Origin of the sequence: Buchnera aphidicola (genome assembly GCF_900128725.1) — a bacterium.
Taxonomy (GTDB): Bacteria; Pseudomonadota; Gammaproteobacteria; order Enterobacterales; family Enterobacteriaceae; genus Buchnera_F; species Buchnera_F aphidicola_K.
Genome location: NZ_LT667500.1, coordinates 115,343 through 230,685 on the forward strand (window position 1 = coordinate 115,343; position 115,343 = coordinate 230,685).

85 protein-coding genes, 3 tRNA genes, 1 rRNA gene, 1 other RNA gene and 1 pseudogene (2 of these 91 running past the window's edge) are annotated in these 115,343 nt (G+C 28.4%); 54 read left to right on the plus strand and 37 right to left on the minus strand.

The features are described 5' to 3' along the window. Positions 1 to 252, minus strand: the start of a protein-coding gene (gene dnaJ, locus CINFORN2912_RS00500) for a molecular chaperone DnaJ (protein WP_075433712.1). It extends 888 nt beyond the left edge of the window; only the first 252 of its 1,140 coding nucleotides appear in the window; its start codon is at positions 250 to 252; its stop codon lies off the left edge, out of view. Positions 253 to 392: 140 nt separating this feature from the next. Next, entirely contained in the window at positions 393 to 2,309 is a 1,917-nt protein-coding gene (gene dnaK, locus CINFORN2912_RS00505) for a molecular chaperone DnaK (RefSeq protein WP_075433713.1), read from the minus strand. A gap of 396 nt (positions 2,310 to 2,705) precedes the next feature. Between dnaK and CINFORN2912_RS00510 the strand changes: the two genes are divergently transcribed. The 13 genes from CINFORN2912_RS00510 to CINFORN2912_RS00570 all read left to right on the plus strand — a co-directional run bounded on the left by CINFORN2912_RS00510 (position 2,706) and on the right by CINFORN2912_RS00570 (position 17,754). Beyond that, complete coding sequence (locus CINFORN2912_RS00510; RefSeq protein WP_154101260.1) at positions 2,706 to 3,077, plus strand: NADH-quinone oxidoreductase subunit A; 372 nt, start codon at positions 2,706 to 2,708, stop codon at positions 3,075 to 3,077. Between the two features lie 118 nt (positions 3,078 to 3,195). Next, complete coding sequence (locus CINFORN2912_RS00515) at positions 3,196 to 3,873, plus strand: NuoB/complex I 20 kDa subunit family protein (protein WP_075433715.1); 678 nt, start codon at positions 3,196 to 3,198, stop codon at positions 3,871 to 3,873. 110 nt (positions 3,874 to 3,983) lie between these two features. Beyond that, positions 3,984 to 5,780: an NADH-quinone oxidoreductase subunit C/D gene (gene nuoC / locus CINFORN2912_RS00520; RefSeq protein ID WP_075433716.1), complete on the plus strand. Its 1,797-nt coding sequence runs from the start codon at positions 3,984 to 3,986 to the stop codon at positions 5,778 to 5,780. A 28-nt stretch (positions 5,781 to 5,808) separates the two neighbouring features. Continuing rightward, a complete protein-coding gene (gene nuoE, locus CINFORN2912_RS00525) occupies positions 5,809 to 6,282 on the plus strand; it encodes an NADH-quinone oxidoreductase subunit NuoE (protein ID WP_075433717.1) in 474 nt (157 codons plus the stop codon). Then, positions 6,279 to 7,604 (plus strand): NADH-quinone oxidoreductase subunit NuoF, encoded by a 1,326-nt coding sequence (gene nuoF / locus CINFORN2912_RS00530; RefSeq protein WP_075433718.1) that lies wholly within the window; start codon positions 6,279 to 6,281, stop codon positions 7,602 to 7,604. Before nuoE ends, nuoF begins: the two co-directional genes overlap by 4 nt. A gap of 108 nt (positions 7,605 to 7,712) precedes the next feature. Beyond that, entirely contained in the window at positions 7,713 to 10,451 is a 2,739-nt protein-coding gene (gene nuoG / locus CINFORN2912_RS00535) for an NADH-quinone oxidoreductase subunit NuoG (RefSeq protein WP_075433719.1), read from the plus strand. A 28-nt stretch (positions 10,452 to 10,479) separates the two neighbouring features. Next, a complete protein-coding gene (gene nuoH, locus CINFORN2912_RS00540) occupies positions 10,480 to 11,418 on the plus strand; it encodes an NADH-quinone oxidoreductase subunit NuoH (RefSeq protein ID WP_075433720.1) in 939 nt (312 codons plus the stop codon). Between the two features lie 16 nt (positions 11,419 to 11,434). After that, positions 11,435 to 11,980, plus strand: coding sequence for an NADH-quinone oxidoreductase subunit NuoI (nuoI, locus tag CINFORN2912_RS00545; RefSeq protein WP_075433721.1), 546 nt, complete (start codon positions 11,435 to 11,437; stop codon positions 11,978 to 11,980). A 12-nt stretch (positions 11,981 to 11,992) separates the two neighbouring features. Next, positions 11,993 to 12,478, plus strand: a complete 486-nt coding sequence (locus CINFORN2912_RS00550; protein WP_075433722.1) for an NADH-quinone oxidoreductase subunit J — start codon at positions 11,993 to 11,995, stop codon at positions 12,476 to 12,478. Between the two features lie 26 nt (positions 12,479 to 12,504). Next, positions 12,505 to 12,822, plus strand: coding sequence for an NADH-quinone oxidoreductase subunit NuoK (gene nuoK / locus CINFORN2912_RS00555; RefSeq protein WP_244268590.1), 318 nt, complete (start codon positions 12,505 to 12,507; stop codon positions 12,820 to 12,822). Next, positions 12,819 to 14,735 carry an NADH-quinone oxidoreductase subunit L gene (locus CINFORN2912_RS00560; protein WP_075433724.1) on the plus strand — a complete coding sequence of 639 codons (1,917 nt, stop codon included), beginning with the start codon at positions 12,819 to 12,821 and terminating at the stop codon, positions 14,733 to 14,735. Before nuoK ends, CINFORN2912_RS00560 begins: the two co-directional genes overlap by 4 nt. A gap of 33 nt (positions 14,736 to 14,768) precedes the next feature. Continuing rightward, a complete protein-coding gene (locus CINFORN2912_RS00565; RefSeq protein WP_075433725.1) occupies positions 14,769 to 16,253 on the plus strand; it encodes a complex I subunit 4 family protein in 1,485 nt (494 codons plus the stop codon). Positions 16,254 to 16,290: 37 nt separating this feature from the next. Further along, positions 16,291 to 17,754 carry an NADH-quinone oxidoreductase subunit N gene (locus CINFORN2912_RS00570; protein ID WP_075433726.1) on the plus strand — a complete coding sequence of 488 codons (1,464 nt, stop codon included), beginning with the start codon at positions 16,291 to 16,293 and terminating at the stop codon, positions 17,752 to 17,754. Positions 17,755 to 18,115: 361 nt separating this feature from the next. On the opposite strand, the gene CINFORN2912_RS00575 is transcribed toward CINFORN2912_RS00570, so the two are convergent. Then, entirely contained in the window at positions 18,116 to 19,060 is a 945-nt protein-coding gene (locus tag CINFORN2912_RS00575; protein ID WP_075433727.1) for a ribose-phosphate pyrophosphokinase, read from the minus strand. A 244-nt stretch (positions 19,061 to 19,304) separates the two neighbouring features. Here CINFORN2912_RS00575 and prfA point away from each other — a divergent pair, with 244 nt between their 5' ends. The 5 genes from prfA (at position 19,305) to pta (ending at position 24,515) form a co-directional block, all read left to right on the plus strand. Continuing rightward, entirely contained in the window at positions 19,305 to 20,375 is a 1,071-nt protein-coding gene (gene prfA, locus CINFORN2912_RS00580; RefSeq protein WP_075433728.1) for a peptide chain release factor 1, read from the plus strand. Positions 20,376 to 20,398: 23 nt separating this feature from the next. After that, positions 20,399 to 21,241 carry a peptide chain release factor N(5)-glutamine methyltransferase gene (gene prmC / locus CINFORN2912_RS00585; protein ID WP_075433729.1) on the plus strand — a complete coding sequence of 281 codons (843 nt, stop codon included), beginning with the start codon at positions 20,399 to 20,401 and terminating at the stop codon, positions 21,239 to 21,241. 61 nt (positions 21,242 to 21,302) lie between these two features. Further along, positions 21,303 to 22,112, plus strand: coding sequence for a tetratricopeptide repeat protein (locus CINFORN2912_RS00590; protein ID WP_075433730.1), 810 nt, complete (start codon positions 21,303 to 21,305; stop codon positions 22,110 to 22,112). Positions 22,113 to 22,223: 111 nt separating this feature from the next. Then, positions 22,224 to 23,429 (plus strand): acetate/propionate family kinase, encoded by a 1,206-nt coding sequence (locus CINFORN2912_RS00595; protein WP_075433731.1) that lies wholly within the window; start codon positions 22,224 to 22,226, stop codon positions 23,427 to 23,429. Between the two features lie 99 nt (positions 23,430 to 23,528). Beyond that, entirely contained in the window at positions 23,529 to 24,515 is a 987-nt protein-coding gene (pta, locus tag CINFORN2912_RS00600; protein ID WP_075433732.1) for a phosphate acetyltransferase, read from the plus strand. Positions 24,516 to 24,604: 89 nt separating this feature from the next. Here pta and gyrA read toward each other — a convergent pair whose 3' ends face one another. Further along, complete coding sequence (gene gyrA, locus CINFORN2912_RS00605; RefSeq protein WP_075433733.1) at positions 24,605 to 27,103, minus strand: DNA gyrase subunit A; 2,499 nt, start codon at positions 27,101 to 27,103, stop codon at positions 24,605 to 24,607. Positions 27,104 to 27,448: 345 nt separating this feature from the next. Next, entirely contained in the window at positions 27,449 to 28,042 is a 594-nt protein-coding gene (locus CINFORN2912_RS00610) for a peroxiredoxin (protein WP_075433734.1), read from the minus strand. Between the two features lie 197 nt (positions 28,043 to 28,239). On the opposite strand from CINFORN2912_RS00610, the gene ung reads away from it, so the two are divergent. Beyond that, positions 28,240 to 28,929, plus strand: a complete 690-nt coding sequence (ung, locus tag CINFORN2912_RS00615; RefSeq protein ID WP_075433735.1) for a uracil-DNA glycosylase — start codon at positions 28,240 to 28,242, stop codon at positions 28,927 to 28,929. Between the two features lie 66 nt (positions 28,930 to 28,995). On the opposite strand, the gene CINFORN2912_RS00620 is transcribed toward ung, so the two are convergent. Both CINFORN2912_RS00620 and ssrA read right to left on the minus strand, forming a co-directional pair. Further along, entirely contained in the window at positions 28,996 to 29,532 is a 537-nt protein-coding gene (locus CINFORN2912_RS00620) for a nucleotide exchange factor GrpE (protein ID WP_075433736.1), read from the minus strand. Between the two features lie 527 nt (positions 29,533 to 30,059). Then, positions 30,060 to 30,434: a transfer-messenger RNA gene (ssrA, locus tag CINFORN2912_RS00625) on the minus strand. A 176-nt stretch (positions 30,435 to 30,610) separates the two neighbouring features. Between ssrA and grxD the strand changes: the two genes are divergently transcribed. After that, positions 30,611 to 30,961, plus strand: a complete 351-nt coding sequence (gene grxD, locus CINFORN2912_RS00630; RefSeq protein WP_432416201.1) for a Grx4 family monothiol glutaredoxin — start codon at positions 30,611 to 30,613, stop codon at positions 30,959 to 30,961. Between the two features lie 13 nt (positions 30,962 to 30,974). On the opposite strand, the gene rnt is transcribed toward grxD, so the two are convergent. Then, on the minus strand, positions 30,975 to 31,649 hold the full coding sequence (rnt, locus tag CINFORN2912_RS00635; RefSeq protein ID WP_075433738.1) for a ribonuclease T: 675 nt from the start codon (positions 31,647 to 31,649) through the stop codon (positions 30,975 to 30,977). Between the two features lie 615 nt (positions 31,650 to 32,264). On the opposite strand from rnt, the gene pth reads away from it, so the two are divergent. Next, entirely contained in the window at positions 32,265 to 32,834 is a 570-nt protein-coding gene (gene pth, locus CINFORN2912_RS00640) for an aminoacyl-tRNA hydrolase (protein ID WP_075433739.1), read from the plus strand. Between the two features lie 65 nt (positions 32,835 to 32,899). Further along, positions 32,900 to 33,991, plus strand: coding sequence for a redox-regulated ATPase YchF (gene ychF / locus CINFORN2912_RS00645; RefSeq protein WP_075433740.1), 1,092 nt, complete (start codon positions 32,900 to 32,902; stop codon positions 33,989 to 33,991). 93 nt (positions 33,992 to 34,084) lie between these two features. Here the strand turns inward: ychF and thrC are convergent, their stop codons facing one another. The 4 genes from thrC to pcnB form a co-directional block, all read right to left on the minus strand. Next, the gene (thrC, locus tag CINFORN2912_RS00650) at positions 34,085 to 35,377 is read right to left on the minus strand and encodes a threonine synthase (protein WP_075433741.1); all 1,293 of its coding nucleotides are present in this window, start codon (positions 35,375 to 35,377) and stop codon (positions 34,085 to 34,087) included. Between the two features lie 2 nt (positions 35,378 to 35,379). After that, entirely contained in the window at positions 35,380 to 36,312 is a 933-nt protein-coding gene (gene thrB / locus CINFORN2912_RS00655) for a homoserine kinase (protein ID WP_075433742.1), read from the minus strand. Positions 36,313 to 36,331: 19 nt separating this feature from the next. Continuing rightward, on the minus strand, positions 36,332 to 38,785 hold the full coding sequence (gene thrA, locus CINFORN2912_RS00660; protein ID WP_075433743.1) for a bifunctional aspartate kinase/homoserine dehydrogenase I: 2,454 nt from the start codon (positions 38,783 to 38,785) through the stop codon (positions 36,332 to 36,334). Positions 38,786 to 39,194: 409 nt separating this feature from the next. After that, complete coding sequence (gene pcnB, locus CINFORN2912_RS00665) at positions 39,195 to 40,418, minus strand: polynucleotide adenylyltransferase PcnB (protein WP_075433744.1); 1,224 nt, start codon at positions 40,416 to 40,418, stop codon at positions 39,195 to 39,197. A gap of 952 nt (positions 40,419 to 41,370) precedes the next feature. On the opposite strand from pcnB, the gene truA reads away from it, so the two are divergent. The 5 genes from truA to lpdA all read left to right on the plus strand — a co-directional run bounded on the left by truA (position 41,371) and on the right by lpdA (position 51,036). Then, positions 41,371 to 42,171: a tRNA pseudouridine(38-40) synthase TruA gene (gene truA, locus CINFORN2912_RS00670; protein WP_075433745.1), complete on the plus strand. Its 801-nt coding sequence runs from the start codon at positions 41,371 to 41,373 to the stop codon at positions 42,169 to 42,171. Between the two features lie 562 nt (positions 42,172 to 42,733). Then, positions 42,734 to 45,325 (plus strand): preprotein translocase subunit SecA, encoded by a 2,592-nt coding sequence (gene secA / locus CINFORN2912_RS00675; protein WP_075433746.1) that lies wholly within the window; start codon positions 42,734 to 42,736, stop codon positions 45,323 to 45,325. Between the two features lie 284 nt (positions 45,326 to 45,609). Continuing rightward, complete coding sequence (gene aceE, locus CINFORN2912_RS00680; RefSeq protein ID WP_075433747.1) at positions 45,610 to 48,270, plus strand: pyruvate dehydrogenase (acetyl-transferring), homodimeric type; 2,661 nt, start codon at positions 45,610 to 45,612, stop codon at positions 48,268 to 48,270. Between the two features lie 11 nt (positions 48,271 to 48,281). Next, on the plus strand, positions 48,282 to 49,535 hold the full coding sequence (locus CINFORN2912_RS00685; protein ID WP_075433748.1) for a 2-oxo acid dehydrogenase subunit E2: 1,254 nt from the start codon (positions 48,282 to 48,284) through the stop codon (positions 49,533 to 49,535). 82 nt (positions 49,536 to 49,617) lie between these two features. Next, a complete protein-coding gene (lpdA, locus tag CINFORN2912_RS00690; protein ID WP_075433749.1) occupies positions 49,618 to 51,036 on the plus strand; it encodes a dihydrolipoyl dehydrogenase in 1,419 nt (472 codons plus the stop codon). Positions 51,037 to 51,523: 487 nt separating this feature from the next. On the opposite strand, the gene erpA is transcribed toward lpdA, so the two are convergent. The 8 genes from erpA to map form a co-directional block, all read right to left on the minus strand. Next, positions 51,524 to 51,859 carry an iron-sulfur cluster insertion protein ErpA gene (erpA, locus tag CINFORN2912_RS00695; protein WP_075433750.1) on the minus strand — a complete coding sequence of 112 codons (336 nt, stop codon included), beginning with the start codon at positions 51,857 to 51,859 and terminating at the stop codon, positions 51,524 to 51,526. A 208-nt stretch (positions 51,860 to 52,067) separates the two neighbouring features. Next, on the minus strand, positions 52,068 to 53,222 hold the full coding sequence (gene ftsZ, locus CINFORN2912_RS00700) for a cell division protein FtsZ (protein ID WP_075433751.1): 1,155 nt from the start codon (positions 53,220 to 53,222) through the stop codon (positions 52,068 to 52,070). A gap of 55 nt (positions 53,223 to 53,277) precedes the next feature. Beyond that, a complete protein-coding gene (gene ftsA, locus CINFORN2912_RS00705; RefSeq protein ID WP_075433752.1) occupies positions 53,278 to 54,531 on the minus strand; it encodes a cell division protein FtsA in 1,254 nt (417 codons plus the stop codon). Between the two features lie 1,716 nt (positions 54,532 to 56,247). Then, positions 56,248 to 57,165, minus strand: coding sequence for a 16S rRNA (cytosine(1402)-N(4))-methyltransferase RsmH (rsmH, locus tag CINFORN2912_RS00710; protein WP_075433753.1), 918 nt, complete (start codon positions 57,163 to 57,165; stop codon positions 56,248 to 56,250). Positions 57,166 to 57,333: 168 nt separating this feature from the next. Next, entirely contained in the window at positions 57,334 to 57,813 is a 480-nt protein-coding gene (ilvN, locus tag CINFORN2912_RS00715) for an acetolactate synthase small subunit (RefSeq protein WP_075433754.1), read from the minus strand. A 14-nt stretch (positions 57,814 to 57,827) separates the two neighbouring features. Further along, the gene (gene ilvB / locus CINFORN2912_RS00720; RefSeq protein ID WP_075433755.1) at positions 57,828 to 59,549 is read right to left on the minus strand and encodes a biosynthetic-type acetolactate synthase large subunit; all 1,722 of its coding nucleotides are present in this window, start codon (positions 59,547 to 59,549) and stop codon (positions 57,828 to 57,830) included. A gap of 170 nt (positions 59,550 to 59,719) precedes the next feature. Beyond that, the gene (gene dapD / locus CINFORN2912_RS00725; protein WP_075433756.1) at positions 59,720 to 60,553 is read right to left on the minus strand and encodes a 2,3,4,5-tetrahydropyridine-2,6-dicarboxylate N-succinyltransferase; all 834 of its coding nucleotides are present in this window, start codon (positions 60,551 to 60,553) and stop codon (positions 59,720 to 59,722) included. Positions 60,554 to 60,713: 160 nt separating this feature from the next. Further along, a complete protein-coding gene (gene map / locus CINFORN2912_RS00730) occupies positions 60,714 to 61,505 on the minus strand; it encodes a type I methionyl aminopeptidase (RefSeq protein WP_075433757.1) in 792 nt (263 codons plus the stop codon). Positions 61,506 to 61,798: 293 nt separating this feature from the next. Between map and rpsB the strand changes: the two genes are divergently transcribed. From rpsB to dnaE, 7 genes are all read left to right on the plus strand, one after another. Then, positions 61,799 to 62,524, plus strand: a complete 726-nt coding sequence (gene rpsB / locus CINFORN2912_RS00735) for a 30S ribosomal protein S2 (RefSeq protein WP_075433758.1) — start codon at positions 61,799 to 61,801, stop codon at positions 62,522 to 62,524. Between the two features lie 45 nt (positions 62,525 to 62,569). Next, entirely contained in the window at positions 62,570 to 63,385 is an 816-nt protein-coding gene (gene tsf, locus CINFORN2912_RS00740; protein WP_172800924.1) for a translation elongation factor Ts, read from the plus strand. A gap of 120 nt (positions 63,386 to 63,505) precedes the next feature. Then, positions 63,506 to 64,225 (plus strand): UMP kinase, encoded by a 720-nt coding sequence (pyrH, locus tag CINFORN2912_RS00745; RefSeq protein WP_075433759.1) that lies wholly within the window; start codon positions 63,506 to 63,508, stop codon positions 64,223 to 64,225. Positions 64,226 to 64,272: 47 nt separating this feature from the next. Continuing rightward, positions 64,273 to 64,830, plus strand: a complete 558-nt coding sequence (gene frr / locus CINFORN2912_RS00750; RefSeq protein ID WP_075433760.1) for a ribosome recycling factor — start codon at positions 64,273 to 64,275, stop codon at positions 64,828 to 64,830. 176 nt (positions 64,831 to 65,006) lie between these two features. Continuing rightward, the gene (locus CINFORN2912_RS00755) at positions 65,007 to 67,442 is read left to right on the plus strand and encodes a BamA/TamA family outer membrane protein (protein WP_075433761.1); all 2,436 of its coding nucleotides are present in this window, start codon (positions 65,007 to 65,009) and stop codon (positions 67,440 to 67,442) included. A gap of 71 nt (positions 67,443 to 67,513) precedes the next feature. After that, positions 67,514 to 67,954: a 3-hydroxyacyl-ACP dehydratase FabZ gene (gene fabZ / locus CINFORN2912_RS00760; RefSeq protein ID WP_075433762.1), complete on the plus strand. Its 441-nt coding sequence runs from the start codon at positions 67,514 to 67,516 to the stop codon at positions 67,952 to 67,954. A 23-nt stretch (positions 67,955 to 67,977) separates the two neighbouring features. Then, complete coding sequence (gene dnaE, locus CINFORN2912_RS00765) at positions 67,978 to 71,508, plus strand: DNA polymerase III subunit alpha (RefSeq protein ID WP_075433763.1); 3,531 nt, start codon at positions 67,978 to 67,980, stop codon at positions 71,506 to 71,508. A 4-nt stretch (positions 71,509 to 71,512) separates the two neighbouring features. On the opposite strand, the gene proS is transcribed toward dnaE, so the two are convergent. Next, positions 71,513 to 73,138, minus strand: coding sequence for a proline--tRNA ligase (gene proS / locus CINFORN2912_RS00770; RefSeq protein ID WP_075433764.1), 1,626 nt, complete (start codon positions 73,136 to 73,138; stop codon positions 71,513 to 71,515). A 321-nt stretch (positions 73,139 to 73,459) separates the two neighbouring features. Here proS and CINFORN2912_RS00775 point away from each other — a divergent pair, with 321 nt between their 5' ends. After that, on the plus strand, positions 73,460 to 74,476 hold the full coding sequence (locus CINFORN2912_RS00775) for an EscU/YscU/HrcU family type III secretion system export apparatus switch protein (protein WP_082253674.1): 1,017 nt from the start codon (positions 73,460 to 73,462) through the stop codon (positions 74,474 to 74,476). A gap of 21 nt (positions 74,477 to 74,497) precedes the next feature. Next, complete coding sequence (locus CINFORN2912_RS00780) at positions 74,498 to 76,591, plus strand: flagellar biosynthesis protein FlhA (protein ID WP_082253675.1); 2,094 nt, start codon at positions 74,498 to 74,500, stop codon at positions 76,589 to 76,591. A gap of 29 nt (positions 76,592 to 76,620) precedes the next feature. Here CINFORN2912_RS00780 and argS read toward each other — a convergent pair whose 3' ends face one another. After that, positions 76,621 to 78,336, minus strand: coding sequence for an arginine--tRNA ligase (gene argS / locus CINFORN2912_RS00785; RefSeq protein WP_075433766.1), 1,716 nt, complete (start codon positions 78,334 to 78,336; stop codon positions 76,621 to 76,623). A 441-nt stretch (positions 78,337 to 78,777) separates the two neighbouring features. Between argS and CINFORN2912_RS00790 the strand changes: the two genes are divergently transcribed. The 8 genes from CINFORN2912_RS00790 to tadA all read left to right on the plus strand — a co-directional run bounded on the left by CINFORN2912_RS00790 (position 78,778) and on the right by tadA (position 83,513). Then, positions 78,778 to 80,339 (plus strand): 16S ribosomal RNA (locus CINFORN2912_RS00790). A 58-nt stretch (positions 80,340 to 80,397) separates the two neighbouring features. Then, a tRNA-Ile gene (locus tag CINFORN2912_RS00795) sits at positions 80,398 to 80,474 on the plus strand. 10 nt (positions 80,475 to 80,484) lie between these two features. Next, positions 80,485 to 80,557: transfer RNA gene (locus tag CINFORN2912_RS00800), tRNA-Ala, on the plus strand. 270 nt (positions 80,558 to 80,827) lie between these two features. Next, the gene (gene dnaQ / locus CINFORN2912_RS00805) at positions 80,828 to 81,529 is read left to right on the plus strand and encodes a DNA polymerase III subunit epsilon (protein ID WP_075433767.1); all 702 of its coding nucleotides are present in this window, start codon (positions 80,828 to 80,830) and stop codon (positions 81,527 to 81,529) included. Positions 81,530 to 81,629: 100 nt separating this feature from the next. Then, positions 81,630 to 81,703, plus strand: a tRNA-Asp gene (locus CINFORN2912_RS00810). Between the two features lie 173 nt (positions 81,704 to 81,876). Then, complete coding sequence (locus CINFORN2912_RS00815) at positions 81,877 to 82,428, plus strand: nucleotide exchange factor GrpE (protein WP_075433768.1); 552 nt, start codon at positions 81,877 to 81,879, stop codon at positions 82,426 to 82,428. Positions 82,429 to 82,552: 124 nt separating this feature from the next. After that, on the plus strand, positions 82,553 to 82,996 hold the full coding sequence (gene smpB / locus CINFORN2912_RS00820; protein WP_280144519.1) for an SsrA-binding protein SmpB: 444 nt from the start codon (positions 82,553 to 82,555) through the stop codon (positions 82,994 to 82,996). A 43-nt stretch (positions 82,997 to 83,039) separates the two neighbouring features. Beyond that, a complete protein-coding gene (gene tadA / locus CINFORN2912_RS00825) occupies positions 83,040 to 83,513 on the plus strand; it encodes a tRNA adenosine(34) deaminase TadA (protein WP_075433771.1) in 474 nt (157 codons plus the stop codon). A gap of 13 nt (positions 83,514 to 83,526) precedes the next feature. Here tadA and acpS read toward each other — a convergent pair whose 3' ends face one another. The 5 genes from acpS to lepA form a co-directional block, all read right to left on the minus strand. Then, the gene (gene acpS, locus CINFORN2912_RS00830; RefSeq protein ID WP_075433772.1) at positions 83,527 to 83,907 is read right to left on the minus strand and encodes a holo-ACP synthase; all 381 of its coding nucleotides are present in this window, start codon (positions 83,905 to 83,907) and stop codon (positions 83,527 to 83,529) included. 23 nt (positions 83,908 to 83,930) lie between these two features. Then, complete coding sequence (gene era / locus CINFORN2912_RS00835; protein WP_075433774.1) at positions 83,931 to 84,788, minus strand: GTPase Era; 858 nt, start codon at positions 84,786 to 84,788, stop codon at positions 83,931 to 83,933. A 7-nt stretch (positions 84,789 to 84,795) separates the two neighbouring features. Then, positions 84,796 to 85,476, minus strand: a complete 681-nt coding sequence (rnc, locus tag CINFORN2912_RS00840; RefSeq protein WP_075433775.1) for a ribonuclease III — start codon at positions 85,474 to 85,476, stop codon at positions 84,796 to 84,798. Positions 85,477 to 85,557: 81 nt separating this feature from the next. Next, entirely contained in the window at positions 85,558 to 86,448 is an 891-nt protein-coding gene (gene lepB / locus CINFORN2912_RS00845) for a signal peptidase I (protein WP_075433777.1), read from the minus strand. A gap of 24 nt (positions 86,449 to 86,472) precedes the next feature. Further along, positions 86,473 to 88,263 carry a translation elongation factor 4 gene (gene lepA / locus CINFORN2912_RS00850; RefSeq protein ID WP_075433778.1) on the minus strand — a complete coding sequence of 597 codons (1,791 nt, stop codon included), beginning with the start codon at positions 88,261 to 88,263 and terminating at the stop codon, positions 86,473 to 86,475. 316 nt (positions 88,264 to 88,579) lie between these two features. Here lepA and mnmA point away from each other — a divergent pair, with 316 nt between their 5' ends. The 5 genes and pseudogenes from mnmA (at position 88,580) to lipA (ending at position 95,439) form a co-directional block, all read left to right on the plus strand. Beyond that, positions 88,580 to 89,683: a tRNA 2-thiouridine(34) synthase MnmA gene (gene mnmA / locus CINFORN2912_RS00855; RefSeq protein WP_075433780.1), complete on the plus strand. Its 1,104-nt coding sequence runs from the start codon at positions 88,580 to 88,582 to the stop codon at positions 89,681 to 89,683. 234 nt (positions 89,684 to 89,917) lie between these two features. Next, on the plus strand, positions 89,918 to 90,682 hold the full coding sequence (locus tag CINFORN2912_RS00860) for an enoyl-ACP reductase FabI (RefSeq protein WP_075433782.1): 765 nt from the start codon (positions 89,918 to 89,920) through the stop codon (positions 90,680 to 90,682). A gap of 320 nt (positions 90,683 to 91,002) precedes the next feature. Continuing rightward, positions 91,003 to 92,952, plus strand: a complete 1,950-nt coding sequence (locus CINFORN2912_RS00865) for an exoribonuclease II (RefSeq protein ID WP_075433784.1) — start codon at positions 91,003 to 91,005, stop codon at positions 92,950 to 92,952. Positions 92,953 to 93,860: 908 nt separating this feature from the next. After that, positions 93,861 to 94,426 (plus strand): annotated as a pseudogene (gene lipB, locus CINFORN2912_RS02150) (lipoyl(octanoyl) transferase LipB). A 95-nt stretch (positions 94,427 to 94,521) separates the two neighbouring features. Then, the gene (lipA, locus tag CINFORN2912_RS00880) at positions 94,522 to 95,439 is read left to right on the plus strand and encodes a lipoyl synthase (RefSeq protein ID WP_075433788.1); all 918 of its coding nucleotides are present in this window, start codon (positions 94,522 to 94,524) and stop codon (positions 95,437 to 95,439) included. Positions 95,440 to 95,593: 154 nt separating this feature from the next. Here lipA and sppA read toward each other — a convergent pair whose 3' ends face one another. The 7 genes from sppA to trpD all read right to left on the minus strand — a co-directional run bounded on the left by sppA (position 95,594) and on the right by trpD (position 103,727). Next, entirely contained in the window at positions 95,594 to 97,465 is a 1,872-nt protein-coding gene (gene sppA / locus CINFORN2912_RS00885) for a signal peptide peptidase SppA (RefSeq protein ID WP_075433790.1), read from the minus strand. A 311-nt stretch (positions 97,466 to 97,776) separates the two neighbouring features. Beyond that, entirely contained in the window at positions 97,777 to 98,178 is a 402-nt protein-coding gene (locus CINFORN2912_RS00890) for a hotdog domain-containing protein (protein WP_082253677.1), read from the minus strand. Between the two features lie 246 nt (positions 98,179 to 98,424). Then, the gene (locus CINFORN2912_RS00895) at positions 98,425 to 99,174 is read right to left on the minus strand and encodes a YciC family protein (protein WP_075433792.1); all 750 of its coding nucleotides are present in this window, start codon (positions 99,172 to 99,174) and stop codon (positions 98,425 to 98,427) included. Positions 99,175 to 99,287: 113 nt separating this feature from the next. Then, positions 99,288 to 100,109 (minus strand): tryptophan synthase subunit alpha, encoded by an 822-nt coding sequence (gene trpA / locus CINFORN2912_RS00900; RefSeq protein ID WP_075433794.1) that lies wholly within the window; start codon positions 100,107 to 100,109, stop codon positions 99,288 to 99,290. After that, positions 100,093 to 101,301, minus strand: coding sequence for a tryptophan synthase subunit beta (gene trpB, locus CINFORN2912_RS00905; RefSeq protein ID WP_075433795.1), 1,209 nt, complete (start codon positions 101,299 to 101,301; stop codon positions 100,093 to 100,095). The genes trpA and trpB overlap by 17 nt, the downstream gene beginning before the upstream one ends. A 15-nt stretch (positions 101,302 to 101,316) precedes the next feature. Continuing rightward, positions 101,317 to 102,708 (minus strand): bifunctional indole-3-glycerol-phosphate synthase TrpC/phosphoribosylanthranilate isomerase TrpF, encoded by a 1,392-nt coding sequence (gene trpCF, locus CINFORN2912_RS00910; protein WP_075433797.1) that lies wholly within the window; start codon positions 102,706 to 102,708, stop codon positions 101,317 to 101,319. Between the two features lie 17 nt (positions 102,709 to 102,725). After that, complete coding sequence (gene trpD / locus CINFORN2912_RS00915; protein ID WP_075433798.1) at positions 102,726 to 103,727, minus strand: anthranilate phosphoribosyltransferase; 1,002 nt, start codon at positions 103,725 to 103,727, stop codon at positions 102,726 to 102,728. Positions 103,728 to 105,000: 1,273 nt separating this feature from the next. Here trpD and CINFORN2912_RS00920 point away from each other — a divergent pair. Then, positions 105,001 to 105,732: a pseudouridine synthase gene (locus CINFORN2912_RS00920; RefSeq protein ID WP_075433800.1), complete on the plus strand. Its 732-nt coding sequence runs from the start codon at positions 105,001 to 105,003 to the stop codon at positions 105,730 to 105,732. A gap of 213 nt (positions 105,733 to 105,945) precedes the next feature. Here the strand turns inward: CINFORN2912_RS00920 and CINFORN2912_RS00925 are convergent, their stop codons facing one another. Beyond that, entirely contained in the window at positions 105,946 to 106,770 is an 825-nt protein-coding gene (locus CINFORN2912_RS00925) for an inositol monophosphatase family protein (protein WP_075434234.1), read from the minus strand. Positions 106,771 to 106,959: 189 nt separating this feature from the next. Between CINFORN2912_RS00925 and rlmN the strand changes: the two genes are divergently transcribed. From rlmN to glyA, 3 genes are all read left to right on the plus strand, one after another. After that, a complete protein-coding gene (gene rlmN, locus CINFORN2912_RS00930) occupies positions 106,960 to 108,045 on the plus strand; it encodes a 23S rRNA (adenine(2503)-C(2))-methyltransferase RlmN (protein WP_075433802.1) in 1,086 nt (361 codons plus the stop codon). 136 nt (positions 108,046 to 108,181) lie between these two features. Continuing rightward, complete coding sequence (gene hisS, locus CINFORN2912_RS00935) at positions 108,182 to 109,462, plus strand: histidine--tRNA ligase (protein WP_075433804.1); 1,281 nt, start codon at positions 108,182 to 108,184, stop codon at positions 109,460 to 109,462. A 115-nt stretch (positions 109,463 to 109,577) separates the two neighbouring features. Beyond that, a complete protein-coding gene (gene glyA, locus CINFORN2912_RS00940; RefSeq protein ID WP_075433805.1) occupies positions 109,578 to 110,834 on the plus strand; it encodes a serine hydroxymethyltransferase in 1,257 nt (418 codons plus the stop codon). 364 nt (positions 110,835 to 111,198) lie between these two features. Here glyA and CINFORN2912_RS00945 read toward each other — a convergent pair whose 3' ends face one another. Continuing rightward, positions 111,199 to 112,194, minus strand: a complete 996-nt coding sequence (locus CINFORN2912_RS00945) for a beta-propeller fold lactonase family protein (protein WP_075433807.1) — start codon at positions 112,192 to 112,194, stop codon at positions 111,199 to 111,201. A 109-nt stretch (positions 112,195 to 112,303) separates the two neighbouring features. Further along, positions 112,304 to 114,409, minus strand: coding sequence for a transcription-repair coupling factor (gene mfd / locus CINFORN2912_RS00950; protein ID WP_075433810.1), 2,106 nt, complete (start codon positions 114,407 to 114,409; stop codon positions 112,304 to 112,306). Between the two features lie 606 nt (positions 114,410 to 115,015). Between mfd and gap the strand changes: the two genes are divergently transcribed. Beyond that, positions 115,016 to 115,343 carry the start of a type I glyceraldehyde-3-phosphate dehydrogenase gene (gap, locus tag CINFORN2912_RS00955; protein ID WP_075433813.1) on the plus strand. It continues 668 nt past the right edge of the window, so 328 of the gene's 996 nt are visible here — the first part of the coding sequence; its start codon is at positions 115,016 to 115,018; the stop codon falls past the right edge of the window.

A 115,343-nucleotide genomic window follows, 5' to 3' on the forward strand; every position in this document is an offset into this window, starting at 1 on the left:
ATGAAAATTATTTGAATTATTATTTTGCTCAAAAGCAGCGTGTCCATATTGATCATATGCGGTTCTTTTTTTCGGATCACTTAAAATTTCATAGGCTTGTTTTATTTGCTTAAACTTTTCTTCTGCTGCTTTATTGCCTTGATTTCTATCAGGATGATACATAATTGCAAGTTTTTTATATGCTCTTTTGATATCGAGTTCATTTGCTGTATTAGAAATGTTTAAAGTTTTATAATAATCTTTTTGTGTCATGGTTTATTGTTATTCTCAGAATAAGGTGTGTTAATGGGTGTAGATAAAATTTTTCTACACCCTTTACATAAGGTTAGATTTAGAATAATAATTCTATTTTGAGTGCAATAAAATGTCATTAGCAGAATCTGTATCTTATTTTATTTGTTGTCTTTATCTTTTACCTCTTCAAATTCTGCATCTACTATGTTGTCATTATCTTTTTTTAGATCATCTTTTGTTTTTGAGTGTGTTTCAGTTGTATTTTTCTGGGAAGTTTCTGTTAGTTTTAGAGTATGCTGTAATACGTTTTGTATATTTTTATCGATTTCTTCTTTATTTTCGCCTTTTAGCGAAAAATCTAGCTCTTGTAGAGATTTTTCGATTTCTGATTTTGTATTTTGATCAATTTTGTCTTTATTTTCATGCAGTTGTTTTTTAGCATTATGAGAAATCTGATCTCCTTGGTTTCTAGATTTAACCAGTTCTTCAAATTGTAAATCTTTTTCTGAATTCTCTTGAGCTTCTGCAATCATTTTTTTAATTTCTTCTTCCTTTAACCCCGAAGAAGACTGTATAGTTATTTTTTGTTCTTTTCCTGTTGTTTTGTCTTTAGCTGATACATGTAAAATACCGTCTGCATCAATATCAAAAGTAACTTCTATTTGAGGCACTCCTCTTGGAGCTGCTTGAATGCCATCTAGATTAAATTGTCCTAGTGATTTATTGTCTAATGCTTTTTTTCTTTCTCCCTGCAATATATGTATCGTTACGGCCGATTGATTATCTTCAGCTGTTGAAAAAGTTTGGCTATGCTTAGTTGGAATCGTTGTATTTTTATTTATTAGAGGGGTCATAACGCCTCCCATAGTTTCAATACCTAGGGACAACGGAGTGACATCTAATAGTAAAACATCCTTTACGGTACCAGAGAGTACTCCTCCTTGCACAGCTGCTCCAATAGCTACAGCTTCGTCTGGATTTACATCTTTCCTTGGTTGTTTGCCGAAAAAGTCTGCTACTTGTTTTTGTACTAACGGCATTCTGGTTTGTCCGCCAACTAAGATGACATCATTGATATCTGATGGTTTTAATTTTGCATCTTGTAGTGCTATTTTTAAAGGTTTGATAGATCGGACAATTAAGTCCTCTACTAATGATTCTAATTTTGCTCGAGTGACTTTAATGTTTAAATGCTTAGGGCCTGTAGAATTAGCTGTAATATAAGGTAGGTTAACATCTGTTTGTTGGGCAGAAGATAATTCAATTTTAGATTTTTCAGCAGCTTCTTTTAATCTCTGCATTGCTAGTGGGTCATTTCTCAAATCGATTCCTTGTTCTTTTTTAAACTCTGAAACTAAAAAGTGTATTAATCGATTATCAAAATCCTCTCCGCCTAAGTGAGTATCTCCATTAGTAGATAACACTTCAAAAGTTTTTTCTTTATCTACATCATCGATTTCAATAATAGAAATATCAAATGTACCTCCTCCTAAGTCATATACAGCTACAGTTCTATTTCCTTTTCCTTTATCCAATCCATATGCTAGGGCAGCTGCTGTTGGTTCGTTAATGATACGCTTGACCTGCAGTCCAGCGATTTTACCAGCATCTTTAGTTGCCTGTCTTTGAGCGTCGTTAAAATATGCCGGCACTGTAATAACGGCTTCAGTAACTGTTTCGCCCAAATAATCTTCAGCAGTTTTTTTCATTTTTTTAAGAATTTCTGCAGAAATTTGTGGTGGAGCAATATCTTCTTGTTTAACCTTTAACCACGCATCTCCGTTTTTAGACGAAACAATTTTATATGGCATGATTTTGATATCACGTTGAACTTCTTCGTCTAGAAATTTCCTTCCCATTAATCGTTTTATAGCAAACAATGTATTTTGAGGATTGGTTATTGATTGACGTTTTGCCGGTTGTCCTACAAGAATCTCGTTTTCTTTTGTATATGCTATAACAGATGGAGTGGTGCGCTCTCCTTCTGCGTTTTCTAATACTTTGGCTTTATTATTATCCATAACAGCAACACAAGAGTTTGTAGTTCCTAAATCTATTCCAATAATTTTTCCCATAAATGTATTTTCCTAGTAATTATATTGATAGATTCTACTTTACGTTTTCAGTTCCTATTATTAACATAGTTAAAAATATTTTTAAATACAAGCTAAAATTTTTATAAATAGATAATATTAATAAAATGGGGTCAGTTTATACAGCATCAAGGGGAAAACAAAAAATATAATTATCGCCTGATGAAAAATAGAGTATCTCCAATCACTTTTTGACTTGTATTTTATAAAAGTCAGTCCGGTGAATTTAAAATTATCACTTTTTTAATTATAAAATGTTATAATATAAATATATTTATATTTAGTAAACCATATTATACCGTATTATAGTAATTTAGATGCTTTTAATTTAATTAAAGATTTTTAAAAAATATTAATTTTTCGAGTTTTAACATTTTTATGAAGACTGAACAGCAATCCTTGAGTTTTTTATATTTTATATTTTTTAGTTTTATGATTTGCTTAATAATTTTATTTTTAGGATATATTTTAGGAGGCAAATCATCTTTTAGAAACCCTCCTGATCCATTTGAATCAGGCATTGTTTCGCTTGGGAGCGCTCGGTTAAATCTTCCAATTAAATTTTCTTTAATTGCTATTTTGTTTGTTATTTTTGATATAGAGGTTTTGTATTTATATATTTGGGCTCTTTGTGTTCGTGAAGTAGGTTGGATTGGTTTTTTGGAAGTTAGTTCTTTTATTTTAATTTTATTAATGACTTTGTTTTATTTAATTAAAGAAAAAGTATTTGAGTGGGTTCTTTCTGAATAACTAAATCTTGTAATTTGTTTATTTGGTTTTCTGGGTCGGATATTTTAAAATTATTGTTTTTGAAAACTGCATTTTATTTATTAGGTAAAACATTTTTAACTGTAGCAGGATGTAAAATATGCAATATACGTTGATTAAAGCAAACATACATAATTCTAAAAATGATAAATATCCATTACATCGAGCGAAATCTGTTCCTGATCCTTTAGACCAACAAATCAGCAACAATGTTTTTTTTGGTACTATTTCTAAATGGATGCACAATCTTGTTAATTGGGGAAGAAAAAATTCTTTATGGCCTTATAATTTTGGTTTGTCATGTTGTTACGTTGAGATGGTAAGCTCATTTACTTCTGTACATGATGTTTCGCGTTTTGGTTCCGAAGTCTTGCGCACTTCTCCGCGACAAGCTGATTTTATGGTTATTGCAGGAACTCCATTTATAAAAATGGCTCCTGTTATTCAGCGACTATATGACCAAATGTTAGAGCCTAAATGGGTTATTTCTATGGGAGCATGCGCCAATTCTGGAGGAATGTATGACGTTTATTCTGTGGTGCAAGGAGTAGATAAATTTCTCCCTGTAGATGTGTATATACCAGGTTGCCCACCTCGTCCAGAAGCATATATGCATGCATTAGCTCTATTACAAAAATCTATCGCTAATGAACGTCGACCGTTATCATGGGTTGTGGGGGAACAAGGTACCTACAAAATTAATTCCGTATCTGAAAAAAAAAAAAACTACAAAAAAAGAATTTCTGTAGTTAATATTGATTGTCAAGATAGTTTCTAATTTCTTTAGATCCTAAAGAGTGTTGTACAAAATAATCTTGTGTAATTTGATGTATTTATTTTAATTGTTATATTGCTTATGACTTAGAGACTAAATTATGCCTAATATAGATTCAGAAAAAAGTTTTTTTTTTAAACAGTACAAATAAAAATTTTTATAAAAAAAACCCAATTATTTTATCTTTATTTAACTTATTTGGAAAAAAGAAATTTTTTATACAAAACACATATTTAACGTGTCCCATTATATGGGTTTCTGCTTCGATTTTAAAACAAGTTGTTATATTTTTGAAAAAAAATAATGAATGTTGTTATGAAATGTTATTTGATTTGCATGGTGTGGATGAAAGTTTAAGAAAAAATATTATTGGTATGCCGCGTACTGATTTTACAGTATTTTATCATTTTTTTTCTGTTATTCATAACAGTGATTTGATTTTAAAAGTAGCTTTATTAAAAAAACATCTACAATTACCTACGATTACCTCAATTTTTTTAAATGCTAATTGGTATGAGCGCGAAACTTGGGACATGTTTGGTATAAAATTCATAGGTCACCCTTGTTTAAATAGAATTCTTATGCCCAAAAATTGGGTCGGGCATCCTTTGCGTAAAGATTATGCTTCGCGAGCTACAGAATTTGATAAATTTTTTTTTACAAAACAAAAAGAAGATATAGCTATGGAGTCTTTGCGCTTTTGTCCTGAAGATTGGGGCTTAAAGCGCAAAAATTCTAATGGTTCGGAGTATATGTTTTTAAATTTCGGACCGAATCACCCTTCTTCTCATGGAGCTTTTCGCATTATATTACAATTACGAGGAGAAAGAATAATAAATTGTATTCCTGATATTGGTTATCACCATCGTGGTGCAGAAAAAATTGCTGAACGTCAATCTTGGCATAATTATATTCCTTATACTGATCGTATAGAGTATTTAGGCGGGTGTATAAATGAAATGCCTTACATTCTAGCCGTAGAGACATTAGCTGGTATTACTGTATCTAATAGAGTGCAGTTTATAAGAGTTTTGTTGTCAGAGTTATTCCGGATTAATAGTCATTTATTATTTATCTCAACGTTTATTCAAGATGTAGGGAGTATGAGTACTGTTTTTCTAGCGTTTACTGACCGGCAAAAGATTTATGATTTAATTGAGTGCATTACCGGCGCTAGAATGCATCCGGCGTGGTTCCGAATTGGTGGAGTAGCAAAAGACTTGCCCCAAGGTTGGAATAAATTTTTAAAAGAATTTTTAGAATGGATGCCTAAAAGGTTAGATTTTTATATAAATACAGCCTTAAAAAATAGAATTCTGATGTCTAGATCTCAGGGTGTAGCTGCTTATTGCAAGAATGAAGCGTTGACGTGGGGAATTACTGGAGCTGGTTTGAGGGCTACAGGAGTAGATTTTGATGTCAGAAAAAAACGACCGTATTCAGGTTATCAAAATTTTGATTTTGAAGTTCCTATTGGTAATAAGATCAGCGATGCCTATACTCGAGTATTATTAAAAGTTGAAGAAATTAGACAAAGTTTAAAAATTTTGAACCAATGCCTACTTAATATGCCGGAAGGTGCTTTTAAATCTCCACACCCACTAACGACTCCGCCTCAAAAAAATAACACCTTATTTCATATCGAAAGCATGATCACGCATTTTTTACAGATGTCTTGGGGTCCTGTCATTTCACCCAATGAGAGTTTGCAAATGGTTGAAGCTACAAAAGGTATAAATAGTTATTATTTAATCAGTGATGGTAATTCTGTAAGTTATCGGACTCGTATTCGTACACCCAGTTTTGCTCATTTACAACAAATTCCTTCGGTTATACGTGGACATGTAATATCTGATTTAATCGTTTATCTCGGCAGTATTGATTTCGTGATGTCGGATGTAGATCGTTAAGGGTTTTTATATTTAATTAGGAAAAAAAATAGTGCCTTATTTAAAGCAATCAGAGATTTCTGAAATTTTATTAAAGAAAAAATGTTATATAGATGCAAGAGCAGCTTGTATAGAAGCATTAAAAATTGTACAAAAAAATAGAAGATGGGTGAGTCCCGAAGCTATTTCAGATATTGCTAAAATATTATCCATATCAGAATGTGATGTAGAGGGAGTTGCAACTTTTTATTGTCATATTTTTCGTCAACCAATTGGCCGATATCTTATTCGATACTGTGACAGTGTCGTATGTTTTATTAATGGATACTGTGATGTTGAGAAACAATTAGTATGTAGTTTAGGAATAAAATCGGGCGAAACTACTAAAGACCATCGCTTTACGTTACTACCAACCTGTTGTTTAGGCGCTTGTGATAAAGGTCCGGCTCTTTTAATTAATGAACAATTATATACTAATCTTAATTCTAAAAAAATTGTGAATGTTTTGGAAAAATATAAATGAAAGATATATTAAAAACTGCAGAAACGCACCCTCTAACATGGCGCTTAGACAAATATTCGCAAATGCTGAGTATAACAGAATACTGCAAAACAGGCGGCTATCAGGCTTTACGAAAATCTTTAAAACGATTATGTCCGGTAGAAATTATCACCTTGATACAAGAATCGGGTTTAAGGGGAAGAGGCGGGGCTGGCTTTCCTACTGGGATTAAATGGAAGCTAATGTCACAGAATGTTGAAAAAAAAGATAAATATTTAATTTGTAATGCAGATGAAATGGAACCAGGGACATATAAAGATAAATTTTTAATAGAGCATTTTCCGCATCAATTAATTGAAGGTATGATATTAAGTGCGTTTGCTTTACAATCTAATTGTGGATATATTTTTTTACGAGGTGACTATTATTTGTCAGAAAGAATTTTAATTCAGTCTATTAATGAAGCTTATCAATTAGGTTTTTTGGGCAAAAATATACTTCACAGCGGTTTTAATTTTGATTTATTTTTGCATACGGGGGCGGGTCGTTATATTTGCGGAGAAGAAACTGCGCTAATTAATTCTTTAGAGGGGCGGAGAGCTAATCCAAGATACAAACCTCCTTTTCCAGCCACTCACGGTTTATGGGGAAAACCTACCTGCGTCAATAACGTCGAAACGTTATCTAATATTCCCGCAATTATATTAAATGGTCCAAAATGGTATTTAAGTTTGTCTAAAAGCGTAGATTCAGGTACTAAGTTATTAGGATTTTCTGGTCGAGTAAATAGACCAGGTTTGTGGGAATTACCTATTGGAATTACAGCAAGAGAGGTTTTAGAAGATTATGCTGGAGGTATGCAAAAAAATTTAACTCTAAAAGCTTGGCAGCCAGGAGGAGCTGGGACTCATATATTATCCAGTCGCTGTATTGACGTAAATATGGACTTTACTAGTCTACAGAATCTAGGCAGTCGATTAGGAACGGGAATAGCTATGGCTATAGATAATACAGTTGATATGCTTGCGTTATTAATCAATATTGAAAGCTTTTTCTCTCGTGAATCATGCGGTTTCTGTACTCCGTGTAGAGAGGGTTTGCCGTGGATCGTTAAAATATTAAAAGATTTAAAAAAAAAGAAAGGGTTTAGTGATGATGTAAAAGTTCTAGAAGAGCTTTGTTATAATTTAGGTCCTGGAAAAACTTTTTGCGCTCACGCTCCAGGAGCAATTTCTCCGCTACAGAGTGCATTAACTTTATTTCGTGATGAATTTGAAGTTGGTATTAGAGGGCGGGAAGAAAAAGATAGTAACAATATAGAGGTTATTCCTCTGTATGAATAGAGGTTGATAAAAAAGAGAATCCTGATAATTTCGTTATATAATTTACAAGCGAAAACAATTTTTTTTTATATAGTCTCATAACTAATTTTTGAAGGCGAGTAACTTACAATGGTTAAAATTTACGTGGACGATAAAGAATATCACATAAAATCATCGGGTAATTTATTACAAGCGTGTTTATCTATTGGAGTAGACGTACCGTTTTTTTGTTGGCATCCTGCTTTAGGGAGTGTTGGATCATGTAGGCAATGTGCTATTACAGTATATCGAGATCAAAAGGATCAATCAGGATCTATTATTATGGCTTGTATGTCTGAAATTCAGGAAGGTATGCGGATATCTACCTTAAATAGTAGCACAAAAAAATTTCAAAAAAGTATTTCTGAATTAATGATGTTGAATCATCCGCATGATTGTCCAATTTGCCCCGAAGGAGGTTGTTGTCATTTACAGGACATGACTGTATTAAATCAACATAATATACGTCGCTACAGATTTAAAAAACGTATTTTTAAAAATCAATATTTAGGCCCGTTTGTTTCGCACACAATGAACCGGTGCATTACGTGTTATCGTTGTGTTCGGTATTATGTTGACTATGCTGGAGGCTCAGATTTCGGCGTATACGGCTCCAATAATAAAATTTATTTTGGACGATTATCTGACGGTATATTGGAAAGCGAATATTCTGGTAATTTAATTGATGTATGTCCTACAGGCGTCTTTACCGATAAAACAAATATTCAAAATTTTCACCGTAAATGGGACTTACAATATGCTCCTAGTATATGCCCTAACTGCAGCATCGGATGCAACACTAGTTTAGGCTCGCGACTAGGAAAGTTATGTCGTATAGATAATAGGTATCATTCGTCTATTAATAAGTATTTCTTGTGCGATTTAGGGAGATTTGGTTGTAATCATGTTAATTTTAATGATATTACGAAACCTTTTCGTCAAAAAAATAATAGAAAAAAATTTCTAGATTATGATCATGTTATATCGTTAATAATTAATATTATAGAGAAATCTTCAAATAAAATATTAGGCATAGGCTCTTCAAGAGCTAGCGTAGAAAGCAATGCTGCCTTATGTCATTTAGTAGGACCAGAGAATTTTTCTAACGGCATGTTGTCTGAAGCCGATGAGTGTATGAAAATTATCACACAGATAGCTCAAAACAGCGATATACATAACCCTTCTCTTGTGGAAATAGAAACATATGATGTGATTTTAATTATTGGCGAAGATATCACTCAAACAGCTCCTTTAGCAGCTTTGTCTGTGCGTCAAGCAATTAGAAAAGTCAATTCTCATGCCGTAAAAGGTAGCAAGATACCTATATGGCATGTTAACGCCGTGAAAAACGTTATTCAAAATCAAAAAAATCCTTTATTTATAGTTCAAACTGATTCTACAAAATTAGATGATATTTGCAATATAAGCTACTGCGGCTCAATAAAACAGCAATTGCAGTTTAGTAAATTAATATTAGACGGAATTAATAATTACGGAAATAGTAACGATCAAGATGATGATAGTATATTTTTAAAAATCGATAGTATTGTTAAGCAATTATGTCATGCAAAAAAACCGTTAATTATTTCTGGAGCATCCTTAAATAATGTAGATATTATTAAAGTATCGTATAATATTGCCCGGGCATTACAAAAAAAAGATTTACCAATTGGTCTTGCTTTATTTCCTCCATCAACAAATAGCATGGGTCTTTCTTTAATCCCAGCTATTTCTTGTGACGCTATGTTCAATGTTATTAATTCCAATAAAGTAGATGTTTTAATTATTCTAGAAAATGATTTATATAGATTTTATGAATCGAAGGTACTTGATAGTATTTTTAAAAAAATTAAAACTATAATTGTCTTAGATCACTACAATCACAAAACCATAGAGCGTTCTGATATTTTTTTATCGTGTACTAGTTTTTCGGAAAGCTCCGGTCATTTTGTAAATTATGAGGCTCGTTTACAAAGATTTTTTAAAACACACGATCCTAATTTTTATAATAAAAAAATGCTTAAACTAGAAAGCTGGCGTTGGATATATGCTATTTATAAAAAAATACGATTATTTTCTTTAATTCAAGCTTTTGGTATTGATCAAATGACGAAGCTATGTTCTTTATGGCATCCTATTTTTAAACATATTTCGAGAGTATCTCCTTCGTCTTCTTTTCAGGTTTTAGGCCAAAAAATTGCTAGATCTCCCGTACGTTGTAGTGGTCGAACTGCTCTTTTTTCCGATAAAGATGTACATGAACCGACTACTCCTAAAGACCCTGATAGTATGTTTTCTTTTTCTATGGAGGGTAATCAACAAACTGAAAATAATTTTTCCTATTCTCCTTTTTTATGGTCTCCTAAATGGAATTCCAACCAGTCATTTTATAAATCACCAAAAAGATTTTTGGATTTAAATTCCAATGATTATGAAGGCATTTTATTACTTCGGAACTATAATAAAAAAATCTTTAAAAGCTTTTCTTTAACGAATTCCCCAGAACATTCTCAAAATAGCTTATCTTCCTTTAAAATCATTCCTTATTATAAAATATTAGGCAGCGAAGAGGTTAGTCACAGTTATTTTTCGAATATTATGAAAATAAATAATTCTTACGCTAAAGTAAATTATTTAGATGCTGCTAAAATATTTATTAATGAAGGAGATATATTACAATTTCAAGTTAATGGTATTACTTTTAAATTCCCCGTTCAGTTATCTAATAAAATTTGCTTGCTTCATATAGGGATACTTTTCGGTTGTAAGGGTTTTCCAATATCTTTGTTTAATCATGTTGCTTATAATTTAATTAAATATAAGGAATAAAATATCTTATCAATAAGGCGCTGATGTTATGAGCAATCCAGTTTTTATTTCTCTGTGTTCAGTGATGTTAATTGTTCTAAGCGCAAGTTTTTTGAGCTTAATAGAACGTAAAACATTAGGGTGGTTGCAAAATCGCTATGGTCCTAATCGAGTAGGTTGGCAAGGTTTTATGCAGATCTGTGCCGATGGTATTAAATTGCTTTTTAAAGAGGACTGGGTTCCTCCTTTTAGTGATAAAGTGTTGTTTATTATTGCGCCGGTTATTTCTTTTGTATCTTTTTTATGTATATGTTCCGTAATTCCTCTCACCCCTAAATATATGATTATTAATTTAGATATCGGAATCTTATTTTTTTTAATGATGTCTTCTTTGTCTGTATATGGAATATTATTAGCAGGTTGGTCAAGTAATAATAAGTATTCTTTGTTAGGAGCCATTCGTGCAGTAGCTCAAATGTTGAGTTATGAAGTATTTTTAGGCTTGTCCGCTATGGGCCCGGTTATTCGTTGTGGGTCTTTTAACTTAATTGATATTGTTAATTCCCAAAAAAATATTTGGAATATTGTTCCTCAGTTTTTGGGTTTTATTATGTTTTTTATTGCGTGCATGGCTGTTTGTCATAGACATCCTTTTGATCAACCTGAATCCGAGCAAGAGCTAGCGGATGGATATCATATTGAGTATTCCGGAATGAAGTTTGGAATGTTTTTTATAAGTGAGTATATTGCTATTATGTCAGTTTCATCTTTAATGGTATGTTTATTTTTTGGGGGTTGGTTAGGTCCATGGTTTGCTCCTATTGTTTGGTTTATACTAAAAGCTTTATTTTTTATTTTTTTATTTATCTTATTGAGAGCTTCTTTGCCGCGTCCTAGATATGATCATGTTATGATTTTTGCGTGGAAATTTTGCCTCCCGATTTCATTATTAAATATTTTTATTACATCTTTAAAAGTTTTATTATAATTTGGGTGCCTGAAGCATGAATATAAAAAATATTCTTTTTGGTTTTTTTAGCTGTATACGCAGTATTTATATGATTTTTTTTAATATTTTTTCACCAAGAGAAACTCGCTTATATCCCGATGAGCCATTAAATTTATCATTGAGATATCGTGGCCGTATTATTTTAACTCGAAGTCCTGATGGTTTAGAGCGTTGTGTTGCGTGTAATCTTTGTGCTGCAGTCTGTCCCGTTGATTGTATTTCATTAAAAAAATCAGAAAATAAAGAAGGGCGCTGGTATGCAAAATTTTTTAGAATAAATTTTTCTCGTTGTATTTTCTGTGGTTTATGCGAAGAAGCTTGTCCAACTGCAGCCATTCAATTGATTCCAGACATAGAATTAAGTGAATTTAAAAGAAAAAATTTAATTTATGAAAAAAGTGATTTATTAATCTCAGGTCCAGGAAAATTTCCAAAATATAATTTCTATTCTATTTCTGGAGTAAAAAATGATAAAAAATCAAATGACGTAGTTTTAAAAAAGATATCAAACTGCGTTGATATTACATCTTTGTTGCCGTAAGGAAAAATTTTTATGGTTTTTATATTTTATTTATTTAATTTTTTTTCTGTTTTTTTTGCAATATTAATAGCACAAAGCAATAATCCTATTTATGCATTGATGTATTTAATCTTGCTAGCTTGTTCCATTGCCAGTATTTTTTTTTCGATAGGGTCTTTTTTTATTGGAGCTGCAGAAATAGTTTTGTACGCCGGAGCAATTTTAGTGTTATTTTTGTTTGTGGTTATGTTAATGAAAATGCAGGCGTATCATACGAATATAGAGTTAAGACAATTAAAAAAACTTTTTAATTTATTTATTTTAGTATGTGTTTTATTGTTGTTGGGCATATTAATTTTTCAATTTATTATTGAAAAAAATAAAGTATTAATATTTAAAACTGTTGCGCTCAAAAAAGTTGGTTTATGTCTATTTGGTAAATATATTTTTTTAGTAGAAATTGCTTCTCTTCTATTGCTATCCGCTTCGCTACTAGCTTATTTTTTTTTAAAAAAATAAAATTTATTTTTATTTTTCTATACGGGATGATATACAAAATTATGGTTTTTTTAAATCACGGAATTATAGTCTCTATTATTTTATTTTTTATAGGAATTTTTTCCTTGTTAATACATAATAATTTAATATATATACTCATTAGTTTAGAGTTGTTAACCAATTCTATTATGTTAATGATAATTTTGATTGGGCATTATTGGGGACAGTCAAACGGTCAGGTTTTTTATATCTTTATTATTACATCGGCGGCTACCGAGGTAAGCATATTATTAGCAATGTTTGTAAAAATTTATCGACGTTATCATACGTTAGATATATATAAATTAAGCGAGACCCATAAATGAATTTAATTTATTATGCTGGTATTTTTCCATTAATTAGTTTTTTTTTATTAGTTTTTTTTCAGAATCAACTTTCTAATAAGCGCGTTTCTGCAGTGAGCATTTTATTTCTTTTTTTATCTTTTTGTATTTTTGTATATTCTGTATATGATTATTACCACTCACTCAGTACATCAAACGTTTTTTTTATTCCTGTGTTTCGGTGGTTGACATTAGGTGATTATTGTATGCAGTTTAGTTGCATAATAGATTTTTTTTCCTTATGTATGCTAGGAGTAGTGCTTTTCATTAGTATATGTGTATATTTATTTTCATTTTGGTATATGAAAGATTCTCTTGAATACATAAAATATTTTATGTATATGAATTTATTTGTATCCTTTATGGTTTTTTTCGTATTAGCAAGTAATTTAATGAGCATGTTTTTTGCCTGGGAGGCAGTTGGGGTATGCTCATATTTATTAATTGGCTTTTATATGAATAAAAAGAATAATGGATATGCAGCTATTAAGTCATTTTTAATGACTCGTATAGGAGATGTATTTTTTTTAATTGCCATTTTTTTAATTATATTAAAATTTCATACATTAGAGTTTTTTGAATTAAAGTATTTTTCTAAAGAAATGATTTTTTTAAATAATCATACCAACTATTTGTTTTGGATGACGTTATTTTTAACGGTTGCAGCAATAGGAAAATCTGCTCAAGTGCCAGTACATACATGGTTAATAGGAGCTATGTCTGGCCCTACTCCTGCCTCGGCTTTAATTCATGCCGCTACTATGGTGGTTATGGGTATTTATTTAATTATTCGAACATATCCTTTATTTATTTGTAGCGATCGTGTTATGACATTTCTGTCTATTATTGGTTGTTTTACTATTTTAATATCAAGTCTGTCTGCTATTTTTGAAAAAAATATTAAACGCATTTTAGCTTTTTCGACGATGAGCCAAATAGGTTATATGTTTGTAGCATTAGGATCTAATAATGTAAAAGGTGCATTTTTGCATTTGGTTTCTCATGCTTTTTTTAAATCTTTATTATTTTTATCCGCAGGGTCTATTATAAAGCATGTTAACAATGAACAAGATATTTTTAAAATGGGCGGTTTATATAAAAAAATACCCTTTGTGTATATTACTTTTTTAATAGGAAGTGTTTCTTTAGTTTCTTTGCCCTTTATTACATCAAGCTTTTATAGCAAGGGAGATATTTTATTTCATTTGATGCATAGAAGAGAGCTATGGTTGATCGTATGTTGTTTTTTAGGAGTATTTTTTACATCCATATATTCATTGAGAATGATTTTTTTAATTTTTCACCGACAAAATTCATCTGATTTAATTTATATTAAAAAAAATGTTTTTTATTATGCGCCTTTATTGGCTCTTAGCGTAGGTTGCACGCCTGTGACTTGGAATATAACGTCTAATATTTTCTCCAATTTTTTTGGTAAATTGACTTTCTCTAATTCAGAATATGCGTATATGGAATGTATTACTTTTACTATATCAATCATAGGTTTTATTGCCACTTATGTGTTCTATAAATACGAAAAGTTTTTTTTGAAAAAAAATTTTTTACAAGTAATATTTTATCCTTGGTATATTTTGAGTACGAATTATTGGTTTTTTGATTTTATTTACTCTTATTTATTTGTGCGGGGATACATCAATATATCGAAGTATTTAGACAGTAAAAAGTTTTTTCATGTAGAGAATTTTTTTTACAGATATATTGTTTTTTTCAAGATGGAAATATTTAAGATAGAACCTTTTAGCGTTTTGTACCATGTAAGATGGTATCTTTTGTGCTTAATAGTATCTTGTTTAATTATTTTTATTAATCAAAATCATTATATTGAATCAATATACCCGTCAAACATAATGCTTATAAAAATTTCACATATATAACTTTAATATATTGGAAAAGGAAAAATATATTTCATGATGCTTTTAATTTTTATTTTTGTACCTCTTTTAGGGTCTTTTTTATCAATACTAACAGGTTTATTTAATAGCAAGTATCCGCGATATGTTGCTTTGTTTTCTATGTTTATTTGTTTATTAGGATCATTATTTTGTATCTATTATCATTATAAGAATCATGATTTAAATTCTGAAATATTTCCATTTATGGCCGTATATTATAAAGCGTGGCTTCCTTATTATGGAATTTCTTTTTACTTGGGTCTAGATAAATTATCATGGTGTATGATTTTTTTAACTTCTGTTTTAGGCTTGTTAGCAGTTTTTTGTGAATGGGACAATGTATACGATAAATCAGAAATATTTTATTTTTTATTATTATGCATGATGTCAGGGATTTTTGGTATTTTTTTATCTTTAGATATGCTATTGTTTTTTTTATTTTGGGAAATGATATTATTGCCTATGTATTTTTTGATTATTTTTTGGGGGAAGAGTTGTTTTGATTGTAGTAATAATATTTTTGTTGCTCATAAATTTTTTGTCTATTCCCAGTTATCTGGTTTAGTTTTATTGTTTTCTATTTTAAATTTATCACGTATTTATTATAATTTTTCAGGAATTTGGACTTTTAATTATTTTTTTTTAAAAAATGTTTCTTGTTCATTTTATACAGAAGTATTTTTAATGTTGGGTTTCTTGGTATCTTTTATAATAAAAATGCCCTTAGTTCCGTTTCATAGTTGGCTTCCAGATACTCAAGCATGTCTTTCTACATCAGGATCTATTGATTTAATTGGCGTTGTATTAAAACCGGCAATATATGGGTTATTGAGATTCTGCTTAATATTATTTCCTCGTGCTTTTAATTCGTTTTCTTTTTTTTTCGTAACTTTAGGATTATTTTCTGCTTTTTATAGCTATATAGTAGCTTTTTCTCAGACAAATTTAAAAAGATTAATGTCTTATTCTTCTATTGCTAGCATGGGGATAATTTTTTCTGCTTTAAGCAGTAAAAACATATTTGCTTATCAAGGCAGTTTTTTGTATTTATTTTCTTATATTATTTCTACGACGGCTTTATTAATATTGATAGGAAAAATTTTTCATTATACAGGAACGCAAAATATTTTAAAAATGAAGGGATTATGGTCTTGCATGCGATTTATTCCATCATTTTTTTTATTTTTTTCTTTTGCAAACTTAAATATTCCCTTCACTGGTAACTTTAGTGGTGAATTGATGATGTTTTTTGGCATTTTTTCATCATTTCCAGTTCTTGGTAGTTTTTTTGTTGCGACCTTGTTGCTTTCTTCTATTTATTCTGTGATCGTTATACAGCGTATGTTTTATGGAATCTCTGATTATAAAGGAATAATCGGGGAATTAAATATTTTTGATTTAATAACATTATCTTTTTTTGTTTTTTGCATCCTCTTTTTAGGATTATATCCAAAAATTTTTTTAGATTTTTGGCATGAAATACCAAAAAAGTTATTTTAACAAAGTATATCTGCTTTAATTATTAGGTAATAAAATTATGATTAGTTTATTAAATAATATTCTGCCAATATTGCCAATTTTAATATTAATTATTTCTATAATAATAATTTTTTTTATTTCTTTTTTTGATAACAAGACTAGTTTAGGTGCTATAGTTGTTATTTCTGCTATACTCTTAAGTATATTTTCTGTCTTGTGTTCTAAGCATTTATTGCTACACTATTTTTCTGAGTTTATTAGATTAGATCAGCATGCTTATCGCTGGATATTAATGTTATTAATATCTAGTTTATGTACTTGTTTATTTTCTTGTTCATGGCTAACTTATGATGACACTGCTGCTATAGAGTTTTATTTTTTTATTTTATTGGCTACCATTGGGGGAATCTTAGTAGCAATATCTTTTCATTTTTTTACTTTATTCCTTGGATTGGAATTATTATTTTTGCCTGTATTAGGTATTTTATCTTTTTTTTCAAAATTAGAAAAAAATTTATTTTCGGTAATGATTTATACGATATTATCTATTTTTTCATCAGCTTTATTATTACTAGGATTTTCTTTTGTGTATTTTGCGACAGGTAGGCTTTGTTTTTCTTTTTTATCATATTTTTTTTTATATTATCCTTCTATTATGATGGGAAATATTCTGTTGTTAGGAATTTGTATAATTTTTTTATCACTTTTTTTTAAATTATCATTATTTCCTTTGCATACTTGGTCTCCGGATATATATCAGAACTCTAGTTCTTGTTCGTTAATTTTTTTTTCTACAGTCACTAAGCTTTCCATTTTTTCTTTTTTAATACATATATTTAATTATTTTCCTTATATAAATAAAATATACCCTTTGTTTTTAATATTAAATATTGTTTCTTTATTTTCTGTTATATTTGGCAATATAGCGGCTATTATGCAAGATAATATACAGAGATTAATAGGATATACTTCTATTTCTAATTTAGGTTTTTTACTCATAATATTACTCAATAGCTCGTGTAAAGACTATGCGTTGGTTAGTCAACATATATATATATATTTAATTAGTTATACGTTAGGGTTAATTGGTTTTTTTGGCATTAAAAGTATTGTTGATTTCAATACATTAGCTAATTTGAATAGCAATATTGCAGGAAATTCGTTCACCGGATTATTTCGTCGAGATTGTATTTTGGGAGCTGCACTGACTATAATTTTACTATCTTTATCTGGTTTTCCGGTTACATTTGGATTTTGGGGAAAATTTTTTATTTTTAAGTATTTAATGCAAAAAAAATATTTTTTATTGACAGCGCTGATAATGGTTAGCAGCATGATAGGTATGCAGAGTTATTTGAGAATAATGTTTAGCTTGTACAACAAGCCAATTGACGAAAATACCAAATTAACAATTAATAATAATTATTTTATTTATAGATTGCAGAAATTATTAATTATATGTATTAGCTTAATATTAATAATATTAGGGTTTTTTCCGAATTTTATTCATGTGCTTATTTAATAAAATCCCTGCTAAGCAGATTTTTGAATAAATATTTTTGTTATTTTATTCGCGGTCAATAAAGATATTTACGTTTTCTAGAATTATAATATGTAACAGATTTTATTTTTTATGCCTTCATATAAAATAAACATAGTTCTTGTTATTTAAAACAGTAAAAATAAAGAAGAAGTATATAATATAATGTTGGAATATTTTCCAACATTTATTATTTTTCAAACATATTAGTTATTATAAATATAATATTTTTAAAAGTATGTGAAAGTTTTGGTGAACCTTTCAGTAATTCTTTTTTTTAATTGTATTTTTATTTAATGTAAATAATGGTTTTATTCGTTATTTAAATATTATTGTGAGGGGATTAAAAAAACATTTCTGAAATTGATTCTTCTTGATTAATTCGTCGAATAGCTTCTGAGAGTATTTTCGATACTGATAGGACTCGTATATTTTTTAAAAATTTTATTTTTGCAGACAAAGGAATGGTGTCACAGATAATGATTTCATCTATGTGTGATTTTTGGAGATTGTGGTGAGCGAGGCCAGAAAAAATAGGATGAGTGGCATATGCATAAATTTTGCGTGCTCCATTTTTTTTTAATGCTTTAGCTGCTTTGCACAATGTAATTCCTGTATCGATGATATCGTCAACTAGAATGCAATCTCTATTTTTTACTATCCCAATAATGTTCATAACTTGAGAAACATTAATACTAGGCCTTCTTTTATCAATAATTGCCATGTCTGAATCATATAATAGTTTCGCAATCGCTCTTGTACGAATAATGCCGCCCATATCAGGTGATACAAAGATTGGATTGAAAAATTTAATGGTCAATAAATCATTTAACAAAATAGTAGTACTAAATATATTATCTACCGGGATATCAAAAAATCCTTGAATTTGTTCAGAATGCAAGTCAATTGTTAAAATTCGATCTACTCCTACGTTAGATAAAGAATCAGCAATAACTTTTGCGGTAATCGGTACTCTGGAAGACCTAATTCTCCTATCTTGTCTAGCATAACCAAAATATGGAATTACTGCCGTAATACGTCCAGCTGATGCTCTTCTGAGCGCGTCAATCATAATAATTAATTCCATAAAATTATCGTTGGTAGGTGAGCATGTAGATTGTATTAAAAAAACATCCGATCCTCTGATGTTTTCGTTGATTTGTACGCTAATCTCTCCGTCGCTAAATTTGCTCACGGTTGCGTTTCCTAACTGGACTTGCAAATAATTAGCAATTTTTTTTGACAATTTTGCAACAGCATTTCCAGAAAATAATTTTATGTTTTCCATGGCGGTCCTTTTATATTATTATGCATATAAGTGCAATTATAAATATTTTTTATTATTTAAAAAGCGTGTATATATTTGAATTAATTTTTAAATTTAACCATAATTAAAAATAGTATTTTTCTTAAAAATAGGTTTTTAATGCCATTAATTTTTATTAATTGTAATATCCAACTAATTATAGATTAGTTTAGCTATTTATCTATCTTTCTATATTTCTTTTTTGCGAATAGAAAAGGTTTATATTATGAAAAAGTCAATAATCATGAAATTAAAAACATTAATAAAAAGGTATAAAGAGTTAGAGTTGATTTTATCCAATAATTATTCAGAATTTAATAAAGAAGAATTTTTAAAGTTATCTAAAGAAAAATCTGAATTGTTTGATCTAAATGAAACTTTTGCTTCTTGGTTATTAATACGAACAGAAATAAAAAATATTCAGTTATTATTGCGAGACCCAGAAATTAGTAAATTAGCTGAAGAGGAAATGGATGTAGCGTTACGCAAAAAAAAAGATATTGAGAAAAAAATTAAAAAATTATTGTTACCTGTTGATCCTTATGATAAAAACAGTTGTTTTATTGAAATTCGGGCTGCTACCGGAGGCAATGAAGCGGCTATTTTTTCCGGAGATTTATGTAAAATGTATATGCGGTATGCTGACATTAATTCTTGGAAGGTTAAAGTAATTAATATGCACGGTAGTGAGCAAGGAGGTTATAAAGAAATTATATTAAAAGTGATAGGTATTGGGGCGTGCGGGCGCCTAAAATTTGAATCTGGAGGGCATAGAGTGCAGCGCGTTCCTTTAACAGAGTCACAGGGACGGATACACACATCTTCATGCACTGTAGCAATTATGCCTGAAATTCTTCATACAGAAAAAATTATTTTAAATCCAGTAGATCTAAAAATAGATACCTTCCGTTCTTCTGGGGCCGGAGGTCAGCATGTGAATACAACCGACTCTGCTGTACGAATTACTCATATTCCGACGGGTCATGTAGTAGAATGTCAGGATGAGCGGTCTCAACATAAGAACAAAGAAAAAGCACTATCGGTATTATCGGCTAAAATTTCTTCAGAAGAGCGAGCAAAAAAAGAATTAGAAAATTCCTTGATGCGTAGAAATCTGTTAGGGACAGGATCAAGATCTGATCGAAATAGAACGTATAATTTTCCACAAAATAGAATTACTGATCATCGTATTAACTTAACTATTTATCGTTTAAATGAAGTTCTATCTGGTAAGCTAGATTTATTAATAGAACCGCTTTTACAAGAACATCAGGCAGATTTATTGCTGACAATTTAATTAAATAAGATTGATGGTGTATCATGAATGTTTCAGAGTGGTTATCATATGCTAAAAACAAATTATTTAGAAGTAAAACGCCTCAAATAGATGGAGAAATATTACTATGTCATGGATTAAAATTATCAAGAAAAGAATTTTTTTATAGTCAAAACAAAAAAATTAAAAGTAATGATTTTTTAATTTTAAATAGTTTTTTGTGTCGGAGGATGTTAGGTGAACCCATTGCATATATTATAGGAAAAAAGTCATTTTGGTCCTTTTCTTTATTTGTTTCCTCTGATGTATTGATTCCTAGGCCGGATACAGAGATTTTAGTAGAACAGGTTTTACTAAAAGCTTCTTCTTCTAGAAAAATTATTCTAGATTTAGGCACTGGTAGTGGAGCTATAGCTTTAGCCTTGGCCTCAGAGTGTTCTCAGTGTAATATTATAGGCGTAGATAATAATTTAAAAGCAGTAGCGATAGCTAGATATAACGCTAATTTATTAAATATTAAAAATGTTAATTTTATATATAGCGACTGGTTTTCAAACGTGCCTTTAAAAAAATTTCATATTATCGTTTGTAATCCCCCTTATTTATCGGAACAAGATTTTTCTAATTTTTTACCGGAGCTGTTTTATGAACCATATAATGCTTTAGTCTCAGGTCACTACGGTACAGAATGCATACAGCATGTTATAAAAAATGCATTTTTATATCTTCGATCGGATGGAGGGTGGGTATATGTAGAGCATTGTTATAAACAAACTCAGCGCGTTCGACTGATCTTCAAGAACAATTTTTTTGTAAATATTTTTTCTATACAAGATTATTCTCACCGATATAGAGTAACTTATGGTTATTTGAATAGAGGAAAATAATATTGTAAAATAAATTTTATTTTTTTATATATTTTTGCTTTTAAAATATTTAGGATGATATATGATAGATTTAAATAATATTGACTTTTCTAAGATATCAATATGTGAAGCGGTTATTAAAATTACCGCTCAAATTCGTGATGACGTCTCTGAAAAAGAAATGATGGACATATGTCAAAATAAGTCACGCGAGGCTCTTTTAGAGATTCCAGAAAAATTAGAAGAAGTTCAGAAGTTAAAACGATTATTAGCACTATTTTATAAAAAATGGAGATTCAGTGATTCTTGTCAAGCTTATAAATTATCTGAAATGCTATGGTTAAATAAAGTTTTTTTATCTAATTACGGAAACTCTTATTCTTTAGGTATTTTATTTTTATATATAGCTCATCTATTGAAAGTATCGGTAGTTCCTATAATTTTTCCGACCCAATTAATTTTAACATTTATAGATTCGGAAAAAAAAAAATTTTATATTAATCCTATTAACGGAGACATAGTAAATGAACATATTTTAGAAACATGGTTAAAGGGAAATATTAGCCCAGCTGCTGTATTACATATAAATTATTTACAAGAATCTCAACCGTTAGCTATTATAAAAAAAATTTTAGAGATGCTGAAGATAGCTTTAATTGAAGAGAAAGATATAGAATTAGCTTTGAGTGTAAGCAATATTTTGCTAACATTAAAACCTAAGGATCCGTACGAGATTAGAGACAGAGGGTTAATTTTTTCTCAATTAAGTTGTTATCATGTAGCGATGTCAGATTTGTTATATTTTATTGAACAATGTCCCGATGATCCTGTAAGTGATATTATAAAAATTCAAATGCATGCAATTGAACAGAAAAAAATTGTTTTTCATTAATTGAACTCGGGTTATTAGGGTTTTTCTTTTTATATTTTTAGATATTCTGCATTGTGGTGATTTTATAATTGTTGTTTGGCATAAAAATTAAATATAAAGAGATATGTTATTATGAAGGAAGTAATTTTAGTATTAAATTGTGGAAGCTCATCAGTTAAATTTTCTATTATTAATCCTATTAAAAAAATTTCCCTGATTCAAGGGATAGTTGAGACTATTCAGGGCGTGGTAGTATTATCAATCCAAGATTTTGTACTTCATAAAAAAACCATACAACGATTTGGTAAAATAGAAGTTTACGAACAATTAATTGTTCTAATTTTCGATCTTTTATCTAAGAGATATAAAAGTTATTTAGACAGCCTTATTGGTATTGGGCATAGAGTAGTTCATGGTGGACAGAATATAAAAACATCAATGATTATTAATGATCAAGTTTTGCTAAGTATTCAGAAAGCATCTATTTTTGCCCCGCTTCACAATCCTTATCACTTGTTATGTATAAAAGTTTCTTTACAAAAAATATTAAAATTAAAAAACTGTAATGTGGCTGTATTCGATACTTCTTTTCACCAAACTATGCCAAAAATATCTTTCTTATATGCTATTCCTTATTATTTTTATAGTAATCACGCTATTCGAAGATACGGAGCTCACGGAATTAATCATCTGTACATAACACACCAATGCGCACTAATGTTAAAAAAATCTATTGATCGATTAAATATCATTAGTTGCCACTTAGGTGGCGGTTCTTCTATTACAGCTATTGTAGAAGGTAAATCAATAGATACTTCTATGGGTTTAACGCCGTTAGAGGGCTTGGCAATGGGCACGAGATGTGGTGATATTGATCCGTATATAATTTTTTATATGGTTACTGAGTTAAGCATACCTCTTGAAGAAGTAAAAAAAATATTAACCGAAAAGTCCGGAGTATTAGGAATTAGCGCTTTAACGAGTGATTTTAGGGAGTTAGAAAGAAATTATTTTACTAACAAGAGAGCTAAATTATCTATTGATATTTTTTGTAATCGTGTATCTAAATATATTGGAGGATATTTTACCTCAATGCCGAAAAAACTAGATGCTGTTGTGTTTACTGGCGGGATTGGAGAAAATTCTAGCTTTGTTCGACAAAAAGTAGTAGAGAAATTATCTCTATTGGGCTGTTTCATAGATAATGAAAAAAATTCGATTCATGGTCTAAAGAATAGAAGGATACACTCTTCAAAAAGTATACCTATATTAGTTATACCTGCTAATGAAAATCAAATGATTGCACAAGAAACTTATGCATTATTAAAAAATTTATGATACTAAAATTTTCTACTTGAAAAAATATTTTCTGTTTCTTGAATTTATTTCAGAATTTATTTTTTTTAATTATCCACTATTATTTCAGTAAAACTTTTTATGAAAAATTACTCAGAAGAATTTAAGTTATTTTTACAAAAAAAAGCTTGTAGCCATATTAAAACAATTATTTTTCCAGAAGGGAGCAATTTAAAAATTATAAAAGCAGCTTCAATATGTAGTACATTAAAAATCTCTAAATGTATTTTGCTGGGAGAGAAAAAATATATTCAAGAGCTATCGCGTCGAAATCATATTGATTTAGATAACAACATTTTAATTATTGATCCTAGTAGGATTCGTTCAAAATATGTGCGCCAATTAATCGGTCTAAGAAAGAAAAAGGAAGTACTGAGTGATCATCAAGCTCTTCAGCTATTATACGACAATGTGATATTATCTCTTCTAATGTTGAGTAGCGGGGATGCAGATGGGGTAGTTGCCGGTATCAATCGTACAACAGCCGACGTCATACGACCTGCCTTTCAGCTTTTGCAGCATAATTGTAGAGATCCATTCGTATCTTCAGTATTTTTGATGTTATTTTCTAATCAAATATTGGTTTATGGTGATTGCGCAATCAACAGATATCCAGATTCTGCGATATTAGCTAAAATTGCTATACAGTCTGCAAATACCGCTACTGCTATAGGTATATTACCGAAAGTAGCTATGCTTTCATATTCTACAGGATCTTCAGGATCCGGAAAATCAGTAGATAGGGTTCGAGAAGCGGTGAAAATAGCAAAAAACTCTTGCCCTCAGTTATTAATTGACGGACCTATGCAATACGATGCAGCTATTTCACCAGAAATTGCTCAAATTAAATTACCCAATTCGGATGTAGCTGGTAATGCTACGGTACTTATTTTTCCAGATTTAAATTCTGGAAATATCACGTACAAAGCAGTACAGCAGGCATCACAAATTATATCTATTGGGCCAATTTTGCAAGGTTTAAAAAAACCAGTAAATGATTTATCTCGTGGAGCGTCCATTGACGATATTGTTTATACTACGGCCATGACTGTAATTCAATCCTTTTAGTAAAAAATTTTAAAAAATTATATTAACTGTTTTTTAAAATATAATTCATAAAATTACTATTATAATTATTTTCTATTAGAATAGTAATTCTATGATCCTAAGAGGGAAGGCGATAGGTTCTGTAAACCTACTACTTTTTCTTTTTTTGTCGTTCTGATTAAAATTACTCCTTGGGTATTTCTTTTTAAGACTGCAATTTCGGATACTCTGAGGCGAACAAGGGTGCCCGCATCTGTGATGATCATTACTTGGTGACTATGGTGTACTTGTATAGCTCCTACGACAATTCCGTTTTTTGGAGTTAAACGAATTGAAAGAACTCCTTTAGTAGCGCGTGACTTGATGGGAAATTGATTAATTTTAGTTCTTTTACCGTATCCGTTTTCTGTAACGATAAGAATATCATCCAGTTTATTTGGCGCGATAAGAGAAACTAATCGATCATTTTTAATAATTTTTATTCCCCGAATTCCCGACGCTGTTCGACCCATTTTTCTGATCTTTTGTTCGGAAAATTGAACTACTTTTCCTTGCGAGGTAAATATTAATATATTATCGTTACCATTAGTAAGAGCAACACTTATTAATTCATCATTTTTTCTTAAATGAATAGCAATAATTCCAGAATTTCTTGGTTTTTGAAATTGATTTAATGGTATTTTTTTTACATACCCTAAAGTAGTAGCCATAAATATATTAATAGAAGCTTTATATTCCGTGATAGGCAAAATAGCAGTAATTCGTTCTTTTTGGGTTAAGGGAAGTAAATTAATTATCGGTTTTCCTCGTGCATTTCTGCTAGCTTCTGGTAATTGATATACTTTCATCCAATATAATAAACCCCTGCTTGAAAAGCATAGAATTGTATCCAGTGAATTTGCAACTAATAAATTTTCTATTCGGTCTTCTTCTTTGGTTTTAGCGGCAGATTTTCCTTTCCCTCCTCTTTTCTGGGCATTATAATCAGAAATAGGTTGATATTTTACATACCCCGAGTGAGATAAAGTGACTACTACGGTTTCTTTAATGATCATATCTTCTATATGAAGATCGGATGTTTTTTTAATAATCGCTGTTCTTCTGGTATCTGAAAAATTTTCTTTTATTTTTAGTAGTTCTTTTTCAATAATTTTTTTGATTTTATGTGAGTGAGATAATATCTTTTTTAGCGTAATTTGTTTTTTGATCAAGCGGTGCAGTTCTTGATTAATTTTAGATTTTTCTAATGTAGTAAGTTTATTGAGCTTAATATCTAAAATAGCTAATGCTTGTTTTTTACTAAAATGGAAGTCTATGATTTGAGTATTAAGGTTGTTTTGATCGTTTAAAGATATATTTGTTGTCCATTTTATTTTTTCTAAATTTTTTCTTGCGATCAAATTATTATTTGATATCTTTATAATTCTAATAATTTTATCGATGTTTTTTAATGCAATAGAAAAACCTTCTAAGATATGTATTTTTTTTGTAAACTTTTTGAGTTTAAATAAACATTTTCTAATAATTATTTCTTTTCTATGCTGCAAAAATTCTTTAATAATATCTGTTAGGCTCAATTGTTTTGGTTGACCGGATGACAAGGCAACCATGTTAATTCCAAAAGATGTTTGAAGAGATGTGAGTGAATATAGTTTATTTAAAACAATATTAGTAATAAAATCCTTTTTGATATCAATAACTATTCTCATGCCATCTTTATCTGATTCATCGCGTATACCGGTTATGCCGTTTATTTTTTTTTCTTTAACCAAGATAGCAATTTTTTCAATTAATCTTGCTTTATTAACTTGATAGGGTAGTTCATGAACAATTAGAGATTCTTTTTTAGTTTTTTTATTTTTTTCAATAAAGTGTTTAGATCGAATTAATATTTTCCCCTTACCCGTTTTATACGCTTCTTTAATGCCTCGTGTTCCATAGATAATTCCAGATGTCGGAAAATCAGGTCCAGGAATATACGTCATAAGTTTTTTTAATGAAATACAAGGTTCTTTAAGATAGGCAATACAACCGTTAATAATTTCTTTTAAATTATGTGGTGGAATATTGGTTGCCATTCCTACAGCAATACCGGAAGATCCGTTGATTAGCAAATTTGGAAATTGAGTTGGTAAAATTTCTGGTATTTTTTCTGTTCCGTCATAATTTAAAACAAAGTTGGTTGTTTTTTTTTCTAAATCATTTAACATTTGATGGGTTATTTTAGACATACGTATCTCTGTATATCTCATTGCGGCAGCGGAATCGCCGTCAATAGATCCAAAATTACCTTGACCATCAATTAAAGGGTATCTCAATGAAAAAGATTGAGCCATGCGAACTATTGCGTCATATACTGCTGAATCGCCGTGAGGGTGATATTTTCCTATTACATCTCCTACAATACGAGCAGATTTTTTATAAGGTTTATTCCATTCATTATGTAATATGCTCATAGCAAATAATATTCTTCTATGAACCGGTTTTAATCCATCTCTTACATCCGGCAAAGCTCGGCCAATGATTACCGACATTGCATAATCAAGATACGATCTCTTTAATTCTTTTTCAATATCGACTTGTTTGATTTCTCTTGCAAGATCTTTCATTAATTTAATATCTCAATAATATAATGTTTATTATAGTCAAAATAGCTATATGATATTTTTTTTCAAAAAATCATTTTCCGTTTATATGAAGAAAAAAAAAATAATCAAAAAAAGTATAATTCTTTATTGAGCCTAATTGTTGCTGGTTTTATATAAAATATTGGCTTCTTAAATGTGTTTTTTTGCGAGTTAAGCGTATGTTTATAATAATTTTTATTTATATTGTGGTAGTTATCTTGAGCTATAGTAAGGATACACATTAAAACCGGTCATAATATATACTCGGTTTTAAAGATTATTTGATTAACAATAATATATAATTTATTTTATTTTTAATGATTTATTTTAAAAATTTTCCGATAAATATTTTTTTACTCCTTCAGCTGTTGCTCGCATAGCTTTTTTCCCTGGCTCCCAATTAGCTGGACATACATCGCCAAATTTTTCATAAAATTGCAATGCGTCAATGATACGAAGAATCTCTTGGATATTGCGCCCAATTGGTAGATCATTTATGGATTGATGCCTTATAATACCTAAGTGATCTATAATAAAGGAAGCTCTTAGAGCTACAGATAGCTCACTATGTTCGACTCCATAAGATTTTTGAATACTTTTTGTGATATCTGAAATCATAGGAAAATTTATTTTTCCAATACCGCCATCTTTTGGGGGAGTATTTCTCCATGCTTGATGAACATACACTGAATCAATAGAAACACCGAGAATACATGCTTTTCTTTTTTTAAATTCATGATATAAATTATTAAATGCAATTATTTCTGAGGGACAAACAAAAGTAAAGTCCATAGGCCAAAAAAATAATACTGCTGTTTTTCCGTTAGAATATTGCGTGAAATCAAAGTTATTAACTATTTTTCCGTCTTTTAAAACAGCTGATGCTAGAAAATTTGGAGCTTTTTTAGATACTAAAACCATTTTTTATTCTCCTGCATATACTAAGAAATATATTTAAATATAAATAATAAAAATAACGTATATTATACTATACCATATTTTTATAGAAACATAATATATTATATTTATTATTTTCTATATATAATTTATTATTTGCATAATAATTCTGTTATTATCTTTTTTTTGATTCAGGTATAATGATTTAATTTGGAGTGATTATGACAAATTTACGCTCTCCTACATCATGGAGAAATTTTTTTGTAAAAAAAAAAAAACAAAAAAATCTTATGCAGTTGTTAAAGAAAGTAAAATTTATTCGAAAAAATATTAATGTATATCCGGAACAAAAAATGATTTTCAATGCTTTTCTGTTAACCCCTTTGTTAGGCGTTAAAGTAGTCATTTTAGGTCAAGATCCATATTGCCGTTTTGGTCAAGCTCACGGGTTGTCTTTTTCTGTTCTTCGCGGGATACGGCTTCCTCCATCTTTAAAGAATATTTTTCAAGAATTAAAAAATAACTTTTCAATTTTTAATACACAAAAAATGCACGGCTGTTTAGAATCGTGGGCAGAACAAGGAGTTTTTTTATTAAATTCTATTCTAACTGTTTCAGAGGGTCTTCCGGGGTCGCATCGAGGAATAGGGTGGGAGATTTTTACCGATGAAGTAATTCAATTAATTAGCGATGTTTGTTCAGGTGTAGTTTTTTTATTATGGGGATCTTTTTCGAGAAGTAAACAGTATCTTATTGATCAAAAAAAACATTTTATATTACAAGCGTCGCATCCATCTCCGCGATCATGTTATCGAAGTTTTTTTGGATGCAGACATTTTCTAAAAACAAATATTTTGTTAAAGCGTCAAAACAAAAGTCCTATTAATTGGTTTAAAAATATGAAATATTAAATATTGGTTTTTATAAAAATAAATATTTTTTATAGTTAAAAAAAAAACAAAAAAAAAAGAGGTTCTTTATAAGCCTACAATAGCTTTTTTAATTATTTTTTTTTTAAAAATATACCCATTTTGAATGATAGTTTTAATTATTTTTTTATTTTGCGCAATATCGCTCTCTTGATTTGATTTTAAATTATGTATTTGAGAATCAAAGGGAACGTTAATTTGATTTATTTTTTTTATACTCCAGGATTTTAAGCTTTTTTCAAATATGTTTTGCGTTAGCTTTATTCCTTCTAGGACAGAATTCTGAGATACATGTGTGTGATGAGAGTTGCGCACCAAATAGTCAATTTTATCAATAACAGGAAATATAGATTTCAGAAATTCTTTAAATAGCTGTTTTTTAATGTTTTTTATTTCTTTTTTGTTTTTTTTTATTAAATTGTCTATTTCAGCATAATATCTTAGGCGTATATTTTTTTTTTCTTTTTTACAAGAAACAATTTTTTCTTCTATTTTTTTAACAATAGAAGAATTTTTTTTTTCTTTTTTTTCAATATTATCTTTTTTATTGTCATTAGTTTGATTGTGTTTTTTATTTTCTTTCATAACAACGTCCAACAAAGTGAGTATAATTGAGAATGCATTAAGCATAACAATTATTTAAAAAGAAATAGATAAATTAATATATTTTTATAAAATTTAAGAAGTTTAGTAAAAGTTGCGAATGAAATATAAGAAAAGTCATTTACAAGATCAACTATTTATGTAAAAAAATATTTTAAATGAAATGCGAGTCTTTATTTTAATATATATCCTTTATATCAAGAATTGTATATTTAATTAATTCTTGAGGACCAGATTTTCTCCTTACAATTGTGATTGTTATTAAATTATAATATTTAATTTCTTTCAATGTTTCAACACATAGTTATTTAATGTTTTTCTATTTTTTTATTTTTATCTAAATACTTAATTTTATATACATAATTTTTTCAGTTACATTAGCCTCATGTAGGCTATCATTTTTAAATCTATTGTATTCGACAGGAAAATATATTTTAATAACTCAGATTATACTTTTTTTTTAATGTTCTTTATTGGTAAAAAATGAAATAGAATTGTTTTTATTGTTATTTTGGAGCTGGCGGGATTCGAACCCGCGTCCAAAATTATTGTCAATAGTGCTCTACATGTTTAGTTTATTTGATTTTTTAATAGTTAATACTCAAATCAACAAAGTATTATTTTTATCTTGATTAATATAGCTTTGCTGCATCAAGAAAAACTGACAAAGCTATCTCTTTTCGTGATTAACCTTTCATAAAGATTTCTTTTCTATCCAAAGAGAAAAAATAGATTAGAAGAAAGGGCTTTATCTAGTTTTTTAAGCTGCTAAAGCGTAAGTTTGTTCGTTTGCATTTAATTAAATTGGTTTTTTAACGAGGCAAACCAATCCTCGACATGCAACAATATATTTAATATATTTTGTCAAATCCATAATCAGCCCCTATTCTCTTATTATATAGATTTTATGGTTTAATTCAATAGAAACGTTATTTTAAATATATTGTTTTATATTTTTATATTGTATATTATTAATATAAAATTTATTTTTTTTATTTCCCTAATACATAATTTAATTTTTATTAAACAATAGACCTTTTTAGAGAAATTAACCAATTCAATGAGTAATTTTAAGATGACAGACATCATTAGTAGAATAGAAAAGCAATTAAATGATAATACTGTTATCATTTATATGAAAGGCTCCCCGGAACATCCTAGCTGCGGTTTTTCGTCTCAGGCTGTCCAAGCGTTGTCGCTATGCACTTCAGATTTTGCATATGTTGATGTATTAAAAGATCCTGATATTCGATTAGCATTACCTAAATATGCTCAGTGGCCTACTTTTCCTCAGTTATGGGTTAAAAAGCGTTTAATCGGAGGATGTGATATTATTTTAGAAATGTTTCGTAATGGAGACTTGTTGTCTTTAATTAAAAGCTGTGCTTCTAAAAATAGAGAAAAGAATTAGTTTTTTTATTTTTTTATATAGACTTTATCTCATCGCGTTTTTTTCGGTGAGATAAATGAGTTGGCCAACCCCCTAGCCTTTTCCATCGATTTACTAGCTCGCAGAAAAGATGTGCTGTTTGTTTAGTATCGTATAAAGCAGAATGGGCCTGTGAAGTATCAAACGGTATTCCCGCTATCTTGCATGCTTTTGCAAGTACTGTTTGGCCGAATACTAGCCCACTGAGTGCAGCAGTATCAAATGTAGTGAATGAGTGAAACGGATTATTAATTATTCCAGTTCTTCTTGTAGCTGCCATTAAAAAGTTATGATCAAAGTTTGCGTTGTGCGCCACTAATATGCCCTTTTTACACTGATTAATGTTTATTTTCTTTTTCACGAATTTAAAAATTTTTTTTAATGCTTTTTTTTCGCTAACAGCGCCTCTAAGCGGATTAAACGGATCAATTTTGTTAAACGCGACAGATTCTGCTTGTATGATTGATCCCCGGAATGGTATGACGTGAAAGTGTAAGGTATCATCAATTTGTAGCCAACCTAATGTATTCATTTTTAAAGTGACAATAGCGATTTCTAATAATGCATCAGTTTTTGCATGAAACCCAGCGCTTTCTATATCTATTACGACTGGATAAAATCCTCTAAATCTCTTGTTAATAGTATTTTGTGCATCTTTTTTTATGGACATGTGAATCTCAATTGCGATCAATAATATAAATATTAAGAGTATTTTTGTTTAATTATATAAAATTATAATCATCTTAATCTAATAACTCAATATATTTAAAAAAAAATAATTATTTAATATGATAAGATAAAGATGATAAATTTAATGAACATGAAGTATTGTTTATATTATTGCCTTAAAGAAATGACTGATATGCATGTAGTAACTTATATTGCAGTGAGTTTTTGATGACTAGATTAAATAAATATTTTATATATATTAAATATTCTACTATATATTTTAATTTTATTAATCGCTTAATAGTAACGGAGTGAGAATTTATTGTAGAAAAACTTTTGTATAATAGCAGTTAAGATTTAATGAAAATATTGTGTTTTTAACGTATCCTAGGTAACGATGTATAAGCTTTTTATTAAAAACTGTTTAGAATTTTTTATAAGTTCTCGGGTGATTTTAGCAATATTTCTTAATTACAGGATATATGTTTTCTTTGATAAAAATTATTCTTTTTTCATGCATATACGGGATAAGCATACATGCTTATTTCTTTTATGGCCTAAGAGAAGAATACATATTTTCGATCAAATAGCATAATATATTTTAAAAGGTTGATTTTTGAAAAAAATAAAAATGATCGTCGGTTTAGGAAACTCCATTCATCGGTACCTTGGCACAAGACACAACGTTGGTTTTTGGTTTATTGATGCGCTATTAGATTTTTATAAAGGCGTTTTGAGATATAAAAAAAAATTTTTAGGTTTCGTAACTTCCGTTGTGATAGAAGATAATACAGTTTACGTGCTAAAGCCTAACTTATTTATGAATACTAATGGTCATGCGGTAGCAAATTTATCATCTTTTTACAATATTCAGTTATCAGAAATTTTAGTAGTGAGAGATGAATTAGATTTATTGCCTGGAGAATTACAAATAAAATTTGGAATCAGACACAACGGGCATAATGGTGTTAAAAGTATAATTAAGTATTTTAACAAGAAAAGCGCTTTTATGCAGCTATGCATAGGAATTGGTCGCCCTCAATCTATAGGTAGTATAGCTAAATTTGTCTTAGAAGCGCCTAGTTCAGAAGAAAAAAAAATGATCAAAAAATCAATTGTAAGATTTATTGCTTTAAACAAAGGAGAGTTATATAAACAAATTACTAAAAAAAAATTCTTTAAATGAATAGATGTATGTATTTATAATTCATGCGCTGGTTTATATTTTTAATTCGATAGGTATAAAATATTGTGGTATATAAATTTGGAATTATTGGATTGCCTAATGTAGGAAAGTCAGCATTATTTAATCGATTAACGAAACTGAATGTTCCATCTAAAAATTTTCCTTTCTGTACCATTGCTCCAAATTTAGGCATGGTTTCTGTTATTGATAACCGATTAAAGAAGCTAGCACTTGGTTTTGAATCAGAAAAAATTGTATATAGTGTTGTTCAGTTAGTCGATATAGCGGGTTTGGTAAAAGGAGCTTCTACCGGAGAGGGTTTAGGAAATAGATTTTTAGAAAAAATTAGAGAATGCCATGCAGTCATACATGTTACGCGTTGTTTTAAAAACGACGATATTATTCATGTATATGATGCTGTTGATCCTGCGCGCGATATTGATATTGTGAATTCAGAATTATTGTTATCTGATCTTGATTTATGTGAAAAAACGGTTCAAAGACTTTTAGTGCATAAAAGTCAGGTTCATGTACGTGATGATAATACAATGAATTTGATGCATCGTTGTATACAAAAACTACAATTAGGTGTAGCACTAAGGGATATTAAGTTTACACATACAGAATTGATGTATTTGAAACAATATCGTTTTTTAACATTAAAGCCTATGATTTACGCATTAAACATGGCCAACAACTTTGATCTAAATATTGATTTAAAGGCATTTTTTAAAAATATCAACATTAATAAATTAACGATTTTTCCAGTTATTGCAGATGCGAAAGATCAAAATAAAAGAAATAATATAGATGATTTACCATGTCATTTAATGTCAAAACAGATTAATGATCTTAATAATTATGATAAGATTGTTCAAGTCATATGTCATATGTTAAAGCTAAAAACTTTTTTTACTGCTGGGCCAAAAGAAACTAGGTCGTGGTTGTTTCGTTCAGGTAGCACGGCATTACAGGTAGCTAGCTTAATTCATTCTGATTTTTCTAAAGGTTTTATTAGAGCTCAGGTTATTTCATATGATGATTTTATTAGCTTGAGAAGTATGTATAAAATAAAAAAATTTGGCAAACTGCGTAGTGAAGGGAAAAAATATCTAGTAAACGACGGCGATATTATAAATTTTTTGTTTAATGTATAAGAATAGTTTTCTTCGAAGACAGTATTTCAGGTTAAATGAGTAAATCATTGTTTAGAAAGGAAAAATGTATTCCTTTCTAAACAATGATGCTTTTTAAATTTTTGTTAACAAAAAGTTTTTTAATTTTAAAAAATCGGGTTTCATTTGGTGTGATAAATTTTTTAAATGGATTCTCGATTGTAAAGATTCTGGTAGATCTATGTGGGTGTTTAATATTTTTTCTACTGTATCTTGAAATTTTGACGGATGAGCAGTACCTAAAAATAATCCGAAATCTGTTTTATGCATATTTTTTTTTAATATTCGATATGCTATAGCTGCATGTGGCTCAGAGGTGTATCCTTGTTTATACAATTCTCGCATGGATTTTATAGTTTTTTCATCAGATACGCTTTCAGATTTAAGAGTATTAAGGTTCCATTTCTTTCTTTTAAATATTTCCTCTACTCTTGGCCAATTATTGGGTTGACTAATGTCCATAGCATTTGAAAGAGTAGATATAGTATAATTAGGTTTCCAGATTCCGGACTCTAAAAATCGTGGAATTGTGTCATTAGCGTTAGTAGCAGCAATGAATGATTTGATAGGTAGTCCTAATGATTTTGCAATTAATCCTGCCGTTAAATTTCCGAAATTCCCACAAGGAATAGATATCACAATATCGTTATGATGTTTTAGCGGAATTAATGCAAAAGCTTCAAAATAATAACAAATTTGAGCTAATAAACGACTAATGTTAATAGAATTTGCGGAATTTAATCCGATTTTTTTTTTTAACTGAACATCATTAAATGATTGTTTTACTAGGTATTGGCAATCATCAAAACTACCATTAATAGCAATTGTGTGTATATTTTTTCCTAATGTGCAGAATAATTTTTCTTGTAAAGAACTAATCCTTCCCTTGGGATATAAAATGACTACTCGAATATTGTCCATACGATAAAACGCATGCGCTACCGCTGCCCCTGTGTCTCCAGAAGTAGCTGTTAATATGGTCATAATAGAATTTTTCTCTTTCCAATGAGAAAGCATTTGAGCCATAAATCTTGCTCCAAAGTCTTTAAAGGCTAATGTTGGGCCGTGAAATAATTCTAGACAAGAAATATTTTTTTTAATGGATACGAGTTTTGGTTTTGTAAAAGAAAATGCTTTTTTGACTTTTTTTTTTAGATCTTTTAATGGAATTTCATCGGATATAAAATGTGATAGTATGTGTGTGCTACGATTAATAAAATCCATTTTTATTAAATCGTCTAATGCCCGAGCACTAAATTTTGGTAAATATTTTGGGAAAAATAATCCTTGTTTTTTTCCTAAACCTTTTTTAATTGCGTTTAAAAAATTCACTTCTTCGCTATTATCTTTTAAATTGTATAATTTCATTATTAAGATCCTATCCGTCTTGCGCCTAATTGATCAATTGTACAAATATGTACAAATCCTTGTTCGTTTTTGATAAAGTTTACCTCTAGCCATTTTTTTATTTTTTTTGCAACACCAATATCTAAACATATTGAAAATATAGTAGGTCCTGATCCAGATATACTGCAAGTAAGGGCGCCTAGCTGCATAATTGCATTTTTTGTATTAAGGAATTGTGGTATTAAAGGGATTCTATAGGGTTCCGCAAGAACATCTGTCATAAAGCGTATCGCTAATTCAGGTTGGTTAGAGTGTAAAGCGTGTATGAAGGTTGATAGGTTTCGACTGTTTGTTATACATATATCTTTATTATACTTTTGCGGAAGTAGATTTCTAGATACAGAGGTAGGTAGCGCAATACCGGGCCAAGCAATAATCCATAACCAATTTTTGAATACAGGAAGAGACTGTGTTTTATGAAACAAGTCGTTTGTTACGAGCTGTAATCCGCCTAAATAGCAGGGAGCAACATTGTCGTAATGTACACTACCAGATATAAATCCCTCTAAGCGGCCCATTATATTGATTAATTCTCTTTGCGTGAGATTTGTTTTATAAAATTTGTTGAGAGCTAAAACGCTTGCCACGATAGAAGAAGCGCTAGACCCTAAACCTGATCCGATTGGCATATTTTTTTTTAGTGTAATAGATACTGGTGTTTTTTTTTTTGTTTTTTTATTAAACCAATTCCATGCCTGCCATGTAATATTTTTTTTTATATCACCTGGTAATTGTGTAGAAAAATTGCCATGATTATGTAATTGAAAAGTTTTTGATGATTGTATGGAAACACAATCCCCTAATAAAGTACCGTCTATTGGAGTGATAGCTGCTCCTAAAATATCAAAACCAACACCAACATTTCCTATAGAAGCGGGTGCATAAATTTTTATCATTATTTTTAAGCTCGTGTGATTATGATATTATACGCAATAAATCAGAGAAAACCCCTAATGCTGTTACCCTGTTACCAGCGCCATAACCGCGTAGTATTAACGGAATTGGTTGGTAATATTTAGTATAAAAGACAAATATATTTTCTCCGTTTTTTATATGATACAGAGGATTGTATTTATTTACTGCATGTAGTTGAACCTTACAGATTCCCTGGTCATTAATTGTTCCGATAAATCGTAAGACTTTTTCTTCTTTTTTAGCTTGTTTAGATTTTTTTAAAAATATATGATTGAGCGCCCTTAAACGGGATAAGAATTTTGTTTTGTTATTTGTTTTTTTAAAGTCATCAGGCAAGATTTGTTCAACATGAATGTCTGAAAGCTCTAAAGAATAGCCAGCTTCTCTTGCTAAAATTAATAATTTTCTTGCTACGTCGATTCCCGATAGATCATCTTGCGGATTTGGCTCAGTAAATCCTAATTTTTTTGCGCTGTTTACAGCATCCGATAAAGTGTTGTTTGGATCTAATTGTCCAAATATATATGACATGGATCCCGAAAGGATGCCTTGGAATTTAACTAATTTATCTCCTGATTCAATTAAACTTTTCAGCGTTTGAATAACAGGTAAGCCGGCTCCTACGTGAGTTTCATAAAAAAATTTTTTATTATATTTGCACGCTGTTTCTCTGATCTTTTTATATTTTGCAAATAAGGAAGTATTAGATTTTTTATTAGAGGTAATAATATGGAATCCAGATTTTATGATTTCATTATATTTATCGGCAATGTCGTAACTCGCTGTACAATCGATGAGAACCGGACATAGAAAACCATATTTTTTGGGTAATATTAAAATTTTTTTTAAATCAAAGTTCTCTTGAGGCTCCTCGAGTTTCTGGATCCATTCTTCAGAATCGATTTTTTTTTTATTAAAAATAAATTTTTTTGAGTTAGCAATCAGATTTATATTTAAGCAGATTGATTTTTTTTTAAATTGTTCACGTTGTTGAAAAAAAATTTTTAAAAACTCTAGTCCCACTCCGCCGACACCTATCAAAAAAATATTAATAAATATTTTTTTATTAATAATTAAATTATGTATTTTATTTGTAATTTGGTCAGTTTGTTTGTTTTTTAATACAAAAGACAGTGATGTATTAGATGCGTTATGCGAAATATCTAATATAGTATTTTGAAATTTATTTACTACACAGCAAATTTTTTTTAAAATCTCAGAATTATATTTTTTTATATTAGTTCCAATAATAGATATCATGCTTAAATTATCGAGCGTGATAATGGGTTCTATCATTTTTCTCTGTATCTCGGTTTCAAAAACTGTTTCTAAGTCTTTTTTTATATTTTTTGAATTACGTTCTTGTATATAAAAGTTAATTGAATGATTAGACAGAGATTGGTTGAATAGATACGTATTTATATTTAGACGGTTAAGATATAGAAATAGCTTATGCGTCATCTTTTCTATACAAAAGTTGGTGCAACTAAATATTTTAATTAAAGTAATTTTTTTTAAATTTGTAATTCCAGTAATAATACTTGCATTTGTTTTTTTTTGTTTACTAATGAGTGTACCAGCATGGTTATGGTTATTAGTATTTTTGATGATACATGGAATGTTTGTATTTTGTAATGGAGCTATAGTAGAAGGATGAATAACTGAGGCTCCAAAATAAGCTAATTCTAGTGCTTCTTGATACGTTATTTCTGATATCCACCGTGCTTGTGAAATAATATTTGGGTCTCCGGTATATATGCCATTGACATCAGTCCAAATTTCACATGCGGTAGATTGTGTGCAAATAGCTAATATTGCGGCAGAATAGTCTGATCCGTTTCTTCCCAAAACAACTAGTTCTCCTTTTGCATTTCCAGCAATAAAGCCAGGCATTAAAATAATATTCTGTTTAGAAATATTTAATTTTTGAAAACTTTTTTTTGATTTTGGGATTTCTACAGTAGCGTTGAGGTAGCTGTTGGTGGCTAATATTGTTTTAACAGGGTTTATTATGGTGACCGTGCGTTTAAATGTATTTAAAAGGCTTTTCATAATTATTACGGAAAATATTTCGCCTGAGCTTATTATTTGAGCTTGTTTTTTTTCTGAACATATTTTCGACAAATATATTTTCTTAAAAATATTATTTAATTTTTCATATTTTTCGATAATTTGTTTTTCTATCTTTTTGAGGGGATATTTTGGGTTTATGTTATATAATTCTTGAATTAAGTTTAGAAAAAATTTTTTAATAAAAATGAGAATGGAGGTAGGAATTTTTTTGTGTTTTATGAATTTTTTAATAGATTTTTCTAAATAATTTGTTATAGTTGCTGGAGCGGACAGAACAATGGAAATTTGATCATTTTTTGCTTTATCTATAATGATTGAAGATACGTGTATAAATTTTTTTGCATTTGCAAGTGATGTGCCTCCAAACTTCAATGTTTTCATAACTAGAATCTCTTTTTCTCTAAATCTTGTTTTTAAATTTATTTTATTTAAATAAGCGCTTTTTATGTGATATATACTAAATTTTATTTGATAGTACGCATTTATTTAAGTAGCAATTATATGTGTGGTTTTATTATATGAAAATGATGTGAAAAATTTTTAGAGAATAATTTTGGTACTGCTGTATAAGTAATATTTTTTTTAAAGAAACATTTTTAAATAAATTGTATCATATTTTCTTCTTTTTTTCTTTTTTTTTGGTGCTTTTGGTTTCTAAGAAAGCGAGAAGTTTTATACATATCCAGTATGCTTAGGGGTTATTAGGTAAAAAAGAAAAAATACTTTTTAAAAAAAAATAATAATATTATATTTTTTTGGATTTTATATAGTTTATTTTTATAAATATTTACTATACATTAATATTTTTTTTTAAAAAAGTATTTTTTTTATTCCAAAAAACAACCATTTTTTTTAAATCAGTTTTATTTTCCACTGTAGCGCGTAATGAAAATAGCTCTAAAGCTGGAGAAAAATTGTGATGTTGTATAATTTTTTTTGTTTCGTTTTTTTTTTTAATTTCTATGTCTTTCTGCAAACCCCATATTTTTTCAATAACTATCAAAATATGTTTTGGTATGCCAGTAGAAGCTGCTGATTTTTTTAGGATATAATTTACGGATACGGAATATGCTCGTGAATATTTTAATGTATTGTTTATTAATAGCATTTGTATTTTTTCTATTAGCGGATACCATAATAGCGATGCGAATAAAAAAGAGGGACAGCGTATTGATTTTTTTGTCATAGCAGAATCTATTTTTTTTAAACTGAGTTTAATTATTTCTGTTAAAAAAAATGTATTTTTTTTGCTTAAGTTATTTAATAAAAACGGCATTAAGGGATATATTAAAGAGTATTTTTTTAATCGTATATAAGTTAAATAGCCATATCCAAAGCAAAATAATTTTATAGATTCATTAAATAATCTCGCCGATGGTATTTCTTTCAATAAATTTGATAATTTAAATATGGGTTTTTCAGTTTTTTTTTCGATATGCATATGAAGTCTTACAGAAAACCGAATAACCCTCAACATACGTACCGGGTCTTCTCGATATCGAGTTTCTGCGTCTCCAATTAACCGAATGACTTTTAATTTTATATCTTTAATTCCTCCGACATAATCTCGAATGCCGTAGTCTCGTATACTATAATATAGGGCGTTAATTGTTAAATCGCGTCTATATGCATCTTCTTCAATTTTTCCAAAGGTATTATCAAATAATACAATGCCTGTATTTGTCTTTTTTGTAAAAGAACGTAATGTATTATTATGATATTTAGCTCTAAATGTTGACACTTCAATAATTTCGCTTTTAAAAATTAAGTGAGCGATAATAAATCGTCTGCCTATCAATCTACAATTTTTAAAAAGTTTTCTAATTTCGTTTGGTTTGGCGTTAGTTGCAATATCAAAATCTTTCGGTTTTTTTCCCAACAGTAAATCTCTAACCCCTCCTCCAACAAGATAAGCTTCATATCCTAATTTGTTTAATCTGTATAATACTTTTATAGAATTATTACTAATTTGTCTTAAAGATATATTATGATTTTTTTTTATAATTAGATTCATAGGTTAATATCGATATTATTATTGTATTTGTATCTATATGTAAAATTTAGTATTCGTTCAATGTGTGTGTAATTAATTTATTTTTTTGATATTATCAAATATATCGTATAAAATAACTTTTTTAAGCACATTGTTTTTATAATAATTCAGAATATTGAATATCATATTTATTTCTTATTTCTTGTGAGATATTGATTTGTAAATATTTTTATAGTTTGGTCAGAGTTATGAAGCTAGGGCTCGTGTTTAAAAATATATGTTTGTATAAAAAATAATATTTTATCTAGTTTAGTATGTTATTTATTTTATAATAGATTGTTTAATATGTGAAACACTATACTTAGTATTTTTGAGGATTATGATATATTGCGGTATTATACAAATAATTGTTTTGTGGCACCACGGTTCTGAGTAAATAGATTGTGTGTTTTATTGATAATATTTTTTATTATATATAAATTATTATAGGTCAAATATGGCATCATTGATATGTTAATTTTGAAGAGATTTTTTTTAAGAGTTAAAGTATATAAAACAATTATTTAGTATATTACAGTATTTTTTACATTTTATTTTGAATATTTTATGATGCATTATTGAACTTTATATCTGCTCAGTATTTAATGCGCTAATTTTTTTAATCAATGTGTTTAAAAACTTTTTAAGAACTAGATTTTTATACGGATATATAAAGCTTTATACAAGTGACGGTGAAAATAGCGCTAAATCTAAACATAAGTTCATAATATTTTGCAAAAAAGTGCTTGCATAGATGTATTTTATAATTGCTTTTCTATGTATAGAAAATGCCATATTTTAATATCTAATGTCAAGTGACATTGTTATAATAAAAAGATATTTTTTTGGCAGTTATACTAAATAATCTAGATATATGCATTTTATTGGTATAGATTAGTTTATTTCATAGAATAGGAAGATACTGGGGATATATATGAAGTTTGCTTTAGGTTTAGAGTATGACGGAAGTATTTATTATGGTTGGCAAAAACAAAAATATGTATTAACAATTCAAGAATGCCTGGAGCTAGCTATCTCTAAAATTGCTGATCGTCAGGTAGATGTTGTTTGTTCTGGTCGAACTGATCGCGGTGTACATGCAATGACGCAGATTGTACACTTTCATACTGATATTAAACGCAGTTGTTCGGTATGGCTTAGGGGATTAAACGCGCTATTACCTAAAGATATTACTGTATTATGGGTACAAGAAGTGCCATTGGATTTTCATGCTCGATTTTCTGCTTTATCTCGATCGTATCGTTATTTAATTTTTAACCAAAAACATCGATCTAGTTTTTTTATAAAACACTGCCTTCATGTCAGAGACATGTTAAATATCATTAAAATAAAGAATAGTATTAAGTATTTAGTCGGAAAACATGATTTTACGTCATTTAAAAGCGTTGGTTGTCAATCTTCTTCTGCGATAAAAAATATTATGTCTTTAACTGTGCGGAGAATAAATAATTTTGTAGTTTTTGATATTACTTCTAATTCTTTTTTATATCGTATGGTAAGAAATATTGTAGGATGTTTGCTAGCAGTAGGTTTATCTCGGTGTCGTGCGCGCGGAGTGAAAACAATCTTGAGGAACAGAGATATAAAAAAAAAATATTCTACACTTCCGGCGTATGGATTATATTTTATGTACGCTTCATATCCAGAGCGTTATGGTATATTTAAACATTATCGACTGTTTAGTAATAGCGGTTTATTTATGAATATTAAATAGTTCTTCGTAATACAGTTAAATATTTTGATAAATGCTTTTATTATTATATTTGATATTTTGGTCATGTTTAACTTAAAGTATAGTTAAGAGTATATGATATAGTTTCTTTTATGTCTAGTTTATATGTTCTACATCTTTAGGCAAATTATATTTTTTATTTCTTAGATATGTGCATATAGTAAACTTGAGTAGTCATAAAATTATAGACAGATTTTGATGAAGAATGCTATATGATTGTACTGAATTAATATATTCATTGTCCTATATAAAAGTTTTATATATATGGATGATAATATTAATGTTTGTATTGTTAATAATATAATTTTTAGGAAAATCATTAAAAAATTTTTGTTTAATTAGTTGACAGTAAATTATTTTTAATTTTAGATATTTTTCTTAGTAGCTTTTACTATAAAACATTTAATAATACTGCACTCAATAATCTTCAGTATTATCAATATTATTGATATATATAAAAAATAAAAATTGATATGATGATTTATAAAAATTTTTTATTTTATGTATATGTTTACTGTTATATTCGCGAATACGAGATTTTAGTATGTTAGGTAAATTAATTAGTAAATTTTTTCTTAATCGTAACGATCGCATTTTAAATAATTTAAAAGATCTTATTATTAAAATTAATTGTTTGGAAAAAAATATTATACAACTATCAGACGCTGAGTTAAAAAAAAAAACTACTGAATTTAAACTTCGTTTAAAAAATGGAGATACGTTAGATGTATTGTTGCCAGAAGCATTTTCTGTTGTTCGAGAAGCAAGCAAAAGAGTTTTGGGAATGCGGCATTTTGATGTACAAATTTTAGGGGGAATTATTTTACATCAGAAGTGTATTGCAGAAATGCGAACAGGAGAAGGAAAAACATTGACCGCAACCTTGCCAGCTTATTTAAATGCGCTGTTAGGTCGGGGCGTTCATATTGTTACTATGAATGATTATCTAGCTAAAAGGGATGCAGATAAAAATCGTGTCTTATTTGAATTTTTAGGCTTAACGGTAGGAGCTAATGTTTCAGGAATATCTTTGGAAGATAAACAAAAAGCTTATCTTGCAGACATTACCTATGGTACGAATCATGAATATGGCTTTGATTATTTGCGAGATAACATGGTTTTTTGTAATAAAAAGAAAGTTCAAAGAACCCTATACTTTGCTTTGGTAGATGAAGTAGATTCTATTTTAATTGATGAAGCGCGTACACCTCTAGTAATTTCTGGCCCTATAGAGGGCAGCAATGCTCTATATAAGAACATTAATTCTATTATTCCCTTTTTAGTACTTCAAAGAAAAAAAAGCAATAAGAGTCTTGGTAAAAGAGGAGATTTTTATATTGATTATAAGCAACGCCAAGCGCATTTAACGGAAAAAGGGTTAAAAAAAATAGAGAGATTATTGGTGAAATATAATTTTTTACCTAAAGAAGAATCATTATATTTACCAAAAAATATTTTTTTTGTTCACCACATACTTTTAGCGCTTAAAGCTCACTATGTTTATTTGAAAAATACCGATTATATCGTACAAAACAAAAAAATTGTTATTGTTGACGAGCATACTGGAAGAATTATGAAAAGCCGGAGATGGTCGGATGGATTGCATCAAGCGATAGAGGCCAAAGAAAAAGTATGTATTCAAAATGATACCCAGACCTTGGCATCAATAACTTTACAAAATTATTTTCGTTTATATGATAAGTTATCGGGAATGACGGGTACGGCTGCAACAGAAGCTTTTGAATTTAATTCTATTTATCACCTAGATACTATAATTATACCAACAAACAAGCCTATGATTCGGAATGATATGCCGGATTTAGTATATTTATCTACATCAAGTAAATTAAGAGCTATTATTTCTGATATACAGAGTTGTGTTAATCGACAACAACCTGTTCTCGTTGGCACTGTATCTATTGAAAAATCTGAGGAAATTTCTAAGTTATTATGTAAATTAAACATTAAACATAATGTTTTAAACGCTAAATTTCATGCTCAAGAAGCGTATATTATTGCCCAAGCAGGGAAACCTAAAGGGGTAACTATAGCAACAAATATGGCTGGCAGAGGTACTGATATTGTTTTGGGGGGAGCTTTTAAGTATAAAGAAAATACTAATCATGCATCTCAAAAAAACAATTTACTAAAAGGATTGTGGAATGAAAAAAATCAATTGGCGGTTAAATTAGGAGGTTTGCACATTATAGGAACTGAACGACATGAGTCTCGTAGAATTGATAACCAGTTACGAGGCAGATCTGGAAGACAAGGTGATCCTGGTTCCTCACGATTTTATTTATCATTAGAAGATACCTTGATGCGGTTTTTTGTTTCAGATAAAATTATTAGCTTAATGAAAACTCTAGGAATGACGGATAATCAAGCAATTGAACACCCTTGGCTAAGCTCGGCTATTGAAAGAGCTCAAAAAAAAGTAGAAAATAAAAATTTTGATATTAGAAGGCAATTACTAGAATATGATAACGTCATTAATGAGCAACGTTCAGTTATATATAATGAGCGTAATAAATTAATTAACCAATCTAGCATTCACGATTATATTTTAGAAATTTTAAAAGACCGCGTGAGAGCTTGTATTAAGCGGTATATAAGCGGCGGTCCAGTAAATTTAAATAGCTTTCATGCTTTAGAGCGCGAATTAAAAAATAATTTTTACTTTATTCAACCAATAAGGGAATTTTTAGAGATTGGCGCTACATTATATCAAAATGTTGATAAATTAGCTGATTTAATCGTTTCAACTATACAATCTAATTATAGTAAAAAAACTTCAGAAGATTTTGAAGAATATTCAAATATGATTGAAAAGTCAGTAATGATACAAATACTAGATATTTTTTGGAAAGAACACCTGAATGCAGTAGATTTTTTAAGACAAAGTATTCATTTAAGAGGATATGCCCAACAAGATCCGCAACAAGAATATAAACGAGAATCTTTTTTTATGTTTCAATCAATGCTTGTGTCAATTAAAGATAATGTAATTAAAAATTTAATTAATATTTTTTTTGTAGATTTTAAGAAAAATAAAGACATATATATGGATATTGTAAATCAACAAGATAATGATACATTACATTTTTTAATTATGAAATTAATTAATATTACGTGAAACTAGTAAAAACTTTTTATTTTTTTTATTTTTTTTTATTTTTCTTTTATATTAAGTAATGTATTATATATATTTTATTTGAATAAGTTGTGAGTCATGTAATTTTTACATTCGCATTACTGATGCTTTTTATCAAAAAATGTTGATACGCATGATGTATATGCATATAGTAATATGTGTTGCTAGTCATATTATGAAGATTAAAATATTAAATATAACCAAATATTAAAAATATTCATTTATTAGGTTATTAGATCTGTAATGTTTTTAAGGATTAACTAGGTATGTTTAAAAATATTTTTCCAGATAGCGATCCGATTGAAACTTCTGAATGGATAGATTCTATGCATTCAGTTATAAAGAGAAGTGGAAAAAAAAGAGCTTATTTTTTAATAAATAAGATTTTAAACTCCAATCTTTTACAAAAGACTAATTTTTATACAACAGCCGGATTAGAGTACATTAATACAATTGATGTAAAGGATGAGCCCGAATATCCTGGCAACATATTTTTAGAAAAGAACATTTGCTCTGCAGTACGATGGAACGCCATTATGATGGTTTTGAGAGCTTCTAAAAAAAACCTAGATTTAGGCGGTCACATTGCTTCTTTTCAATCTTCAGCAATGATTTATGAAGTATGTTTTAATCATTTTTTTCGAGCTAGTAATAAAGATGATGGCGGGGATTTAGTTTATTTTCAAGGCCATATTTCTCCGGGTATTTATGCTAGAGCTTTTTTAGAAAATCGATTAACAGAAGAGCAGTTAGATAATTTTAGACAAGAAGTTGATGGTTTAGGATTATCTTCTTATCCTCATCCTAAATTAATGCCGAGTTTTTGGCAGTTTCCTTCTGTTTCTATGGGTTTGAGCTCTATTTCCTCAATTTATCAGGCTAAATTTTTAAAATATTTGCACTCTAGAAAATTAAAAGATACTTCAAAACAAACTGTATATGCTTTTTTAGGTGATGGTGAAATGGACGAACCTGAGTCTAGAGGAGCAGTTACCATAGCTTCTAGAGAAAAATTAGATAATTTGATTTTTGTTGTTAACTGTAATTTGCAGCGCTTAGATGGCCCTGTTACAGGAAACGGAAAGATTATTGATGAATTAAGTAATTTCTTTTTAGGGTCTGGCTGGCATGTTATTAGAGTAATATGGGGTAGCCAATGGGATTGTTTGTTAGAGAAAGATCGTTTGGGTTATTTAAAAAAATTAATGAGTGAAACTGTAGATGGAGATTATCAAACATTTAAATCAAAAGACGGAGCATATATTCGAAAATATTTTTTTGGAAAATATGAAGAAACGAAAAAATTAGTAGATAATATGTCTGATGATGAAATTTGGAAATTAAAGAGAGGTGGCCATGATTTTAAAAAATTGTATTCTGCTTTTCATGCAGCAAAATTAGTAAAAAATAAACCAGTAGTTATATTGATTCACACAGTGAAAGGGTATGGATTAGGTAATATTGCTGAGGGAAAAAATATAGCTCATCAAATAAAAAGTTTAGATATTCAAGATATTCAACATTTAAAAAAACATTTAAAAATAGAATTAAATACTGAATCTATACAAAAATTATCGTATATAAAATTTCCGTTGAATTCTCCGGAATCACAATATTTACATGATCAAAGAAAAAAATTAAGCGGTTATCTTCCTTGTCGATCCAATAAATTTTCTGAAATATTAGAAATTCCTGCGTTAAGTGATTTTGATTCTATCTTGACAAAACAAGACAGACCTATTTCCACTACTATTGCGTTTGTCCGCATTTTAAATATTTTATTAAAAAATATGAGTTTGAAAAATAGAATTGTTCCTATTGTTGCCGATGAAGCTCGTACATTTGGGATGGAAGGTTTATTTCGTCAAATCGGAATATATAATTCTCAAGGACAAAGATACACGCCTTCTGATAAAGATCAGTTTTTTTATTATAAAGAAGCTTGTCAAGGTCAAATTTTACAGGAAGGAATTAGTGAGTTAGGAGCATGTGCATCATGGTTAGCTGCCGCAACATCTTACAGTACTAATAATTTTCCAATGATACCGTTTTATATTTATTATTCTATGTTTGGTTTTCAGAGAATCGGTGATCTTTTGTGGTCATGTGGTGATCAACAGGCTAGAGGTTTTTTAATTGGCGCTACATCTGGTAGAACTACATTAAATGGAGAAGGCTTGCAGCATGCAGATGGACATAGTCATGTTTTGTCATTAACGATACCCAATTGCATATCTTATGATCCTACATATGGTTATGAGTTAGCTGTAATTATACAATCTGGTTTACAGCGCATGTATGGCCAGCAACAAGAGAATATTTTTTATTATATTACTACATTAAATGAAAATTATGTTATGCCTAAAATGTCTAATAGTATGATAAAGGGTATTTGTAAAGGGATATATAAGCTAGATACTTTATATGGTAAAAAGGGTCATGTACAATTGATGGGATCAGGCGCTATTTTTCAGTGCATAAGAAAAGCAGCTAAAATCTTGCTACTAGAGTACAATATAGGCTCTGATATCTATAGCGTTACTTCCTTTACCGAAATCGCTCGTAATGGTCAAGATTGTATGAGATGGAATATGCTTAATCCCTTAAAAACAAAGAAAAAACCTTATATTGCTACCATTATGAATCAATGCCCCGTTGTAGCTGCGACAGATTACATAAAAGTTTTCGCAGAACAAATTCGAGCATATATTCCGTCTAAGGCGTTTTATGTTTTAGGATCCGATGGGTTTGGTAGATCAGATAGTCGTCAGAAGTTACGTAATTTTTTTGAAATAGATGAATCATACGTTGTTATTGCTGCATTGAAATTATTAGTAGAAGAAGGCACTATTGATGTACAAATACTATCAGATGCTTTAAAAAAATTTAATATTTTTTCAGATAAGCTGAATCCACGTTTAGCATAAGAGGTGACACGGTGGACGTAGAAGTATGTATTCCAGATATTGGAATTGATCGAGTTGAAGTAATAGAAATTTTTGTTCAAGAAGGAGAGATGATCAAAAAAGAAGACAGTCTGATTTCTGTTGAAGGGCATAAGTCTGTTCTTGAAATTCCATCTCCAACTTCAGGGAAAATAAAAAAAGTTTGTATTAAGGTAGGAGATATAGTTCATGTTAATAAATTAATTGCTTTAATAGATCAGTCTAATCAAAGCGATTGTATTATAAAAGAAAGGAAATCCGACAACTTAGGCTCATGTTCTTTAGATATTTCTGATCAATCGGAGTCTAATGAGATATGTCGTGTAAATCGAGGTTTTACAACAAAAAAACCTATTCACGCTGCTCCCAATATTCGTCGTATGGCTAGAATGCTTAATATTGATTTATCACAAATAGAAGGAAGCGGGAACAGGGGAAGAATTACACGAGAAGATTTAAAAAAATATAGTAAAATGAATTCTAATACAAATTTTCAAAAAAAAACTATGAATTTATTTCAAAAAAATCATTTAAAGGATATTAGTAAACAAACAAAATATAAATCTTTATCAACTATTCAGCAGGTCTCCGGTAATAACTTATTGAATAATTGGAAAAATATTCCACATGTTACTCAATTTGATGATGCGGACATCACTAATTTAGAAAAATTTAGAAAGTCATATAATTTAGCTAAATCTAAGGACAAAAAGTATCAAATGGTTTCATTATTAGCATTTATAGTAAAAGCGGTTATGTGTGCGCTAATAGAATATCCTAGATTTAATAGTATGTTAGACGTCAGTAAAAAAAGAATTGTTTTGAATCAAGATATTAACATTGGTATAGCGGTAGATACTGAGAAAGGTCTATTGGTTCCTGTTTTAAAAGATTTGAGATATAAAAATGTGCGACAAATATCTAAAGATATTGCTAACATGGCCTTAAAAGCTAAAAATAATCAATTAAGTGTTTCAGAAATGACTGGCGGTAGCTTTACTATCTCTAGCTTGGGCGGTATAGGGGGGACTGGTTTTACGCCTATTATTAATGCTCCAGAAGCGTGTATCTTAGGAATTTCGAAGGCGTCTATTAAACCTGTTTGGAGCACAAAAGAGTTTTTACCTCGATTAATCTTGCCTTTTTCTTTATCTTATGACCACCGTATTATTGATGGAGCTGATGGGGTGCGTTTTACAACTTTGTTAAGTCAACTTTTATCCGATATAAGAGTGTTGTTAGTATAATAACTATTTTTATTGCTTATTTTTAAGAGATATATTTACTTAGTTATTAACGTAAAATTATTTTTAATTAAACGAGTATTTTATGAAAAAGAATATTAATGTTAACGTAGTGGTGATTGGCGGCGGGCCGGCGGGCTATTCTTCTGCTTTTAGATGTTCTGATTTGGGTTTATCTGTTGTAGTTGTAGAAAAATACGGAGTATTAGGTGGTACATGCTTAAATGTCGGGTGTATCCCGTCAAAATCTTTATTATATTTAGCTACTTTGATAAAAGAAATCAAAGAATTTTCTAAATATGGAATTAATATCGGTAGTATTAAATCATTAAATTTTTCTAATGTGATGAATTGGAAGAATAATATCATCTCTAATTTAAGCCGAGGTCTCTTAGATATGGCTAAACATAGAAAAATAAAAATCTTACGCGGCATAGGAAAGTTTATTAGCGCGCATTCATTAGAGGTTCAACATGATGATTTAATACATAATATTAGCTTTGATTATGCTATTATTGCTACTGGCTCTCGTCCAATACAATTGCCTAAACTACCTTACGAAGATAATCGTATTTGGGATTCTACGCAAGCTTTAAATAGTATCGCAATCCCTAAAAAACTTTTGATTATTGGAGCAGGTATTATTGGCTTAGAAATGGCAACTATATACAATGCTTTAGGGTCTGAAGTAGATATTATAGATAGCTCTAAAAGATTTTTTCCTTTAATTGATGAAGATTCTAGTAATTTATTTTTAAGATATACTAAAGAATATTTTAATATTTATTTGAATACTACGTTAGTAACATTAACTGCAGATACGCGCGGAATATCTGTAACGACAAATGTTAATAATGACTCTGTATCTAATAATTTGTATGATAACGTATTGCTTTCTGTAGGTAGATCCCCTAATACCCAAAACTTAAATTTAAACGCTGCTGGTGTTCAATCGGATTCCTCAGGTTTTATTAAAACAAATCAGCAAATGTGTACTAATATATCAAATATTTTTGCTATTGGTGATGTAGTGGGTCAGCCTATGCTTGCGCATAAAGGGATGTATGAAGCGCATATAGCCGCAGAAGTCATTTCGGGAAAGAAACATTTTTTTGAGCCTAAAGTAATCCCTTGTGTTGCATATTGTGATCCTGAAATTGCCTGGACCGGTATTATGGAAGATACAGCCAAATTACAGGGTATTAATTATCGGTCGGTAATTATGCCCTGGAAGTTTTCTGGGAAAGCAATTAGTTCTAATTGTTCCGATACAGGCATGACTAAATTAATTATTGACAGTGATTGCAATAAAATTATCGGCGGAGTGATAATAGGCAGACATGCAGGAGAGTTGTTGTCACAAATTAGCTTATCTATTGAAATGGGGTGTGATATAGAGGATATAGCCTTAACTATTCATCCTCATCCCACTTTAGCGGAATCTATTCATATATCAGCTCAACTGTATAGTTGCACTGCTACGGATATGATAAATAAGATATAAATAATGTATACACATTTTTAATTAGATATTTAACTTTTTTAAATGTCATGAGTCAGTAGTACCTAATATTTAATTATACAATTTATATTAATTTTATTTTTTTTTTTTTTTTAATCTTTGTGATGTTGTATGTGTTGATCATTTATCTTAAAAAATATATTTTTTAGATTTTACAAGGTTATATTGAAATGTACAAGTTATTTAAATACAGCTTTATTTTTAGTTATTTATGAAACATAATAAGCTTTATATACAATATCGGTAACTTTTCGTAATAGTATATTGAGTATACTGTATTTAAATGATTTATTTTATTAAATTTTTTGTTATTTAGCAGTATATATAATTTATATATTTTAAGAGCAGGTTATTTTCCTGCTCTAAAACTAAAACTCTTGTAGAGTAATTGCAGGATATATAATTATTTAAATATTAAATATATAATTTTGTTTCAGCAATGCGCATGCTATGTATTTAATACATGACATTATATACTAAATGATAATCCGCATCCGCAGGTACTTTTAGCATTGGGATTAATAACTGTAAATTTAGATCCTTCCAAGTTTTCTATATAATCTATTTGTCCTCCGGTTAAATATTGAAAACTAATTGGATCTATAATTATTTCAATGTTAGATATTGAAATATGTATGTCATTTTTTTTAATATTTTCTTCTAATTTAAAGCAATATTGAAAACCGCTACATCCACCCCCCGTTATATATATTCGCAATTTTAATTGTAGATTTTTTTTTATTTCTATTAACTTTTTAACTCTCTTCACTGCTTTTTCTGTGATATTTAATGAATAGATAGACATGTTTATATATAAACTCTATTTTTATATAAATTATTAATAGAATATTATTCGCGATATTAAACCATTTGGTTATAATGGTATTTAGAGTAATTTTTTAAAAAATATTTTATTTATAAATAATGATGAAATTAACTATGAAGTTTTTAGTGTTAATTTTTTAATTCATAAACTGACATGATCGCGTATTAAGGTGTATTTTTTTTTTATTTTAATCGTTTTTTTTTCTCAAAAAAGCCGGAATATCTAAAAAATTTTTTTCATATTTTTTCATTGGGTTGATATCATTGTAGTTATTTTTTTTAATATTTTGGTGATTAAGAATCCCGTTTCTGCGTAATGATTGGTACCTCTGATTTACCGGAAGTTCTTTTGAAGGTGTGTTTCGAATAAAAGAATTTTCGGATCGTTTTTCTACTCCAATTCCTGTAGCTACCACAGTTACTCTTAATGAGTGATCCATTTGAGGGTCCAGAGAAGTTCCTATCACTACAGTGGCATTATCAGATGAGAACGCTCGAATAGTATTACCTACAGTTTCAAATTCGTCTAATCGTAAGTCAAATCCTGCAGTAATGTTTACTAATACTCCTCTGGCTCCAGAAAGGTCAATATCTTCTAGTAAAGGGCTAGATATAGCAATTTCAGAAGCTTCTTCTGCTCTATTTTCTCCTGACGCAGATCCGGTTCCCATCATGGCATAGCCCATTTCTGACATTACAGTTCGCACATCTGCAAAATCAACATTCATTAAACCTGGACGCGTGATTAGTTCAGCTATACCTTGTACAGCACCTTTTAATACATCATTAGCTGCCCCAAAAGCATCTAAAAGAGATATTCCTCGCGTCAGCACTTTTAGTAATTTGTCATTAGGAATCGTAATGAGAGAATCTACATATTTAGATAATTCGTTTAAGCCCTGTTCAGCAAAATTCATTCTTTTTTTACCTTCGAAATTAAAGGGTTTGGTCACAACGGCTACAGTTAAGATTCCTAGCTCTTTAGCTACTTCGGCTACTACTGGGGCAGCTCCTGTCCCGGTTCCACCGCCCATCCCTGCGGCTATAAATACCATATCCGCTCCTTCTAATGCCAGCTTTAATGTTTCTCTGTCTTCTTCGGCAGAATTTTTTCCTACATCTGGATTCGCTCCTGCTCCTAAACCTTTGGTAATGTTATTTCCAATTTGTATTGTTTGTCCAACTGCTATTTTTCTTAAGGCTTGTGCGTCTGTATTAATAGCAAAAAATTCAACACCTTCTATTTTTTCGCGAACCATATGTTCAACTGCATTACTGCCTCCCCCTCCTACACCAATTACTTTAATTACTGCATCGTTACTTAATTCAGATGGTTCGAACATAAAATAAACTCCGTAAAATAGGAATGATAATACTATTATATTTCTGATTCACTCTTTATATGGTTCTTAACCAGCGTTTTATTGTTTTAAATAAATGCTCGAGAGGCCCGTATTTTTTTTTCTTTTCTAAAGAGCGTTTATAAGAATTTTTTCCATAGCATAATAGACCAATACTGGTAGAATACTCGGGCTTAGAGAGATATTCGGGTATTGTGAGTATATTACATGGTTTTTTAAGTATTATATTAGCATGAAATATTTTTTTGGCGCATTGTGATAAATATTTTACTTGAGAAGAACCTCCGGTTAAAACTATAGTAGATGGTTCCTGTGCTTCATGATTTTTAAAATTATTTAGGGAATATGTTCTCATAATCTCGTCTTTAGCTAAATTTAACAATTCAGTATATCTTAAATTAATTACTTCGACTAAAGAATCATAATCACAGTGAATGATTTTTTTTCCTTTTTTATTATAAATTTTTAATTTCTGGCATGAAATTGAAATATTTGTTTCCGCATATCCGTATTTTTTTTTTATAAATTCTGCGTCAGAATAAGATAAAGAGAATGCATAAGCAATATCTCGAGTTACTGTATTTCCGGCATAAGGGATCACGATATTATGATACAACGAACCTCGGGAATACATAGTAATGTTCATTGTTTCTCCCCCCATGTCAATCAAGCAAACTCCTGAATTTTTTTCTTCTTCTGTTAAAAGAGCTAAACTAGACGCTAATCCGGAAAATATAGTTTTTTTTATAAAAACTCCGCATTTTTTCACTGCCTTAATAATGTTATCGTTAATGTTTTTATTACATGTAATAATATGCACATTAGCTTGTATTCTTTTTCCAGATAACCCGATCGGGTTTTTAATTCCAAATTGTCTGTCAATAATAAAGTCTTGGGGTATAATATGTAGGATGCTATGATCGTTATCGATCTTCACAGATGCCGCGGTATCAATGACGGTTTTTATATCCTGTTTGGTTACTTCTTTATGCTTAATGGGGGTAATCCCAATTTCATTATGGCAATAAATTTCTTGGTATGACGCTGACAAAAATACAGAATAGATTTGGCAATTAGCCATGACCTCAGCATCATGAATAGATTTATTAATACATTTTATTAATAACTCTAAATTATTAATCTTTCCTTTCTCTAGTCCTTGAGATGACGATTTTCCAAAACCAATTATGTTAATAGTTTCGTTGTCTAGAATTTCTCCTATTAAAACAATTATCTTTGTTGTGCCTATTTCTAATCCTGCAATTATGTTTTTTTTTATTGGAAGGTTCATATTTTAGCTTATACTAGAATTTTTTATAATATTTTTATAATTCTTTTATGAATCTTTTTATAGATATTAATATAATTAATTTGTATTGCTATGAAATTTATAGAATTAAATATTCGTTTAGAATCAAGGATTTTTATACGATATATGTTTTATATAATCATCATATTTTTATTTTTTTTTGAATTTGAATGTGTTATAGATTATAGGGGTTGCTCTGTAAATATAAGAAATTAATTTTTGCAATACTACTCAATAGAGTTGCCAATTTATAATTTTTATTGCGTGTATTATATAAATTATTATTTTATTAATATAAAACATAAATAAAATAGAAAAATAGTTATGATTGTGGTGTATAAAATTTTAGTTATAAAATTTTATTAAATTTTTTTATATTAGCGAGTTATATTTAATACTCGGATAAAGCTTTTTTATTATGATGTATGTTCTGATCATAATGAGAAATTTGTATATTTTAAGGATATTAATATATAAAAAATAGTAGATTTTTTTTGGAAGTGATATTTATAATAACTTCTTTATACATTATAAAGAATATTTATGCTTTAGTGTTAAGAAAATAAAAAATTTTTATAGCTATAAAGTTTTTATTTTAACTGATAAAACGGCGCTGTTGCTATCCGATTTTTATCATCCGATAATTATTCAGGAGGCATGGACGATATAAGAATATTTGATTCATATACTAAATTTACGAATTCTTTAAAAATATTTTATGAATAAAAACATATATTTTTATTTTATTCAAAAGGGAGAGCTGGGTGAATATGATTTAAATATTTGTATATTTATTCTATTCATATAGATATCCATTAACCGAGAATCCTTCCGATAATATTTCTTCTATTATTAGTATAACATATTTTTTATCTTGAGAAAAAATAAATTATATAGATTTTATTTATTTACATAAGTAGAATTACCTGTTTTTATTGTAAACATATAAACCGTGACTATTTTTTTTTGAGAAAAACGGATTAACGATTTTAATACAAAAAAGAAAGTTCAGTCATCATTTTTTTTGTAATTTTATAATTTAAAAATTTAAATATACTTAAAGTTTCATTATTTATGTAATTGCTATAAACAATACTCTATTGTAAAATTTAAGTTTTATGTATTTAAGATTAAAAGGGTCAGATGTTTTGAATTTTTTTATATTTTGTCGCCTTTGAAGTTTAATAATTAGCATTTATATATAATGAATAGCGGGAGCGCTGTACAGGCACAGTATTCTTTATATTTATAATTATGTATTAGCTTAAAATAATTTTATAAAAAATTCGAGCGCTTTTAAGATTGCTGTAAAATAGAAAAAATGTTATTTTAATAAATATTGTAAGTGTTTTTTTTAGAATACTCCGAGCTATAAGCATCATTTTTATTTTTAAAAATTATTTTTTTGTTTGAAAAATTTTAGCGGACGATCCAATTTTTTTTCCCGAATGATGACTGTTTATTTAGTAGTTACACTCAAAAAGAAAAATTTTTTATATATATATGAAGATTTTTAAAATATGAGAATTATAAATAATTCTGAGCACTGGAAAAACAATATTCATTATTTTGTTTTTTTTTTTAAAAATATTATGGAGGATAAATAATGTTATTAAAAATATAATTATGAGTAAGTGTAATATATTTAATATTCATTCTCCTTTTTGTAGATGTTAGCTGAATGTCTTTGAAAAATATTTATGAGAGTATTTCTGCAGTGCGCAGTATTGCACTTCGTGACCGGGGATTAATTTGAGTTTCTTTATATGCTGGTTTAATTTTTTTAATAATTTTTATTTTTTTCTTTTCGTATTTTTTTATTTGTTTTTCAGTTATCGGGAGTCCTCTAGGAATAATGAGAGGGTGGTTATGTTCTTTAAAGCAGTTTTTTATTATTTTGCTTTCAATAGAATGAAAACTAATAATTGCTAATCTTGCTTTAGGTTTTAATATTTTTATTGCAAGATTTAGTGTTTTTTTTAACTCTTCTACCTCTTGGTTAATATAAATGCGTATAGCTTGAAAAGTACGGGTAGCGGGGTGCTTGTATTTATCTTTTTTGGGTATAGCTCTTTTTATTATTTCTACTAGATCTAATGTTCGCGTGATTATTTTTTTTTTATTTCTTTCAACAATAGCGTGAGAAATTTTTTTTGCGTATTTTTCTTCTCCAAAAGCTTTAAGAATAAATTCGATTTTTTTTTTGTTAGTTTTTTTTAACCATTTCCAAGCCGGAATGCCTTCCCGAGGGTTCATTCGCATATCTAGAGGACCGTCTTTCATAAATGAAAAACCTCTTTCTGCTATATCTAATTGTATCGATGAAACTCCTAAATCTAATAAGATGCCATCAATATTTTTTTTTTGAATTAAGCTAGATATTTGAGTAGAAAAATTTCCATATTTTAGAGAAAAACGCGAATCTATAATTTTTTTTCCTTGTTTAAGTGCGTAGGGGTCTTTATCAATAGCATATAATTTTCCAAAAGGACCGAGGTGTTTTAATATAGCTAGTGAATGTCCTCCTAAACCAAATGTTCCATCAATATATGTACCGTTTTTTTTTATATTTAATGCCCTAACAGATTCTTGTAGTAATACAGGTATGTGTTCCATGATATGTGTAGTCGTTAATATGTATTTTATACATTCTCTAGAACATTTTTTTTAAAAAATAAAAATTTTTAAAAATTTAGTAGAAAATGTATAAATAGTTATAATAAATGTTTTTAAGAGTTTATATAACAATCAATTAAAAACGTTACTGTATATATTTATATGTTATTATCGACAACTAATACTTATTACGCCAGATCTAGATGAATCTAAAATTACAAAAGATTTTTTTATAATATATAAGAAAGAATCAATAATATGATTGGTGCTTGATATTTGTATCGTGTACTGTTCTGAAGAAAAATCAATAATTGTTCCTTGATAAATTTCTACTAATTGATTTACTGTATGTAGTGTTTTGAAATTTGTTATTTGAATTTTTATCAACAATATTTCTCTTTCAATATAATTGTTTTTTGTGATTTCAGAAACTGCGTGGACATCAATTAGTTTTTGTAATTGTTTTTCAATTTGTTCAATTGTTTTCTTGTTTCCGAAGGTTTGAATAGTGACTTTGGATATTTTCCGGTTTTCAGTAGGCGCTACAGATAAACTATCAATATTATAACCTCTTTGTGAAAATAGCCCAACGACTCTCGATAATGCTCCCGATTCATTTTCTAGTAAAATTGACAAAATTCTTCGCATAATTTCAATACATCCTATTTTTTTAATAACATATCATTCATGCCGCCGTTTTTAATCTGCATAGGATACACGTGTTCCTGTGGATCAACATCGACGTCCACAAATACCAAGGATCCAGAACGTACTTTTTTAATAGCTTTTTTTAGTTTTTTGATTATTTCGTCTGATTGTTTAATTTGCATTCCGATATGTCCGTAAGATTCAGCTAGAGCCATGAAATTAGGTAATGACTTCATGTATGAGTGCGAATGTCTTCCTGAATAAATGATATCCTGCCACTGTTTAACCATGCCTAAAGATTTATTATTTAAGTTAATAATTAAGATAGCTAAACCATATTGTTTTGCAGTGGATAATTCTTGTATATTCATTTGAATGCTTCCATCTCCTGTAATACAGATTACAAATTCTTGAGGAAATGCTATTTTTACTCCCAATGCTGCGGGTAATCCAAAGCCCATTGTACCCAATCCACCTGAATTAATCCAACGACGCGGTTTATTAAACGTATAATGTAAAGCGGTAAACATTTGGTGTTGACCCACGTCTGATGCGATATAGGCATCTCCTTTAGTCATTTTATGTATAATTTTAATTAAATGTTGTGGTTTAATAATTTTTTGTGAATTACTATAATGAAAGGTGGTTATATTTTTCCAATTTTTAATTTTTTTCCACCATCTTTCTAGATTAGGAATGGAGTAGTAAGTTTTATTGGTGTGATATATTTTTAGTATTTTTTTAAGTATTTTTTTTGCGTCTCCTATAACCGGAATATCTGCTGTAATAGTTTTGGAAATAGAAGTTGGATCAATATCAATATGTATTATGGTTGCGTTAGGGCAATATTTCTCTACATTATTAGTTGTTCTATCGTCAAATCTCACACCAATAGCTAGAATTACATCAGAATGATGCATTGCCATGTTAGCTTCATAAGTGCCGTGCATTCCTAACATAGAAAGGTTTTGTGGGTTATTTCCGGGAAAAGAGCCGAGCGCCATCAAGGACATTGTTACAGGAATATTAAATATCGTAGCTAAATTATATAATTCAGAATGACAGTTAGCGCTAATAACCCCTCCTCCCGCATAAATAATCGGTTTTTTAGCTTTTAGAAGTGTTTTTAAGGCTTTTTTTATATTTTTAATATTTTTTTTTGTTTCAATGAATTGGTAATATTGAATATGTTTATATTTAGGCCAAATATATTCTTTTTTTATTTTTTGATCTAAAATATTTTTTGGCAAATCAATTACTACCGGTCCCGGCCTTCCTCTCGAAGCTAAGAAATATGATTTTTGAAAAATTAGGGGAATATCTTCGGATTTTTTAACTAAAAAACTGTGTTTTACAATAGGTCGCGAGATACCAATCATATCACATTCTTGGAAGGCATCAAATCCAATTAATTCAGAAGATACTTGTCCAGAAATAATGATTAAAGGGATAGAGTCCATATAAGCTGTTGCAATCCCAGTTATAGCATTCGTAGCTCCCGGGCCAGATGTTACTAATACAGCTCCTGTTTTTCCAGTACATCTAGCATATCCATCAGCCATATGAGTAGCTGCTTGCTCATGTCGCACTAGAATATGTTGTATTTTTTTATGACCTATAGTATGTATGGCATCGTATATATCTAGTACAGCTCCTCCAGGATACCCGAATATCACTTCTATTTTGAGATCTATTAAAGACTGTATAACCATTTCAGCGCCAGATAATAGCGTCATGTTTTTTATATTCCTTGTCTAATAAAATATTTTTACGGCATTAACTTGATTTTTCGGTAGAAATAACTTTAATTATAAATATTTATATGTTATATTTTTTTCTATTTTTATTTTTATAAATGAGAATCCGCCGAGTAAGGCGGACAGAAATATATATAAATTTTTAAAATTTATTGTTTGGTGGTTTCATTACGTAACAAGGAATTCAGTTTTGTTTTTCTTAATGTACTAGAATCTACTTTTTTTACAATAACCGCGCAATAGAGGTGTGCATCGCTATGTTTAGACGGCAGTGTTCCAGGAACTACAACCGATCCCTCAGGAACTCGTCCATAGAATATTTTTTTATTTTTTCTATCATAGATTTTAGTGCTTTGGCTAATATATACACCCATAGAGATAACAGAATTTTTTTCGATAATAACTCCTTCAACAATTTCCGAACGAGCCCCAATAAAGCAATTATCCTCTATAATAGTAGGATTACTTTGTAAGGGTTCTAATACACCCCCTATGCCGACTCCCCCAGATATATGCACATTACGGCCAATTTGAGCGCATGAACCAATAGTTGCCCAAGTATCGATCATAGTATTTTTTCCAATGTACGCTCCAATATTAATAAAACTAGGCATCAGTACTACATTTTTATCGATAAATGCGCCAAATCTTACAATTGCATTTGGTACTGAACGTACAGAATCTCGAATAAATTGGGATTCGTTATAATGACGATATTTTAAAGGTATTTTATCATAAAAGGTGTTACTTGATGTTTTAATCACCTTATTTTCTGAAGAATATAAATAAAGCAATACACATTTTTTAATCCATTGATGTGTAATCCATTCGTCATTAATTTTTTCTGCAATTCTAATTTTTCCAGAATTTAAGAGAGATATTGTTTCGTAGATATGTTTTTTTTCTTGTGTTGTAATTTTATAGTTTTTTATTTTTATTTTTTTATCAAAAATTTCTTCTATATTATTTTCTTTTTTTATCATGGAAATTGTTTACCTATATGAAATTATATAAACTATATATTATAAAAACATAAAATTTTACTACAATTATTAAAAATAGTGAAACAAAGTAATTTAATTGAAATAAATTAAATATTTTTCAACGAGAATGAGGATGGATTTTTTTAAAAACACTATTTTTTTATATATTGATAAAGATTTTTGGAATTTTTTCGCCTTTTTGGTGAGTGATGACTTCGCATCCGTTATTCGTAACTAAAATTGTATGCTCGTATTGTGCAGAATAACCTCCTTCGCGCGTTTTTACTGTCCATCCGTCATCCATACATTTAACGTAAGGCGAAGCAGTATTCACCATCGGCTCTATAGTAAATATCATTCCAGGTTGCATAGTTAAGGTATCATGTGCTTCATAATAATGTAAAATATGCGGAAATTCATGAAATTTTCTTCCTATTCCGTGACCACAGTACTCTCTAACTATATACAATTTTTTTTTTTGTATATATTCTTGAATAATTTTTCCAATATTATTTATTTTTATTCCCGGTCTTATACATTGCAGTGAAAGATACAAGCTTTTTCTAGTTTTTTTACATAAAAAAAATTTTTTTTTATTAACTTTTCCTACTAAAAACATCTTGGATGCATCAGTATAGTAACCATTTTTTATAATTGAAACGTCAATATTTAAAATGTCATTATTTTTCAATAATTCGTATTTATTTGGAATACCGTGGCATACTACATCATTAACTGATATGCATATAGATTTAGGGAAATTATTATATCCTAAACATGCAGGAATAGCTTTTTTCACGTTTACTATGTAATTATGGCAGATTTTGTTAATCTCGTCGGTAGAAATATCGGGAACTACATAGGGTTTAATCATTTCTAAAACACTAGCTGTTATTTTTCCCGATATTCGCATTTGCTCAATGTCATATTTATTGTTTAAAGTGGTTTTCATGTGGGTATCAAGTATTATTTTAAAATTTTATATATTAAGTGTCTTAAGGAGAAAAATAATAAATTTATTCAAAAAAATAACCTTGTTTAAGGAATTTTTTGTTTTATTGGAAATATTTGAAACGATATAAATAATATTAAATAGATTATGATATAATAAAAAATATTTGAAAATAATATAAAATACAAATATTTATAATACGATCATTCAATCATGTTAGACATTTAACTGTTATTTAAATTAGAATATAATAGCATATTTTTTTTTATTTTAACAATTATAGGAGAATAGTTATGGATGTTGCTCTAATGAAGGACATGATTAAAGCTGGAGTCCATTTTGGGCATCAAACTCGATACTGGAATCCAAAAATGAAACCTTTTATTTTTGGCGTAAAAAATAAAGTACATATAATTAATTTAGAAACGACTCTTCCGTTGTTTCAATCTGCTATTGTTGCGCTAAAAAAAACTATTCAGTATAATGGAAAAATTTTATTTATAGGCACCAAGCGAGCAGCAAGTATAGCGATTAAATCAATAGCTCTGTCTTGTAATCAATTTTATGTAAATCATCGTTGGTTGGGTGGAATGCTGACAAATTGGAAAACTGTTAGACAGTCTATTAACAAGTTAAAAGATTTAGAACAACAGTCTATTGATGGTACTTTTGATAAATTAACAAAAAAAGAGGTATTATTGCGCACTCGTTTATTGAAAAAACTAGAAAACAGTTTAGGCGGCATTAAAAATATGGGTGGTTTGCCAGATGCTGTTTTTATTATTGATACATCATATGAACATATTGCAGTGCAAGAGGCGAATCATTTAGGCATTCCTGTATTTGCTGTAGTAGATACGAATTCTAGTCCTTCGGGGGTAAATTATATTATACCCGGTAATGATGATGCTGTTCGATCGATAAACTTATATTTAAGTATTTTATCTCAATCTTTATCTAAATGTTATCAGAAAAAAAAAGAATCTTTAATGTTAAAAAAAAGATTACAAGCGTCATGATATTTTTTATAATGTATTTTACATATGTATTCAAATTGGGTAATAATGATAATGGAAATTTCGATCAAACTTATAAAAGAATTACGTAGGAAAACTGGATCGGGTTTTGTGGAATGTAAAACAGCTTTACAGAAATCTAATGGAAACTTAATGCACGCAATAGATTATCTAAGAACACTAGGTTCATGTATAGCAGAAGGCAAAGCATTACATTCAACGCAATTTGGTCGAATCTTTATTTATCAGGATAGCCGTATAGGTGTTTTATTAGAGGTTAACTCAGAAACAGATTTTGTTGCAAACAACGATAGTTTTAAGTTGTTTGGTCAAAAAATTGTTGATTTTTCTGGTATGAATAAATTATTTCAGTTAAGCGAATTAAATAAAATTTTTGATTCAGAAAAAAATTCTTATATTGCTAAATTTAGAGAAAATATCGTTATTCAGCGTATTCAGCATGTTATTGGGGACCAGATTGGTTCTTATAACCACTTAGGTAAAATAGGGGTTGTTCTCTCTGGAACAATATCATCTCTTAAAAGTAAAGATAAAAATTTGAAGTATATAGCGATGCATATTGCTGCATCAAAGCCCCTTTATCTGACAGAAAAGGAGATTCCTGAAGATGCTCTAACTAGAGAGAGGAACATTCAACAAAAAATAGCCGAAAAGACAGGAAAAAATGCTCATGTATTAGATGCAATTGTATCTGGTAGGATGAATAAATACATAAATGACATTACATTGATGCGTCAAAATTTTATTATAAACCCTAAAATAATTGTAGGCGAGTATCTAAAAGAAAATAATATTTCTATAAATTCCTTTGTACGTTTTCAAGTTGGAGATAATATCGTATAGTCTGTATATATCTATGAATAATAGTTTGAATAATAATTATTCAGGTAGTCGCTTGATTTTATTACTTATTTTCCGGTTTATCGTTTAATACAATTAAAATGCAGGATTGGTATAATTTTTATGAAAAAAATAAAGTATAAGCGTATTTTATTAAAAATTAGCGGAGAATTTTTGAAAAGCGCTGCCGAAGGCAGCATCAATGCTGTATTTATTGATGATTTAATCAAACAGATACAGTTATTAACGAAGCTAGGTGTTCAAATTGGTTTAGTCGTAGGGGGCGGTAATTTATTTAGAGGGTCAAATTTAGAAAAGTTAGGTATGAGGCGAACTATATCTGATCAAATTGGTATGTTATCTACCGTGATTAATGGATTATCAATTTATGAGTTAATGTTTAAAAGACATATGCAAGCTAGAATTTTTGCCTCTACAACTCTAGCAGGTGTTTGTGAGCGGTATCGGTTAGATAAAGTTAATAAATCATTTCAATCGGGCGCAGTAGTAATTTTTTGTTTTGGTTTGGGTATACCATTATTTACGACTGATTCGTCAGCATGTGTGCATGGAGTAGAAATACAGGCAGATATTTTTTTAAAAGGAACGAAAGTAAACGGCGTTTATTCGGGAGATCCTCGAAGCAACCCATCAGCCACGCTATATCAGACACTAACATATGATGATGTTTTAAATAAAAAATTGCAAGTTATGGACTATACTTCATTAGTTTTGGCTCGTGAAAATAAATTACCTATCTTAGTATTTAACATGAGTGATCCAAAAATTTTATATAATATTGTAACGGGAAAGCATCCGGTTGGTACATTAATAACCGAATAAATGATGAATCCTTTATTTCAGTTAATATAATTTTGAAGAGAACAATTATGATTGATTTTTTGTCAGAGAGCACATATGTTCAAATGAACAAATGTTTTTTGTTGTTTAAAAAACATTTAACTCAAGTCCGGACAAGCCGCGCTTCTCCTAATCTCCTTGATAGTATTTACGTAGATTATTACGGATCAGAAACAGCTTTGTGTAAATTATCTAATATTATTGTAGAAAATAATAATACACTTAAAATTACTCTTTTTGATGTATCGATCAAAAATATTGTAGAAAAAGCTATTATAAATTCTCCTTTAGGATTAAATCCTGTTTCAACTAATGCTAATATACGAGTCCAAGTTCCAGCTTTAACAGAATCTCGTAGAAAAGATTTAATTAAAATGATTCGGAATGATTCAGAGAGCGCTCGTGTTTCAATTAGAAATATTAGAAGAGAAGCTAATGAAAAAGTAAAACATTCTTTCAAGAAAAAAGAAATCAATCAGGATCGAGAACAAATAATAAAAAAAGATATTCAAAAAAATACTAATTTTTTTATTAAAAAAATAAATGAAATTACTCATATCAAGGAACAAGAGATATTAACTATATAATAATTGTATTGTTGTTTGCATGATTTTGCTAGTTCATATGCTACGCAGTAGTTTTTAGTTACCTAAGAAGAAATATTTTTTTTTTAATTCTTAATACTATTTTATGCTTAAAATATATTAATAGTCTAATAAATATTTTAAGAAATTTATCTATTACAAAGGAATACGGTTTAAATATGTTATTTAAAAATTTTTTTTTCATATTTTTTTTATTTGTTTCTACGACTATTTCTATTGATAAGATAAGCTCGGTTAAAGATATTTTTTCAAATGACGTTCAAAGCAGGCGTATAGCGTTGGACTTACAAGCTATACAATCGCAAGAATGTATAAATAATAAAAACATGGATTTTTTGAAAACGGCTCAAGATTTATTTAGTAAAAATAATTTTGTGACTATAAATATCTCTAAAATAAAAGAAAAATCAATTTATACAATGAATGATCGTATAATGATTGATGAAGTCAAGTTTTCTGGTAATCAGAATATTTCTGATAAGAATATTCAGGGATTGCTCAATCAGCTTAATATTCAAAAAAATAATCTTTTTAATTTATATATGTTTCAAAAATATTTCTTTTTGTTAAAGCAAATGTATAACGATAGCGGATATTTTAATGCGCATTTTGGAGTTGATATTACACTTACTCCAGGCAATAGAGTGTGTATAAAGTTGGTTATTTCGGAAAATGCAGAATTTGGAGTATCTCGTGTTATTATTCGGGGAAACCAGAGTTTTTCTGAAGAAGAAATATTAAACCATGTTTCATGTTATAACACTAACTCTTTATGGAATTATATTATTTGTTATAAATATACGAAATCAAACGTTGCAGTATTGTTGAATGATATAAAAAATTTTTATATGAAACATGGATTTGCGGCTTTTAAATTCGATATTGTAGAAATAGAACCTTCAAAACATAATCCACAAGTCAGTATTATCATTACAGTCTGCGAAGGGTCGAGCGATCAAATACAAACCTCTAATACACAGCGATTGCCCCATAGCTGGCGTCAGATAGATATAAATAAGATTTCAAACAAACTATTAAATTCATTTAATGCTCATAACTATATTAATATAACGAAGAATAAAATAAAAAATGTTTTTATATCCTTTCGAAATGCTTATGATTATGTGTTAAATTATGCAAAAGTCAGTCGAATAAATAAAAAGATATTAAAACATTTTCTCCTTAATGTCGATAATCCAAATTTACTTAATAAAAAACGTTACACTAAAAGCAAAAATATGCGAAAGATAGCGCTAAACCAGGCTATTCGTCAAGACAAAAAAGGTTTTTTTCAAACCATTAAATTTACAAACCTATACAGCAAGTTATGTAAAAACCATTTATTTAAACCTATACGCAGTTATATATCGCAAAAATTAGGAATCGCCCACAACATAGCTTCCAGTTATTTATTTCAAAGTCAGAAGAATACAAGAACAACAAATATCTTTACTAGTTACGAGAAAGGTAGGGGCTTATTCGTTAATTTTTCTATTTTAGAAAAAAATTTGTTTAATTCTGGTAATCAATTGTATTTGAAGGTGCTAAAAAATATTTATGATACTAACCTTCAGTTATGTTTATTCAAACCATTGAGTATAGTTAAAAATTTGATGTTAAAATCGAATTTATTCCTTAATATTTTACAGAAACGTGGTTATTTATTGCGTGACGGTATAAATAAAGTGTTGGGTCTGAGCTGCTCACTTAATTCACCGACAATTAAAAATAAAAATTTTTCTATCGCTGGCGGATACGATAGCACGAATATTACGTACACATCTCCCCATACAGCGCTCTTGCGATATTTAGAATCGTTTCCTAAAAAACGTTTATTAAAAAAAAATATTCATAATTTTTTTATTCACGATTATTTTCTTAAGTGTATTTTTAATTTTAATAAAATTAAAGAAAAAAATTTTCAGAAATTAGGTACGCAGATACAATCGATATATAAATTAGTATTGCCTATTTCTGATAATTGTTATCACAAACTTTTTATTAGTTTAAATCAATATACGCTATTAAAAAAAATATATAACATAATTATACATAATTTTTTAGAAATTGGTCTTGGCTCTTCTTTGGGAAATAGAGTTTTTCCCTTTTATGAAAATTATAAATTTTATAAAAAAGAAACAAACAGTGCTTTTAAGGATAACTCAATTGGAACTCGTGCTGTATATTATCACAAAAAAAATGAATTAGCGCCTACTATAAACTTAAAGAACGGTTTTTCGCCAGATTTAAACTCTTCTTCTAGTGTTTTAGGGGGTAATATAATGGTTCACGCTAATATGGAAGTATTGTTTCCCGGCATACAAACATTCAAGAAATTATTTAAATTTTTTCAAGCGGGTTTATTTATAGATTTAGCGAGTATATGGGATACTCAATGGAAACAGGGTTTGCCATTATCTTCTGTTAAAAATTCTATTCCTTGCAATAAACCTAGTTGTCCGAATATATCTTTGGGTTCTTTTGTTCGCATCCATTCTTTTTTTTGCCCGTTGACATTTATGTTTGCTTTGCCAATAAGTGCTCATGATATCCCTAATCACTGTTTAGAAAATTTTAGTATTAATATTCGATAATTCTTTTTTGTATACAATACAATAGTTATAAATATTATCGTCATTAAAAATGAGATAGTAGAACTCAAGATATGAAACATACTTTAAGCCTCAACAGTATTTTGAAAATTTTACCTCATCGATTTCCTTTTTTGCTAATCGATAAAGTACTAGATTATAAAAAAAATAAGTATTTGTATGCTTTAAAAAATATTACAGAAAATGATTTTTTTTTAAGAGGTCATTTTCCTAACAATTTTATTTTTCCAGGCGTTTTAATTGTAGAGTCCGTTGCGCAGTCGAGTGGTTTATTATTATTTTATTGTGATGATAACGGATATAAGCAAGGTCATACGTTTTGTTTGGCGGGAATAAAGAATACTAAATTTATAACCCCTGTATACCCTGGCGATCAAATGATCATAAAAGTTTTTTTTAAAAAAAAAATATGTAATATTTATTTATTTCAAGGAATTGTTGTAGTTAACCGCATAATTGCGTGCAAATCGACTATTTCGTTATCTCATTTATAATTTTTGTCTTTTTTAGGGTAAATATGCATTTAAAACATTTTGTTCATTTGCGCGTACATAGTGATTATTCTATGATAGACGGGCTTGCAAAACCTGAAAAATTAGTAAGATATGCAAAAAGTATGAATATGACAGCTCTGGGGATAACTGATTTTAGTAATTTGCACGGAGTTATTAAGTTTTATTCCGAAGCCTGTAAGTCTGGTATTAAGCCTATTATCGGTACAGATATTATAGTTGCATCTAATATTATTTCTCACGGAAGATACCCTTTAACTTTATTGGCTTCTAATAATATTGGTTATAATAATATAATGGGACTATTGTCTCAATCTTATCGACTAGGATATAGTGATCGTATTGGATTAGTAATAAATATAAATCATTTATTAATGTTTAAACAGGGTTTATTAGTGTTGTCTGGAGGAATGAGAGGCGATATTGGTTATTGTATATTGAATAAAGATATAAAGTTATTAAACCGTTGTATTTTATTTTATAAAAAATATTTTCCTAATAAATATTATCTAGAAATTTCTCGATTAGGGCATCCGACGGAAAAGCAATATATTCAGTATATTCGATATCTTTCCTATACTCACGATATACCTATTTTAGCAACTAACGAGGTAGTTTTTTTAAAAAAAAACGATTACCAGGTTCATAAAATAAAAGTAGCAGTTTATAAAAAAAAAACTATTACTGATCCGAAATTTATATATCGATACACTAAAAATCAATTTTTAAAAAGTGCACGAGATATGATCGAAATCTTTTCTGATTTCCCTGAAGCAATTATAAATAGCATTGAGTTATCAAAACGCTGTAATGTAGTGATTCCTACGGGGTCTTATTTTTTACCCGTTTTTCCTACAGGATCAATAGATCCTTATTGTTTCTTAGTCCAAAAGTCTATAGAGGGGCTGAAGGTTCGATTAAAAAACTTATTCCCTAACAAGAGTCACCGAAGCAAAAAAACCAAAACATATTTGGACAGATTAGAATATGAATTGTTAATTATTAAGAAGATGGGCTTTGTGAGTTATTTTCTGATAGTTATGGAGTTTATTCAATGGGCTAAGAATAATAATATACCTGTAGGTCCTGGAAGGGGATCGGGAGCAGGATCTTTAGTATCTTTTTCTCTTAATATCACGGAAATTGATCCCTTGCAGTTTGATTTGCTATTTGAAAGATTTTTAAATCCTGATCGCATATCTTTGCCAGATTTTGATATTGATTTTTGTATGGAAAAAAGAGATTTAGTAATTGATCACGTATCTAAAAAATATGGTCGTGATTTTGTTTCTCAAATTATTACTTTTGGAACGATGGCTGCCAAAGCTGTAATTAGAGATGTAGGTAGAGTTCTTGGTTATCCTTACGGCTTAATAAATAAACTTTCTAAGTTAGTCCCCTTAGATCCTCGAATGAATTTAAAAAAAGCTTTCTCTATACAAAAAGAATTAGTAGATTTGTATAATTATAATCATGATATAAAAAAATTAATTGATATAGCAAGAAAATTAGAAGGAGTTACCCGTAATATTGGAAAACATGCTGGCGGAGTAGTGATTTCTCCTACTAAAATTTCTGATTTTGTACCTATATTATGCGATTCTGCTGGTATGAATCAAGTGACTCAATTTGATAAAAATGATATTGAATTTGTTGGTCTTGTAAAATTTGACTTTTTAGGTTTAAAGACTTTAACTATGATTCATGCAATTATTAGGTATATTAATAAACGCAATCAATATTATGGAAAAAAAGAATTTTTTCTCCATAATATTCGTTTAAATGATAGAAAAAGTTTTCTATTATTAAATGTATCGGCGACAACTTCTGTATTTCAGTTGGAGTCAATTGGAATGAGAAATTTAATTAAACGTTTGCAACCAGATTCCTTTGAAGATATTGTAGCATTAGTAGCGTTATATCGGCCAGGGCCGTTACAGTCAGGAATGGTGGATAATTTTATTAACCGTAAGCATGGTAAGGAAAAAATTTCTTATCCAGATCCTAGGTGGCAACATAAATTGTTAAAACCTATTTTAAAATCCACATACGGGATAATCTTATATCAAGAACAAGTTATGCAAATTGCTCAGATTTTATCTGGTTTTACTCCGAGTGAAGCAGATATCTTAAGAAGAGCAATGGCTAAAAAAGACCCGAAAGAGATGAACAATCAAAGAAAATTATTTCAATTAGGAGCTGGTAAAAAATTGATTTGCTCAAATTTATCAAAAAAAATTTTTGATTTGTTGGAGAAGTTTTCTGCTTATGGTTTTAACAAGTCCCATTCCGTTACTTATGCGCTATTGGCGTATCAGACGTTATGGTTAAAAGCTAATTATTCTGCTGAATTTATGGCATCTGCTATGACTTTAGATATGACAAATACAAATAAAATAGTAAATTTAGTTTATGACGCTCGTCGGATGAAGTTAACAATAATTCCTCCCAATATTAATATAAGCGATTATTCATTTTCTATAAATAAGCGAGGAGAAATAATTTATGGATTGGGAGCCATAAAGGGGTTAGGTAAATCATCTATCGACATTATTATTAAAGAAAGAAAAAATTATAAGCAACCCTTTATTAGTTTTTTAGACCTCTTCGTTCGGTTGTGTTTAAGAAAAATAACGCGCCATATTTTTGAAATTTTAATAATGTCGGGAGCTTGCGATTGTTTTCAAGTCTGTCGAGTTCAATTGTTTAATAATATTACATACATAATGCAAGTGGCAAAACAAAAAATTATGTCTGTACAATCTCAACAGAATGATTTATTTAAATTTAACGACTCTTCATTGCCCAAGCTTTTAAAAAGTAGAGATAGGCATCAGAAATCAATGTATGATATTAGTTTTTATCAGATAACTGAAAAAAAATTACAATGGGAAAAAGAAACGTTGGGATTATGGTTAACTAATCACCCTAGTAAGAACTTTTTAAAAGAAATGCAATTTTATACTAAAAGAATTAAATTATACGATTGTTTATTACGAAATGAAACGAGTAAAATAATACTATCTGGGGTTATTTTTTCGATTAAAACTGCTTTTACAAAAAGTAAAAGAAAATTTTTTATTATTACGTTAGACGATTCATATAGTCGATTAGATGTGTTTTTTTTTAATTATAATAATATTCCTATGGAGCAATTTTATGATCAAAAACATGTTATTGTTGTCATTCAAGGGAAATTATCATTTGATTCTTTTACTCATCGTTCAAGAGTACTGGTCAACCAAATAAATAGCATAGAACAATTCCGATTAAGCCAACTTTCTTGTATAAAAATTTATTTTAAAGATAATATTTTAAGAGATAATAATATATTTAATTTGTTATATAACTATTTAATCAATAAAACTTGTAAAGGGAATATTTTATTAGATTTTATTTTACCTTCAACTATATCCAGACAACATAAATTATTTGAAGCCGTGTATATGATATTTCCAGATAATAATCTGTTAAACTATTTAAAAACTTTAGAAGAAAATATAGTAATTAAGTTAAGCTATTCTACACATGAATAAAATATTATAAATTTTTAGTTTTTATTATTGTCTTAATTAGCCCAATAATCATAGATATCAAAATTCTAGTTTTTTGATTTTTTTTTCTACAATAAAATTCAATTTCTTTTGATTTTATTGTATTTTGGCTAATAATAATCCCATAGGGAATGCCAATTAAATTCATATCTGCAAATATTTTTCCAATACTTTCCTTTCGATTATCGAATAAAACATCAATTTTTTCATGAATTAATTTCTTGTAAATAGATTTTGCGACTTCTTTTATTTTTTTACATTTATGCATGTTTATAGGAATAATAAATACCTGAAATGGTGCAATGCAAAGCGGCCATATAATTCCATGATTATCATGATTTTGCTCGATAACTGAAGATAAAATTCTATTAATACCTATTCCGTAGCAACCCATATATAATAATTTATTTTTATTGTACTTATCTTGAATTAAGAAGTTTCTATCTTTAGAATATTTTTTTCCAATTTGAAAAATATGACCAATTTCTACGCTGTTCTTTTTCTTTAATATGGCGCTTTTAGTTTTGTAATAAAAAACATTATCAATATTATTCATAGTAATGATTTTATTAAAAATAATTTTTTTATTCCATACGATAGGGGTTAATTTTTTATTGAATCTATGTGTATGAAAAACAAAATAAGGTAAATTAATTATTTTAGATTCAGCGATAACAAACATCCTTTTATTAATACAGAAGTCTTTGAAATTTGTCCATTGATAAGACAGTTTTTTTGACTTAGATGTTATAAACCGGATAGGGCTACTAAGCACAGGAATGTTCTCTAAATCTTGAACGTTTATGGGATCATTTTCACGTATGAGAAGAATGGCTGTGGTATATTTAGATTGATCAGATTTTGTTTTTAATAAATAGGTTTTTATTTTATTTTCTTGTTGATTAAATTTACTTGAAGGTACAGCATAATTAGATGTTTCAGAAAATATAATTTCATCTTCTCCAATGTTAGTAATGGCATGAAATTCATGTGATAGCGATCCTCCCATCATTTTAGAATTTGATTTGACGATTTTAAAGTGCAATTTAAAATAATTAAATATTTTTATATAGAGCTCTTTAATTGTTTCATATGTTTGTTGGAGTGATTTTTTATTAATATGAAAAGAATATGCGTCCTTCATGAAGAATTCTATAGAGCGGATAACACCGAATCTTGGTCTAATTTCATCTCTAAATTTTTTTTGTATTTGATAGAAGACAATGGGTAGCTGTTTGTGAGAATTAATTTCTTGGCTGAAAATATAAGTTACGACTTCTTCATTAGTGGGGCTTAATATATACTTTTTTTTTCGTCGATTAGTAATATTCATTAGTTCTTCGCCGTATAGCTTCGCTCGTCCGCTATGATCCCACAAACTTTTTGGCTGTATAACCGGCATGCAAATTTCTAGATAACCGTGTTGGTTCATGATGTTAGAAATAATTTTTATAACTTTCTTGATTATTCTATACCCAGTCGGTAGCCACGTGTATATCCCAGAAGATAGTTTTCGGATCATTCCTGATCTCAGCATTAATTGATGGCTGATAGATTCTGTATGTGCTGGTTTTTCTTTGATAGTAGAAAGCAAATATTTTGTAGTATACATCTCTTTTATCCTAAAATAGGTAAATTATTAGATACAAAGAATATAGCATAGATTAAGTTATTAATTATGTTTTTTTATTTAATAAAATCCATGTTTTTTTAAAACTCAGTTTCATGATATATATCGGTGATCTTTGGGCAAGATAGTAAGGATTTTTATTTTTTTAGTTTGAATAAGAATATTTTTATTATAATGAAATATTTATTTAAAAGGTATAGTTTATGAGTTATAGTCAAAGTGAAGATAAAACTGAATCCGCTACTCCGCATAAAATTAAAAAGCTTGAGGCTTATGGGAGAACGCATCATTTATATGATTTAAATTCTTTTTGTATATTGTTGTTTTTTTTTTTTATTATTCTATTTTAATAGGAAATGTATTTTTTTTTCTTTTACGAGATTGATAATAGCTGCTTTAAGCTTCAATACTGATTGCTCGGATATACAAAAATTGTTTTGTTTAGTTTTCTTGCCATATATAAAAAATTTTATTTTATTTATTTCTGTATTATTTGTTGGAATATGCATAATATTATTATTATCTCCTATGCTTCTTTATGGAAAAATAGTTAAAATTAGATTTCTAAAAATTAGATTTACTTCTTTCAACTTTATAACGAATCTAAGCAATAAAAATTTTTCACATGTATTTAGGCGATGTGCTAGTACTTTTATAAAGATGATAATGATTATGTATAGCTCTCTTTATTTTATGTGGTATAACTATCAAAAACTGGATTATTTGTTTAATACATCATTATCGAATAATTTAATATTCAGTTTTAATTTTATCTGTAAGTATATATTGGTAGTTATGACTGTTGTTTTTGTTATAGCCATCAGTGATACACTGTTTCAGTATTTTCAATATTTTAATTCTTTAAAAATGACCGTTCGGGAAGTTAGAGATGAGTATAAAGCATTAGAAGGAAATCCCTTAACTAAGCAGAGAGCTCAGTCTCTAGCACAAAAATTATCAAACCATTCTATTATATCTGAATTTATACAGTCGGATGTAATTATTTTTAATACCATGAATTACGCAATAGCTATACAATATGTTCCAACGAGTATGTTAGCGCCGAGAATATTAACTAAAGGGTCGGGCGACATGGCTTTAAGGATGATAGAGGTTGCTAAAAAAAATAATATTCCCGTATTTATTTCTGATTCTTTTGTAACTTATTTATATTACAACTCTTCTATTGGAAATTATATACCTAGTAATTCACATCAATCAATAGCAAAAATTTTATCTTGGGCTTGGAGATTGAAGCGCTGGCAAAGACGCGGAGGTGTTTATCCAGCCATGCCTATTATATCTTTTGATATCGAATAATTTTTTTAGGAGAACAAGTTCTTGATAGGAAATATATTTTCTTTTTTATCGAATTTTAAAAAAATTAATAATCATTTGTGGTATCTTTTATTCATACCGGTATTTATTTTATCGATTCTTAGTATGCTTATTCTTCCCCTTCCCCCCTTTGTTTTAGATATGTTTTTTACTTTTAATATTGCATCAGCAATAATAATTTTAATCGTTGCTATACGCACAACGAATGTATTAAATTTTTCTTCGTTTCCCACTATTTTGCTTTTTTCAACTTTATTTCGATTATCTTTAAATGTTGCTTCTACGCGCGTGATTTTGTTAAACGGACATACTGGTTCTTGTTGCGCAGGTCATGTTGTTGAATCATTTGGGTTTGTTTTAATTGGCGGAAATTTTTTTATTGGTTTTATAATCTTTATTATTTTAATAATAATAAATTTTTTAGTTATTACCCAAGGTTCGGGAAGAATTGCAGAAGTGGGTGCTAGATTTGTTTTAGACGCTCTTCCAGGCAAGCAGATGGCTATAGATTCCGATTTAAATACTGGGATGATTTCTGAAAAAGAGGCTGTAAAAAGGAGGATTAATGTACATAGAGAGGCTAATTTTTATGGCGCTATGGACGGAGCTAGTAAATTCATCAGGGGAGATGCGATTGCTGGAATTATGATTATGGTAGTCAATTTAATTGGCGGATTTGTTGTGGGTATTGTTCAGCATGATATGCTATTTTTAGAAGCGGCTAAGGTATATAGTATCCTTACCATAGGAGATGGATTAGTTTCTCAGATTCCTTCTTTAATCGTGTCGATTGCTTCAGGTATTATTCTAACTCGCACAGGTTCTAAAAAAATTGACGTTGGGACTCAAGTTTTTCACCAGCTCTTTAATAATGCTCAAATATTTTTTTTAAGTGGTGTTATTTTTTGTGTGTTAAGCTTCATTCCTGGCATGCCTAATTTTATTTTTTTATTTTTTTCAATTCATTTATTGGCATTATCTTGGTATTTAGATAATAAAAATATTAAAAATAAAATGATTTCTAGAAGATCTGACTGTAAAGAATCAAATATATTTAATTTATCTTGGGATGACGTTCAATTTGAACCCTTTTCTTCTATAGAATTAAGTTCTATTTTCTTCAACCCGGCTTATAAAGAAAAATATAATTATTTATTAAAAAATTTATTTCTTTTAAGGAAAAATATAATTCGAGATTTTGGTTTTTTAATTCCAGATATTCGTATTGTTCAAAATAATAAGTTAAAGGATGGTCAGTATAGAATTTTAATCAAAGGCGTTGAATCAGGATCAGGACGCATTTTTTTAGATAAGCTCTTAGTCATTCATCACGGAGAAAATGTTATTTCTTTTCCTGGAAAAAAAATTGAGGAATCTATTTTTGATTCTCCTGCTTTTTGGGTAGACAGTTTTTCCGAAAAAGATATTATTGAAAAAAATATTTTAATTGTGAATCCAAATAATATTATTATTATGCAGTTAAATAATAGCTTGCAATCGTGTTTACATGAATTATTTGGTTTTCAAGAAACTCAGCAGTTGTTAGATCGAGTGTCCAAACAATATCCACAGCTAGTGGATCATTTAATACCTGGTATTATTTCCATTACTACACTTCAAAATGTTTTAAAAAATTTATTAAGGGATAAAATTTCTATTAGAGACATTATCACCATTTTAAACACTTTAATAAAATATGGTGATAAATTGAAAGACAATATTGAAAAATTAACGCATGTATGTCGAATAGCGTTAAGAAAATTAATTACTCAAAAATTTTTCTTGAAAAACAAATATATCAATGTTATTGGATTAAGCGCAGAGATAGAAAATATATTATTAAATGTAATTAACAATAAAAGCAGTCAATTAGAGCCTATTTTTTCAGAAAAATTAATTCAACAAACTAAATTTTCAGTGGTATTACAAAAAAAAGATAAACTACCTTTAGTTTTATTAGTTAATCCGCGCTTGCGCTCGATATTATCTGAATTATTTGCTATTAGTGTTTCTAATTTAACTGTATTGTCTTTCTCAGAAATTTCTGAAGGAAGAATAGTAAAAATTAATCACATTATTGGAGCTCAAAAACTATAATATAAACTTTTCATTAAGCTTAAATGTTTTTACATTACTGGCACTGTATTGATTCCCAATAAATATAATCCTTTTTTAATTATTTTAGCAGTTAAAATAGATAGTTTAATTCTACTAACTTTGATGTGCGTTTCTCTTACGAATAATATAGAACAATTTTCGTAAAAGTTTGAAAATTTTCCAGCTAATTCGTACAGGTAATTGCACATCAAATGCGGTGTGCCTTTTTTTTCTAGTATGTGTACTGTCTCTTCAAATTGCAAAATAGTCATGATTAATTTTCTTTCAAAAATAGTGAAAATATTTATTTTATATGAGTCCATGGCATGGGGCAAGATAGCTTTTTTAATTACAGATTGAATTCTAGTATATGCATATTGTATATAAGGAGCGGTATTCCCTTCTAACGATAACATCTGGTCCCAATCAAAAATGTAATCTGATGCTCTATTTTTAGATAAATCGAAATATTTTATTGCACCAATTCCAATATTTTCTGCAATTTCAGTTATTTCTTTATCTGTCAGGTTTTTATTTTTTTTTTCTATTATCTTTTTCGCTCTACTAATTCCTTCAGTTAGCAAATCCATTAATTTTATTGTTTCACCATATCGAGTTTGAAAAGGTTTTTTGTTTTTATTTAAAATCATACCAAATGAATGGTGCTCTAATAACATTTTACGTGATACGTAATTTGCCTTTTTAGCGATTTCCCACACTTGTAATAAATGCTGTTTTTGCCTGCTATCAACATAGTAAATTATTCGATTTGCTTTTAATACATGTCCGCGAAATTTTAAACAAGCAATATCTGTTGTAGTATATAGATATGCTTTATTTTTTTTTTGTATCACTACTCCCATTTTTTCGCCTTGACGATTTTTAAAATTATTTAAATACACGATAACGCGACCATTATCCTTCACTGCAATTTTTTTTTTCTTTAAATCTGCAATAATTTCTGGTAACATAAAGTTATAAAAACTTTCTCCCCGAATATCACTAGGTTTGAGTAGAACGTTTAATTTTTTATATATTAATTGATTTTTTTGTATTGTTCTTTTTACTAATAGTTTCCATATTTTTATACATTTTGCATTTTTATTTTGTAGTTTCACGACATTTTTTTCTGTTTTTTCTAAAAAATCAGGGTTATTTTTGTATTTTAAATATGCTTTTTGGTATATTGATTCGATGTTATCGATAGATATTTTTTCTTGTGATTTTAATTGTGTAATTAATATTCCAAATTGCGTGCCCCAATCACCTATATGGTTCTGTCGAATTACAGTATAACCTAAAAACTTCATGACTCTAGCGGTTACATCTCCTAAGATAGTAGATCTTAAATGACCAATGTGTAGTTCTTTTGCTATATTAGGTGAAGAATAATCAACAACAATAGTTTGTATTTTATTTTTTTCAAAATTAAAATTTTTTAAATTAAACATTTTATTGGCGTGTTCACATAACCAGCTAGATTTTAATCTAATATTAACAAATCCTGATTTATGTGCATATATTTTTTGATATATGTTGTAGTTTTTGAGGGAATCAGTAATTTTTTCTACTAATTGCTTTACGGATAAGAGATTTAAATTTTTCAGTCTAATAATTCCGTTAACTTGGTAATCAACATCATTATTTTTTATGTTTCTTTGAACTACTGGGTTAAAGCTTGCGGGTATATTATTGTCGTTAAAAATTTTTTTCATTTCTTTTGTAAAAAATTTTTTAATATTCATATATTTTCCTATATATAAATGAATAATTGTATCGGAACAACGGTTATATTTTTAATTTTAATTATTTATAAAAATATGTTATAATTATTATATATTAAGTATTTAATATTTCAAAAGTATATATGTTTTTAAAAAAAACATAGATTTTATAGGCCAAACACTCGCTTATTTTATCAAAAATCAAAAAATCACGAACGCGATTTTTTATAGTATAAATTGTATTTACTATAAATTATAATAATGTATTTTATTTTTGATAAATGTAAAAAAATATGTTGACTTTTTTTTAAAAATCTATAATATAGATCTTGTGATAAAAATGTTCTTTTAAAAAATATTTCAGAAAATTTATGTGGGCGCATGAAAATCAAACGTTCAGATAGAAATTATTCACGGCTAATTGAAATTAAAAAAGATTAGTCTTGCAATAAAAGTTATACCTAAATGAAGAGTTTGATCATGGCTCAGATTGAACGCTGGCGGCAAGCCTAACACATGCAAGTCGAGCGGCATCGGGAAAATATTTATATTTTCGCCGGCGAGCGGCGAACGGGTGAGTAATATCTGGGGATCTACCTAAGCGAGAGGGACAACTGCTGGAAACGGCGGCTAATACCGCATAATGTTGAAAAACCAAAGCAGGGGATCTTTCTTAGCATAAGAAAAGACCTTGCGCACTTAGATGAACCCAGACGAGATTAGCTTGATGGTGGGGTAAAGGCCTACCATGGCGACGATCTCTAGCTGGTCTGAGAGGATGGCCAGCCACACTGGAACTGAGACACGGTCCAGACTCCTACGGGAGGCAGCAGTGGGGAATATTGCACAATGGGCGAAAGCCTGATGCAGCTATGCCGCGTGTATGAAGAAGGCCTTAGGGTTGTAAAGTACTTTCGTCAGGGAAGAAAGTAAAAATTGATAATACCAATTTTAATTGACGTTACCTGAAAAAGAAGCACCGGCTAACTCCGTGCCAGCAGCCGCGGTAATACGGAGGGTGCAAGCGTTAATCAGAATTACTGGGCGTAAAGAGCGCGTAGGCGGTAATTTAAGTCAGATGTGAAATCCCTGGGCTCAACCTAGGAACTGCATTTGAAACTAAATTACTAGAGTTTCGTAGAGGGAGGTAGAATTCTAGGTGTAGCGGTGAAATGCGTAGATATCTGGAGGAATACCTGTGGCGAAAGCGACCTCCTGGACGAAAACTGACGCTGAGGCGCGAAAGCGTGGGGAGCAAACAGGATTAGATACCCTGGTAGTCCATGCTGTAAACGATGTCGACTTGGAGGTTGTTTCCATAGAGGAGTGACTTCCGAAGCTAACGCGTTAAGTCGACCGCCTGGGGAGTACGGTCGCAAGGCTAAAACTCAAATGAATTGACGGGGGCCCGCACAAGCGGTGGAGCATGTGGTTTAATTCGATGCAACGCGAAAAACCTTACCTGGTCTTGACATCCATAGAATTCTATAGAAATATAGACGTGCCTTCGGGAACTATGAGACAGGTGCTGCATGGCTGTCGTCAGCTCGTGTTGTGAAATGTTGGGTTAAGTCCCGCAACGAGCGCAACCCTTATCTTTTGTTACCATCGGTTCGGCCGGGGACTCAAGGGAGACTGCCGGTTATAAACCGGAGGAAGGTGGGGACGACGTCAAGTCATCATGGCCCTTACGACCAGGGCTACACACGTGCTACAATGGTACATACAAAGAGAAGCAATTCTGCGAAGATAAGCAAACCTCATAAAGTGTATCGTAGTCCGGACTGGAGTCTGCAACTCGACTCCACGAAGTCGGAATCGCTAGTAATCGTGGATCAGAATGTCACGGTGAATACGTTCCCGGGCCTTGTACACACCGCCCGTCACACCATGGGAGTGAGTTGCAAAAGAAGCAGGTTGTTTAACCAATTTATCGGAGGACGCCTACCACTTTGTGGTTCATAACTGGGGTGAAGTCGTAACAAGGTAACCGTAGGGGAACCTGCGGTTGGATCACCTCCTTAAAATATAAAACGTTTGATTGGATTGCGCCCACATAAATTTTTTGATCTATATCTAAACAGGCTTGTAGCTCAGCCGGTTAGAGCACACCCCTGATAAGGGTGAGGTCGGTGGTTCAAGTCCACTCAGGCCTACCACATTACATAAGGGGCTATAGCTCAGCTGGGAGAGCGCCTGCTTTGCACGCAGGAGGTCAGCGGTTCAATCCCGCTTAGCTCCAATTTTAAAAAATTTTTTAAATCCAGCTTATATTATAATTTTTGTTATTAATTATATTTTTATTTTTATTTACCCCTCCTTGAAATTTTTATTTATTTGATTAAATATATTTATATTTAAAATAAAAAATTTTAAATAAAAAAATTTCTATTTTTTTACAAAAAAAATATTATTTTTTATTTTATAAATTAATATATATTTTTATATCAATATTTTTACGTGTACGTAATCTTGTATTTTATTAAAAATAATTGCTCAAGTAATAAACATGATGAACCAGGAAAAATTAAGACAAGTTATTCTGGATATAGAAACAACAGGAATGAACCAACAAGGTTGCGTCTATTTAAATCATAAAGTTATTGAAATTGGTATAATTGAATTAGTTAATAGAAAATATACTGGCAAATATTTACATTACTACTTAAATCCAGGTCGAACAGTTGATCCCGAGGCATATAAGATTCACGGAATTTCTGACAGTTTTTTACTACCAAAACCAACTTTTCGCGACGTATGTGCTAATGTTATTAATTTTATTAATAATTCGGAAATTATTGTACATAATGCTGCTTTTGATATTAGTTTTTTAGATTATGAATTAAGTTTTGTAGATAGTTTAAATAAAAATATTAGTCACCTCAGTATAATTACTGACACTTTAGTAATTGCTAGACAATTATTTCCGGGAAAAAAAAATTCTTTGGATGCACTATGCCGAAGATATAAAATATTTAATGTTAATAGAAAGTTTCATAGCGCTTTATTAGATGCTAAAATATTAATGAAAATATATTTATATTTGACTAGTCGTCAAAATGAAATTGAATTTCAAGTTCATGAAAGCGTTTTAAATATAAAAACAATTAATAAAAAAAATATAAACACCAATACATCTTTAAAAATTACCTATGCTTCTCAGTCTGAGTGTACTAAACATAGTGAATACATGCAAAGGATTCAAAAAAAGTAATTTTTAGCTATATTATTAATTATTAATTATTAATGATTTATTGTTTGTCTTGACTATTATACAAAAAATATATAACATACAATTATTTAAAGATACTAAGGGTGCGGTAGTTCAGTCGGTTAGAATATCGGCCTGTCACGCCGGGGGTCGCGGGTTCGAATCCCGTCCGCACCGAAAAGCTATTGATGATTAAACGTAGAATACTATTTTTTGCATAATTTTTATCAAATTATCTAATAAAATAATTAGAATTGTATTTTTCGTTTCAAACAAAATGTTTTTATTAAACCATAATAATTATTTTTTTCTATTAAATATTTTTTACAGTATAATGCGGAAATATAATTATGAACTGCGATGATATGATTAATAATTCAGTTGTGGATAAAAAAAAAAATAATTCCTTGAATAGTGAATTATTATTAGATGAATCACTTTTATTAGAAAAGAAAAAAACATTATTAGATTTAGAAAAAAAACTTTTAAATAAATCTAATAAATATAATGAAAATCTTTCTAAGTTAAAAGAAAGATTGCAAAAAAAAATCAATATTACTCACAACTTCTTTTTAGAAAAATATTTTTTATCTATTTTACCAATTGTGGATAGCATTGATTCAGCAGAAGATTTATTAAATGATTCTTGTAATGATTACTCGGATATTTATGTCCAGATAAAAGATATTCAAAAAAATTTTTTATCAATTTTTACAAAATATCAAGTTTCAGTGATTAACTTAGTAAACATTTCATTTAATCCTGATATTCATCAAGCAATATCGATTGATTTTTCTAAAAAATATCCAAATAACTATATTTCCCGAATTATTCAAAAAGGTTATTTGTTAAAAAATCGATTATTACGTCCGGCTTTGGTATCTGTATCTCAAATTAACTAAAATATATTTTATTTTATATTCTTTTAAAAAATACACCCTGTGTTTAATAGATATATCTATACGTTTATTTTTTTTGAGGAAAAATGTTGAATGATTATAAAAAAAAAAGTTCATTAAAAGTTTTATAAACAAGAAAGCTAAATATAATTTTGATATTAAAAAAACTATTACTTCAGGAATTGTTTTAGAAGGATGGGAAGTAAAATCTATTCGTTCAGGCTTAGTTCAAATTACACAAGGACATGTTATCTTTCAAAACCACGAAGCCTATTTAATAGGGGTAATATTTCAGCCTTTAATAACTGTTTCTGATTTATTCACTAGTCCGCCTGATCGAAAAAGAAAATTATTATTAAATAAAAAAGAAATTAATATGTTAGAAATATTTTGTAACAAAAAAAGATATACAATTATTCCAATTAAATTATTTTGGTTGCGTTCATGGTGTAAAATTATTTTAGGAATAGCAAAAGGAAAATCTAAAAGAGATAAGCGTTTAGATAAAAAAAATAATTCTTGGAAAATAGAAAAATCAAAAATAATACGCCGTATTTCTCTAAATAAATAATTTAGAAGAAAACAAATTTTATATCTTAATTTATAAGGTTTTTATGATTATGGTTTTAAACGATCAGTATTGGATGAAAAAAGCATTAAAAAAAGCTTTTTATGGAAAAAAAAAAGGCGAAATACCGATCGGTTCTATTTTAGTAAAAAATAATTGTTTAATTAGTGCATCGTGGAATTCTTGCATTTCTTTATTTGATGCTAGCGCTCATGCAGAAATTCTAGTGATGAGAAGGGCTGGAAAAAAATTAAAAAACTATAGATTAAATAATACTGCTTTATATGTAACACACGAACCATGTTTTATGTGTTCTGATGCTATTATTAACGCTAGAATAGAAAAAGTTGTCTATGGTTCGTATAGTTTTAAAAAAAATAATTTTTCGTATTTCATGAATTTTTTATATAAGAATAATATCAAACATCATATCAAAGAAATAAAATCAGGTGTTTTATTTCATGAATGCTCAAGTATATTAAATAATTTTTTTAAAGAAAAGAGACTTAAGTCAAAATAATAGTTTTTTTTAATTACTTTTCTAGTATTACTATGGAATAGGCATATCTAGAGGAATCAGTAACACTTAAAAAAATTTTTTTTGCTTGGATTTTGTTGAACACTATTTCAGCATATCCAGACATATTAAGCGTTGGTTGTCCCGATAAATAATGGATTACTTCGCAACTCTTTAAAAATATGTCTTTGTGTATTCCAATTCCCATAGCTTTTGCCGCTGCTTCTTTCGCAGTAAATCTTTTGGCTAAAAAAGCATCTTTTTGATCTGAACGAAAATATTCTTGTAACTCTCTTGTTGACAAAATTTTATTTGGTATTTTCATTCCGTGATTTAAAATTAATCTTTTAAAACGACTGATATCAACGATATCAGTTCCTAAACCTAATATAGACATATATTTTTCCTATTTTTTTTATTTCAATGTGCGTGAATTTTTTTAATTGTAACTTGTATTTTTAAATCAATTTTATTTTTTAAAAATTTTTGTATCTTTATTTTTGAATAATCAATACATTGCTGAATTTTTTTTCCATTGCTTCCAATGATAATTTTTTTATGCCTGTGATTCTTTGTTTTCACTATACCCAGAATAGTATATTTTTTTTTATCATCTTGATAAAAATTTATAACGGATATCGAAAAAGAGTACGTTAATTCTTTGTTAAGTAAATTAATTAAAGTTTCTCTTATTATTTCTTCTACTAAAAATTTAGTAGTACAAGTTGTTTTTTGATAAGCTGGGTACTTATGAGCCCGTTCAGGCAATAATGTATTTATATAGTTTAGCAAATTTTCTACCAATACATTCTTTTTAGCCGAAATCAAAAAAATTTCTTTATTAGGTATTAGCGTATTCATCTTTAAAAGAAACGGCAGTAATAGCTTTTTATTTTTGACTAAATCAATTTTATTAATAGCTAAAATATATTTAATTTTTTGTTTTTGAATATATTCTAATAATTTATTTTCTTGCTGAGTCCAAATAAAACTAGTGATTAAAAAAATTATTATATTAGTTTCATTAATTAAATTAAATGTATTGCTTAATTTTTTTTTGTCAATATTATTGTATCTGCACTGTAATCCCGGCGAATCAATTAGTTCATATTGAATATTTTTTAATGTATAAATACCAGTAATATGATTTTGTGTAGTATGGACTTTGTGTGAAACGATAGACAGTTTAGATTTAATGAACTTATTGAATAAAGTAGATTTACCTACATTTGTTCGACCGACTATAATAATTTTTCCAAACACAGTTTTTTTTTTCATATTACTTTTATTCTACCTCTAGCCTAATCAATGCGTTTTGAGCAGCATCTTGTTCGGCTTTTCTTCGGCTAGCCCCAATGCCAATTAACATTTCTGGTAAACCATTTATTTTACAATAAATTGTAAAAATTTGGTTATGAGCTGCGCCATATATTTGTCCGATATTGTATATAGGTAATGGAAAGTGTTTAGATTGTAAATATTCCTGTAGCCTCGTTTTAGGATCTTTTTTTGTTCCTACTGGATTCATTTTTTTAAATCTCGTTTTATACCATTGTAATACTATTCTTTCAACAGTATAAATATTACTATCTAAAAATATACTGGCGATAATGGCTTCAATAGTATTAGCGAGTATAGATTCTCGCTTAAATCCCCCGCTTTTTTTTTCTCCCTGTCCTAATTTTAAGTATTTTCCAAGAGAAAATTCAGATGCTATTGCTGCCAGGGTATTTCCGCGCACTAGAGTAGCGCGCATGCGACTCATTCCTCCTTCATTTAATTGAGGAAAATGATGATATAATGCTTTTGCTATAACAAAACTAAGAATAGAATCACCTAAAAATTCTAGTCTTTCGTTGTGTTTAATGCTAGCGCTTCTATGCGTTAGGGCATGCGTCAATAATGACGCGTTAGTAAAAGCATAACCGAGAAATTTTTGTAGTTTGTTTATTACTATTGGATTCATAATGCACCAGTTAAAAATTAGATGAATAAGATATTTTATTTTTTAAATTAAATTGTCGGAACAAAAAAATATTACAGCGCTCTATAAAATATTTTTAAACATTCTATTCCAGCGTATGCTTAAAAGCCAAGGTGCATGATCGTAATTAAAGCTAAACCATACATACTTTGCTTTTCCTAAAATGTTCTCTCTAGAAATTAATCCCCATTGCCTGCTATCTGAACTACAATCTCTATTATCTCCTACAACAAAATATTTATTTTCCGGAATTGTCCATTCTAATGTTTGTAAATGATTTTCTTCCTCATTACTAGAAATATAATTTTTCATACCATGTACTACTTGCATATAATATACATTCTTAATATTGTTTTCTGTGCGTTTTTCTGATGCTTTACCGCGATGCATATGGATTGAATGTAAGGTTATTTGTGATTTTTTACTTTCATTAAGAGTACTTAAAGATTTTTTTTCTTCTTGTTTTTGAGGATTAGATATATTTTTATTATATTTATTTTTTCTCATAACTGTTAATATTTTGCTCCATGGATCATAAGAAATGGTATCTCCAGGCATTCCGATAATGCGTTTAACATAACTTAGTCGTGTATCTTTAGAGCCTTTAAAAACTACAATATCGTTACGAGCTGGTTGATAGCTAGTTCTCCAAGTCTTATTCATTATTTGTTTAGGATCAACAAATAATTTTTGCACCAGCACACAGTCTCCAGTTAATAATGTTGGTTCCATAGAATTAGAGGCAATAATGAATGATTCAAATACGAATAAGCGCATACCGGTGATAAAAATTAAGATTGGAAAATTGCTTGCTAACGATCTAGTCCATGTGTTGGTACAAATAGCTTTTTTCTTGAAAAAATAACAATAACAATCTTGAATATGATTAAATAACCAAAATAAACTTGTAATTCCTGTTAAAAGCACTAATGTATACGTCGTATATAATCTCATGTGAGTTAAAGTTCCTTATAATAACTAATCTATTTTTAAAATTGAAAAAAATATTTCTTGAGGAATCGATACTTTTCCAATAATCTTCATTCTTTTTTTTCCCTTTTTCTGTTTTTGTAATAATTTTTTTTTTCGACTAATATCCCCTCCATAACATTTTGATAATACATTTTTTCTTAACTGTTGTATATTCGCTCTGGCTATAATATTATTTTCAATAGAGGCTTGTATTGGTACATTAAATTGATGCCTAGGAATCATTTGTGCAATTTTTTCTATTATTCGCCTAGAATATTGTATGGCATATTTTCTATAACATATAAAAGTTAATGCGTCAATTTTGTTTTTATTAACTAATATATCAATTTTAACTAAATCACTAGCTTTAAAACCTATAAAGTTATATTCTAGCGATGCGTATCCGCTGGAAATAGATTTTAATTGATCAAAAAAATTTGAAATTACTTCTGATAATGGTATTTCATATTGAATAATAGTTTTATTAACATGATATGTTAAGTTTTTTTGAAAACCTCTTTTTTTAATACATAAATTTATAATTTCTCCTATATATTTTGTAGGTGTTAAAATATTACACAAAGCTACAGGCTCTCTGATTTCAGAAATTAAATTTGCAGGAGGAAATTTTGCTGGATTTTCTAAATAAATTTTTTGCTTTTTTTTATTAAGTATAATTTCATATACTACTGTTGGAGTAGTTAAGATGATATCTATGTTGTACTCTCTCTCTAGCCGTGATTGGATAATTTCCATGTGTAATAACCCCAAAAAACCACATCTAAATCCAAATCCAAGCGCTTGAGAAGTTTCTGGTTCGTAAAACAAAGAAGAATCATTTAATTTTAACTTATTTAAAGCTTGTTTAAATTGATTATATTGATTATTTTGCATTGGAAACAAACCAGCATAAATTTTTGGTTTAATTTTTTGAAAACCCGGCAAAGCCAAAGAAGACGGGTTTATTAATGACGTAATGGTTTCACCCACTAATGCCGAATGTATATTTTTAATTCCGCAAATTAACCAACCAACTTCTCCACAGAATAATGCTGTTTTTACATGTCGCTTAGGAGTAAAAATGCCTAATTGTTCAACTTGATAAACTTTTTTAGTCCTCATTATTACAATTTTATCTTTTATTTTTATAGATCCGTTTTTTACTCTTATTAAAGATACTACGCCTAAATATTTATCAAACCAAGAATCAATGATTAAAGCCTGTAAAGGATTACTGCTACTTCCTTCCGGAGACGGAATAATAGTTATAATTTTTTCCAATAATTGTGATATTCCTTCACCTGTTTTTGCAGAACATCGAACAGCATTTTGTGTTGAAATACCAATAATATTTTCTATATCATGGCATACTTGGCCCGGAGATGCATTAGGCAAATCAATTTTATTAACAACAGGTAAAATAACCAAATTCATTTTTACAGCGCTACGGCAATTAGCAACTGTCTGCGCTTGTACGCTTTGAGTAGCGTCTATTACTAATAAAGCTCCTTCGCATGCAGATAATGAACGTGAAACTTCGTAAGCAAAATTAACATGACCTGGTGTATCAATAAAATTCAAGTAAAAATTTTTTCCTGCCTTGGAACGGTATTTAATTGTTACGCTTTGCGCCTTAATGGTAATGCCTCGTTCTCGCTCCAGATCCATAGTATCTAGCACTTGATTTGACATTTCTCTTACAGACAAACCTCCGCATGTCTGTATTAGTCTATCAGATAAAGTTGATTTGCCATGATCTATATGAGCAATAATAGAAAAATTTCTTATATATTTCATTATATCAATAATATACCCGGAGTTTTAATTTAAATTTAATCATTTCTGATATTTAAATGATGATCAATTTTATTCATTGAAAATATAATCTAGCAGTTTTAATAAAAATATTTATAATTATAATATACATGTTTATATATAATATATATATTATAATTAGAAATAAATAAAAATTTTTATTTATTTTATTTATTTGTCTAAAAATAATTTTTTTAAGTCAACATTATAGCTAATATAGAGTTGATTATGTATGGTACTATACAAGTCTTGCTATGTTATATTAATAAATCAACAAAAGGTATTTATAAAATAACAAATGTATGAAAAAAAAAAAGTAATATTAGCAATGTCAGGAGGAGTAGACTCATCTGTGTCAGCATGGCTGTTATTAAAAAAGGGATATGCTGTAGAGGGTTTATTTATGAAGAATTGGGATGAAGACGATTCTGAAAATTATTGTTCTGCAAAAATTGACTATAAGGATGCTCAATCAGTATGTAAAAAATTAGGTATTGCGCTGCATTCAATTAATTTTTCTATGGAATATTGGGAGCAAGTATTCAAGAAATTTATTGCAGGATACAAAAAAGGAGATACACCTAATCCCGATATTTTATGTAATAAAATGATAAAATTTAAATTATGTTTTAATTTTGCATTAAAACATTTACAATCTGATTATTTTGCTACAGGACATTATGCTTCAATCAAAAAACATAAAAAAAAATACTTTTTATATAAAGCTGCAGACCTACAAAAAGACCAAAGTTATTTTTTATATACGCTGACATCAAGGATTTTATCAAAAGTTTTATTTCCGTTATCTCAAATAAAAAAAATACAGACACGTAGAATTGCTAAAAAAATACAATTATGCGTATATAAGAAAAAAGATTCTACAGGTATTTGTTTTATTCAACCTAAAAAATTTAATTCATTTTTAAACAAATATATCCCATATAAAATAGGAAGAATATTAACAATGTCTGGAGAGTTTTTGGGTGTACATCTTGGATATGCATATTATACTATTGGTCAAAGAAAAGGATTAAATATTGGAGGAAAAAAAAATAAGAATATGTATCCTTGGTACGTAGTAAAAAAGGATATTAATACAAATACTATTTTTGCAGTACAAGGATCTAGAAACCCATATTTATTATCGTTTGGCTTTTTTACAAAAAAAATTCATTGGATTAATTTAATTTTCAATCATTCTTTTTTAACGTGTACAGTAAAAATGAAATATCGACAAGAACCTGTATTGTGTCAAATAATTTTAGATAAAAAGCACTCTAGTCAAGTACTGTTTAAAGAACCAAGCGTATTCGTTACAGCCGGTCAGTCTGCCGTTTTTTATCATCATGAACAATGTTTAGGGGGAGCCATTATAAAAAAGAGTATAGCGTATTTACCGTAATTAAGAATTTTATATAAATCTAAATCTTAAACTGTTTTAGTGGTGGAGATGTAGTTATTATTTTTACAATACAGCTATCATAATTTATGATGAATTCATTTTTTTATAATTTTAATATCTTTAAGTTATGTATATAGAATACACGATAGAAATATAGTGATATATAAAAATTGGTTTCTAAATTTTCTTAATGATACATTTTTATTTCTGCTTATATAAGGTATATTGTATCAAATGACTTTTTTAACAAATAAAAAAATTTTAATTTTCGGCATTAAAAACAATTTTTCTATTGCTTACGGAATAGCATTATCCATGTATCAACAAAACGCTAATTTAGCTTTTGTGTATCATAATAAAAAATCAAAAAAAAACATTGCGCAACTAGCAAGCCAAGTTCGATCTAAAATAATTTTATATTGTGATATAAATTCAGATAATTCAATCAATCATTTGTTCAAACATTTGTCGGAACTATGGGGCACATTTGACGGAATTGTCCACTCGATAGCATATACGCCAACGCTACAATTACATCATGACTACCTTGATATCATCAATCGTAAAGACTTTTTAAACGCCCACGAAACTAATTCTTTTAGCCTGGTGGCCTTAGTAAAGGCTGCTAAAGATTTTTTGAATCAAAATTCTTCTATTGTTACTATATCATATATCGGAGCCATTAAATATGTTCCTTATTATAACATAATGGGAATTGTAAAAGCATCTTTAGAATCCAACGTAAGATATTTAGCTTTTTCAATGGGAAAAAAAAAAATAAGAGTTAATGCCATTTCTGCCGGAGCTATCAAAACAACTTCTTCATATGGTATAAAAAGTTTTTATAAAATATTAGTTTCCGATAAAAAAAAATCTCCTTTAAATAAAACTATTACTAGTCAAGAAATTGGTAATGTAGCAGCATTTTTGTGTTCTAACTTATCTAGCGGGATAACGGGTCAAGTAATATTTGTAGATGCAGGAATCAATATCGCATAAGGATTTTGCTAAAATAGACTATATACACGACAAGTTTATTTTATGAGCATATTTAGTTATTTTAATTAATTAAAGAAACGTATATTTTATATAGGGTATGTGTTTACACAAATAAAAATTCATATTTTAAAATACAAATAGTATACTATTATATAATATAAATACAAATGTATATTTTAATAATATATTAGCGTCATTAACAAATATATTTTTATCAAAATAAAAAATTTATTTTTTAAAATAATAGCGCATGAACACTTCTATTTTATTTTATTTTTATGTTTTCTTAATAGCGTTAAAGATAATTAGGTTATGAAATTATGTTTCAGGATAATCCTTTGCTTATACAACTCAAGAATAAGTTAAGTAAAAAAAAGATTAAAGTAGAAGGGGTGGTAAAGAGCACCACTAAAGGCTTTGGTTTTTTAGAAGTTAATGCTAAAACCACATATTTTATTCCCTCTAAAAATATGCAAAAAGTTATTCATGGTGATAGAATAATTGCATCTATTGAAAAAAAAAATAATAGAGAAATTGTTTATCCTGAAAAATTAATAGAACCATTTTTAAAAAGATTTATTGGATCTATATTTAAAAAAAATAACTGTATATATATACAGCCAAATTATCCATATGTAAAGAATATTATATTTCATCGATATAAAACTTTGATATCCAGATCTTGGAAAGATGGAGATTGGGTAATAGCTGAATTAAAAAAACATAGCTTAAGAGATAACAATTATTTTAGTGTTAATATTATTGAATTTATTTCTGAAAAAAACAATCCTTTATCACCATGGCACGTGATTTTGTCTAAACATAATCTAGAAAAAAAATCTCCAAAATGTAATTGTTTAAATTATCTTCCAAGCCAAGTTTTGAATAGTAATCGCATAGATTTAACTAATCTGGATTTTATTACGATTGATAATTATCACACTCAAGATATTGATGACGCTTTATTCGTAGAAGAAGTTGATTCAAAAAAACTAATTCTTACCGTGGCTATCGCAGATCCTACTGAATACGTATCGGTTGATACTGAGATAGATAATGTTGCTAAAAAACGTGTGTTTACGAATTATTTACCCGGATTAAGTATATCCATGCTACCAAGGATATTATCGGAAGATATCTGCTCTCTACAGCCCGATGTAACAAGGCCGGTTTTAGCGTGCAAAATAATAATTTCCCCTAATGGTCGAATTATTAAAAAAAAAACGAAATTCTTTTTAGCATGGATTAGGTCTCAGAGCAAATTATCTTATGAACAAGTATCTGATTGGTTAGAGCAATCGGGACACTGGAAACCAAAAAATAAAAATATTGAAAAACAAATATTGTTGTTAAAAAAAATATACAAAATTAGAAATTTATGGAGAAAGAAAAATGCATTAATATTTGCTGATCAGCCAGAATATAGGTTTCATATATCTAAAAATTGGAAAATTTTAAATATTTCTGCAGAAAAAAGAAGAATAGCGCATAAAATGATTGAAGAATCTATGATTTCTGCTAATATTTGCGCAGCTAATTTTTTAAATCAATCACTAGGTTTTGGTTTATATAATACTCATTCTGGTTTTGATCTTCTTAATGCTAAAAATGCAGTTGTATTTTTAAAAAAATATGATATTGTTTTTACCCCAGAAGAAATTATGACTTTGTCAGGATTTTGTAAGCTTAAGAGATTATTAGCGAAATTATCTAACAAATACGTAGATTATAGGATTCGTCGATTTCAATCTTTTGGCGAAATTAGCTTTAAGTCAAAACCCCACTTTTCATTAGGACTATCCTCCTATGCGACTTGGACCTCTCCGATTAGAAAATATAGTGATATGATTAATCATAGATTAATAAAATCTGTAATTACTGGAAATCATTGTATCGCCCCCCCTGATAATGTATTAATATCACATATTATGGACCGTAAGCGAAAAAATAGAATTGCAGTGAGAGAGATAGAAGAATGGTTGTATGCAGAGTTTTTTTATAATCAAGATTATAATAATAAATATTATCAGGCAGATATTACAGATATTTCTCGGGGAGGAATTAGAGCGCGTTTATTAAAAAATGGAGCATTTATTTTTATCCCCGCGTCTTTTATTCATAAAATTCGCGATGAATTAGTATGCAGCCCAGAGTATGGGGTAGTATATCTAAAAAATAAAGTTTATTGTCGAGTATCCGATACTATCACTGTATATTTACTAGAAATTAAACACGAAACAAAAACAATTATTGCGTCTTTAATTAACTAATATATAATAGAATTAGTGAAATGTGAAATATATTGATAAATAGATTTTATTAAAATGTAATAAAATCAAAATCAATAGATATTTATACATTTTATAGTATATTATGCAGTAAACCTATCATTAGGAGATTATAATATGAATTTTTTGAATATTGATAATATTACAGATTTTAGTGTATTTATAAGCCTTTTTATTATCATAAACCTTATGGGAATACTTCTAATTTTTTTCTCCGCAAAAAATTTATATAAATCAAGTTTAGTTCAGAAACTTAAACAACTTACTTACGATACTTCAGAAATAATTTTATGTCCGCCATCTTTTTAAATTATTTAATTGCTAAATTTTTCTAATATTTTTACGAAAAGTTGAAATCTGTTTAGCACTTGATTCACGCTAAACAACTATTTTAGCCTTTAAATAAAAGATGGATTTTAGCAACAAAGAAAAATTAATAAAATTGTAACTGAATAAAGTTTTTTATTTTTTCATATTCTTATATCCATTCCTGTAAAGAATAGATATAAGATGTGTTAGTAACGATGATGATTTAAGAAATATTAAGCAATAATGTAATTTATCGGCTATTCTAATTATTATATAAACAAAATCATGATTTTTATATCAAGAGATGCAAAAAATATCATAATATCATTAGAATAAAAATTTTAATTATATGAATTACTTATGTTGTACGCACTGAAAAATCATACAATTTCCGCTCCATTCAACACCAAAGACGATAAAAATAATTTTTATATTTACTGAAATTTACCCTTTTGTTAAATTATTAAATTTAATTTTTATGCTTCTATTAACGAATATTTAAACAATAGTTTTATCAAAAAAATATGAATATTATAGTTCGACATTTAGGGTTATTCCCTTGGTCCGTTACAGCAGCTCAAATGGAAAAATTTACTAAAAACAGAAATAAAAATACTATAGATGAATTATGGCTTGTAGAACATTATCCTATATTTACCTATGGAGTTTCCGAAAATAGTTATTCTATGCCTAACATTAAGAATATACCGGTTGTTCCTTCCAGTAGAGGGGGGAAAATAACGTATCACGGCCCGGGACAATTAATAATATATTTCTTGCTTGACTTAAGAAGAAAGAATATCAGATTCTATGAATTAGTAAAAAAAATAGAAATTGTAATTATTCACTTGCTTAAAGATTTAAAAATATCCTCACATTTAATTAATGGCTGGCCTGGAGTATATGTAAAAAAAAAAAAATTTGTTCCCTGGGTTTTCGGGTAGTAAAAGGTTATTCGTTACATGGTTTAGCATTAAACGTTGACATGAATTTAATGCCGTTTAATTATATTTATCCTTGTGGAAATAAAAATATTTCCATGACACAAATAAAAAATTTTAAAAAAAATATTACTATGGAAGCTACTCAAAGCATTTTTATGAAAAACTTCTGTTTTTTTTTTAATTATTTAGCTATATATGTTTAATGATTAATCAACGCGTACATATATATACATGTATGAAAAATACATTATGTATATTATTTTCTTATTTTAAGTTAATCAACAAATATTAAAGACGGATGAATATGTTTCGAAAAAAAAATATATATACTATACCTACGATTTTATCTTCGAATCAAAAGAAAACTATTTTAAAAAAACCCAAATGGTTAAAAGTTAAAGTACCATCTAATTTAAACACGATAAATAATATTAAAAACATACTTAAACAAAACTCATTACATTCAGTGTGTGAAGAAGCTCATTGCCCTAATTTACCTGAATGTTTTCATCAGGGAACGGCAACTTTTATGATTTTAGGCTCTATATGTACTCGTAAATGTCCTTTCTGCGCTGTAAAAAAGGGAAGAGCTTTAAAGGTCGATGTAAATGAGCCAAAAAAAATATTTCAAGTCGTAAAAGAATTAAATTTAAAATACGTTGTTCTAACATCAGTTTCTCGAGATGACTTAAAAGATAGCGGGGCTAAACATTTTTATCGATGTATTTCTGAAATTAGAAAAAAAAAAAATATCAAAGTAGAAATCCTTGTTCCTGATTTTAGAGGAAAAGAAAAAATAGCCTTAAATATCATTAATAAATGCCCTCCTGACGTTTTTAATCATAATCTTGAAAATGTTCCGAGGTTATATAATAAAGTTCGACCAGGTGCTAATTATTCTAATTCATTAAACTTATTATATGAATTTAAAAAAATAAATCCGAGTATACCTACAAAATCTGGATTAATGCTAGGACTAGGAGAACGCGTCTGTGAAGTCATTTCTGTACTAAAAGACTTAAAATCAGTAGGAGTATCCATTATTACTATTGGGCAATATATGCAGCCTAGTGCATCCCATTTGCCTGTTAAACAATATTTTACTTATCAAGAATTTAACGATTTTCAAAATATTGCGCTATCTTTAGGGTTTTCTCGTGTATTCTGCGGCCCCTTAGTTCGATCATCATATCACGCTGACCAACAGTATTTATGATATCAAATACCGAAGAAAAATATTTAACTTATAACTATATAATACAATCTTAATAACGATTAAGATGAAGTTAGTTAAAAAAGAACACCAAAAAAAAAGTATTATTTTTAAAATTTTTATTGGTGTTTTTATATTTTTTAATTATTAGTGAAAATTATTTCAAAGTGTAATTATTAGGGAAAAAAGACATTAATTGATTTGTGTGCATCACTTTCCAAGCTTGAGTCAAGTAGTTGTATACTAAAAAAACTTTGTTCATGAATGGAACAGAAAAAAATATTTTTAGAATATTTTGAAACGCAGCTTGTATACATATATTAGTAATTTTTTTAACTGTGCTTAGAGCAGTAGCTGGAACATGAGCCCATACCACATGGTAGTTCTTAAGATGAGCTAATTGAGCTGCTTTATCTACAGCAGTATCTAGATCTCCAATTTCATCAACTAATCCTATCTTTTTGGCGCTAACTCCTGTCCATACCCGCCCCCTAGCTATTTTATGTACTTGATTCGGGGATTTATGTCTAGATTTGGATACGAGATTAATAAATTTTTTATATCCACAACCAATCTCGAAGTTAATTTTTTTTTCCTGGTTTTTGGAAAGATTATTTAATGAACTATTATTATGAGCATTATGAGTGGATACGACTACATTTGTTATTCCTAGAGTAGATAGTAATCGCTCAAAAGTAAATATTGTAGCAAAAATTCCAATAGAACCGGTTATTGTTGTGGGATGCGCTATTATGTAATCTCCAGCAGTTGCTACCCAGTAACCCCCCGAAGCACAAACATCTCCCATAGAAATTACTAAAGGTTTCTTATGTTCATGTAAATGACATAGTTTTTTTCTAATCATTTCAGAGCTACCTACGTTTCCTCCGGGACTATTAATTCGTAATACTACTGCTTTAACATTATCATCATGCTCTGCTATATTTATTTCTTTTAATACGCGTGAAATATCCATAGCATTGTTATCCTTTGGATTAAGTTCTCCAAGTGCTCCATTAGCTGCGATAATAGCAATTTTATTTGTATTATTTTGTTGTTTTTCATAATTAAAAGCATAATCATTAATATTGGTATAGCTGTAATCATCTTTTTTTACATTTTTTGTAAAAATAGTAGGAATAATTTTTTGCAAAGCTTTTTTATGAATGATAGAGTCAACTAAATGACGATGTAAAGCATATTTAGCTTTATCATTGGTTTTTTTTGTTAAAAATTTCAGTTCATCATCAACATCTAGGTCCATGTCTTGAATTGGAATCAGTCTATTTTTAGCAATAATTTGCAAAAATTTTTTCCATTTATAGTTACAACATAATTGATCTATTTTTTTGCTTTCTGGTGATGGAGAATTTCTTAAAAAGGGCTCAACAGCAGATTTGTATTTTCCTACCCTAAACACATGCGCATGCACGTTTAACATATTTAAAAAATCCTTAAAATACATTATATTATTACTTATTCCGTGTAAATCAATAGATCCGTGTTTAAATAAAAAAATTTTATCTGCAAAAGTCGATAAATAGTATGAGGATTGAGAATAATGATGACCTATAGCAATAACAGGCTTTTTAGATGTTTTAAATTCATTTATTTTTTTTCCAAGATATTCTAAAGTAACCTGATGACTAGTAGAGTTCTCGTCAGCTACTAGTAGCATACCTACTATCTTAGAATCAGTTTCAGATTGTTTAATTTTTTTTGCAATTTCAAAGACAGAAAGGTTTAGAGGGTTTTTCTTATTTGTGTTTAAAATACGATCGTAATTGCTACACTTAGATGGGTTATTACTTGGAGCTTGTTCAGTTAAAGAACTTAAGGGAATAACCAAGATTCCATTAGAGAAATTACTTAAGGGGGGTGTATAATCTTGGTTAAGATGCCATGCTAGCCAAACGCCCGTTCCTAGGAGTAGTAATAAAGCGCTATTAAAAATAATATTTTTAATAAATATCACTAATCTAAAGATTATTTTTATAATTTTTATTATAAAGCGGAATAATAGATTCATATTAATATTTAGTCCTTGTGAAACAAATAATGATTCTTAAAATACTCAAAATGATATACATTTATTGAGTTTATAAAGTGTTTTGTTGATATCGCGTAACATAAAAAAATAATTTATTTATATATATTGACTGAAAACTAATTATTTAATTATTTTAATAAGATTTTGAAAAAAAATATTAAAAATAATCATTTTATTCTATTTTTTTTAAAAAACAATTTAAAGTTGTAATTTAAAAAATATAGTATATTTACTGTCAATCAATGATTGATGCGTTATTAGCGCTATTGTAAACACAGAATAAATTATATTTATTGAAATTTTCTTGGTTTTCCGAATTTGTCTATAGCAACATAAACAAAAGTTGCGGTATTTGTACAATACGATAAACCGAAAGAATAATTATCAATTTTTTTAATCCATATCTCTATTTGAGTAGTAATAGAAGTATTTCCGATTTTCATGCAGCGTACATAACAGCTAACTAAATCGCCTGCTGATATTGGTTTTAAAAAATTTATTGCTTCTACATATACCGTAGAAACTTTACCCTTAGAAATTTCTTTGGCTAAAATACCCCCTCCTAAATCCATTTGGTACATAATCCATCCACCAAAAATGTTTCCATTAACATTTTTATACTTAGGCATAGCAAGAGTTTTTAACATTAAGTTTTTATCACACATAATACTACTATTTTTATAATTTAACATTTGTATCCGTTGATAAGATTACCAAAATTTTTTATTGAAAATTTTTTTTAATTGTATTTTAAATTTTATTAATTTTTTGTATAGAACATATATTTTATGAATAATTAATACTTTATGTATGAATATAATGATTCATAAATTTATAATTATATTCTTTGAATGCTTGTATTAATGATATTTATGTATTTATATTAATCTTTTATTGCAAGGTGTACAAAATTTATTTTTAATTTTTTCTTCATAAGCCTAAACAACACTTTTTTTTTGCAAAAGATATAATCGAAATAAACAGATAATAATGTAAGATAATCCAAGATTTAAAATAACATTTAGAACAAAAATATTTGTATAAACAGAAAACATAAAACAAAATTTAAATAATATTGTAACAAAAAACTTAAAAATGAATCGCAATATAATTGCGGGGAACACAATATATATATTGTCCCATGCAATTCTTGCACTGCTTCTTAGGGCGCCAAGAATACCATTATTATCCAGCAACAATATCATTGGAAAAGTAGCTAGCAGCATAGAGAATAATATTTTCAGAATAAAAAAATAACTAATATTTAATTCTATTAATAAATACTCTAGACCAATAATAGGTATTAATAAAAAAAAGAATTGACATGTTTTTTTTAAAACATAATAGTATTTTTGATACACAGTAAGATAAATAGATTTAAGAAAATATATAATAGAAGTATATAAAAAAGCAGCGCTTACGAGTAAACAAGTAACTTTCACGCGCTTCATATAAAAAATAATTTTTTTTTGATTTGCGTTAAGACGATACTGAATAACATGCGACCCTATTTTTTTAAAAGCATGCGCTTGATACAAAATAGATAAATCGGTTTTGTTTATATTTAACATATATTGTAAAAGTATATTAATGATTGCACTCAAAACAGATAACACAAATATATTTATTATGTTCTTCTTAAAAAATTGATATACGTCATACATCACAATATAAATGCTACATAACATATTCCCTCCCCCTCGATAAAAAATAACATACATATTTATTTAAACAAATAAATTATTTTTATTTTTTAAACATAAGAATATTTATATTTATTCGTAGTATTTTTTTTAATCTGTCATAGGTTATTTTTTGTTTCGTTTTTAAATTCAATTACTAGCTTTTTCATTCTACTAAACATTTTTGATGTATCTAATAAACTTTTTTCTATGATTTGAACAATACAAGAACCACATATAATTCCATGTATACCATTTTTTAATATATTTTTGATTTGATGAGCACGATGTATTCCGAATCCTTGTATTATAGGAGGTGACTGGTATTGTTTTAACTTTCTAATAACTTTTTTAAGCCAAGTGTTATGGGGGAATATTTTTTGCTTACCTGTAATTCCTGGTCGTGAAACCAGATAGATGTATGATGGATTTAGCTGTATTATTTTTTGAAGAAACTGGTTGTCGGCATTAGGCGGACAAATGAATATGGAAGAAATATTATTTTTTTGCGCCATCTCCTGAAAAATGCTTGATTCCTCTAAAGGCAGGTCTGCAATTAAAACAGAGTCTACACCTGAAGATCGACATAAAGAATAAAAATCTGATAGCTTTTTATTAAAAACTACATTAGAGTAAGTTAATAGACCGATAGGAATATGAGGATATTTTTTTCTGATTATATTTATCATATTAAAACAATCTTTAACCGTAATATTATGCTTCAATGCGCGTGTATGTGCATTTTGTATGATGATGCCATCAGCTATAGGGTCTGAAAAAGGAATACCTAATTCTAATGCATCCGCGCCGTTATTAATTAATATATCAATAATTTGTAAAGAAATTTTTATATTAGGATCCCCTAAAACGACAAAAGGTATAAAACAATATTCTTTTTTCAGGTATAAGTTGTGAAATAATAATTTATATCTTGATTTCATTGTATGGCTCATTTTTTTTGTTGATTTTTTTGTTAACAGTAGTCAAATCTTTATCGCCCCGTCCCGATAAATTAATTATAATAGTTTGTTTTTTATTAGGATTAGCCTGCATCAGCTTTAACCCATAGGCAATAGCGTGTGATGACTCTAAAGCCGGAATAATACCCTCTAGCTTAGAAGTGTATAAAAATGCATTTACTGCTTCTTCGTCTGTAATTGTGACATATTGTACTCTTTTTGTATGATTTAACCAAGCATGCTCTGGGCCCACAGAAGGAAAATCTAGACCAGCTGAAATAGACCAAGATTGATTAATTTGTCCGTCATTATCTTGCATCAGATATGACTTCATTCCAAAAAAAATTCCTAATTTTCCGGAATGAATAGGCGCTCCATGTTGATTAGTATGTAATCCCAGTCCTGCTGGCTCTACTCCAATTAATTTCACAGATTTTTGTTTAATAAATGGAGAAAAAATCCCAATAGCGTTAGAACCACCACCTACACATGCAATTACAAAATCAGGTAAAGCATGATTTTCTAATAAAATTTGTTTTTTAGCTTCTTGTCCAATAATTTTCTGATACTCTTTTACAATAGTTGGATACGGATGCGGACCTGCTGCCGTACCGATCATATAATGAGATGTAGAATAATTATTTGACCAATCTCTTATCGCAGCATTACAAGCGTCTTTGAGGGTTTTTGAACCCGATGTTACGGGAATTATTTGTGCTCCCAGTAATTTCATACGTAATACATTAGAGGACTGACGTAGCATATCTTTTTCGCCCATGTAAATACGACATTTTAATTGTAGTAACGCGCAGACAATTGCAGATGCTACGCCGTGTTGTCCTGCGCCCGTTTCTGCTATGATATGTTTTTTTTTCATTCGTTGAGCTAATAATGCCTGCCCTAAAACCTGATTAGTTTTATGGGCCCCGCCATGTAACAAATCTTCTCTTTTTAAATAAATCTTGGTATTTGTTTGGCTAGTAATATTTGTACATAAAGTTAACGGTGTAGGCCTTCCTGCGAAGGAGTGCAATAAATTATTGAGCTTTTTTTTAAAACATTCATCATGTTTTGATTCTACAAAAGCTTTCTCTAGTTCATATAACGCCGGCATTAAAATTTGAGGAACATACATTCCGCCGAATTTTCCAAAATAAGGATTTAAGATAGTCATATTTTTCGTTTTATTTTAAAGTAAATGAAGTAATTTTTTATTTTTTTTATAAAATCGCAGTATTCGAAATATTGATTTAATTTTTTTTGGATCTTTTCGTCCAGGTGATAACTCTAAACCCGTGTTAAAATCTAGCCCCCGAAAACCTAAAGTAGACGCTAAAAAACTATTTTTTAAATTTAATCCTCCTGCTAGCATCATATCGGCGATTTTAAAGGTTTTAATTAACCGCCAATCAAACGTTTGTCCGGTACCTCCGGCCTGATTGTCTAATAAATAACGATTAATATTAGAGTTAGTTTTTATAACAGTATCTTTTTTCATAGAAATCGCTTTCCAGATTCGCACACTTTTAGGTAATATCCTTTTTAATTTTTTAATAAATATATCGTCTTCTGTGCCATGTAATTGTACGGCATATAAATTAAATTGATCAACTTTATTTAAAATATATTGATGTGATTCGTTTCGAAAAATACCAATATATTTTAATTTGGTATAAGTAACAATTTCTTTAGCTTCCTGATTATAAATATATCGTGGAGATTTTGGAATAAAATTTAATCCACCATACACGCAGCCATATTTTTCTGCATATTGTGCTTCAAGAGGATTTTTTAAACCGCAGATTTTGTTTTCGCCATAAATTATTGAACGAGTAGCAGACTCTAAATTTTTAGATTTCATTAAGTGACTGCCAATTAAAAAACCATCTACAACTTTACTCAAATCCCTAACATCTGTATAGCTTGTAATTCCAGACTCACAAATAATAATTCTATCTTTTGGAATTAACTGTGCTATTTTTTTTGTTTTATGAATATCTACTGATAAATCTTTTAAATTTCTGTTATTAATTCCTATAACTTCTGCATTTAATGCTAATGCGCGCTTTAACTCCTCTATATTATTTATTTCGGTTAAAACGCCTAAATGCATTTGTTTGGCAATATTGGATAATTTCATATATGTAGCGTCATCTAGAATAGATAGCATTAAAAGAATAGCATTAGCTTTGTGATAACGAGCATAATATATTTGATATGGATCGATAAAAAAATCCTTACATAATAAAGGTTTTTTAGTATTTTCTCGAGCTTGTAATAAATATTCAAAATTACCATGAAAAAACTTTTCTTCGGTAATGACGGAAATAATATCAGCATATTTGTCATAAACATTTATGATTTTAGAAATATTGAATTTTTTATTAATAATTCCATTTGACGGTGATGATTGTTTGCACTCCAAAATAAATGCCGGGTGATTTTTTTTTAAATGATCTTTAAATGATATTCTTGATTTTTCAATTTTTTTTTCAAACGAAAGCAGTGGTATATTTTTTTTTTGATATTGAATCCATTGATATGTACTGGTTAATATTTTAGACAGTATATTGTTTTTCATAAAATGACCTAATTAGATTATTGATATAATCGAGATAATTGAAGCACAAAGTCATAAATTTTACCCGTTTTAATAAACTCTAAAATATTTAATGTATTTTCTCGGAGATTCTCACTACCTAAGACTTTCATTAGTAATGAAACGTTAATAGCTATAGTGCGAACATAAGTTTTTTCTCCAGACCCTTGAAATAATTTTATAGTTTCAAGATAATTTTCTTCTGAAGTTTTATTTAAAATATATTTTTTAGGACATTTTTGTAATCCAAAATCCTCCGGAGATAATATATATTCAGTAACATTATTATTATTTAATTCTACTACATGCGTATTAGCGTGTAAGGTAGCTTCGTCCATTCCTCCGCTATGAACTATAATGGCTCTCTTGTACTTTAAAGTAGCTAATATTTTAGCGTATATTAACATTAATTCTATTTTATAAACTCCAATTAATGCATGCTTGGGTTGTATTGGATTTAAAAGAGGGCCCAGTATATTAAATATCGTTTTTGTTTTCAGCAAACTACGAACTTTAGAAACGTTCTTAAAATGATCCAAATAAAAGTTAGCTAACAAAAAACAAACGTTATATTTATCTAGAGAGTAAATTGCCTGCTTCACAGGAATCTCTAAATTAAAATTTAATTTTTTTAATAAATTTGCAGAACCTAGATTATGAAATGATCCTACGTTACACATTTTTGCTATTTTAATCCCATAACACGCTGCTACAATCGCGCTAACTGTAGAAATATTAAAACTATTTTTTTGATCACCTCCAGTACCAACAATGTCTACAACACAATAGCTCGGCTTAGGAAAATTCTTGATATGTTGAATAACTAATTTTCTAGCTCCTAATATTTCTTCATATGTTTCTGATCTGGCCGATAAAATTGCTAATACAGCAGCGATTTGTATGTCGTTTAATTTTTTATAAAAAATATTATGAAACAAAGTATAACTTTCAATTTCGCTTAAATATTCTCCACTATAAATTTTTTTTAAAATTTTTTTCATATCTTCTTCTACAAAAATTGTTATTTGATAATGAAATTTAATTTAATACTAATTGAACTATTTAGTTTTTTAAAATGAGTAGTAATGTATTTGAGGTATTAAAAATATGAGAGATAACTGAATATGGATTTTTATTAAATGATCCGAATATTTATTATAAATATTTTTACTATCTGGATAGAATTGATTTAATTTATATAATTTTATAAATGAACCTAATTATTAACTAGAGGTATTAAAATAAGGTCATTAGAAAATCATTTATTATCTTTTAAAAAAAATATTGTATACGAGCTCCTACTTTTGAACAAATGGATTATATTTCTCACACAAATGATAATTATCATTTCAAAAACTTAGATTACTGCAGCATTCATGATTAATTATATTTAAAATGATTAAATGAATTTCATAATATGTTTGTATTACGGTTGATAATGAATAATTTTTTCTTAATTAATAATTTTTGTTTTTTTATTTTCTTCCGTATATGAATCATCTTTAATAAAAAAAATATTAATATTATTTTGATTTTTATAATATATTTTAACATGTCTATTACTATATTACCATGATGCTTAATAATTAAAAAAAAATAGCTAAATGTCTTTCAAGAAAAGAACGTGAGTTTAGAGTATTTTTTATTATCAATAATACAAGAAAAAAAATATTTTTCAACATTAATTGACATCAGGAGTTTATTTGTAGATCAAATACTTTTTATTCTTATACCGATATATATTTTACATGTTAGAATCTGAACTCCTTAAAATATTATATTTTTATTTTTTCTAGAGCTCTAGATATTAACCAAATTTAAAAATTTCTAATATATTTAGCTTAGTATCTTTGCTTTAAGTCATTTTATTAAATGTTTATAATAGCATTCATTGGTTTGAATATGTGTATTGTTTTTCTGATATTGTGTGATTTGTTTGTCCTATACGCTGCGCAAATGCCAGCTAGTTATTTTTTCTGTTGTAGACTAATTTTATAGTGAAATATTATTAAGTAAGACTTGTAAAAACGGTATTCTTTTTTACTTTTATAAACACGTAATTTTTAGGGTTAAAAAAAATATTTATATAGTCGAAAATATTTAACAAGCAATACTTTAAACCCTGTAATTAAAAGTTTATTGATAAAATATATAACTGTTAATATAAATTTGATTACAAGTATTATTATAATTACAGCAGTTTTTAATTAGAAAATTATTTCTTTATAATCAAGATGTGTATTGTGTATACAAAAACATTGGGGGGATCATGCTATGAAAGAAAAAATTCAAAAAATTTTATCTAATTGCGGACTGGAATCACGCCGCAATATTGAAAAAAAAATAAACCTAGGGTTGTTAAAAGTAAACGGAAAACTTGTATTTTTAGGAGAACGTTTTAGAAAAAAGGATATAAAATATATTATTTTCAATAAAAAAAAATTTTTTTTAAAAAATGATTGCATAAAAATTATTATGTATAACAAACCGATAGGAGAAATATGCACTACAAAAGATGCTTTTGGCAGAACAACTGTATTCAAGAATTTGCCTAAATTACTAAATTCTAAATGGATCAGCGTTGGTCGTTTAGATATCAATACATCAGGTTTATTGCTATTTACTAATTTTGGTGAATTAGCGTATCGCTTAATGCATCCTAGTTATATGATCAAGCGAGAATATTTAGTCCAAGTTTCCGGAAAAGTATTAAAAAAAAAAATTTTTATGCTTTTGTCGGGGATAAAAATAAATAATTCTATTTCTAAATTTTACGAAGTGACTATGATTCAGAATCAAAAAAAAAACAAATGGTATAAGGTATCTTTATTTCAAGGAAAAAATAAAGAAGTTCGATTACTATGGAATGCTGTAAACATTACAGTGCACAGATTAATTCGCATTAGTTACGGACCAATACAGTTACCTAAAAATTTAAAGTTAGGAACTTTCGTAAAATTAAGCACTTTAGAGAAAAAAAATTTAATTAAATTAGTGAACTTATAAAAACTTATAATTACTAAACATATAATGTAAAAAAATAAAAAAATAATTTTTTTACTAACTGATAATATACTTTAGCCCTTAAACTCAAAAAAACGATTCTCTCCATTGTTATTAAAACAAACTATATCAGTACAATGATATAAATATTTTTTCTGTATAACTGGTAAATAAATAAAAATGACTTCCGGAAATATATTCTATAAATATTGATCATCAGTTTTTATTAACACATCCATGGTTTTCATATATATCATGTATTTTGCGTGTTTTTTTTAAAAAAAATTTTAGAATACCCGGGTGTCCGATTAAAATTAACTTACTTTTAATATAATTGTGTCCTCCAAGAAAATCGGTTATTAAACCACCTGACTCCCTAATTTGTAATTCTCCAAAAATAATATGTAATTCTCTTTCATTAAATCCTAAGTAGATATTAATTTTTCCAGAGGATAAATAAGCTAAATCTAAAAGAGAGCACCCAGTTTGTCTGAAAGATACTTTTTCTTGTAAAAAATACTGAAGTAATGATACATATAAGTATGTATTTTTTTTATTTTTATTTTTAAAATATATAGCTATAATTTTATTATGAGAAAAACTATTATTTTCGCAGCATCGAGTTCTAACGCCATTTAATTGAGCACCTTGGCCTCGAATAGCAGTAAATAAATCATTTTTAATTGGATCATAAATTACTGATATATATGCTTGGTTTTTTTCCTTAATGAGGAGAGATAAACAAAAATGAGGAATTTTTTTAATAAAATTAACTGCTCCGCTTAAGGGATTAATGAACCATTGGCGATGACTAAGTGTATTTTTTTTTTTAGAAAAGATATTAATAACTGCGTGATGAGGATAAGATCTATGTATAATGGTATCGATTGTGAGAAAAATTTTTTTTCGAATGGCCTTTATATAATTCAAAATATTTTTTTTTTCTGAGTTATGAGTAATATCTTTTAAATCATAATCTTGAGCAAGAACTTTTCCGCCGGTTCGAATAGCCCTAATAGCGATATTTAATATTGGATTCATGTATTTTTTTCTTCTCTTATGTTTAGACATTAAGGCATTAAATATTTTTATAGATAAACATATTTGTAAAAAACATATTTTTCCATAAAAAGAACTAAATATTATATACTTATTTTTAATTAAGTTAAAAACTTTATTTTTTATTCTAATGCTCAAATAATATTTTATTATACATTCTGGAAGATGATTATGTTGAACAAAGTCCTCGTTAAAGACTTAGGCAAAAAAGACAACTTACTAAACTTTAATTTAAAGAAAATGATAGATTTTATGATAAAATTAGGAGAAAAAAAATTTAGAGCTGTACAAATGATGGAGTGGATATATAAAAAATATAAAAAAAAATTTAATAAAATGAGCAATTTAAGTCGCCCCCTGCAAACGCAGTTAGAACAAATAGCTATTATTCAGCTCCCTAAATGTGTTACAAAAAAAAAATCGCAAGATGGCACAATCAAATGGATTTTTCTACTAAATACAGATTGTATTGAAACAATATATATTCCAGAAGGAAATCGAGCGACTTTATGTATTTCATCACAAGCTGGATGTATGTTAAAATGTAGTTTTTGCGCAACAGGGCATTTAGGATATAAACGAAATTTATTAGTATCTGAAATAATTGGCCAAATATGGTATGCCACTGATAAAATACGAAAATATAAATTAAAAAATTCATCTTTACCTTTAGTTACAAATATTGTTATGATGGGGATGGGGGAACCATTATTAAATTTAAAAAACATTATTACTTCTTTAGATATTATTTTAAGTAAAAACGCTTTTAATTTTTCTAAAAACAAAGTTACGCTATCTACTTCGGGAATTGTTCCTGCAATAAATAAAATAGCTGGAAAAATTGATATTTCATTAGCTATTTCTTTACATGCATCAAATGATAATATCCGAAACACACTGATGCCGATCAATAAAATTTATAACATTAAACAATTGTTATTATCTGTAAAAAACTATCTCAATTATTCTACCGCTAATCGCGGAATAGTTACCATAGAATATATAATGTTATCAGACATTAATGATCATTTGCTTCATGCTAAAGAATTAGCATATTTGTTAAAAACAATACCATGTAAAATTAATTTAATTCCTTGGAATGTTATTCAAAATACTCATTACAAATGCAGCACTCATGAAAAAATTATTAGTTTTTCTAATTTTTTAAGAAGTCAAAATTATACTGTTACTATCAGAAAAAACCGAGGAGCGGATATTAATGCTGCTTGCGGTCAATTAATTGGACAAAAACACTAGGTATACAAAAATAAATTACTTTTTAAACAATATTTTATATATGAAGCAATAAATACATATAAGTTGTATACACATTTTATGTACTTGAGATATAAAAATTATATAATAAAAAATCCTATATGGAAATTAATATCATATGAATATACCATATCGATCAATTAGAGGTATGCATGATCTCCTCCCCGTTGATACTTGTATTTTGAGTCAAATAGAAGAAAAGATAAAAAATACCTTAAACAATTATGCATATTTTGAAATTCGTTTTCCTATTGTAGAAGAAACTGGATTATTTGAAAAAGCTATTGGAAACAATACAGATATCATTCATAAGGAAATGTATAATTTTTACGATAAAAAAAAAAAAAAGATTTCTTTAAGACCCGAGGGAACTGTGAGCTGTATACGCGCATGTATACAAAATAATATATTTTATAATTCTCCTGTACAAAAATTTTGGTATCACGGACCTATGTTTCGTTATGAGAGACCCCAAAAAGGTCGTTTTCGGCAATTTCATCAATTAGGAGTAGAGTGTTTTGGTTTAAAAAGCACTATTATTGATTATGAAATTATTCTGTTAACATTAAAAATTTGGGAGCAGTTAAAAATATTACCCTACTTAAAATTAGAAATAAATTCTATAGGGAGCATTCAAGATAGAAAAAATTTTTCATTAGACTTACAAATATTTTTTAAAAAACATATATCTCAATTAAGCTCGCATGAAAAATATTTATTATCTAATAACCCTATTAGAATTTTAGATAGCAAGAATAGCAATATCATTCAACTATTAAAATCGGCTCCAATATTAAATAGTTATCTTAGTTTGTCGGCCAATATACGATTTAATAAATTATGCCGTTTATTAAATCAAGCTAACATTAATTATGTTGTAAACAAGCAGCTAGTAAGAGGGTTAGATTATTATAATGATACTGTTTTTGAATGGACTTCTGATATATTAGGAGCTCAGAAAGCTCTTTGCGCCGGAGGACGTTATGATAGTTTAATAAAATATTTAGGAGGAAAAAATAATCCAGCTATTGGATTTGCAATTGGGATGGATCGATTATATATCTTAAAAAAAACGGTATATCAACTTGATCATCGCGCTTTATTCATAGATATTAATATTCTATTTTTGGAATCAGTATATGCAGTGTTAGCAATAAATATATCTGAAAAATTACGCTTACTGTGGCCTCATCTTAAGATCAATACTTACTTAAAAACTATAAAAAAAAATAATTACACCAAATTTTCAAAACAAGTAAAATCAAAATTTTTATTGATTTTATCTTCTGATACGCTAAATTTAAATAAAATTATTGTACAGGATCTAATTAGTCAAAAAAAAACAATTATTTCGTTTAATCGAATTTTTCAAAACCCATGTATGTTTAAAAACCAATAATATTAACTTGCTATAAATAAGTATAAAGAAAAAAATTGGCCATTACGCAGTTAATATTTGTTAATTATTTTCATCACCTATTACGCCTAGATACTAAAAAAAGTAGAATATACACATGCTAAATAAAAAATTGATACAACAGGATATAGACATTTGGAATTTAGTTGAAAAAGAAAAAACCAGACAAGAATCATGTATTAGTTTAATTGCTTCGGAGAACTATGCCAGCTCTTCTGTGCTAGAAGCTCAAGGCTCTTGTTTAACAAATAAATATGCAGAAGGATACCCGGGTAATCGATTTTATAATGGATGTAAGGTTATTGATGAAATAGAAAACATTGCTATACAGAGGGCAAAAAAATTATTTAATGTTGATTACGTCAATGTTCAGCCTCATTCAGGATCACAAGCTAATTTTGCAGTTTTCCAAGCTCTCTTAAGGCCTGGTGATGTCATTTTAGGCATGCATTTAAATCATGGGGGACATTTAACACATGGTTCTCCGGTTAATTTCTCTGGAAAAATATATCAAGCATATGCATACGGCGTTAATAAGTCCGGTGAAATAGATTATGAAAATTTAAAAAATTTATCATTATTATATCGTCCCCGAATGATTATTGGTGGTTTTTCATCATATTCAGGCATATGTGATTGGAAGTATATGCGAAAAATTGCAGATCAAGTAAATGCATATTTTTTTGTAGATATTTCGCATATAGTAGGTTTAATTATAGCGGGTTTGTATCCTAATCCTCTAGACTATGCGCACGTTGTGAGCACAACTACTCATAAAACTTTTGGCGGGCCTCGAGGAGGATTAATAATTTCGAGAAATAAAAATCAAGAATTATATAAAAAAATAAATTCTGCGGTATTTCCTGGTAGTCAAGGAGGTCCCTTAATGCACGTTATTGCCGCTAAAGCTATTGTATTTAAGGAAGCAATGCATCCTGATTTTCTTAAATTACAAAAAAAAGTTTTATTATATGCCCAAATAATGGTTAAAATATTCTTAAAACGAAATTTTTCAGTTGTTTCTAGAAAAACAAATAACCACCTATTATTAATTGACTTATCGGAAAAAAATATTACCGGCAAAGAAGCTAGTGATATTTTAGCTAAATCTAGAATTATTGTAAACAAAAATGCGATACCCAATGATACCAGAAAACCATTTATTACCTCAGGAATTCGTATTGGCACACCTGCAATCGCTAGACGGAATATAGATGTCAAGGACGTTAAACAGATTACCTATTGGATATGTGATATTTTAAATGATCCTCATAACTCTCAACAAAGCAAGTTTATTAAAACCAAAATAAAAGAAATATGCAAAAATTATCCCATATATAATGAATTAACTTAATGAAATAATAAAGCTATTGCGCAGCATACAAGTATTCTAATTCATCGTAAATATATTATTTTATTTTATATGATAGAATCGGACAGTGATAAGCTCGAATAGTTCTAATCTACAAGTTATTGTTAAAAATATTTTATGTTACATGAGTAATGTAACATAATTTATAAGTGATCATATTTTTTAATATATTATGAACTGGAAAAAACGGAAAATTAAGCAATATAAGAAATTATATATTTTTTCAATACATGATTCGAATAGATTCATAAAAAAAACAAAAACGTATATTAAAAATTATGATTTATGATAATATCTATTATTCTAAGAAATCTCAATATATAAAATATAAACTGTATTAAAAGGTTTATTCTATTAATACCCATAATGGATTTTTTCCTACTGACTGACTAAGTTTAGGGACCAAATAACCGTATTGTACGTTAATGTGGTATACGGTCATACTATTGGATTTTTCTCCTATAACTATCAAAACTTTTCCATCACGGCTAATATTAAATGATCTCGGTTGTAATTCAGTTTTATAAGTGTGCTTATAAGATAAGAAGCCCTTTTTTTGATGAACTGTAAAAAAAGAAATAATGCTATTTGCGCGGTCACATGCATATAAGTAAACCCCATTAGGATGAATGTGAATTTCTGATGCCCAAGGAGCGTGTAAATATGGTTTAAGAACTAAATGAGTAGACTGGATTAAAATTAAAGAAGCATTAGCATCATAAATACGCCAAACATCAATCGTTCCCTTAAATTCATTAATAGAATACAAGTAACTACTCTTAGAATGAAAAGCAAAATGTCTTGGGCCACTATTTTTTTTTGTAATAGTAACATTATTTAAAGCAAAAGTTTTTTTATTAAATTTATCTAGAATAATTTTATAAATATAGATTCTATCTTCTTGTAAAGAGGATACAAAAATTAAGTTATGTTTATGATGCATGACAATCGAATGACAACCTTTTATCTTTTTAAATACATGAGTAATTTTTTGAATTATTCCACCTGTATTTAATTTACATAATAGAAATCCGTTTCCGTGATACGAAGCGCAAAATAATATTTTGTTATCTGTACTGAACGAAATATAATTTGGCGTATTAAATATAGCAATCTCATGTATTTTCGTACACTGAAAATTATCATATATTTTATATGTAACAATTTGATTTTTTAATCTTTCTCCAACGTATAATAAATTATTATTTTTATTATATTTTAAAGGTTGAGGAGTGCCTGTTGTTAAAATACTATTCTTTTTGAGCAATTTAAACGTTTTGTCTAAGGTCCATAGCTCGATACTTTGGTCACCAGAACAAGCAATAAAAATTTTTTTTTTCATATGTTTGCCTAGATTATATATTTATTATTATAAGTCTATAAAATTATTTGTTATAATTTATAAGAAAATTGTGGAAAAAAATCATAAAATAAAAAATATAGTTTTCTTCTTAACGAGAATCTCTAAGTCTGTTTTCTATGATAGATCGCAAAAAACATTTAATCCATTTTAATAGCAAGATATCATTAATAAAGCATTTATAGATATATAATTTATATTTATATATTTTCCATTTATTAGGTTGTTTTACGATTTTTTTATATAACCAAATAGTATTTAAAAGGTTTTTCTTAGAAAAAACTATACATATTCTTTTAACACAAAACTGAATTTTTTTAATACCAATTTTTTTTGCTAGTAATTTTATCCGCATTAATGAAAATAAATTTTCTGCACTATCAGGAAAAACACCAAATGCATTATATATTTTTCTTTTAATTTTAATTAATTGATCCTTGTTTTTAACACATGATATTTTTTTGTATAATATCAACCGTATATCAACATCGTAGATATACGTTTCCGGTAATATAGCTGACACATTTAATTGAAGATCTACATCTTTATCGACTTGAAATAGCTCATCATCTCTGATTTGACCTTTATTAGCTGTAATATTTTTCATCGCTGCATCTAAAAATTTTTTATATAATTCCAGACCAATAGTGTCGATGTGCCCGCTTTGATTTTTTCCCAATAACTCGCCCACCCCTCTAATTTCTGAGTCATGTGTAGATAACATGAAACCAGATCCTAAATTTGTAAATGATTTAACTATATTTAATCTTTTTTGGGCAGTATGATGTATTTTTTTTGTCTCTGATATTAAAAAAAAGGCATATGCTTGCCGTTCAGATCGACCAATTCGACCACGTAATTGATGAAGTTGCGATAATCCAAATTTATCAGCGTTTTCTATAATCATTGTATTAACATTACTAATATGAATCCCTGTATCTATAATAGTTGTACATATTAATACATCGAATTGTTTATTAAAAAAATCATGCATAATTTTACGTAAATCTTTACTATGCATTTTTCCATGACTAATTTGAATACGAGCTTCTGGAATTAAATGACATAAATATTTTTTTTTTTCCTCTATATTATGTACAATATTATATACATAATAAACTTGCCCCCCTCGTCTTAATTCTTTTAAAATTATTGCTCTAATAACCTCAGAGTCAAATTTTTTAATAAAAGTTTTAATTTCTAAGCGTTTATTGGGGGGGGTAGAGATTACAGAAATATCCTTCATTCCTAAATAAGACATATTAAGTGTTCTAGGAATAGGTGTAGCTGTTAATGTTAGTACATCAATATTTGTATATAATTCTTTTATTTGTTCTTTGTGATATACTCCAAAACGATGCTCCTCATCAATGATTAAGAGCCCTAAATCGCTCCAAACTAAGTTTTTTGATAAAATTTTATGGGTTCCAATTAAGATATTAATAAGATTATTTTTAATTTTTTTTCTAATAATTAGCTCGCTTTTTATTGTTGTGAAGCGTGAATATACATCAATAACATAGGTGTATTTAGAAAATCTGTTGGTAAAAGTATCAAAATGCTGTTGAGCTAATAATGTCGTTGGAACCAGGATAGCAACTTGTTTTTTATTATCTAAAGCAATAAATGCTGCTCGCATAGCTACTTCTGTTTTTCCAAACCCTACATCTCCACATAACAGGCGATCCATAGGAATCGGTTTACTCATATCTTCAATAATTTCTTTAATAGATTTTTTTTGATCTTGAGTAATAGAGTATAAACATTGATTACAAAAATATTTATAATTTAAAAAATTTTTTTTAAAAGAAAAACCCGGTCTAATAGACCGATTAGATTTGATGTCAATAAGCCGAGCTGCTATATCATAAATTTTTTTTTTAATTTGGTTGCATTCATTTAGCCATTTTTTGTGCCCCAAAATATCCAAAGAAATATTTGAATTTATGGCATTGGTATATGTACTAATTAGTTCAAGAGATGTAATCGGGACATATAATTTTGCTTTTTTAGCATATAATATTACAAAATATTCTGCAACTATACCGTTGTTATTTAACGTACACAAACCAATATATTTACCAATTCCGTATTTGATATGAACAACTAGCTGATTTTTTTTAAAATATTTTTTTTTTTTAAACATTAACGTAGAAAAATTACTTTGATTTGTATTTATGTCTATTTTTTTTTTCATTGAAATGATAGTTTCCAATACAAGATAAATAACAATATTAATATAATCATGGCTATGGTATAATACGCCTATTTATTTATATATAAAATGATATTTTTATTAATTGGTAATAATTATTAATATTTTTTAATAAAATATATGCAACTCTAAGAGAATAAAATAATTTAATTAAAATAAAAAATAATTATTTGTAATAATAGAAAATTACTTAATAAAATGATTGTTTGTATACTAATATAGAGTTATTTTATACTTATGCCTGATTATATTGGTTTATAATTAATGTTTCAAGATTTATAAGAAAAATATTGCTTGTATGTAAATTGATTATTGGAAAGTATGTTTTAAACCATGTCTATGAGCCTTGTATACATTTAAAATATTTAAAAAAAGATAACTATTTTTTTATAAAACATATAAAAATTCTCGATAGTCGTATTTTACTGTAACTACTACATGTAGATTACAATGATTAAAAATATTTTTATATTTATAGAATACTACAAAAATTGTAGTACATTAATAATAAGTCCTTGTATATATTTTACATATACAGCCTTTTAATAAAAAATATATATATCTAATCTTCTGGTTAACTTAAATCATATGAAAATAAAAATTGCTATCAATGGGTTTGGTCGTATCGGAAGAATGGTCTTTCGAATAGCTCAAACCAGATCGGATATAGAAGTAGTTGCCATTAATGACTTATCAGACGCGAAGTATTTAGCTTACATGTTAAAATATGATTCTACGCATGGAGTTTTTTCAGGATCGATTCAAAAAAAAGATAATTTTTTAATTGTAAATAATAAAAAAATATATGTTTTTTCAGAAAAAAAACCAGAAAAAATAGACTGGAAATCAATTAATGTTGATGTCGTTATTGAAGCTACTGGAGTCTTTTTAACCACTGAATCTGCCTATAAACATA

What these genes read in the sequence shown, in the direction of transcription:
- glyA (WP_075433805.1), top strand. Translation starts at nt 109,578, where the DNA reads ATGCTAAATAAAAAATTGATACAACAGGATATAGACATTTGGAATTTA.
- CINFORN2912_RS00865 (WP_075433784.1), top strand. Translation starts at nt 91,003, where the DNA reads ATGTTTCAGGATAATCCTTTGCTTATACAACTCAAGAATAAGTTAAGT.
- rsmH (WP_075433753.1), bottom strand. Translation starts at nt 57,165, where the DNA reads ATGGAACACATACCTGTATTACTACAAGAATCTGTTAGGGCATTAAAT.
- thrA (WP_075433743.1), bottom strand. Translation starts at nt 38,785, where the DNA reads ATGAAAACATTGAAGTTTGGAGGCACATCACTTGCAAATGCAAAAAAA.
- CINFORN2912_RS00945 (WP_075433807.1), bottom strand. Translation starts at nt 112,194, where the DNA reads ATGAAAAAAAAAATTTTTATTGCTTGTTCTGGTGACCAAAGTATCGAG.
- mnmA (WP_075433780.1), top strand. Translation starts at nt 88,580, where the DNA reads ATGTATGAAAAAAAAAAAGTAATATTAGCAATGTCAGGAGGAGTAGAC.
- pyrH (WP_075433759.1), top strand. Translation starts at nt 63,506, where the DNA reads ATGAAAAAAATAAAGTATAAGCGTATTTTATTAAAAATTAGCGGAGAA.
- CINFORN2912_RS00515 (WP_075433715.1), top strand. Translation starts at nt 3,196, where the DNA reads ATGCAATATACGTTGATTAAAGCAAACATACATAATTCTAAAAATGAT.
- tadA (WP_075433771.1), top strand. Translation starts at nt 83,040, where the DNA reads ATGATTATGGTTTTAAACGATCAGTATTGGATGAAAAAAGCATTAAAA.
- rnt (WP_075433738.1), bottom strand. Translation starts at nt 31,649, where the DNA reads ATGTCCATAAAAAAAGATGCACAAAATACTATTAACAAGAGATTTAGA.
- lipA (WP_075433788.1), top strand. Translation starts at nt 94,522, where the DNA reads ATGAATATGTTTCGAAAAAAAAATATATATACTATACCTACGATTTTA.
- mfd (WP_075433810.1), bottom strand. Translation starts at nt 114,409, where the DNA reads ATGAAAAAAAAAATAGACATAAATACAAATCAAAGTAATTTTTCTACG.
- CINFORN2912_RS00510 (WP_154101260.1), top strand. Translation starts at nt 2,706, where the DNA reads ATGAAGACTGAACAGCAATCCTTGAGTTTTTTATATTTTATATTTTTT.
- rnc (WP_075433775.1), bottom strand. Translation starts at nt 85,476, where the DNA reads ATGAATCCAATAGTAATAAACAAACTACAAAAATTTCTCGGTTATGCT.
- CINFORN2912_RS00550 (WP_075433722.1), top strand. Translation starts at nt 11,993, where the DNA reads ATGGTTTTTATATTTTATTTATTTAATTTTTTTTCTGTTTTTTTTGCA.
- trpB (WP_075433795.1), bottom strand. Translation starts at nt 101,301, where the DNA reads ATGACTATCTTAAATCCTTATTTTGGAAAATTCGGCGGAATGTATGTT.
- trpCF (WP_075433797.1), bottom strand. Translation starts at nt 102,708, where the DNA reads ATGAAAAACAATATACTGTCTAAAATATTAACCAGTACATATCAATGG.
- ftsZ (WP_075433751.1), bottom strand. Translation starts at nt 53,222, where the DNA reads ATGTTCGAACCATCTGAATTAAGTAACGATGCAGTAATTAAAGTAATT.
- dnaK (WP_075433713.1), bottom strand. Translation starts at nt 2,309, where the DNA reads ATGGGAAAAATTATTGGAATAGATTTAGGAACTACAAACTCTTGTGTT.
- CINFORN2912_RS00925 (WP_075434234.1), bottom strand. Translation starts at nt 106,770, where the DNA reads ATGAATCCAATATTAAATATCGCTATTAGGGCTATTCGAACCGGCGGA.
- acpS (WP_075433772.1), bottom strand. Translation starts at nt 83,907, where the DNA reads ATGTCTATATTAGGTTTAGGAACTGATATCGTTGATATCAGTCGTTTT.
- trpD (WP_075433798.1), bottom strand. Translation starts at nt 103,727, where the DNA reads ATGAAAAAAATTTTAAAAAAAATTTATAGTGGAGAATATTTAAGCGAA.
- fabZ (WP_075433762.1), top strand. Translation starts at nt 67,514, where the DNA reads ATGAAACATACTTTAAGCCTCAACAGTATTTTGAAAATTTTACCTCAT.
- rpsB (WP_075433758.1), top strand. Translation starts at nt 61,799, where the DNA reads ATGGATGTTGCTCTAATGAAGGACATGATTAAAGCTGGAGTCCATTTT.
- nuoF (WP_075433718.1), top strand. Translation starts at nt 6,279, where the DNA reads ATGAAAGATATATTAAAAACTGCAGAAACGCACCCTCTAACATGGCGC.
- frr (WP_075433760.1), top strand. Translation starts at nt 64,273, where the DNA reads ATGATTGATTTTTTGTCAGAGAGCACATATGTTCAAATGAACAAATGT.
- argS (WP_075433766.1), bottom strand. Translation starts at nt 78,336, where the DNA reads ATGAATATTAAAAAATTTTTTACAAAAGAAATGAAAAAAATTTTTAAC.
- thrC (WP_075433741.1), bottom strand. Translation starts at nt 35,377, where the DNA reads ATGAAATTATACAATTTAAAAGATAATAGCGAAGAAGTGAATTTTTTA.
- CINFORN2912_RS00610 (WP_075433734.1), bottom strand. Translation starts at nt 28,042, where the DNA reads ATGGTTTTAGTATCTAAAAAAGCTCCAAATTTTCTAGCATCAGCTGTT.
- map (WP_075433757.1), bottom strand. Translation starts at nt 61,505, where the DNA reads ATGAAAACCACTTTAAACAATAAATATGACATTGAGCAAATGCGAATA.
- CINFORN2912_RS00815 (WP_075433768.1), top strand. Translation starts at nt 81,877, where the DNA reads ATGAACTGCGATGATATGATTAATAATTCAGTTGTGGATAAAAAAAAA.
- ftsA (WP_075433752.1), bottom strand. Translation starts at nt 54,531, where the DNA reads ATGAACCTTCCAATAAAAAAAAACATAATTGCAGGATTAGAAATAGGC.
- CINFORN2912_RS00565 (WP_075433725.1), top strand. Translation starts at nt 14,769, where the DNA reads ATGATGCTTTTAATTTTTATTTTTGTACCTCTTTTAGGGTCTTTTTTA.
- era (WP_075433774.1), bottom strand. Translation starts at nt 84,788, where the DNA reads ATGAAAAAAAAAACTGTGTTTGGAAAAATTATTATAGTCGGTCGAACA.
- dnaE (WP_075433763.1), top strand. Translation starts at nt 67,978, where the DNA reads ATGCATTTAAAACATTTTGTTCATTTGCGCGTACATAGTGATTATTCT.
- CINFORN2912_RS00575 (WP_075433727.1), bottom strand. Translation starts at nt 19,060, where the DNA reads ATGGAAAACATAAAATTATTTTCTGGAAATGCTGTTGCAAAATTGTCA.
- CINFORN2912_RS00920 (WP_075433800.1), top strand. Translation starts at nt 105,001, where the DNA reads ATGAAAGAAAAAATTCAAAAAATTTTATCTAATTGCGGACTGGAATCA.
- rlmN (WP_075433802.1), top strand. Translation starts at nt 106,960, where the DNA reads ATGTTGAACAAAGTCCTCGTTAAAGACTTAGGCAAAAAAGACAACTTA.
- tsf (WP_172800924.1), top strand. Translation starts at nt 62,570, where the DNA reads ATGATAATGGAAATTTCGATCAAACTTATAAAAGAATTACGTAGGAAA.
- dnaQ (WP_075433767.1), top strand. Translation starts at nt 80,828, where the DNA reads ATGAACCAGGAAAAATTAAGACAAGTTATTCTGGATATAGAAACAACA.
- nuoK (WP_244268590.1), top strand. Translation starts at nt 12,505, where the DNA reads ATGATATACAAAATTATGGTTTTTTTAAATCACGGAATTATAGTCTCT.
- gyrA (WP_075433733.1), bottom strand. Translation starts at nt 27,103, where the DNA reads ATGAAAGATCTTGCAAGAGAAATCAAACAAGTCGATATTGAAAAAGAA.
- CINFORN2912_RS00560 (WP_075433724.1), top strand. Translation starts at nt 12,819, where the DNA reads ATGAATTTAATTTATTATGCTGGTATTTTTCCATTAATTAGTTTTTTT.
- proS (WP_075433764.1), bottom strand. Translation starts at nt 73,138, where the DNA reads ATGTATACTACAAAATATTTGCTTTCTACTATCAAAGAAAAACCAGCA.
- sppA (WP_075433790.1), bottom strand. Translation starts at nt 97,465, where the DNA reads ATGAATCTATTATTCCGCTTTATAATAAAAATTATAAAAATAATCTTT.
- erpA (WP_075433750.1), bottom strand. Translation starts at nt 51,859, where the DNA reads ATGTCTATCTATTCATTAAATATCACAGAAAAAGCAGTGAAGAGAGTT.
- lpdA (WP_075433749.1), top strand. Translation starts at nt 49,618, where the DNA reads ATGAAAAAGAATATTAATGTTAACGTAGTGGTGATTGGCGGCGGGCCG.
- lepA (WP_075433778.1), bottom strand. Translation starts at nt 88,263, where the DNA reads ATGAAATATATAAGAAATTTTTCTATTATTGCTCATATAGATCATGGC.
- nuoI (WP_075433721.1), top strand. Translation starts at nt 11,435, where the DNA reads ATGAATATAAAAAATATTCTTTTTGGTTTTTTTAGCTGTATACGCAGT.
- aceE (WP_075433747.1), top strand. Translation starts at nt 45,610, where the DNA reads ATGTTTAAAAATATTTTTCCAGATAGCGATCCGATTGAAACTTCTGAA.
- trpA (WP_075433794.1), bottom strand. Translation starts at nt 100,109, where the DNA reads ATGAAATCAAGATATAAATTATTATTTCACAACTTATACCTGAAAAAA.
- pta (WP_075433732.1), top strand. Translation starts at nt 23,529, where the DNA reads ATGAAAAATTACTCAGAAGAATTTAAGTTATTTTTACAAAAAAAAGCT.
- ilvN (WP_075433754.1), bottom strand. Translation starts at nt 57,813, where the DNA reads ATGCGAAGAATTTTGTCAATTTTACTAGAAAATGAATCGGGAGCATTA.
- ung (WP_075433735.1), top strand. Translation starts at nt 28,240, where the DNA reads ATGACAAATTTACGCTCTCCTACATCATGGAGAAATTTTTTTGTAAAA.
- CINFORN2912_RS00890 (WP_082253677.1), bottom strand. Translation starts at nt 98,178, where the DNA reads ATGTTAAATTATAAAAATAGTAGTATTATGTGTGATAAAAACTTAATG.
- CINFORN2912_RS00620 (WP_075433736.1), bottom strand. Translation starts at nt 29,532, where the DNA reads ATGAAAGAAAATAAAAAACACAATCAAACTAATGACAATAAAAAAGAT.
- thrB (WP_075433742.1), bottom strand. Translation starts at nt 36,312, where the DNA reads ATGATAAAAATTTATGCACCCGCTTCTATAGGAAATGTTGGTGTTGGT.
- hisS (WP_075433804.1), top strand. Translation starts at nt 108,182, where the DNA reads ATGAATATACCATATCGATCAATTAGAGGTATGCATGATCTCCTCCCC.
- grxD (WP_432416201.1), top strand. Translation starts at nt 30,611, where the DNA reads ATGAGTAATTTTAAGATGACAGACATCATTAGTAGAATAGAAAAGCAA.
- CINFORN2912_RS00755 (WP_075433761.1), top strand. Translation starts at nt 65,007, where the DNA reads ATGTTATTTAAAAATTTTTTTTTCATATTTTTTTTATTTGTTTCTACG.
- CINFORN2912_RS00895 (WP_075433792.1), bottom strand. Translation starts at nt 99,174, where the DNA reads ATGTTATGTAGCATTTATATTGTGATGTATGACGTATATCAATTTTTT.
- CINFORN2912_RS00860 (WP_075433782.1), top strand. Translation starts at nt 89,918, where the DNA reads ATGACTTTTTTAACAAATAAAAAAATTTTAATTTTCGGCATTAAAAAC.
- CINFORN2912_RS00595 (WP_075433731.1), top strand. Translation starts at nt 22,224, where the DNA reads ATGAAGGAAGTAATTTTAGTATTAAATTGTGGAAGCTCATCAGTTAAA.
- secA (WP_075433746.1), top strand. Translation starts at nt 42,734, where the DNA reads ATGTTAGGTAAATTAATTAGTAAATTTTTTCTTAATCGTAACGATCGC.
- truA (WP_075433745.1), top strand. Translation starts at nt 41,371, where the DNA reads ATGAAGTTTGCTTTAGGTTTAGAGTATGACGGAAGTATTTATTATGGT.
- ilvB (WP_075433755.1), bottom strand. Translation starts at nt 59,549, where the DNA reads ATGACGCTATTATCTGGCGCTGAAATGGTTATACAGTCTTTAATAGAT.
- nuoH (WP_075433720.1), top strand. Translation starts at nt 10,480, where the DNA reads ATGAGCAATCCAGTTTTTATTTCTCTGTGTTCAGTGATGTTAATTGTT.
- prmC (WP_075433729.1), top strand. Translation starts at nt 20,399, where the DNA reads ATGAATGTTTCAGAGTGGTTATCATATGCTAAAAACAAATTATTTAGA.
- pcnB (WP_075433744.1), bottom strand. Translation starts at nt 40,418, where the DNA reads ATGAATCTAATTATAAAAAAAAATCATAATATATCTTTAAGACAAATT.
- nuoG (WP_075433719.1), top strand. Translation starts at nt 7,713, where the DNA reads ATGGTTAAAATTTACGTGGACGATAAAGAATATCACATAAAATCATCG.
- dapD (WP_075433756.1), bottom strand. Translation starts at nt 60,553, where the DNA reads ATGATAAAAAAAGAAAATAATATAGAAGAAATTTTTGATAAAAAAATA.
- prfA (WP_075433728.1), top strand. Translation starts at nt 19,305, where the DNA reads ATGAAAAAGTCAATAATCATGAAATTAAAAACATTAATAAAAAGGTAT.
- lepB (WP_075433777.1), bottom strand. Translation starts at nt 86,448, where the DNA reads ATGAGATTATATACGACGTATACATTAGTGCTTTTAACAGGAATTACA.
- CINFORN2912_RS00570 (WP_075433726.1), top strand. Translation starts at nt 16,291, where the DNA reads ATGATTAGTTTATTAAATAATATTCTGCCAATATTGCCAATTTTAATA.
- CINFORN2912_RS00590 (WP_075433730.1), top strand. Translation starts at nt 21,303, where the DNA reads ATGATAGATTTAAATAATATTGACTTTTCTAAGATATCAATATGTGAA.